This is a genomic window from uncultured Maricaulis sp. (genome assembly GCF_947259345.1).
GTDB lineage: Bacteria > Pseudomonadota > Alphaproteobacteria > Caulobacterales > Maricaulaceae > Maricaulis.
Genome location: NZ_CAMYLS010000007.1, coordinates 1 through 114630 on the forward strand (window position 1 = coordinate 1; position 114630 = coordinate 114630).

A 114630-nucleotide genomic window follows, 5' to 3' on the forward strand; every position below is an offset into this window, starting at 1 on the left:
CGCCGGGATGACGGTGTGTGGGGCGGGCTTTTGCAGAAAACTTATCCCCACCCCCTCGGCGCCAGCGCATACTCCCCTTGTTCCCGCGTCACCTGAGGCCCGGATTGGTTATCCGGGGGCGTGGGGAGGACGGAGCTCGTCCGGTGGGGTGGATTTGACCACCACCCGACCCGGCGTGGCCATCGGCAGGACGGCGGCACAAAGCTCGACCGTTTGATCCTGTCGGTTTCGAGACGGGGCCGGTAACGGCCCTGAGTAAATCTCCGTGTGCGAGGTGCCCCCGGCGCCACCCACAAACACTTCCATAGCAAGGCACCGGCAAGGCACCTCGCACCCCTCTACGGCCCACACCGCCAGGCGAAATCGTCATGGCGCGGGCAAACCTGTCGATCACTTCAAACACAGGAAAGGAGCCCTTCTGGCGCGCCTTCCCGCCTGCCATCCGGGCATTCCAGTCTGGCGCTGTTGCGTCGCCAGGCGGGCGGGAAGGCCGCTGAACGGTCAAAAAAAAAGCCGACCCCGAAGGGTCGGCTGGAGGGAAGGTCCGGGAATCTCGTGGCTATCGGGCCAGCCAGCCGCCATCGACGGGCAGGACCGTACCGTGGACATAGTCGGCGGCCGACGAGGCCAGGAAAACCGCTGCACCACCAAGGTCGGAGGGATCGCCCCAGCGGCCAGCGGGAATGCGCCCGAGGATTTGTTCATTGCGATCGGGATCAGCCTGCAGGGCGGCGGTGTTATTGGTCGCGAAATAGCCCGGCGCGATGGCGTTCACATTGATGCCCCTGGCGGCCCATTCATTGGCCAGAAGCTTGGTCAGGCCGGCAATCGCGCTCTTGGACGCGGTGTAGGAGGCAACGCGGATACCGCCCTGGAAGGACAGCATGGAGGCGATATTGATGATCTTGCCGCCCCCGTTCGGGATCATGCGCCTGGCCGCCGCCTGACACAGGAAGAAGGCGGACTTGATGTTCACGTCCATGACGCTGTCCCAGTCTTCCTCGGTGAAATCCAGCGCGTCATTGCGTTTGATGATGCCGGCATTATTGACCAGGATATCGAGCCGGCCCGCCTGCTCGACCGCCGACGCAACAACGTCTTCCACGCAGGACGGATCCGAGAAATCAGCCTTGATCTCGTAGTATTTGCGACCGGCAGACTCGACCGCCTCGCCGGTCTCTGCGGCGCTGGAACGACCGGCCACGACGATGTCGGCCCCGGCTTCCGCCAGCGCAATCGCCATCGCCTGACCGAGGCCGGTATTGCCACCGGTGACGAGTGCCACCTTGCCCGCGAGGTTGAATGAAAGGCGCATGGATCTCTCCGTTTCTGTCCGTCCGCGCGAAGCGACGGCTAGGATGCCCGCACGGTGCGGATATAGTCCGCGATCGCGTCATCCTGGCAGTGGGCAAAGAAGAGCTGTTCGAACTTCTCGCCCGCGATGGCGGCCTTCAGCAGGTCCTGGTCGACCGTCTTCAGCACGGTGAGCATGTCATGGCAGGACGCTGCTTTGAGATCCGCAACAATGCCGCGGTTCTTCGCCATTACGGCGGCGCGCTCTTTCGGGTAACCGGCCCCACGCTCATGCTCCAGCAGCTTGCGGAAGCAGTCCTGCAGATTGAGCTCGGCGGCCCAGCCGAAGCCCTTGGCATAGGGCATGGAGATCGCATTGCCGTCATTGATCTGGCCAAACAGGAAGGCGTCGGTCGGATCGACCACAAGGCCACAGAACACGCCCGGCATGGCGTTACAGGCGAGATTGGAGCCAACACCCGTACCGCAGCCGGTAACAACAAAGTCCACGGCCTTGGAATTGATCAGAAGGCCCGCGAGAAGCCCGTTCATCGGATAGGTGAGCGAGGCGTCGTCCTCGAGCGTGTACATCCCGTAGTGATGGACCTCATGGCCCAGCGGCTCGGCCACGGCCGTCAGGGCGTCATGCACAATACCGCTCTTGGCGGCCTGGCTGTTTTCAATGATGAGCGCGATCTTCATGGGAATGTCCTGTCTCAGGTTTCTACGTCGAGTTTGTAGGCGCGTTTCGCCAGATTGTAGGTGAGGTCGATGATCAGTTCGGCCGCTTCGTCGATGGCAAGGCGGTGCTCGGCTACCAGCCGGGCGAGGAAGGCGCTGTCCACGCGCCGGGCCACATCATGCCGGGCCGGAATGGAGAGAAAGGCGCGGGTGTCGTCATTGAAGCCAACCGTGTTGTAGAAACCGGCCGTTTCGGTGGTCTGCTCGCGAAAGCGCGTCATGCCTTCCGGACTGTCATGGAACCACCAGGCCGGCCCCAGTTTGAGGGCCGGATAGTGACCGGCCAGCGGCGCCAGCTCGCGCGAGTAGGTCGTCTCGTCGAGCGTGAAGACGATACAGCCGAAATCCGGCTCATTGCCGAAGCGGTTGAGGAGGGGTCGCAGCGCTTCGACATATTCGGTGGGAACCGGAATGTCGGCGCCCTTGTCCCGGCCATGACTGTCGAAAAGCGGGCCATTGTGATTGCGGCAGGAACCGGGGTGGATCTGCATGACCAGGCCATCCTCCAGGCTCATCGCCGCCATTTCAGTCAGCATTTGCGCACGGAAAAGCTCGGCATCACCCTCGCGACCCTTGCGGCTGACCAGACGATCAAACAGGGCCCGGCTCTCGCCCGGGTCCAGGTCCGCGGTCCGCGCTGTCGGGTGCCCGTGATCGGTCGAGGTCGCGCCCGCCGCCATGAAGTCAATGCGCCGCTGGCGGTGGGCGGCCAGATAGCCATCCCAGTTAAAGACATCTTCGCCAGTGACTTCGCCGAAGGCTTCCAGCGATGAGAAAAAGTCCTCGTGATCCGCATCGATCACCGGATCCGGCCGATAGGCCGTGATCACCCGACCGGACCAGTCCGAGCGGGCGATTGCGTGATGATGATCAAGCGTATCGACGGGCGATTCTGTCGTTGCGATGAGTTCGATATTGAAGCGATCGAACAAGGCGCGCGGCCGGAAGGCCTCGGTCCTGAGCGCGACATCGATCGCGTCGTAAATCGCGTCGGCGCTGGCGGCGTTCAGCCGCTCGGTAATGCCAAAGACCTCAACCAGGACATGGTTCAGCCACATCGCCGACGGCGTACCCCGGAACAGGTAATAATGCTCCGCAAACAGGCGCCAGGCTGCACGCGGATCGGTTGACGGCACGCCCTGCCGGTCCGGAATGGCGAGGTCGGCCAGACGGATTCCCTGGCTGTAGAGCATGCGGAAAATATAGTGGTCCGGCGCCAGAAGCAGGGCGGTCGGGTTTTCGAAAGCGGCATTCCCGGCGAACCAGCGCGGGTCCGTATGACCGTGCGGCGAGATGATCGGCAGATGCTTCACAGAGGCATACAATTCGCGGGCAATCCCGCGCACGACCGGGTCGGCGGGGAAGAGGCGATCCTCGTGAAAAAATGTCGTTTCGGGCATGGATGACCATCCTGTCCAGCGGACTCTCGAGCACGAAGGTAACCGGTGTCATATTGAGTTTCAACCGGCAGTGACGGGAGCCGATCAGTGCAAATCCTGCCCGTCAGTTCAAGCGTGTCATTGCGGGGGTGCGGTCGTATCCCGGATGACCAGGCTGGGCAGGGCGCGCGGATCCTGTTGCTCGATCTCGGCAGCCGATTGCGGATTGACCAGCTTTGTCGATGCCCGGCGCCCGATTTCACGGGTCGGGGTATGAACAGTAGTCAGGCGCGGCCAGAGGCGTTCCGCGAGCTGAAAATTGTCATAGCCAACCACGGACAAGTCGTCCGGCACCCGGATGTCGAGTGAGCGGGCAGCCTGCAGAACACCGGCGGCCATTTCGTCATTGGCTGCGAAGATCGCCGTTGGCCTGTCCGGGCGCTGGAGAAGGTCGCGCGCGCACTCATAACCGGACTCGAACGTATAGGCGCCCTGGACCACCAGGTCTTCAGTCAGAGAAAGCTCGGCGTCCGACAGCGCCTCTTCAAGGCCACGCCGGCGCTCGTGAGACGATCGGAAAGACTGGCGCCCGGAGATAAAACCGATCCGCCGGTGCCCCAGCTCGGCGAGATGGCGGCCGGCCGCGACGCCGCCAAGATGGTCGTGCGAAACAATCATGTGTTCCGGCTCATCCAGCGAGACGGACGCGATGCGGATGAACTCGCATCCGATCTGGCGCAGGATTGGCGGAACCCGCTCGTCCTCCGAAACCGATGGGGTCAGGATGACGCCATAGAGCTTCTGGCGCTCCACAAAATTGCGAACATCTTCCAGGAAGGTCTCGCTGGCCCGGTCGCAAGGGTGAACTACCAGCTCGAACCCGGTCCCGCGCATACCGTCCAGCAGGCCCTGCTGCATGTTGACGACATATTGCGGATTGGGGTTGTCGTAGATCATCCCGATCAGAAAGGAGCGCCGAAAGGCGAGCCCGCGCGCCTGCGGGTCCGGCGCATAGCCGATCTCGTGCATGACGCGAAGAATGGCTTCGCGCGTATCCTCCTTGACCGCCGGCGACTTGTTGATGACGCGCGAAACTGTCTTTTTCGAGACGCCTGTCAGCCGGGCGACATCATTGATGGTCGGGCGACGGTCCTTGAATTCATCCCGCAGGCTTTTTGCGGCCTCGGGCTGGTCTGGCGTGTCGCCATCAATCATCGCTAAGATTCCCCCGAGGTCATCCACCCCATAAATGTCCACTACAGGACATCTCCTTGCTTGTCATGCTTTTACGGCGGGCTGTGGCCGGCCGTGAAATTTTCCCTTTCCGAAGAAAATGACACCGGTTACCATCCTGGCCAGCAAGGGTGAGAGCGACCATGAATGTCATCGACAGAATTACCGCCGGACGAGGGCTTGTCGTCCATCCTGACGACCGCGTCGGCGTCGCCGTCACGGCACTGGCCAAGGGCGATCGACCCGGTGCCAATCTGCCGCGTCTGGTCGATGACATTCCGCCCGGTCACAAATTCGCCCTCGCCGATATTCGGGCCGGGAATCCGGTTACCAAATATGGCGCCGAAATCGGCCGGGCGCGATGCGACATCGCCGCCGGCGCCCACGTCCACAGCCATAATCTGGAGACGCAACTGCGGGGCGAACAGGTTTACGCCCACGCCGGCGCGGCTCCGCGCCCTGTCGCCACACAATCGGCCGATAGCGCCAGTTTCATGGGCTATCGCCGCTTTGACGGACGCGTCGGCATTCGCAACGAGATCTGGGTCATCGCCACGGTCGGCTGCGTCAATCGGACGGCCGAACGGATAGCCCGCATGGCCGCCAATCAGGTCCGCGGACAAGTGGACGGCGTCCATGCCATTACCCACCCATTCGGTTGCTCCCAGCTCGGCGATGATCTCGACCGGACCCGCGCCATCCTGGCCGGTCTGGCGCAGAATCCGAATGCAGGAGGCGTCCTCCTCGTCGGTTTGGGCTGCGAGTCAAACCAGTACCGCGCCCTGCTTGATGCGATGCCTGACACCGATCCGCTGCGTGTGCGGGCATTCGCCTGCCAGGATGCGGGCGATGAGCTCGACACCGGCATCGCCTCGGTGGTCGAGATCGCCGAACATATGAGCCAGATGGACCGGCGAGAACCGTGTCCTGCCTCCGATCTCGTCATCGGCCTAAAATGCGGGGGATCAGACGCCTTTTCCGGACTGACCGCCAATCCGCTCCTCGGCCGGATCACTGACCGTCTCGACGCCGCAGGCGGCAGCACGATTCTGACGGAAGTGCCCGAGATGTTCGGCGCCGAACACCTGCTCATGGCACGCGCCGCATCACGCGACGTGCATGCCGCGATCGGCACGATGATGAACCGCTTCAAGCGGTATTTCCTGGGTCATGGCGAGCCTGTCCACGCCAACCCCTCACCGGGAAATCTCGAAGGCGGGATCACCACGCTGGAGGAGAAATCCCTGGGTGGGGTCCAGAAAGCCGGAAACGCCCCGGTCGTGGACGTGCTGGACTATGGCGACCGGTTGCGCCGCAACGGTTTGAGCCTGCTGGAATCGCCCGGCAATGACGCGGTTTCAACCACCGCTCTCGCGGCCGCCGGAGCCACAATCATACTCTTCACCACCGGGCGCGGCACGCCGCTCGGCACGATGGTCCCGACACTGAAACTCTCTACCCAAACCAGCTTGGCCGAGCGCAAACCCAACTGGATCGACTTTGACGCCGGCGCCATTCTGGACGGGGAGGCCGCTGACGACACAGCCGACCGGCTTTGGCAGACAATACTGGACGTCGCTGGCGGCAAGCGGGCGCGCAACGAGCTCTATGATGAACGCCAGATCGCCCTGTGGAAGGGCGGCGTGACGCTCTGAGCGCGCGCCGATGACTCACAGCTTTCTACCCATCAAGCCTGCCGGTTCGACGCGCTGGGATGTCGCTGCGCTGGGCGAGGTCATGCTGCGCCTTGATCCGGGCGAAGGCCGCGTCCGCAATACGCGCCAATTCCAGGTTTGGGAGGGTGGCGGCGAATACAATCTCGCCCGTGCCGCCCGAAAATGTTTCGACCTGTCCGCGACCGTGGTCACGGCGCTGCCGCGCAATGATGTCGGCTGGCTGGTTGAGGATTGCATCTGCCAAGGCGGCGTCGACACCTCACACATACTCTGGCGCGATTTCGATGGAATTGGCCGCAACAATCGGGTCGGTCTCAACTTCGTCGAACGCGGCTTCGGCCCGCGCCCGGCCCTGGGCGTCTCCGATCGCGGTCATAGCGCCGCCTCGGCGCTCAAGCCGGGCGAGGTTGATTGGGAAAGCCTGTTTGGAGACGAGGGCGTGCGCTGGTTCCATACCGGCGGCATTTTCGCCGCTCTCAGCGAAACCACCACCGCTCTCACGCTCGAAGCCATCGCGGCCGCTCGCCAACATGGTGTCGTCGTGTCCTACGACCTCAACTACCGCGCCTCACTATGGGCGTCACGTGGCGGATCAGCAGCTGCACGCGCGCTCAATCGCAAGATCGCGCCCCATGTTGATGTCCTGTTTGGCGCCGAAGGCCTGGGCGACGCGCCGTCTGGCGGTGACCCGCGCGCGGCGATCGAAAGCGCAGTCGCCGATTTCCCCAATCTGCGTGTGGTCGCCACGACTTGCCGCACAGCCCGGACCGCCAACAAGAATGACTGGTCCGCGCTTCTCCATGCGGATGGTGCCTTCCATGCCTCCCGGGAACGCCCGGGCCTCGACATCCTCGACCGGGTTGGCGGTGGAGATGCCTTCGCGTCCGGTGTGTGCTGGGCCCTCATGGCAGGCAAGAAGCCCGGTGAGGCAGTAGAATATGGCGCCGCTCACGGCGCGCTCGCCATGTCCACACCCGGCGATGCCTCGATGGCGCGCCTGGACGAGATTGAACGCGCCATCAGGGACAGTGATGCAGGAGTGATCCGATGAGCCTGACCGTGAACCGCCGCACCCTTTTGGCCACCGCCGGTGCCGCCGGGTCTGTCCTGGCGACCGGCTCTGCGAGCGCAGGGCAAAGCGACCCGGTCGTAACAAGCACGAACGGACCCGTGCGCGGAACGCGCGCCAATGGCATCTGCCGCTTTCTCGGAATTCGCTACGGCGCCAACACCGCATTGACCCGCTTTCGCCCGCCGACACGGCCAACCCCGTGGACCGAAACTCGGGACGCGATCGAATATGGCGCGGCCTCACCGCAGGGCGGGCGCGAGCCAAACCAGTCGGAAGACTGCCTGTTTCTCAATGTCTGGACTCCGGGCCTGGAGGAGAACGCCGGACGGCCCGTCATGGTCTATTTCCATGGTGGCGCCTATGCGGCCGGGTCGGGGTCCTCACCGCTCTATGACGGTACCCGCCTCTGCGAACGCGGTGATGTTGTCGTGGTCACGGTCAATCACCGGCTGAACGCGTTCGGCTATCTTTATCTGCAGCGCCTGCTGGGGCCCGAATTCGCAGCCTCGGGCAATGCCGGTCAGCTCGATCTTGTCCTGGCGCTTGAATGGGTGAGCGACAATGCGGCCCGATTCGGCGGCGATCCCGGTCGCGTTATGGTTTTCGGCCAGTCCGGCGGTGGCGCCAAGATTGCCAGCCTGATGGCGACGCCGGTTGCGGACGGTCTTTTCCACTCGGCCGCGACCATGAGCGGTCAGCAGGTCACGGCCTCTGGCCCGGCCAATGCGACCGCACGGTCACGGGCCTACCTCGCAGCTCTGGGACTGGACGATACCTGTACCCATCAAATCCTCGATCTGCCGTCCGAACGCCTGGTCGAGGCGCTCTCGGCGGCAGACCCGGTCCTGCCCTATGGCCGTGTCTATTTCGGTCCCGTGCGGGATGATGTCGTTCTGCCGCGCCACCCTTTCTATCCCGACGTTGCGCCACAGTCGCGCCATATCCCGATGATCATCGGCAATACGCGCGACGAGACCCGCGCCTTCCTGCGTGGCCCCGAATACGAAAATCTCGACTGGGAAGACCTGCCGGAACTGTTAATTCCCAATATGCGTGTGGACATCCGTCCGGAAACCGTCATCGCCCACTATCGCGAACTTTACCCGGAACGGTCGGCGGAAGACGTCTTTTACGCCGCCACGACGGCCGCCCGTTCCTGGCGAGGCGCGGTGATCGAGGCGCAGGAACGGGCCAAGGCTGACACGCCGACCTGGGTCTATCAACTCGATTTCGGTACGCCCCATGCGCCGCACACCTTCGACATCCCGCTTGTTTTCGACAATACCGCCGTCGAGGGCGCCCTGCCCGGCAATGGCGATACTGCCCGTAATATGGCGGCGCTGATGAGTGAAGCCTTCATCGCCTTGGCGCGCCATGGCACGCCGCAACATGCCGCCTTGCCGCATTGGGACCGCTATACCCTGCCTAATCGCGAAACCATGATGTTCGATTGGCCGCCGCGCATGGAGAATGATCCGCGCGGCGCGGAGCGTGAGCTTTTCGCCAGCGTCCCCTACGTTCAGCCTGGCACCTGATCCGCCGCGCGCAGGAATCCGCCACGTTCCAGCCAGGCCAGGACAAGGTCAGGCCAGACCTCAATCGGCAAGCCTTCGGCAAAACGGATGCCAAACCCGTGCCCGCCCTCCGCGAACACATGAAGCTCCGCCTCCACCCCGGCAGCCCGGTTTGCCGCGAACACATCCAGCGCGTTAGCGACTGGCACGGCTTCGTCATCGGCGGCATGAAAGAGAAAGATCGGCGGCGCATCCGGCCGCGCCGCTTCGGCAATATCGTAGATAGCCACTGTTTCAGCCTCCGGCGCCGCGCCAATCAACCGATCACGCGAGCCTTCATGCACGGCCGGGCCGCTCATCCGGGCTACGGGATAGGCAAGGACTGAGAAGGCCGGGCGTGCACTGATCGCGTCGGCCGCATCGCGCAACGCGTACACATCGGCATCGAAACGCGTCGAAATCGATCCGGCCAAGTGCCCACCGGCGGAAAATCCGATCACCCCGACCCGGTCCGGGTCGAGCTGGTAGTCGTTGGCAAGTGACCGGATCAGACGCAGCGATCGCTGCGCGTCCTGCAAGGGCACATCCGCCCCGTTTTCATGCCCCTCATGCGGCAGGCGATAGAGCAGAATGAAGACCGTAACGCCGGCCTCATTGAAGCGCTCGGCGCTCTCGATACCTTCCTTGTCAATCACTTCACGTTGATAGCCGCCGCCGGGCAGCATGAGCATCGCGGTGCCATTGGGACGTTGGGGGCGAAAGACGAGCAGACGCGGCCGGGTGATTCCGACCACCATTCGGTCCCGGATGATGTGGGGAGTCGCACTGCGCTCGGTCACGACTTCGCGCAGCCTGTCAGCAACCAGCTCAGACCCCGGAGCATGAGCGTCACCCCAGATCACAATCTCCGCATCCGGCTCGCGATGCTGGGCCTGGGCGAGGATCGGCAGGCCAGGGACAAGGAGGAAGGCAAGGCACAGAAACCGCATCAGATCAGCGCTCCAGATCGCACATGCCGGTGTAAGCGAGATTGCGGAAACGTGCCTCGCCGCCGCGCGCCGCGTAGATCGCCGGACGCAGGCTGAGAAAATCGTAGGCCGTGTTGTGGTGATAGCCGGAGACTTCCATCTGCACGTCGAATTTCTGCCAGCGCTGGCCATCCAGACTGAAATGCCCCGTCACCAGGTGGCGGTTGTTTTCGAGACGTAGCCAGAGCCGCTGCGTGCCCGGAGGGATGTCCTGGCCCCGGTGCCGTTCTTCGCCGTAGCGATGCAGGATCATACCGGCATCATCAAATCCCATGCCGGCATAGAGGCGATCATTGTAGAACAGGATCAGGCCGGCCTGATTGCCTGGATCGCGCTCGATTTCCACTTCGACGCCGTATCGCAAATCGCCGGTGACAAAGCAGAGTGGACTGCAATCAGCCGGCTGCTCCCCGCGGCCCGCAAGGTGGAGCGTATTGTCGGCGACCCGGACGCGGCCATACTCGTCATCCCCGGGGCGGAAGAAGGCCCAGTGAGAGCGTAACCGGTCGCCGGAGAACGCGTCCGAGAGCGGCATGCCATGTGCAACGGCCTGTCCACCTTGTGGCATTGGCAGGGGTGTCGACAGATCGCCGCCCACCGCCTCGAACCAGCCATCTTCTGTCCAGCGCGCCGGTTCGAGGAGGCATTGCCGCCCCAGGGTCCAGAAGCCGTTCTCATAGCCGTGATAGATCAGGTACCAGTCATCCGGAGTCGGCCCTTCCACCAGCGTCGCATGCCCCCGCGACCACCAGCGCTCCTCGCGACTTTGGGTTCGGACCTGGGGATTGTTCGGCGCGTGCTCCCAGGGACCATGGACCGAGCGCGAGCGTGCAGCGATCACCATATGGCCCGTCGGCGGTCCGGCCGTACCGCCCACCGCGGTGAGCATGTAGAACCAGTCACCCCGACGCAGCATTTTCGGCCCTTCCGGACAGAAGCACTCCACGTCCCAGCTCTCGGGATACTGCCACGGGTCATAGACATGTTGGACGTCACCATCCGTGGCAAGCCCGTCATCCGTCAGGCGTATCATGTCGCCATTGGACAAGAAAAGGTATCGCCGCCCGTCCTCGCCAACGACATGGCCCGGATCGATATGATCATGCAGCCCGAGATCAACCGGCTCGCTCCAGGGGCCCTCCGGGCGGTTGGCATGAATGACGTAAATGGATTTGTAGCCGGGTACGCGGGCCGGAATGTAAATGAAGTAGCGGCCATCATGCTTGATGAGATCCGGCGCCCAGACCGAGCCGATCGGCGTGTGAAGAGCCGGGGCGAGCGGCTCCCAGTTCACCAGGTCGCGCGACCGCCAGACCATCAGGCCCGGATAGGCATCGAAGGTCGAGAAGGTCAGATAATATGTTTCGCCATCCTTGATGATGGACGGGTCCGGGTGATCGCCTGCGACAATCGGATTCATGAAGCGCCCGTCGCCGCGATCGGCGATCCGCTGGCCGTCAGGGCCGCGCCCCCACGCGCCGCAGGCACCAGAGCTGGCTTGCCCCGCTGCGCTGCCGTTCGGACCGCACCCGGCCAGGGTCGTGCCAACACCCGCCAAACCAAAACCCAGCGCAATTCGTCGCGAAATCCGCATGATGCCCCCGTCACCCCAAGACAAGGAAAAGGCCCGACGCAGGGGTGGTTGCGCCGGGCCTTTCGCCATCAGTCAGACAGTCTGATCAGAAGGACGCGCGAACCCCGAAGAGGAATTCGGTGCCCGTGTGGTGATAGACATTCGGCAGATTGCCGGCGTCGAAGATTTGCTGCTCGAACTCGTCGGTCAGGTTGATCGCCTCGAAGGTGATGTCGATCTGGTCATTGACCTGGTAGGACGAGGCAAAGTCGAGATTGAAGCTGGCATCCACGCCACGCTCATCCCGGCCCGAACCATTGGCTCGGCGCGTCACATAGGCGTCGCGATAGGCGGCAGACAGGCGAGCCGACAGACGCTCATCCTCATAGTAGAGGGTCGCGTTGTAGGCGTTCGGCGAGAACCCAATGATCTCGTCGCTGTCCACATAGGTGTAATTGCCCTGGAAGCCGAAATTGTGGAACGGGGCCGGCAGGAAGGTGAAGGGCTGTTGATAGGCCACTTCGAAACCCTGCACGGCGGCACTGCCACCATTTGACACCTGGCTGATCTCGACCAACGGATCACCGCCCGCCTGGATCAGGTTGAAAAGCGGGCTGGATGCCGGTGGCAGATTGGCCGGCAGGCCGGACAGGCTGTAAGCGACTTCGACCGACTGCGAAGAAGTGAAGAAGCTCGACACATCCTTGTAGAAGAGACTGACCGCAAACAGTGACTCATCCGCGAAGTACCACTCGAAGGATGCGTCATACGTCGTGGCCCGATACGGGTCGAGACCCGGATTGCCCGCATTGTAGCTGAACGGCGGTCCGTTGAAGCTGTCGAGCGAACCACCCGGCGTCAGATTGCCGAGCGACGGACGGGCCATCACCTTCGCGGCGCCGAAACGGATCAGGAAATCCTCGCTCATCTCGAAAGTCAGGTTCAGTGACGGGAGCGTATCTTCATAGCTGCGCTCCACAGTGACTTCCGTGCCGCTCACCAGACCAGTCGCCGATGTGGTGGTCTCGACATAGCGCACGCCGACATCACCGCGCACCGGAATATCACCGAACTGGGTGTTGAAATCGGCCTGGAAGAACGCGCCCATGTCTTCTTCGCTGACCGCGCGCTGATTGCCGGCCCGAACCGTCCCCGGGATCGCGTAGATCCCCGAAGCCGCGGCCGCAGCCTGGATGTTCGGCACAATCCACGCGGTATCATTGCCATTGGGCATACCGAGATCATTTCCGAACCCGGTCAGGATCGTATAGAGGTCCGAGGTGATCGGCAGACCCGTTGCGCCAACCGGGCAGGACACGCCTGGCAGGGCGCAAACGATTGACCCATTGGTGCTTTCGCGACGCGCTTCGCGGGTCTCGAAATCATATTGCTTGAAGTTCACACCACCCGACAGCGTCCAGGTATCGTTCGCGTCATAGGCGAGGCTCGCCGCAAAGGTGTCGAAGCTGTTGGAAACCGATTGCGGGCGATCACGGATTTCCGTGAAGGCGAATTGCGACGGGTCGGTCACATCCAGAGAGCCGAAATCGATAGCCGGCGTATTGATATTGTTCCGGAAATCATAGGAATAGCCCGTCACATCGCCGATAGCGTCAAACAGGATGGTGGTCTGGACAGGATTGTTGAAATCCGACGTGACCGTACCGGCAATGAAATTACCGCGCAGGCGATCGGAGAAGTCATGATCGACGTTCAAGGTGAACTGAGTGAAGTCGGTTGTCAGCTCGTCATAGCGACCTTCAGAACGGATCGGATGCGTCCCGTTGGCGTTGGCACTGATATCGAACGTGCCGGAGTCCATGATGTTCAGCGCTGGGTTGACCGTGACGCTGTTGACGTCGATCTGGCCTTCCTGGCTCCGGAAAAAGACTTCGAGGAAGTTTTCGGTGCGGGTCGCATCGAAGCGCGAATAGAGCGCATCCAGCGACACCGTCGTGCGATCGCTCGGACGGAATTGCAAGCCGCCGGTGATACCCAGGCGCTCCTGCTCGTTGGTGAGACGACCATAGCGCGGGATCCGCGGGTGGTAGACGCGGGAATTCGTGTCGATGCTCGCACAATCCGGGCCGGCCGGGCAGGCAGCGCCATTGACTGACCGGAAATTGCCGTCCTGCCAGCGCACGGTCGAGAAGCCCTCCTCGATGATCGTGCGATCCGAGAAGGCGATGGACAGGTTGGCACCAAAGGTTTCTTCCGGATTGACCCAGGACATCAGGCCGGCAACGCGCGGGCTGGTCTCTTCCGACAGGCTGTTATAGCCCATATGGCCCGACAGGGCGGCGGTGAAGCCTTCTCCATAGTCGAACGGGCGTGCGGTCCGCAGATCGACAGTCGCCCCCAGCGACCCCTCATCCATGGACGCGGACGTCGTCTTGGTCACTCGGATCTGGTTGAACAGGTCCGAGGCAAACGTGTTGAAGTCGAAACCGCGACCGCGGTTGGAACCGCCGGACGCATCGGAACCGCCGGTCGTGGACAGGGCTTCCATCCCGTTGATCCGAACGCGGGTGAAGTCGGCGCCAAGACCACGAACCGTAATCTGGCGACCTTCACCGGCAACCCGGTTGATCGAAATGCCGGGAATACGCTGAATGGATTCAGCCAGGTTGAGATCCGGGAAGGCCGCGATGTCTTCGGCGACCACCGCATCGACGACCCCGTTGGAGTCTCGCTTCACATCGAGCGCCTGTGCCAGGCTGCTCCGAAAGCCGCTGACTGTGATCACGTCCTCATCCTGAGCTTGGGCTGTCGCGCTGAACGCGGCCCCAAGCACCAGGCTGGCCGTGGCGCAACCCGCCAAAAGGCGCAGCTTGCCCGTGGGCAAATTGGAATTCCTCATCATTTCCTCCCCGCTGCGGCCGGTATCCGGTCCGCAATTGAACTTTTGACCCTCGATCGGTGCCGCTCAAGGCTTGATGACACCGGTAGCATTTTCGCGTCGACTGATCCAGTTCCAAAGAATGCCGGAGCTGAAGACGAGGATGCCAGATTGGATCGCAGTCATGCTGCACAACTATGACACCGGTGGCAATTTCTTTTTCAAACTTTGCTTGCTGCGGCGCAACAAGGACTTGCCACTCAGGGCGTTGCGAACAATCCACATACAGGGCGCGCCAGATCTCGGTCAGAAATTTCGGCCGCCTCGGACATCTTGCTGCGTTCGCCGCGACGCGAATGACCAGGCTAAGCGAGCCAGGGCATTCAAGATTGGGTTGGCGTCCCAATTCAAGGGATTCAGGCTGTCATTCAAGCGTTACACGTTTGAATTCCGGCAAGGCGCGCCGTAGCTTGCGGATACTGGAAATATCGGATCGAGGGCGCAGTTGTGGCTGCCCACCGCTGAACGCTGCCATCAACACCGCACAGGACAGACCGTGCCAGACCTCGCCAAACGCATCCCCCTACCGCCTGACCCACTCGGATTCGGCCAACGCATCGGCTACGGACTCGGCGACTTTGCCTTCGTCGCCCTTTGGCAGGCATGCGCGCTCTTTCTGCTCTTCTATTACACAGACATACTGGACCTGCCGCCCGTGCTCGCTGGCCTGATTTACTTGGCAGGCATGGTCTGGGATGCACTATCCGACCCCATCGTGTCGGCCTGGTCCGAACGACGCGCGCACCGCGGAGCCGGATATGGTCGCCAGATGCTTCTGGCAGCCCTACCAGCGGGAATCGCATTCGCACTGGTCTTTACCAATCCGTTCGAGACGCTCGTGGCAATGACCGGTTGGGCGCTGGTGACGCATCTCCTATTCCGCACCGCCTTCACCTTCGCGAGCATGCCCTATAACGCATTGCCGGCAAGGCTGACCACGGATGGCGATGAGCGCAGCGCACTCTCCACCGTCCGGGTCATGTTCGCCGCTTTGGGTGGCCTGATAACCGCGATTCTCCTGCCCATTTTCGTTGCCCGCACAGGCGAGGACGCGGTCCGCCTTGGCTATGCGCTGGCCTCCATCTCTCTGGGCGGACTGGCGGCCCTGCTCCTCACCATCTGTGCCGTGGCGGTTCGCAAGGCCCCGCCTCTGACTGCAGATATCCAGCCTGAAAAGCAGGACGCCGGGTTGGGGGGGCTGTGGGCTGCGACGCGCGAGAACCGACCCCTGCAGAGCCTGCTGGCGCTCATGGCGCTGGCGACCATTGGCTACGGGCTCTTCACGCAGTCCCTGATCTACCTGGTCAATCACGTCCTCGCGCGGCCCGACCTGGTGCCTTTTGCCCTCGCGACGCCAGTCCTGGCAATCATCCTCGCTGCCCCGATCTGGATGATGATTGCGGCCCGAACCTCCAAACGCAACGCACTTCTTGGCGGCCTGGCGATGGCAGCCACCGGCTATCTGATCCTTGCACTGACGCCGGTGCCGAATACGAGCATGGCCGTGATCGCGATCGCGATCAGCGGGTTGGGCAATGCTGCCATCCCGATCATGTTCTGGTCGATGCTGCCGGATGCCGTGGACTTCGGACATGCCAGGACCGGCGCCCGGGTAGAAACGCGAACCTTTGGCCTGACGACCTTCGTGCAAAAAACCGCCGCCGGCTTCGCTGCCGTGTGTGTTGGCGGCCTGCTGGCGCTCGGTCAATACACACCCGAAATTGTCTCTCCTGAAGCGCTGATGGTAATCCGCGCCCTGTCGGGCTGGCTGCCAGCGGTCCTCACGATCCCAATGGCGATCGCGATCTGGCGCTACCCGCTGGACCGCGCAGCCCATCAGGTCGTGCTTGAAAAGATTGCTACAGGGGTCACCCGTACGGGCGGTTGAGCGGTTGCTGGCACAGTGGCAGATTGCAGGATCGGGAGCCGTCCAGAGTTCCCTGCCGTGCCTGGAGTTAGCGCCCGAATGACCGACGCTGCCACACCGACGTCGGACGGAGATGCGGCCCCCGAGGCCTTGGTGCTGAGTGCTGACCTCGAACAGGTGCGGCTCGATCAGGCGCGACTTCTTCTGGCACGAACCCGCATGTCATGCCTGATCATTGGCGGCGTTATTTTGTATCTGGCCGTCCTGATCATGTTGAGCGGCAATTTCCGCTTCGCAGCGATTTGGGTTGCGGCGGCTGGCGGTATGGTCGGCGTGGTGTTTGTCTATCCGCGCCTGGTCGTCTCCAACGGCGTCAACCTGACCAATTACCGACGCTACCTGATCGGCCATGTTTTCATCTCCGGGGTGACGGGCCTGATCTGGGCCACCCTCGCCATCAACTTCCTTGATGACACCTCCCTGCTCAATTTGTTCATCGCCATCAACATGGTGTTCTCGATCACCGTTGGCGGCATGATGCCGAGCGCAGAGTACCGACCAACATTCATCGCGCTTGCCAGCGCGACACTGCTACCCTTCGCCAGCTACTGGCTGGTAGCAGTGGAAGGTCCCCTGCGCCTGATCGGTGTCGGCCTGTTGATCTATTACGGCTTCGGACTCCTGGTAAGTGCGCGCGCCGAGATTCAGACACGCGCCCTGCTGGCGGCCGAACGAAATCAGGAACTGACGCGCCGGTTGCAAGAGAAGAATGCCCTCGTGGAGAAGGTGAGCGCGGAAAAGTCCCGCTTCCTCGCCGCCACCAGTCACGACCTGTCCCAGCCTCTGCAAGCGCAGGGCTTCTTCATCGGAGCCATGCGGCGGACGCTTCAACAGGCCGAGCACCTGGAGCTCCTCGACAAGATCGAGGCGTGCTGGAGCAGCCAGCAGCAATTGCTCCAGGCTCTGGTTGAAACCGCGCGCCTCGACAGTGGCGCGATCATCGCCAAGCCCCGCCCCTTCGCGCTCGAGACAGTGCTGCAAGGCCTTGAACAGGAATTCCTGGATCCGGCTCGCGAGCACAGCCTGACCCTGGAAACCAGTATCGAGACCGCTGTCCTCGACACCGACCCGCTTCTCCTGGCGCGCATACTGCGCAACCTTCTTTCCAACGCGGTGAAATTCACGCCGGCCGGTGGCCGCATCCGGCTGATCTCCCGCCGTGATGGTGAAAACATTCTGATTGAAGTCAGCGATAATGGGCCCGGTATTCCATCCGGTGAACTGGACCGGGTCTTCGACGAGTATGTCCAGCTGGCTGCGCCGGTGGATGGGGGCGAAAGCGGACTCGGACTCGGCTTGCCGATTGTTCGCCAGCTCGCCCGCAAGCTGGGCGCCGAACTGGAGTTCCACTCCGCGACCGGCGAAGGCACACGCGCCCAGCTCCGCATTGCCAGTGCGTCCCCGGACCAGCCCTTGCCTGACGACCCTGCAAGGCTGGAACGAGTCACCGGCACACCGCTCGTTGTCCTCGTTGAAGACGATGCGGCGATCCGGGATTCGCTCGCCATCGTGTTGACCGATTGGAGTTGCCGGGTTGTCGCGGCCAAGTCCGGTGACGAAGCAATAGATCTTCTGTCCTGGGCGACGTCGGAGCCGGCCCTGCTGATTGTCGACAAGCGCCTGGCCGATGGCGAGGATGGATTGGAAACCATTGCCGCGCTTCGCAGCGAATTGGCGGCCGACACACCGGCAATCCTGCTGACCGGGGATATCTACCAGTTCGAGAAGCTGGCCGGGCTCCCGGATGTAACCGTCATCACCAAGCCAGCGGACCCCGCCCGTTTGCAAAGTGTACTTCTCGAAATCCTGGCTCGGGCGCCATCGCCCGAATAAGCGACAATCAGATCAGGCCGAGGGCCTGGGCCTTGCGGACGCAGGCCGTACGCGTGTGTGCTCCCAGCGCCTCGAATATCGCCCTCAGGTGCGACTTCACTGTATTTTCGCTGATATCAAGGGACGCCGCGATTGCCTTGTTGGTTTCGCCCTTGCCGATCAGATGGAGGATTTCCGCCTGCCTTGGCGCCAATGCCGGAACGCCACCAACCAGGGCCGCCGTGTCCGGGGCCAACGCATCCCGTGCCCCTGTTTCGCGTCCATCCTGCTCGAAAAAGAATGTTCTTCCAGAGAGAATGGTGTCGGTCGCTTCGACGAGAACGGCCGTATCGGCGGACTTGTGCACAAATCCGCGTGCGCCGAGCGAACGCATTTCGGCAACCGGCGGCTCTGATCCGATACCCGACAGGACGAGAACCGGCGCGCGCGACCGGCGATCACGCATCGCGGCCAGGACCGCCAGGCCATTCATGCTGCGCATCACCAGGTCAAGAATGACCAAGTCGAAGGTATGCCCCGCCTCCAGGTCTTCAAGGAAGGCGACCGGGGCGTCATAGGTGCACACCTCGTAGTCCGGTCGCAAGGACCCGAGCAGAACAGCAAAACCATCGACAAACATGCGATGGTCATCAACCAGGGCAATCCGGCAAACGCGCGCTACCATGCTGTCATTCCGCAGCGCCAGGCCCGATACAGACCGATTTTTGAAACTGTCTTCCCCATGGCCGCAAGCTAGGTGAGCCGACGCATCGGCTCAAGCGCTTGTTGCGGGCGATGCCTCTGTCGCCACGATTTGGGAAGTCAGGCGTGACGCGTCATAATGCCCGACAACAAAAACCGATTTCGGGGAGACTGGCGTCAGACCATGCCCATATTGATCGATACGATCGATGACGCGACCGCCCGTGCCGCATGCGCACGCCAGGCGCACCGGCCTGACGCGCTGATCGAAGTTCTGCACGACATTCAACGCACCACCGGCTTCGTCTCTGACGCCGCCATTGCCACAATCGCTGACGCACTCAATCTGAGTCGCGCGGAAGTTCTGGGGGTGGTCAGCTTCTACCATGATTTTGACCGTCAGCCCGGCGCTCGCCACACGCTCAAACTCTGCCGCGCCGAGGCCTGTCAGGCGGCCGGCGGTGAAGCGGTGGCCCGCCGACTCGAGGCCGCTCTCGGCGGCACGAACAATGCCATTGCAATCCGCTCTGTCTATTGCCTCGGCAATTGCGCGCTCGGCCCCGCCGCACTTCTGGACGAGCGCCCGATCGGCCGGCTTGATCCGGACGCATTGATCGCGGAATTGACCGCCAGCGGCGCCCTGTCAGGAACCGCAGAATGAGCAAACCTGCCGATCGCGTCTTTGTTCCCGGCGACTCGGCTGCGCGCTCGGTCGGCGCCGACCAGGTCGCCGAAAGGCTCTCTGAGGCCCTGCCGGGAACCCGCGAGATCGTACGCAATGGCTCACGCGGCCTGTTCTGGCTTGAGCCGTTGGTCGAAGTCGAGCGCGATGGCAGGCGGCTGGGCTTCGGGCCGGTCACACCGGAGGATGTCGCCGGGTTGGTAGGCGCTGGTTTTCCAGCCAGCGGCCACAGGCTCGCCCTTGGGCCGGTAGAGGAAATTCCGCAACTCGCCCGTCAGCAACGTTTGATCTTCGCACGTTGCGGGCTGGCAGGTCCGCTGGACCTCGATGCCTACGCAGACAATGACGGGCTGAAAGGTCTTCAGGCGGCCCGCGCACTCACACCCGGTGCGATCATTGAGCAGGTCAAGACATCCGGCCTGCGTGGGCGCGGCGGCGCCGGCTTCCCCGCCGGGATCAAATGGGAGACAGCCCGCAAGGCCCAGGGCGAGCGCAAATATCTGTGCTGCAACGCCGATGAGGGCGATAGCGGGACCTATGCCGACCGCCTGCTGATGGAGGGTGACCCTTTCACGCTGATCGAAGGCATGAGCATTGCTGCGCGCGCCATTGGTGCGCGGCATGGCTTGGTCTATCTGCGCTCGGAATATCCCGACGCCATCCGCATACTCAAACAGGCGATCACACTCTGGCGTGAGGCCGGGCATTTCCGCGAGCTGATCGACGGCGCCGATTTCGATATCGAAGTCCGCACGGGGGCCGGCGCCTATATTTGCGGCGAAGAATCCTCGATGCTCAACAGCCTGGAAGGCAAGCGGGGCGAGGTCCGGGCCAAACCGCCCATACCGGCGATATCCGGCCTGTTCGGCCAACCGACGATCGTCAATAATGTGCTGACCTTGGGCAGTGTGCCCTGGATTCTCGAACATGGCGGCGAGGCCTATCGCGACTTCGGCACCGGCCGGTCGCGCGGCACCCAGGCCTTCCAGCTGGCTGGCGATGTCGCACAAGGCGCCCTGGTCGAGCTCGCTTTTGGCGTCTCGCTACGGAGCCTGATTGAGGATTTTGGTGGCGGCACACGGTCGGGTCGTCCGCTCCGTGCCGTCCAGGTGGGCGGCCCGCTCGGTGCCTATCTGGGAGAATCCGACCTAGATGTGGCCATGGATTACGAAGCGCTGGCAGAGATCGGCGGCATGCTGGGGCATGGCGGCATCGTTGTGTTCAATGACAGCGTCGACATGGCGCGCCAGGCTCGCTTTGCAATGGAGTTTTGTGCCATCGAATCCTGCGGCAAATGCACCCCCTGCCGCGTCGGAGCGACACGCGGCCGGGAGACGCTGGACAAAATCATCGCCGGCGACGAAATCGAGGCCAATCTCGATCTCCTTCAGGATTTATGTGAGCTGATGACTGATGGCTCGCTGTGCGCGATGGGAGGCCTGACGCCCATGCCGGTGCGCAGTGCGATTGAGCGTTTTCCCGAAGACTTCACCCGTCTGGCTGCCGAGTAGGACCCCGCCATGCCCCTGGTCAAGGAGATCGATTTCGGAACCCCGGCGCCGGCTGCGAGCGAGAGAACCGCGACGCTCGAGATCGACGGCTTCCAGGTCACGGTCCCCGAGGGCACCAGCATCATGCGCGCGGCTATGTCGCTGGGCACGCAAATCCCCAAACTCTGCGCGACTGACAATCTGAAAGCCTATGGGTCCTGCCGCCTCTGCCTGGTCGAGATCGACGGCAAGCGTGGCACGCCGGCCTCCTGCACCACGCCGGTCGAGCCCGGGATGAAGGTCACAACCCAATCCGACCGTCTGGCACGCCTGCGTCGCGGCGTGATGGAACTCTATATTTCCGACCACCCGCTCGACTGCCTGACCTGTTCGGATAATGGCGATTGCGAGCTTCAGGACATGGCTGGCGCCGTCGGCCTGCGCGATGTCCGCTACGGTTTCGCTGGCGAAAATCACGGCGGTCAGGCGAAGGATGTTTCCAACCCCTATTTCGACTTCGAACCCTCCAAATGCATTGTCTGTTCACGCTGCGTGCGCGCCTGTGACGAGGTCCAGGGCACACTGGCCCTGACCGTCGAAGGCCGCGGCTTTGACTCCCATATCTCGGTCGGCGGGCCGGACTTCTTCAATTCCGAATGCGTCTCCTGCGGGGCCTGCGTCCAGGCGTGTCCCACTGCAACACTCCAGGAGAAGGCGGTCGTCGAGCACGGCGTGCCCGACCGGTCGGTGAGGACGACTTGCGCCTATTGCGGTGTCGGCTGTTCCTTCAAGGCCGAGCTAAAGGGCGACCAGGTCATCCGCATGGTGCCGGACAAGGATGGCAAGGCCAATCACGGCCATTCCTGCGTGAAAGGCCGCTTTGCCTGGGGCTATGCCTCCCACGCAGACCGCATCACAACGCCCATGATCCGCGACACAATCGATCAGCCCTGGCGCGAGGTCAGCTGGGATGAGGCGATCGGCTTCGCGGCAGACCGGCTCAAAGCAACCCAGGCCGAACATGGTCGCAAATCAATCGGAGCCATCTCGTCCTCGCGCTGCACGATCGAGGAGGTCTGGCTGGTCCAGAAAATGGTCCGCACCGCCTTCTCCAACAATAATATCGACACCTGTGCCCGGGTCTGCCATTCGCCCACCGGCTATGGCCTGAAACAGACCTATGGCACCTCCGCCGGCACCCAGGATTTCGACAGCGTCGAAGAGGCGGATGTGATCCTGCTCATCGGCGCCAATCCGACCGATGCGCATCCGGTATTCGCCTCGCAAATGAAGCGGCGCCTGCGCGCTGGCGCCAAGTTGATCGTGGCCGATCCGCGTGCCATCGATCTGGTGCGCACCCCGCATGTCGAAGCGGCCCATCACCTGGCCCTGCAGCCGGGCACCAATGTCGCGCTGGTCAACGCGTTCGCGCATGTCGCGGCCGTCGAAGACCTGCTGGATGGGCGCTTTATTGCCGAACGCTGTGAGACGGATTCCTTCGACGACTGGCTCGCCTTCATCAAGGATGAAGCCAACTCTCCAGAAAGTGCCGCGGCGATCACAGGTGTACCGGCGGAGGACATCCGGGCGGCGGCGCGCCTCTATGCCAGCGGCGGCAACGCGGCGATCTATTACGGGTTGGGCGTTACTGAACACAGCCAGGGTTCGACCATGGTCATGGGCATGGCCAATCTCGCCATGGCAACCGGCAATATCGGCCGTCGCGGCGTTGGCGTGAACCCGCTGCGCGGGCAAAACAATGTCCAGGGCTCCTGCGATATGGGCTCATTCCCGCATGAATTCCCCGGCTATCGCCATGTCAGCGATGACGGCACCCGCGCCATGTTCGAAGCGGCCTGGGAACACAAGCAGGACGCCGTGCCGGGCCTGCGCATTCCCAACATGTTCGACGAGGCCTGTGCCGGAAATTTCCGCGGACTCTACGTCCAGGGCGAGGATATCGCCCAGTCCGATCCCAATACCCAGCATGTCGAAGCGGCGCTTAAGGCGCTCGACATTCTCATTGTCCAGGACCTCTTCCTGAATGAGACCGCGCGCTTCGCCCATGTCTTCCTGCCCGGCACCTCCTTCCTCGAGAAAGATGGCTGCTTCATCAATGCCGAGCGTCGCATCAACCGGGTCCGCCCGGCGATCCGCAACAAGACAGGTATGGATGAGTGGGCGGCCACGCAGGCACTGACAGAGGCGATGGGCTATTCGGTGAAGCCTTTCACCTCGAGCTCGGAGATCATGGATGAGATCGCGGCCCTCACGCCGACATTCGCGGGGGTGACCCATGCGCGCCTCGACCAGGAGGGCAGCGTACAATGGCCGTGCAATGAACAAGCGCCGCAGGGCACGCCCATCATGCATGTCGACGGTTTCGTGCGCGGCAAAGGCAATTTCGTGGTCACCGAGTTCGTGCCGACGACCGAGCGCACCAATCGCAAATTCCCGCTCATCCTGACCACGGGCCGCATCCTCAGCCAGTACAATGTCGGCGCCCAATCGCGGCGCACCGAGAATTCGCGCTGGCATGACGAGGATGTGCTGGAGCTGCATCCCAGCGACGCGGAAACACGTGGCATCCAGGACGGACAATGGGTCTCCGTCCGCTCCCGCAAGGGTGAGATCACGGTGCGGGCCCGCCTCTCCGAACGCATGGCGCCGGGTGTGGTCTATACAACCTTCCACCATCCCGAGACCGGCGCCAATGTCATTACGACCGAGAATTCGGATTGGGCAACCAGCTGCCCGGAATACAAGGTGACAGCGGTTGAGGTGGGCCCGGCCAATCATCGCTCCGCCTGGCAGGAAGCCCATGCCGAGCAAGCGGGACCAAGCCGGCAGATCCAGCGAGATGATCGTGTCGAACCGGCCGAGTAACCGACCTTGCGTTAAAGAGCAGGGCGTTGCCGCAGCCGTGGCGAGAGACATCGTGCTGGCCGATGGTGCCGCGTGGGCCGTGCCCGAAGAGGTCCCTGTGGCCCTCGTGTATAACCGGCGCAACTACGCCGTCATGCTGGCAACACCCGATAATCTTGGCGATTTCGCGATCGGATTCTCGCTCGCCGAGGGCATTATCCACAACGCCGGCGAAATCGAGGCCATCGAGATCGTCAGTCAGGAGAGCGGGACGGATCTGCACATCACGCTGAATGCGGAGCGACTGGAGCGCTTCGACCTCATCCAGCGCCGCCGCAACTTGCCCGGTCGGGCGGGATGCGGCCTCTGCGGTCTGGAAAACGCTGAAAGTCTGACAGCACCGTTGCCGCCCATCGCTGACCGGGCGATCGAGATCAGCCTGGTCGCGCTCGCCACCGCCATGGCCGCCCTGCCGGACTGGCAGCCCCTCAATGCCCGAACCCGCTCGGTTCATGCCGCGGCCTGGGCGGATGCCGACGGGAAACTCCTGACCTCCCGCGAAGATGTCGGGCGGCACAATGCCCTCGACAAGCTGATCGGCGCCCTGGCCCGTGACGAACGCGACGCCTCGAAGGGCTTCGTCGTCATGTCCAGTCGTTGCTCCTATGAGCTGGTCGAGAAAGCCGCGCGCGCCGGACTGCCGGCCATCGCGACGCTGTCCGCGCCCACCGCCTTTGCGATCCGAAAGGCCCGGGAAGCGCGCATCACGCTCTATGCCCGCAGCAAGGGGCGCTTCGTGCGCGTGACATGACACGCTTCGGACTCATCCTCGCCGGCGGCCAGGCCCGACGCATGGGCGGCGCTGACAAGGCATTGGCCCAACTGAAAGGGCGTCACCTGATCGAGCACGTCGCCGAACGTCTGACACCGCAGGTCGATCAGGTCCTGATCTCAGGGCGCGCTGACTATGGAAGCGAAATGAAGGTTCTGACCGATGGGCCCGTCGGTCCCGCCGGACCTGCGGCCGGGCTTTTTGCCGCCGCGCAATACCTCGCCGATCACCCAGCGAGCATTGTGATTGCGGTCCCGGTGGACGCACCCTTCCTGCCGCTGGATCTGGTCGAGCGTCTGTGCGCGGGATCGCTGCCAGCCGTCGCCCACGCGGGCGGCCGGCTGCAGCCGGCCTTCTCGGCCTGGACACAGGACGAACTGGTCGCGCAGCTCGCGCGCCACCCGGCCGGGCAAGGCCTGGCCCTGGGTCAGTTGGCCCGGGACGCCAACGCCCGGACCGTCAAATTCGACGACCCGGGCGCTTTTTTCAATATCAATTCCGCCGATGACCTGGCAGCGGCCGAAGCGCGCTCCGGATAACTCAGCCCGGCGCCGTGAAATGCGGTGCGTCGAATTGGTAGGCCGGTTGCGGCGGCGTTGATGTGGACGGCGCAACGTCGAGCGAATAGCCCGTGCCCGAACACACGCCCGGCGCTTCCGGCATGGTGCGACGGAAGACCATCAGGGCGGAATGGTCATAGCCGGTCGTATCAACCGTGCCGCGACGCCCCAGCGGAGTCACATCGACCACGCCGTCGCGATGCCCCAGGGCGATCAGCTCCAGACCGTCATCGCCGCTCAACCCGAAGTCATAACGCCCGTTCAGCTCGAGGGCGATATAGTTTGCGCCCAGCTGCTCCAACCCGCCCTTGGACATCCAGCCTCGCTCGCTGTTCAGGGTGTGCTGGATATTCACGGTATCGGTGAACATCGGGGCCAGATCGTAAGCCATGGCGTAATTCTGGGCCCGCCACCGCTGGATCACCTCCGGAATGGTCGTGCCGACCCGCTCGAGCGGGGCCGACATGGTCTCAAACCCGTCCAGCGTGACACTGTTTTCCCACATCTCCACGATGAGACGCTCGCCATAGCTGTCGGCAATCGATTGCAGCAAGGTCCATTGGGCGTAGTCAAACCCGTCCTGGCTTGTTGTCCAGCAGACTTCCGGCGAACCGTAATCTGTGGCGACATAGTCGGTGGCATCCTGGTCGCTGCCGACGGTCGTGGTCTCCGTCCAGGAGGCGGTCGCCTCATAGAGCCAGTCAAGCCCCTCTTCGGAATCATAGCCAAACTGGATGACATGATTGAATTCATGCGTCGCTGTGGCGCGCATCAGGCTGTGTACCGGCGCCGTCTTGCCCATGCCGACAAAATCATTGTCGACCACAAAGACGGTCCGCGCCGCCGACGTCTCGCGAACGTCACCCGTGTGCACATTGTCAAAGACGATTTGAACCGGATAGGTCACGCCCATCGATCCATCCGCGTCAGCGACATAGGCCGTATAGCGCCCGTCATCGTCACGAACCGGTTCCGCCCAACCGATGCGCGACACTTGCTCATCGAGCATGGCTTGCAGGGTGACACCGACCGATTCAGCGTACTCCGTGGATGAAGCGTCGACGCCTTCAAGCGTGTAGTGAACGCGGAAATCTTCGGTCTCAAGGACCAGTTCCGGCCCACTCAGCGCGACTCGGTTCTCCAGCAATTCCTGCAGGGTGTCGACGACAGTCCCGTCCACGAAAGACAGTTCGAGACGGTAATCGCCACTGCTCTCGCCACTGCGATAGCGTCTCAGTTCCAAGGTGTAGCTGCCATCGGCCGGCGCCGTGAAGGCAATCGCGGAGTTCAGCGATCCATCACCCCGATCATCATTGAGCGCGACCGGGAAACCGTCTTCACCAACCAGGCGCAGCACGGTGTCGAGGTCACCGTTGAGCGCTTCGGCCAGAACCATCACGGTCTGGCCGGCTTCCAGCTCGAGCGGATAATCGAATTCGGTGACTCGGCCACCAATCGAACCCGTTTGCTCGGCGAACACATCCCGCTCGATCGAGTCGAAATCGAACGGCACTTCAGCATTCGGGTCTGTCGCAATGGAGAGCATGAGATCGCCCGATCCATCGCCACCATAGGTGCTCACGACAACCCGGAAATCGCTGGTCTCTTCCGCTTGATAGACCAGTTGCGAGTTCAGGCTGCCATCACCGCGGTCGTCATTCTGGGCGATCACCTCTCCACTGCCGTCCAGCAGGGCCAGCGTCGTGTCGAGCCCTTCGGTCAGCGCGTAGGTGGTGACAACAAGGATGTCGTCGCTCGAGAGGCTGACCGGATAGCTGGCTTCGCGGCGACTGGCGTCGAGCGAAACCCGCTCTTCCGCCATGATGTCAGCTTCACTGGTGAGACCGAAATCAAGGCCGTCGGCGATGGTCAGCTCGAACGCGCCGGTTGCACCGCCATAACCTGTTACGACTGCGGAGTAATCACCGCTGGTCGCGGCAACATAGATGATCTGCGATGTCAGATCGCCAGGGGCGCGGTCATCGTTTTCAGCGACAGCACGTCCATCAGGCCCAAAGAGCTCAAGGACAGTATCGAGGCGATCCGCCGAGGCGGTCGACAGGGTGACAAGCTGACCGGCCTCCAGGGAGATCTCGGTGACGGCGCGCGGTGCGGCCTCTGTCACTTCACCGGCGACCGTGCGGTCCTCCGCGTCTTGCGCCAGAGCGCTCCCAGCCAGACACACGAATGCACCCAAAACATATCCGACGCGCACAGACACCTCCCGAAAATCGCTCACCGCCCCCAGAGCGATGTGTCGCGCGAGATGTACCGGCATCTCGACACCACCACAAGCAATCCACCACGCGCGAGCGCAGCGCGACGCCAAGCGAAAACGTCTATCGCAAGCGGTATCGCTGAACTTTCCCGGTCTGGGTTTTCGGCAATGCATCCAGAAATTCGACCGCCCTGGGATATTTGTAAGGCGCGATCTCGGCTTTCACATGAGCTTGAAGCGCCTCGATCATGGCGGCGTCGCCGTCATGATCCGGCTTGAGCACGACGAACGCCTTCACGATCGTGCCTCGCTCTTCATCCGGCGCGCCCACCACGGCGCACTCAGCCACCGCTTCATGGGTCAACAACGCCTGCTCCACTTCGGGTCCGGCAATATTATAGCCGGCCGCGACGATGAGATCATCGGCCCGGGAGAAATACCAGAAATAGCCATCCTCATCACGGCGATACAGATCCCCTGTGATATTCCAGCCATCGATGACATAATCTGCCTGGCGCGGATCATCGAGGTAGAGACAGCCGGTCGGCCCTCGCACTGCGAGCCGACCGACCTCACCGCAGGGCATGTCCTGCCCCTGCTCATTGATGACTCGGGCTTCGTAGCCTGGAACCGGCAGTCCGGTTGCGCCGGGCCGGATTTCACTGCCTGACGCCGAGATGAAAATATGGATCATCTCTGTCGCCCCGATCCCGTCGATCAGTCGTATGCCGGTCTTTTCCAAGACCGCATCAGAGGTCGCCTTGGGCAGGGATTCACCGGCCGAAACTGCCTTGTGAACCGACCCCATGTCATAATTGCCCCACAAACCCATCAAGGCCCGATAACCCATGGGGGCCGTGAAAAGCGTGGTGACGCCATAGCGCTCCACGGTCTCGCACAGGGCTTCAAACCCGGGTCTATCCGCCAAGGCAACAGCAATGCCGGAGCGCGCCGGAAAGACCACAAAGGCGCCGAGGCCGAAAGTGAAGGCGAAGGGCGGTGTGCCGGCATAGATTTCGTCCGACTCGGGCGCGAGCGTGTGCCGACCGAATGTGTCGGCCATGGCCAGGACGCTGGAATGGAAGTGTGCGCAGGCCTTCGGGTGGCCGGTTGTTCCCGAGGTGAAGGCCAGCAGCGCGATATCGTCCCGCGAGGTGTCAGCATTGGTGAATGTCGCCGGCTTGCCCGCCATCGCGATCGCCAACGCCCCGCCCGCTCCCCAGCATTCGATCCGCTTTAGGACAGGATGGGCACTCGCCGCCTCGCGGACCGGATCGAGGAGGGCGGGATCACACAAGGCAAAGGCGACCTGGCCCTTGTCAATCACCTTGCCCAATTCGAGAGCGCGCAGCATCGGCATGGTAGTCACGGCAACCGCCCCGGCCTTCAAGACCGCGTACCAGGCCAGCATCAGGTCGATCCCGTTCGGCCCGTGCAACAGGACCCGATTGCCCGGAACAATGCCCAGATCATCGACAAGGTAATGAGCCAGTCGGTTCGCTTCCTCGAGCAGTTCGGCATAGGTCAGCGTCCGGTCGGGACTATAGACCGCAACCCGATCCCCCCAGCCCTTCGCGACAGCGCCGTCCAGCAGCTCAGCGCCGCAATTGAGGCGCGCCGGATAGTCAAGATCCGCAGCCTCGAAGCGAAAATCCGGCCATTGCTCGCGCGATGGCAGACGATCACGTGTAAAGCCATCCACATGGCCAGACGTCTGTAATGTCATCACGTCCTCCCCGACGCGTTTGACGCTCATTCTTGGCCGGACCGGCCCGGGTCCGGTGATGCCGATTCAGCGCGGCAGCACGGCAGTCGTTTCGATCTCGACCTTGGCACGCGGCTCGATCAGGCCTTGCACGATGACAAAGGCCATGGCCGGGTAATTCCGCCCCATCCTCTGTTTCCAGATTTCGCCAAGCTCGCGGCCGGCAGCCAGGTATTCATCGCGCCCCGTCACATAGCCGGTCATTCGAACAACATGCTCCGGCCCGGCTCCGGCCTCAGCCAAGACTGCCAGCGTATTGTCGATCACCTGGCGGAATTGCGCCGCAAAGTCGTCCGAGACGATCTCACCGCTCGCGTCCCAGCCAATCTGACCGGCAACGTGGACTGTGCGCCCTTCCGCGAGAACTCCGTTGGAATAACCCTTGGGGCGCGGCCAGCCGGGCGGTTGCAAAATCTGCATCAGACGGTCTCCTCAAATGCCTGCATCCGCTCACGCAAGGCTGGCGGGATGGCGATCGGCTTGTTGGCCGGTCCATCAATGAAAACCAGGGTCGGGCGGGCGATCATGCGAACTTCGTCACCGCACCGGGCGGTCAGGGTCAGCTTTATCGAGGACCGCCCGAGCTCGCGCACGACCAGCGAGAAATCGAGCGTATCATCAAGGCGACTGGGCGCCTTGAACTCGGCTTCCATGTGGGCCAGCGGAACGCCATGCGGCCCTTTGACGATCATGGCATCGAAGCCATAGCCCAGACCGTCGTCGAACCAGTCCTCGATCATTCCGTTGATCATCTCGAAATAGCGCGGATAGAAAACGATCCCGGCCGGATCGACATCGGCAAAGCGCACGCGGCGGGAGCGATCAAAACTCATGCCCCGGCCTCCGCCAGATGCGAGCGTGCTATTACAAGCTTCTGGACTTCCGACGCGCCCTCATAGATGCGCAAGGCCCGGATTTCCCGGTAGAGCGCCTCGGCGACATTACCCTTGGTCACGCCCAGCCCGCCGAATATCTGGACCGCGGCGTCGATCGCCTTCTGGGCCGCCTCGGTTGCATAGAGCTTGGCCATGGCCGCTTCGCGGGTGACGCGGGCGGCACCACCATCCTTGGTCCAGGCCGCGCGATAGATCAGCAGCGCCGCCGCGTCGATATCGACCGCCATCTCGGCCAATTGCGTCTGGACCCCCGGAAGATCTGCCAGTGGAGCGCCGAAGAGCTCGCGCCCGCGCGCGCGCGCTGTGGCCTCGTCCAGTGCACGCCGGGCAAAGCCCAGCGCCGCCGCGCCGACGGTCGAGCGGAAGACGTCCAGCGTCGACATGGCGATCCTGAAACCGGCCCCGCCCTCACCCAGACGATGGTCCACCGGGACCCGGCAATTCTCGAACCGCAAGCAGGCCAGCGGATGCGGCGCCATGGTCTCGATACGCTCGGCGATGACGAGACCCGGCGTATTTGCCGGCACGATGATGGCACTCAGGCCGCGCGCGCCATCGGCCTCGCCCGTGCGCGCGAAAACGACGTAGAAGTCGGCGATTCCGCCATTGGAGATGAAGGTCTTCTCGCCCTCGATGACGTAATGGCCGCTATCAAGGCGCGCCTCAGTCGTGATCGCTGCGACGTCTGAGCCGGCCTCGGGTTCGGTCAAAGCAAAGGCCGCGCACAGCTCACCCGAGGCCACACCTGGCAGCCAGGCCTGTTTCTGTGCGGACGTCCCGAACAGCGATATGGCCCCGGACCCCAGGCCCTGCATGGCGAACACGAAATCGGCGAGACCGGAGCGGTAAGCCAGGTGCTCGCGGACAAGGCAGAGCGAGCGGACATCCAGTGACTCCTGCGCGCCACCATAGGCCGACGGAACGACCTGACGGGTCAAACCGGCCTCACCCAGCGCGGCGCGAATCTCGGCACAATCCGCATCGATATCGGCATGTTCGGAAAAGCCTGTCTCGCCAAATCGCGTTTTCGCCCAATCGGACAATTGCGCGGCGAGGGCGCGATGATAATCGTCAAAAAAGGGCCAGGCCAGATAGCTGGTATCGGACATTCAATCCCCCTCGAAGACGGGCTTTTCGCGCGCGACGAAAGCTTCATAGGCGCGCTCGAAGTCGCGGGTCTGCATGCAGATCGCCTGGGCCTGGGCTTCCGACTCGATGGCGGTATGCAGGCCCATATCCCATTCGGTATTGAGCTGGTTCTTGGTCATGGCATTGGCGAAATTCGGCCCGCTCGCGATCCGCCTAGCCCAGGCCTGCGCCGTTTCCATCAGGGCGTCCGCCTCGACGATGGAGTTGTAGAAGCCCCAGCGCTCGCCCTCCTCGGCCGACATGGAACGCCCGAAGAAAAGAAGCTCGCTCGCACGGCCCTGGCCGATCAGCCGTGGGAGGATGGCGCAGGCACCCATATCGCAGCCGGCGAGTCCGACACGATTGAAGAGAAAAGCGGTCTTGGCCGCGGGTGTCGCCACGCGCAGGTCAGATGCCATCGCCATGATCGCACCTGCACCGACACAGACCCCGTCCACCGCGGCGATCACCGGCTGCGGACAATCGCGCATCGCCTTGACCAGATCGCCGGTCATCCGCGTGAAATCGAGCAGGCCGGCCATGTCTTTCTTGACCAGCGGGCCGATGATGTCGTGGACGTCACCACCGGAACAGAAGTTTCCGCCCGCACCCGTGACGATTACGGACTGGACGGACCTGGCATAGACAAGGTCGCGGAAAAGGTCGCGCAGCTCGGCATAACTTTCGAAGGTCAGAGGATTCTTGCGATCCGGGCGGTTCAACGTGATTGTGGCGACACCGTCCTCGAATGACCAAAGAAAATGTTCAGGCTGGAGCGTGTTGGGATCAAGCATGATCTATCCGTTCGTTTCGACTTGGAGACTGCGGAGCAGGGCTTCGGAATGACGGGCGAGCGACGTCGCGCTGGCCGGTGGGAGGTCAGCCAGCAATTCTGTCAGCCACCCGGCATGTGCCTGTGCCATGCGGGAAAAGGTGGCCCGGCCTTCGTCGGTCAGCGCGACACGAAAACTGCGGCGGTCCTGCGGCTGCGCTTCGCGCGTCACCAGCCCGTCTGCCAGCATGCGGCTTATCAAGCCCGTGACATTGCCATTGGTCACCAGAAGCCGGTCGGACAGTTCGCCCATGAGCAGACCATCTGGCGCGCGGTCGAGCGCCGAAAGCGCATCAAAGCGCGACAGGCTGACCCCGAATTCGCGCTGGAAACGGCTTCGCAGCTCGCGCTCAATCAGGGAGACCGGGCGATAGAGGCGCAGCCACAGCTTGACCGCCTGCCGGTCATCCTCCTGCGTCTTGTCGGCGCCTGATCTCATTTCAGATCGCCCCTCCGGATATGGTGATTGCCTGGCCGGAGACTGACCCTGAATGCGGCGAGCACAACCAGGCGACCGCCTCGGCAACCTCGACGGGCTGGATCAGGCGACCTTGCGGGTTCTCCTTGGCCAGCTCAGCCAGCGCCTGGTCCCGCGTGCGACCGGTCTTGGCCATGATATTGGCGATCGCATCCTCGACAATCTGCGTCTCGACAAAGCCGGGGCAGACCGCGTTCACGGTCAGGTTTGTTTGCGCGTATTCCAGCGACAGCGACTTCGTCAGTCCGACAACGGCATGCTTGGACGCGACATAGGGGGCGACATAGGCCCCGCCGCGCAGGCCCGCGATAGAGGCGATATTGATAATTCGGGCATAGTCCGCCCGGATCATCGAACCGAGCACGGCTTGAGTACAGCGCACCAAGCCTTCCACATTCACGGCCTGGATCTGGCGCCAATCGTCCATTGAGGTCTTGGTGAAGGCGCACGCGGCGGCGATGCCGGCATTATTGATCAGAATATCGATCGGCCCGCTGGCCTTGAACGCCGCCTCGACACTCGCATCATCCGTAACATCGCAACGGATGGCACGGGCCCGCTCCAGCGTCCCGGCCGCGGCTTCCAGACGCTCGAGGTCGCGCCCCATGAGCAGGGTCTCGATCCCCTCGACATCGAGACGGCTGGCACAGGCCAGGCCAATCCCGGTGCCACCGCCGGTGATGACAGCCCGTTTTCCGGTGAGCTTGCTCATGCGCGCTCCTCCATTTGCTGAGCGCGCTGCAGATTGCGCGATAATTGGTCAAACCCGGCCAGGTATTGGCGCGGGACCGCGACGCCCCGATCAGCCAGCTCCGCAGCGGCGCGGAGCGTCCAGTTGGGGTCGAGCAGATGCGGGCGGGCGAGGGCGACGAGGTCTGCCCGACCGGCAGCCAGGATCGAATTCACATGATCCGGCTCGTAGATATTGCCGACGGCCATTGTGGCACAGCCGAGCGTATTGCGGATCTGATCGGAGTAAGGCGTCTGGAACATGCGGCCGTAGACCGGACGCGCGTGCGGTGTGGTCTGACCTGCCGACACATCGATCAAATCAGCGCCGGCGGCCATGAAGGCCTGGGCGACCTGCACACTCTCATCCGCCTCAATGCCCTGACCCGCCACCCAGTCAGTTGCCGAGATGCGGACAGCCATGGGCTTCTCGTCAGGCCAGACCTCACGCATCGCGGTAAAAACTTCGAGCGGGTAGCGCAGGCGGTTCTCCAATGATCCGCCATAGGCGTCGGTGCGATGATTGGAGATCGGCGTGATGAAGGAGGACAGGAGATAGCCGTGAGCGCAGTGCAACTCGACCATGTCGAACCCGGCTTCCAACGCGCGCTCGGTTGCGCGGACGAAATCGGCACAGATCCGGTCCATATCTTCCCGGTCCATCTCGATCGGGATCTGATTGCCGTCATCCCAGGGAATGGGAGACGGGCCATAGATTGGCCAGTTGCCGCTCTCCAGCGGCACATCATAGCCATCCCAGCCCAGCTTGGTGGAGCCTTTGCGGCCAGCATGGGAAAGCTGGATCGCCATGCGGGCACGCGACTGCCCATGCGCGAAATCCGTGATTTCGCGCCAGGCCGCGACATGCGCGTCCGTGTAAAGGCCGGCACATCCCGGTGTGATCCGGGCATCGGCACTGACATCGGTCATTTCGGTATAGACCAGACCCGCCCCACCCAGACAGCGAGCACCGTAATGGACGCGATGAAACGCGCCGGGCATACCCTCAACCGCCGAGTACATGCACATCGGCGAGACGACGATGCGGTTCGCCAAATGCATGTCCCGGAGCGTGAATGGCGCGAACATGGGCGGCCGCGCCGCCCCTCTGTCGCCACTGCCTAAGAACCAGGACTCGACCCCAGACAGCCAGGCCGCATCGCGAAGTCGCAGATTTTCGTGACTGATGCGCTGCGATCGGGTCAGCAGGGAGTAGGCAAACTGCTTGGGCGAAAAACCGGTATAGCGCTCCAGATTTTCGAACCATTCGGTTGAATTGCGCGCGGCGCTTTGCAGTTTGAGCACCTCGACCTTGCGCGCCTCCTGATAGTCCAACAGCCCCTCGGCGACCGGCTTGTCGGCACTGGTCAGGACATCCGCCAGCATGATCGCGTCCTCAAAGGCCAGCTTGGTGCCCGATCCGATCGAGAAATGCGCCGTGTGGGCGGCGTCGCCCAGAAGGACGAGCTTGTCGTGAACCCAGGTCTCACACAGCACGCGCGGGAAATTCAGCCAGGCCGAACCGCGCAGGTGCCGCGCATTGGACATAAGGGGCTCGTCATCCAGCCAGGCCGAGAACAAGGCCTCGCAGGCCCGACAGGTCTCGGTCTGATCCATTTTGGCGAAGCCCAGTGCGTCCCAGGTCTCGGGCGCGCACTCGACGATAAAGGTCGAGGTGCCATCATCGAACTTGTAGGCGTGAGCCCAGACCCAGCCATGCTCGGTCTCGGTGAAGATGAAGGTGAAGGCGTCGAAAACCTTGTGCGTGCCCAGCCAGATGAACTTGTTCCGGCGCACATCGATATCGGGCTTGAAATGGTCGGCATAGGCGGCGCGAATTTTCGAGTTCAAACCGTCCGAAGCCACAATCATGTCAGCATCGGCATAGCGCTCGAGGCCCGCGTCCACCTCACATTCGAAATGGAGGCCGACACCGAGGTCCCGCGCCCGATCCTGCAGGATATTCAGCAGATGTTTGCGTCCGATACCGCAGAAGCCGTGGCCGCTTGACGTCTCGACCTCGCCCCGGAAATGCACGTCGATATTGTCCCAGTGCGCCAGATTGTCCCCGATGGACTTGGCGCTGACCGGGTCATTGCCTTGGAGATTCTCCATCGTCTGATCGGAAAAGACCACGCCCCAACCGAAAGTGTCACCGGGTCGATTGCGTTCATAGACGTCGACCCGACAATCCGGATCGCGCAGCTTCATTGAGATCGCGAAATAGAGACCGGCTGGCCCCCCGCCCAAACAGGCAATCTTCATCGCACACCGCTCCACCCTGATGCGAGGTTATTTTAGGTATAAACTATCGAGCTACCAAGCCCAACAAACACCCGAATAACGGGCGACCTCACTCCAGGCCCTGCTCGATATTGAGTATGCAGGGAAATCGCCCCGCCTCGATCAGCTCGAAAGTCTGGTCAGGGGCAGGCGAAACTTAACGTACCGGCTTCGCTGAAACGCCCGGCTTGTGCGCACGGAGAGCACTCGAACGCGAGGGGATTCCGCTGGGGCGAGCCGTTCAATTTAATCTTGAAAATTCAGGAAAAAATGTGGCGGCTCAGGCAGACAAAATCTGCTCGGTCTCGGCCATTCATAAGCCGGAGCATACCGCCACAGCATGAGGACATACCCTGCAAGCGCAGGCCAAGCCTCACCCGATACGCGGAAGTCGCATGGTTTCGATCCTGGTCCAGGTCAGAATACACGAGGCGCGATAAAGAGCGATACCATGCTCAAAACGGCCACGGCGATGATATTGAGTACCAGACCAACGCGCGCCATGGCTGGAATGGCTACAAGCCCGGAACTGAACACGACCGCATTCGGCGGGGTCGCCACTGGCAGCATGAAGGCGCAGCTGGCGGCCAGTGTGACGGGAATGACGTAGACCAGAGGGTCCTGCCCGGTCTCGACGCCGATGGCCGCGATCACCGGCAGGAAGGTCGCCGTCGTGGCCAGGTTGCTGGTTAGTTCTGTGATGAAGATCACCAGCGCGGTCGCCACCACAATCAACAGAACGGCATTGATGGTACCAACGCCCACCAATTGCTGCCCGAGCCACAGAGCCAGACCCGATGCTGTAACGGCCGAGGCCAGAGCCAAGCCGCCGCCGAACAGGACCAAGACGCCCCAAGGCAGTTTCGTTACTGCATCCCAGGTCATAAGGGTTTCACCCTTCTGACCCGATGGAATGAGAAAGGCTGCCACAGCGGCCGCCATCGCCACGCCGGTGTCCGTGACCTCCCCCACAAATGGCAAGTCATTCAACCAGCCTCGCGACAGCCAGCCGCCGACCAGGAAGGCGAACAGCAGTGCCGTCCGCAGCTCCGCTTTGCTCATCTCGCCAAGGCCCGAGCGCATGCTCCGGATGTGGCGCACCGCTTCGTCCGAGGCCTTGAAGTCGATCGGGTAAATGAAACGCGTCAGCACGAACCAGGCGATGGGCAGCATGATCAGGGACACTGGCAGACCAACCAGCATCCATCGGGCAAAGTCGATTTCGACCCCGTAATTGTCCGCCATGAAGCCGGCCATGAAAGCATTCGGCGGTGTTCCGACGAGGGTGGCGAGACCGCCCAGTGTTGAGCCGTAGGCAAGCCCCAGCAAGAGTGAGATTCCGAAATTCTCGCTTTGTCGCGTCTGCAATGTGGGCATGGTTTCACGGATCACCGTGACCACGGACATCGCGATCGGGAGCAGCATCAAAGTTGTCGACGTGTTTGAAATCCACATGCTCACAAAGGCTGCAGATCCCATAAATCCGGCAACCAGCCCGCGCGCATCCGCACCGGCCAGTGAAAAGACCAAAAGGGCGATACGCCGGTGCAGGCCACACCGCTCGATCGCCAGTGCCACCACGAAGCCACCGAAGAACAGATAGATGATCGGGTGGGCATAGGGTGCCGCGATACTGGACATAGGCACCACACCCAAAAGCGGCAGAGCAACCAGCGGCAAGAATGCCGTCATAGCAACGGGAATGGCCTCGGTGGCCCACCAGATGGCCATCCACAGGCCAATAGCGGCGACCAGCACGCCCTCTCTTGGCAAACCCTCGGGCGAAAACGTGAAAGCAAGGAGCGCGGCGAGCACAGGGCCCAGAACCAAGCCGATACGTTGGTAGGATGCAGGTCCGGAATAGTCGTGTGTGGTCATCAGGTCGGCCTTCGGGATTGAGGTCGGCAATCGGCAGTCCATAACGGCACGGATGCGAAGCCCCTCGGCCGCGAGCCGCGCCGAAAACAGTTACTCTGCCATGGTGGCATTGGCGATCAGGGCAGCGGCACTTCGGGCCATGCCCGCATTGTCATGAGCCACGCGCGGCACGACTACGCTTGTCCAGGCGAAGTTGGCACCCAATGCCTCTGCAGCGTCCCGCCCGGCACGGTGAAAGTAGAGCCCTCGCGCGAAGCGGTGCAAACCTTGGGCGTCAGCCTCCGGCGTACGGCGCAGATTGCGATCATCCGGATCGGTATCGGCATCGCCCAGCATTACCACGAGCGGCGTTTCGACCCAGCCGACAATCGCCGCGTTTTCGAGCGGTACATCCAGCAATCCATACGGCCAGGCGAGCGTGCGGTCGGGCAAGGTGTACCAGCCAGCATTCGCCGCATAGGCCCGGACAAGGTTCGGCAATTCTTCGAACAGAACAGCGCGATGGACGAATTGCGCGCCCGCCGAGTGGCCGAAAAGGTGATAGCCGTCCGCCTGTCCGCCGCGAGCGGCAATAGCGCGGAACAGGGGCTCGATGTATGAGTAGGCGTAGGGACCGTCGGTCCCGACACCGCCCAGATTGAACAATCTGGAACCGGGAAAATCCTGGGCCGAGAACTCCGGCACGTAGACCCGAAGCCCATAATCCCGCGCAAGTGCGATCCAGTTATCACGGTACTCGTCCGCATTGCGATTGACGCCGTGCAGGACGATGACAACAGGCGCGAGATCCATGCGATCCGGACCCGGCTCGAAATAATGCACATTCAGACCGGGGCCCGCCGCCGATGAGAAAGAGAATTGCCCTGTTTGTCCGTCGCCGGTCAGGGCGACTGCCGAACCGGAAAGCAAGCACGCGGCCAGAATAAGTACGAAGAGGGTCTTCAGCATGACGTCAGCGGCAGAGCGCCGCCCGAGGGCGGCGCTCCCCGATCCATTGGACTAGAAGTTCTTGCGAACGTCGAAGTAGACCTGACGGCCACGGATGCTGTGATACGCGGCATCATAGCCATTGGTTTCGTCCGCAAGCGGTGGTTCTTCGTCAAAGATGTTGTTGGCGCCGACCCGGATGCGCAAGTCATTGAGCGGACCATGCCGGTCGAACTCATACTCCATATACGCATTGGTCTGGGTCCAGGCTTCGACGATGAAAGGATCACCATTCGGATTCAGACCGGCACCGGTGTCGATGAACTCGCCGGTATAATCGGCACGGATCCCGCCGCCCCAACCGCTCGGGTGCGCCCAAGACAGGCTGGCACCCACGCGCCATTCCGGCTGGCCATCCTGCAGGATGATGTCGCCTTCCTGCGAGACCGTGATCTCGTCAGCGATGAGGCCGCTGTCCACAGCATCCCGGATCTGCTGGGCGCCCGGCGACAGGGCGATGAAGTAGGTCTCTAGGTAGGACGCGTTCACCTTCAGATTGAAGTCGCCGAACCGGGTATCTTCCAGATCATAGTAGATGCCGTAGTCCAGACCCGACACCTCAATCTCTTCATTGTTGTCATAGGTGTCTCGAATGAAGAGGATATCCCCGACCGGATCGAGACCCGCTGCGGTGAAGAAGCTGATTTCATCCGCGTTTGGCGCGTCACGCACCACATTGGGGTTGGACGAACCCTGTAGTCGCAGCAGGTAGTCGAGGCTGATATGGTTCTCGGCACCGAACACACCGACAACACCCTCGCGCTGGATTTCCCAGCGATCCACGGTCACCGTCAACGCGTTCAGGAAGCGGAGCGGACCGCTCAGGCCGCGCGGCTCGAACACGACACCAAAGGTGATGTTGGTATCGTCCTCCGCGCCAATACCGTCAGCGACCGACCGGCGCTCGGTTCGGCCTTCGGAATAGCCGGTACAATCCGCGAAGGTCGCGAACGTGCCATTGCGCACACCGGCTTCACAGAAGTAGCTGTCCTCGCGGGAGTTGGAGCGGTCGACACCTTCATTGATGACGATCAGATTCGGTGCCCGGAAGCCCTCGGAATAAGCCCCGCGGAACATCAGGCCCTCGAACGGGCGCCAGGCGGCGGCAACCCGCGGCTTGATGCCGCTGTCGCCGAAGTCGGAATAATCCTCGATACGAGCCGCGACCTGCACGTCGAATGTGTTGACCAGCGGGACATTCATGTCCGGGCTGACCAGCGGAATGGACGCCTCGACGAAAGCGCCGAGTACATCGCGTGATCCGCTGGAATCAGGCGTTGGACTGGTGCCGTACACGTCCGTCTCGCTGACTTCACCCGTCACCTGATCGGTGAATGTGATGGTGCCGTCCACACGGTCGTCACGATCCTCTTCATAGGCCTCATAGCGCGCCTCGACACCGGCTGCGATGCCCACACCGCCACCGGGCAGTGTGAACACATCGCCATTACTGACCTTGAAGTCGACCAAGGCGAGTTCCGCCGTGCTTTCACGAACCACATCGACCAGAAAGGGCTCAATCAGCGCCCGAGCGTTGGGCGTGGCATCACCGACAGACGGGTTGGCCGGGTTGCCGCCATTGAAGATGTTGTAAACGTTCGGCGTCTCGTTGAAGAGCGCCTGCTGGAACAGGGTCCGCGAAATGGAGTTATTCACCGTGTCTTCGGCGTAGGACCGATTATAGAGCAGCGCGCTGTCCCAATCCCAGCCATTGGCGAACTCGCCGCGAGCACCACCCAGCGCACGCCATTGCGTGTTAACGACTTCAATATCGCGGAAGCCGACATCAACAAACCGGTAGCGGCCAGCATCGGTGAACACTGGCAGGCCTGCTGCCGGCACATTGGTCAGACCGGGAAGGCGGTTGGGGTTCGGCGTTCCGTCAGAGAAGTTCACCGGGCCGAACGGGTTGTAGTAGTAGTTCGCGGGAACAGAAATATTAGTCGCGCCGATACCGTTCCGCGGCTCATTGGTCGACTGGGTTTCAGCGTAGTAGAAGCCGAGCTCGGCATACAGCCGGACGCCATTGTTCAGATCGTGATTCAGGAAGGCAAAGCCGTTGAACCTGTCACGGTCGGAAATGATTGAACGCCCGGTCGCCCCATCATAGCGCAGATCCCGATCCTGGCTGCCATCATCGATACACAGGTCGGCCACAGACAGTGCGCCGGCCGTGTCGGCCCGGCATCCACTGAAACTGGCCGGCTGGAAGTGGAAAACGCCAGATGCGGATGTCAGCGTGGTACCGTTCTGGCGGACGCGATTGCTGGAGGTAGTGTCGAGTGTCCACTGACCCCATGGTGTTTGGGTGGCCCGGTTATCGAAGGAGGCATCGCCCTCGAAGCTCGTTCCGATCAGAAAGGGCCGCAAATCCTCGCTGGCGGCGCGGTCGGTTTCCGAGGCGAACAGACCATTGCGGCGCGAGAACTCGGCCGAGATGGACAGGTTGGTCCGACCGTCATTGAAATTCTCGCCGGCCTTGATGGTCAGGGTCTGCTCACTAAGATCATTGCCTGTGGCGAACAGGGTGCGACCGCGGGCATAGAAGCCTTCAAAATCGTCATCGAGAATGGTGTTGAAGACGCCAGCGACGGCATCGGTGCCGTAAATCGCGGAAGCGCCGTCATTGAGCACTTCCACGCGTGAAATGCCGGCGACCGGCAGAGCATTCACGTTCGTCGTCGTGACGGGCGTTGAGAGCTCCGCCTGGGTCGACGGATGATTAACCACCCGGCGACCATTGAGCAGGACCAGCGTCCCGCTAGATCCGATCGAGCGCAGGTTGATCGATGCAACGTCGCCCCGAGCATTGTTGTTGGTCGTATTATTGTCGGTCCGGAACTGGACGCTGCCTTGTGCCGGCAAGGCGCGGATCAGGTCTTCACCGTCGACTCCGCCAATGGCCGCGATGTCTCTCTCTCCCAAAACCGTGACCGGCAGAGCCTCGTTGATTCTGGCGCCCTGGATATTGGTCCCCGTGACGACAATGACGTCTTCCACCGGCGCCACTTCGTCTTGCTGTGCGTAGGCAGTGCTACCGATAGCCAAGGCAGTGAGCGCGATGCCAGAGCGAAGAATCTTCCTGAACGACATGTCTTTCCTCCCGTTCGTATAATTTCCGCGACGAGAGCAATCGCTCTGGACAGTGTCAACAAAAATTATACACTCGGTTCAAATTTCATGCGAACAGCCTGCCTAAACTTGCTGCCTGTGACGACGAAGTTACACTTGGGGCGAGTCACGCCTCGCGACGCAGTCAGTGTTGAAAGTTTGATATGACCGTTCTGAGACCTGAATTCCCGGATCATGGATCGCCGTTTTCTCGACAGCGAGAGCGTGACCGCAAGACCGCGGCAATCCGGTCGGCGGCATCAAAGCGTTTCATCGCGCAAGGTTTCCAAGGCACCCGTTTAGAGGACATTGCATCAGATCTCGGCCTGACCAAGACCAGCATCGCCTACTACTTCGCATCAAAGGACGAACTCGCCGAATCGGTCTTCCTGACGGCCGCCGAATTCCTGGAAGATGCCGTGAAGGCCGCCGGTACAGCTGACGCCGATGCCGGCGAAAGGGTGCTCGCCGTATTTGAGGCGTACAGCGATCAGCTCATTGATGCTTTGGACGGACGGCGCGATCAGCCCGCCCAGCTACAGGAGCTGGGCACACTGCCGGAAGAGGCCAGGTCGCGGATCGTGTCGCGCCTAAGTGCAGCTGTCGGCAGTGTCGATGCCATGGTTCTGGCTTGGATGAACCTAGCCCCTCACGGGCTGGGTCGGAGCGAGCCGGTTACGTTTTGCCTGATTGCGCTGCTCGATTGGCTGAAGACCAGTGCCGGCACCATGTCGCGCGCCGAGTTCAGTCAAGCCTCCTCGGTTCTGCTGGACGTGCTGCGCAGCGGGCTGACCTGCTCTTGTGAGACGCTGGCGCCCATACGGCCGCAGTTTTCGCCCGGCAATGACTTGCCCCAGATCTTCGACCGCAAAGCCCGCAACAAGATGAAGCGCGAGGCCTTCCTCAAGGCAGGCATCCGGTTTTTCAACGCATACGGGTTCGACGGCGTTTCCTTGGCCGATGTGGCCAAGTCACTCGGCGTGACTCGCGGCGCCTTCTACTATCACATTCCCGACAAGGAGAGCTTTCTCGATCAATGCATGGAGCATTCGCTCGAGGTGGTGGAAGCGACCCTGGACAGTGCCGCCGATGCCCATTCAGGCCTCGGCTTCATACACCGCGTCCTGTTCGATCTGATCTACACCCAGGCCAGCGGCGTGACCCCCCTGATCCGGCTGGGCCTGATGACCGCCCTGCCCATCGCCAGGCAGAACCGCCTACAAGCGCGACTGCGCAATATTTCGCGTCGACTTGGTGACGCCCATGCCGCGGCGATTGCTGACGGCGCGGCACGCGAGCTGGATACCGGCACGGTGGAAGCGATCCTGACCAATATACTCTTCCTCAATGACGGCTTCACACTCTCCGCCGCCAATAGTCTGAAAGACTGGCGGATTTCGGAAGAGCCACAGTCGGCGACGAATGACTATCTGCATGTTTTGCTGTACGGGCTGACGGCAGAACCCCGATGAAGACGCTGATCCTGCTGGCGACGTCATTCGCCCTGGGCTGCTCCGGTCAACCACCCGATACCACAGAGCTCGTCACCGAGCAGGAGACGGCTGCACTGGTCGAGCCGCTAGCGGCACCGACCGCGCCACGCTTTGTCCCGCAAGTCGCCCCCTTGGAGCGCAACACGCAAATCGCCGAAATCTTCACGACGGCTTCGCTCAATGCCCGCGTCCTGCGCCTCGAAGCCGCCCTGGCCCGCGCGCAGGCGCGTCATGGCGTGATCCCGCAGAGCGCGGCCAATGCCATAACCGCCGCCGCGATTCCGGACCGCATCCCGCAGACAGAGATCGACGCGGAATATGCTCGGGTCCGCCACCGCATGGTCGCCCTGTTGAACGTCCTGCGCCGCTCACTCGATGAGGAGAGCGCCGATTACCTGCACTTCGGCGCCACGACAGTCGACCTGTATGACAGCGCCATTATGCTGCAGATGCGCGACAGCGTTTTCGAACTGATCGAGGACCTTCGCACGATCGAGCTTCAACTGTTCGAACTGGCCGAGCGCTACAAGTCGACACCGATGATTGGACGCACGCTGGGCCAACACGCCCTGCCCATCACTTTCGGCAAGAAGATGACCGGCTATATCGGCGAGAACCGGCGCCACATCGAGCGACTGTCTCAAGTCCTGGATCGGATCGAACGCTCGATCAGCATGCGCGGTGCCGTCGGCAGCTTCCTGGGCATGGGGCCGCAAGGCCGCGCAGTGGAAGTCAGCCTGGCCGCCGAACTGGGCTTACCGGAGCCCTATCCGGATGACTGGCATGCCAGCCGGGATGTGTTCGCTGAGTTTGCGCTGATCCAGTCCATGATCGCGCAAACCTATGGCCGGCTGGGTCAGGAGGTGTTCCTGCTGCAGATGACCGATATCGGTTCGGTCGTGGAGCAGCGGCCCGGCGGGGCTGTCGGCTCCAGCGCGATGCCGCACAAGATCAACCCATCCCTGTCTGAAGCTCTGATCCAACACAGCCGCACCATTCCGCGCCTCGCCGAGATCGTCCAGGACGACATGGTCAACATCTTTGAACGCGACAACACGTCCCGGCCCAACCGGGCTGTCGAGACTGTCGCCATCGCCACCGAAAACATGCTGGGTGATGCCAGCCGTCTGATTGCCCGCCTTCAGGTGGACGAAGCTCGCATGGCCGAGAATCTGAACCGCAGCCAGGGCTGGATTCTGACACAGCGCATCGTATTCGCAGTGCAGGACACGCTGGGACGTGAGCGCGCGGAGCTTCGCTTGCGCGATCTGGCCGCGGGCGCAGTCGACAGCGGCTTCTCCTTGCGTGCGGCCATCGAAGCCGACGCGGAACTCCATGCATTGCTGGAGCCGCAGGAATGGGAGGTTCTGCTGGACCCGACGACCTATCTCGGCCTCGACTCCAATATCGTGGATCAGGTGATCGCCGAGGCTCGCCTGGCTCGCCAGTCCGATCCGGTCCGACCACCATCACAATGAACCTTGCCATGAAACCTGTTGTCCTGATCCTTGCAGCCGGCCTCGCCGCCTGCGCGACCCCGGCAATGCCGCCGCGAGCGTCCACGCCCGGCAGCCAGACCTGCGCCAGTTCGGAGGTGCGGGTCGATGCCGCGTTTGAAGGTGGTGCAATGGCCCACTGCCAGGCCGCCGGGCCGCGCGAGTTCGACATCACGATCCGGCCGGAAGACCAACCGATCAATCCCAGCCCCTGGTACGCTGTGCGCCTGACACCGCAAACCGCTGGCCCGGTACAGATCAATCTGCTCTATGGCGACGCTCGGCACCGCTACCGCCCCAAGACCGGGCCAGACGGTGACAACTGGACCTATGTGGATGACGCTGACGTTAGAGTATCCGACGACCGCTCCGTGGCCCATATCCGGTTGGATCTCGACGCCGCACCTGTCTTTCTCACCGGTCAGGAAATCCTGACTGCTAGCGACTACGCGACCTGGATGATGCCTTACAGGACACGCAATGACCTATCGGTCTCGACTGTCGGATACTCGCTGGAGAACCGCCCGATCGAGATGATCACACACCATCCTGAGTCTGGTCGGGGCAGTGTCGTACTGATAGGCCGCCAGCATCCGCCCGAAACCACGGGGGCGGTGGCGATGCAGGCATTTGTCGAGGTTGTGCTGGGTAGCAGCGCCCTGGCACAGGAGTTCCGGTCGACATACGGTGTCGTCATCCTGCCCCTGCTTAATCCGGACGGCGTACAACACGGGTACTGGCGACACAATCGCGGCAGCACCGATCTCAATCGTGATTGGGGGCCCTTTGCTCAACCGGAGACCCGTGCAGCCCGTGACGCCATCGACACGTTGGATCAATCGGCGTCCACGCGACCCGTCCTGTTCCTCGACTTTCATTCCACCAATCGGGATGTGTTCTACACCCAACCTGCCGGCGAAGACGGAACGCCGTATCGCTTCACGGGACTTTGGCTGGAGCGTGCCGGCGCGCGCTTGCCTGGCTATGAGATCGAACGGGCAGAGCGGCACCAATCGGACCTGCCGACCGCCAAGAATTATATGTTCGGTCGATTCATGATCCCGGCTATCACCTATGAACTCGGCGACGATACGGACCGCGCACTTATCCGGCAGACCGCCGCGGTGTTCGCCGAAGAGATGATGGCCATCCTGTTGGATTACGGACTGGCCGCAGCTCACTGACGGGTACTGTCAGGCGAACGCGGAGCGGTCTCGAAAGCCCAACTTCGACGCATTGTCAGGTCGGCAGCCGACGCCATTCCGCCAAGACGGCAAGGCTTCCTTGGAGACTCACCCCCTGTTCGACCGGATCAATCGCCCGGTTCTTGTCGGTATCAAGGGAAGCCTGGACCTTCTATTTGCGCACGAGGGAGTGCTTCCCCAAAATCGGTTGGTCGCGACAAACTTTTGCGAATAATTGGGAGATCGGGTTTTTTCGACCAACTCCCGACGGCTCGGCAAATTTTGGGAAACCAGCCTTCCCGATCGGCCTCAAAGCCCGAACAGAGACCGGCGGGACATATCGCGCCGGGACCGGTCATACGCCAAGGTCTGCATGCCGGGAAAAGTCGCGCCGGCGTGGCAACCGCGCACCGAAATTATATCTAATAATGTCAGGAAGATATGTGGCGGAGAGAGAGGGATTCGAACCCTCGGAACGCTTGCGCGCTCAACGGTTTTCGAGACCGCCCCGTTCGACCACTCCGGCACCTCTCCGCGGGGAAGCGGGGTTGTGACCGAGTGGGCCGACAAAATCAAGGGCTGGATGCTGCACACGCGCCGCAGGGCAAGCAAAAATTTATTTTACCTACCCCGCCACCTTCCTCTAGGGTCCCGGCAAACAAGCAATGTGGGGTTTCGTGACCAGTATGACCAAGTTCAATATCAAGACGCTCGCCTGCGCCGTCGGCGCTGCCACGCTCACCGCTGTCGCGGGCTGCGCAACCACGTCCAACGATGAAGTGGCAGAGGCACTCCCGGATCAGGGCGTCACGTCCGAGGGTGATCGTTTCACCTGCCGTCGCATCCAGGTCACCGGTACGCGTCAGCGTGAACGCATCTGTTATACGGAAGCCGAGTGGGACGCCTACCAGGAGCGCGTGCGCGAGGGTGTGGACTCAACGCGTGAAGGCAATCGTGGCGAAGTGCGGCCGGACACATTTGGCGGCCCGGGCCGGTAACACGCGCATTTAGCACTGACAGCTGATTGACTCTGGGGCGGGCATGCGTATAACGCCCGCTCCTGCTCGCGCGGCCAGCCGTTGCGGGCCCATAAATGATGAACAACGCTCCGGGCATACGGGGTGAAGAAAAAGGACCCGCCGAGCCAACCGGATCAAGGTGATCCCGCGGCCATCGGACGGATCGGACAAAAGGATAGAAACGATCATGTTTGCAGTGATCAAGACCGGCGGTAAGCAATACCGCGTTGCCGCTGGCGACGAAATTCGCATCGAGAAGCTCGAAGGCGCCGCTGGCGACACGCTTGATCTCGGTGACGTTCTGATGCTCGGCTCTGATGCCGGCGTCACGGTCGGCTCGCCGACCATTGATGGCGCCCAGGTTATCGGCGAGCTGCTGGATACCAATCGCGCCCGCAAGATCATCGTCTTCAAGAAGCGCCGCCGTCAGAATTACCGCCGTACGAAGGGCCACCGTCAGTGGGGTTCGGTCGTGCGCATCGCGGAAATCGTCGCACCTGGCGAAAAAGCCAAAACCAAGCTGAAGTCGACCACAGCTGCGCCGAAGAACGAAGACGCTCCGAAGGCGAAAGCCAAGGCCGCTCCGAAAGCTGAAAAAGCTGCGGCGCCGAAGGCCCAGAAGGCTCCGGCCAAGAAGGCTGCGGCCCCGAAGGCTGCTGCCGCCGACGCGCTCACCGAGCTGACCGGTGTGGGCCCCGCCCTCGCCACCAAGTTGAACGAAGCCGGCATCACCACGTTCGCTCAGGTCGCGGCCTGGACTGAAGCCGATCTGGACGCCCTGAACGAGACCATCACCGGTCTCAAGGCCAAGGCTGAGAAAAACGACTGGATCAACGCCGCCAAGGCGCTGGCCAAGTAATCGGAGGACTGATCAATGGCTCACAAAAAAGCAGGCGGTTCATCCCGTAACGGTCGCGACTCCGCAGGTCGCCGCCTTGGTGTGAAGAAGTATGGCGGCCAGGAAGTCATTCCGGGCAACATCATCGTGCGTCAGCGCGGTACCAAGGTGAATCCGGGTACCAATGTCGGTATGGGCAAGGACCATACCCTCTTCGCACTTACCGAAGGCCGCGTGGTCTTCGCGAAGAAGTCCGGCGGCAAGGCCTTCGTCTCGGTAGAACCGACGGCCAAGGCAGCTGAATAAGCGGTTCGCACATATCCGGACCGTGTCTTGAACAGGCAGGTCCGGAAACGCCAGATGCGTTTAAAGGGGAGACGGACCACCGCCTCCCCTTTTCTTTTGCCCCCGCGAGGAGAGGCTCATGGGCCCGCGGATCGAAACTGAACGCCTGGTGCTGCGCCTGCCGGAGCTGGAAGATGCCGGCACTGTTGCCACCTATCTGGGTGATTACGACGTCGCAAAGAATACAGCCCGCGTGCCGCATCCCTATCCGGAGCTGGCCGCGGAGATGTGGGTGCTGATCACGCGCGCCAGCTGGCAGCCCGGTGGCAATCTTTCGCTGACCGTGGAAATGGATGGCGATGTAATCGGCGGCGGCGGCGTCTTCAAGCGCACCGCCGGCGCCGACTGGGAAATCGGCTACTGGATCGCCAAGCCCTGGTGGGGACAGGGTCTGGCAACCGAACTCGGGCGTGGCCTGATTGGCTATGCGCGCGAGACGCTGGGCACGCAACGGGTCATCGCCGGGCACTACATCGACAACCCGGCATCAGGGCGCGTTCTCGAGAAGCTCGGCTTCCAGTATACCGGGGACACTGCAGACCTGTTCAGCATGGCCCGCATGGGCAAGGCTACCACTCGAGACATGGTGTGGCAGTCCAACGGCTGACAATCGTCGCCGTAGCTCGCCGCTTCGCGTGATGAACCACACATGGTCTCCACGCAGCCATGCCCGAACGCGGACTACTCCCCGGAGGACGCCAAGTACTCGGCAAAGCTGACCCGCTCGTCACCATTAATATCCCGTGCCGCAATATGCCCGGCCGCCGAGAGCAAAGGCGGGGCCTCTCCTTGAGGCGGTTCCTGCAGGTATTCGGCGTTTGAAATCCGGGGTTGCGGCGCGGACCATTCGCGCTCAGCCGCACAGGCGACCGCAACGGCGTCGCGATCCAGGCGCGGTCTTTGCTCCGCCACGGGCGGCTGGGGGGCAGCCTCGCGCGCCTCGCTCCAGGCTTGCACAACCGCCGGGCTGAGATCGGCTGCGGTGATGAAGCCGTCAGCGTCCTTGTCCTCGAGGGAGAACCCGCGACTAAAACTTCTGAAGCGGGCATCACTGAACTCCCGCGCGCTCACATCGCCGCTACTGTCAACATCCCAGCTCTCGAAGCGGTAGAGCAGATATTCGAGGCGGTAGGCTTCCAGCACTGCCCAGCAACCGGCCGACACCCGGTCCAGCTCATCCCCGAAAACACCCGGATCGAGTCGAGCTGGAATAAAAATTGAGCCAATTACTTCACCGGATCTGGAACCGAGGGTCTGGCGCAGGTGGTACGGCAAGTTTTCCGTCTCCCGGGCCGCGAGCTGCTCCATGACGTCCCGCAAGGACCCCGCCCGCGTGCGGTATTCATCCCAGCTCATCTCACGGTCATAAAGGGTCGAAACAGCGTAGGCTCGAAAGGTGTCGAAGCCATACAGACGCTCAGCATCGCCCGCCTCCGCAGACTGGATGAACTGAACCAACAAAAAAGCACCGGCTGTGGCGCCGGCAAAGGCAGATGCAATCATGATCGGACTCCCTTGAGCGCGCGCCATCGGACCAAAACTGGTATAAGCGCGCATGGCATCTCGGATGACCGCGCTGGCCGAACGTCCCGCCGCCCGGCACGCATCCAGGAAAGCCGTCTTCTCCTCGGGAGAAACCCGGACTTCCAGCATGCCGGTTTTCTTGGTCGGGCGCTTGGCTGACTTGTTCGACTTGGTCATTCCACCATCAAGGACAGTTTGATCGGTCAATATTCTCCAGTGTTTTCGGGTTCATACGCCAGAAAAATCGTGTATGGACAGGCTCGGGTCGACCATTTTGGCCCCACGCCCTACGCTGTTGTCAGCCCGCATCCCTGTGGCGGACAAGCCTCCAAAAGTCGACATCCGCCTGGCGCGGCTTGCGGCGCGGGAACAGACTTGCCCTCATTGCGGCTGCCTCACCGCAAAAACGCACTGATCTCCACCGGATTTGCCTGTATAGACGGACCAACACCCCCGAGAGTCCGGAAAGTCCCTTTCATGAAATTCCTCGACCAAGCCAAAGTCTATGTCCGCTCCGGCAATGGAGGTGGCGGCTGCGTGTCTTTCCGGCGCGAGGCCTATGTCGAGTATGGCGGCCCGGATGGCGGCGATGGCGGCAAGGGCGGGGATGTCTGGGTTGAGGCTGTTGAGGGCCTCAATACGCTGATCGACTACCGCTACAAGCAGCACTTCAAGGCCGATACCGGCATGCACGGCATGGGCCGCAACCGGACCGGCGCCGGCGGCGAGGATGTCGTTCTGCAGGTTCCGGCCGGCACGCAAATCCTCGATGAGGACAAGGAAGAAATCCTCGCGGACCTGACCGAAGTCGGCCAGCGCGTCCTGCTGGCGCGCGGCGGCGATGGCGGCAAGGGAAACTCCCACTTCAAGACCTCCACCAATCAGGCGCCCCGCAAGACCATTCCCGGCTGGCCCGGCGAGGAGCGCTGGATCTGGCTCCGCCTCAAACTGATCGCCGATGTCGGTCTCGTCGGCCTGCCCAATGCCGGCAAGTCGACCTTCCTGTCCGTTGTCAGCCGCGCCAATCCGAAGATTGCCGCCTACCCCTTCACCACCCTCTACCCCAATCTGGGTGTGGTTGATCTGGGGCCGGGCTCTCGCTTTATCGTGGCGGACATTCCCGGCCTGATCGAGGGCGCGCATGAGGGCGCCGGGATCGGCGACCGTTTCCTCGGCCATATCGAACGTTGCGCCTCCCTCATCCATCTCATCGATGGCACCCAGGAGGACGTGGTCGGCGCTTACCGTACCGTCCGCGGCGAGTTGGAAGCCTATGGCGACGGCCTTCCTGACAAGCACGAAATCCTCGCCCTCAACAAGACGGATGCGATGGATGCCGAGATGGTGGCCGAGAAAGTGGCGGCCCTGGAAGCGGAAAGCGGCAAGTCGGTCATGACCCTGTCCGGTGTCGCCGGAACCGGCGTCAAGGAATTGTGCGGCCGCGCCTGGGATGTCGTTCTGGAAACCCGCCGGGCCGAGAAGGCTGCCATTGAAGCCGCCCTCGCGGCCGAAGATGGCGAGGATGGCTGGACGCCGTCATGACACCGCGTGACCTCGGCACGGCGCGTGGCGTCGTCGTCAAGGTTGGCTCCAGCCTGATCCAGGCTGGCGATACGGTTATTGCTGCCATCGCCCGTGATATCATGACCCTCCGCGAGGCCGGGACCCGCGTCACGCTGGTCTCATCCGGCGCTGTGGCACTGGGCCGCGACCGGCTCGGCCTTGCAACAGGAACGCTCTCGCTCGAACAGAAGCAGGCGGCGGCCGCGACGGGCCAGCCCCGCCTCCTCGATCTTTGGGAGCGGGCCTTCGCAGTCCACGGCGTGGCCACGGCCCAAGCCCTTCTCACCCTTGATGTGACAGAGAGCCGCCGAAGCTGGCTCAATGCACGCGCAACCCTCTCCACCCTGCTTGATCTGGGCGCCCTGCCCGTCGTCAACGAGAATGACACGATCGCCACGGACGAAATCCGTTATGGCGATAATGACCGCCTCGCAGCCCGGGTCGCTCAGCTCACCGGGGCCGACCTTCTGGTCCTGCTCAGCGATGTCGACGCCCTCTACAACGCTGAACCACGCTCCGACGCGTCCGCGCGCGCACTGCGCGACATCCCGGCCATAAATGAAGACATCCGCGCCATGGCCGGAGACGCGAACAGCGCGCGCGGCGTCGGCACGGGCGGGATGCGCACGAAAATCCTGGCCGCCGAGCTGGCGGGTGCATCCGGCTGCGCGACGGCCATCGGCCTTGGGACCGCAGACAAGCCCATTCTCAGCTTCTCCCGGCCGGATCATGGCAGCTGGTTTCACCCGGCGCGGAGCTCGGCGAGCGCCCGCGAACGCTGGATTTCCGGCGTGCTCAGCCCGAACGGTGCGCTCCATATCGACGCCGGCGCGGTACGAGCCCTGCTCGACGGCAAATCCCTGCTGCCCGTCGGCGTAACGGCGGTCGAGGGGCAGTTTGATCGCGGGGAGACGGTTCGAATTCTCGGACCGGACGCCCAGCTCGTGGCCCGCGGGGTCACCGCCTACGGGGCCGAGGAGGCCCGCAAGCTTGCCGGTTGCCAGAGCGACGAAACCGAGGACCGTCTCGGCTATCGCCGCGCGGCGGCGCTGGTCCATACGGACGATATTGTTCGGGTTTCATCGCCGGAGGCTGGTCAATGATGCGCGACGGAGCACTTCGCGGCGAGGGCGTGTCGGCAGGCATGCGCATCGGCCTGTTTGGTGGCAGTTTCGATCCGCCGCATGCCGGTCACAGGCACGTCGCCCGCACCGCCCTGCGACGCCTGGGACTGGACCAGGTCTGGTGGCTCGTCTCGCCGCAAAACCCCCTGAAAGCCACCGCATCCGGCGATTTCGAACGACGCTTTGCTGCGGTCGAAGCCATCGCGAACGAGCCGGGCATGAAAGTCAGTGATATCGAGACACGTCTCGGCACCAACCGGACCATCGACCTGCTCGACCATCTCAGACGCCGCTACCCCGCGACCCACTTTGTCTGGCTGATGGGCGCCGACAATCTGGCCGGCATCCATCGCTGGGCCAACTGGACGGCGATATTCGAAACCGTTCCCGTGGCCGTCATCTCCAGACCCCAGGATGCCGTGCGCGCGCGCCTCTCCCGCGCCGCGCGGCAATATGCCGGCTCACGAATTCGTGAGAGCGAAGCCGCTGCACTGCCCCTCCAATCAGCACCGGCATGGACCTATCTGACTGAGCGGTTACACTCTCACTCTTCGACCGCGCTGCGCGCCCGCAACTGATCTTCCAGACGACGCCGACAGGATAATACCATGCACGACCGGGTCTCCGGCCGCCCGAGCGCTCACGCAGCGCTTGCTTTTTACGACGACCAGCATCCACCGGCCGGCGATTTTCTGGCTGATGTGCTGGACGGGTTCTCGCGAGTCCCGAAGCAATTGACGCCGGTCTATTTCTACGATGCCAAAGGCTCGGCGATCTTCGACGAGATCACCGAGCTCCCGGAATACTATGTTACGCGCACCGAGCTGGATATTCTTGACCAGATCGGAACGGAGCTAGCGGCCCTCGCAGGGCCGGGCGCGGTTGTGATCGAGCCGGGCTCAGGATCCAGCGTGAAGATCCGGAAGCTTCTGAATGCCCTCACCGAACCCGCAGCTTATGTCGGCCTCGACATTTCAGGCGAGCACCTTGAGACCGCGTGCCAGGAGATTGCCGCAGACTACCCAAATCTCCAAGTCGGGGCGATTTGCGCCGACTTCACCAAGGGCCTGGATCTCAATCATCTCACACTGGAAAGCGGTCGGCGGCTCATCTTCTTTCCGGGCTCCACGATAGGCAATTTCGAGCCGGATGGCGCGCGCGAGCTCCTGGCCGGGTTTCGGAGCGCCATGCGCCCCGGTGATGCAGTTCTCATTGGCGCCGACCGTGTGAAGGATCCCGACCGCCTCGTCGCGGCCTATGACGACAGCGCCGGAGTAACCGCCCGCTTCAATCTCAATCTGATCGACCGGATCAATGAAGAACTGGACGGAAGGATTGATCCATCGGCCTTGCGCCACGAAGCCGTCTGGAATGCGCAGAAGGCTCGCATCGAGATGCACCTGGTCGCCATCCGTGACCTGCACTTTACGGTGTCGGGGCAAGAGTTCGAACTGCGCGAGGGAGAGAGCATTCACACCGAGAACTCCCACAAGTTCACACCGGAGAGCTTCACTTCCCTAGCAGAATCAGTGGGTTTCGATGTCCTGCATTCCTGGTCCGACCCGGCTGATCTGTTCACGCTACATTGGCTCGAACCGGCCGACAAAGCGTGATACAGTGAGGTCTGTGTTTGGATGACAGAGAGGACTTAGACCCTGTCTACGGAATTATCGCGCCGCGCTGAGCAGGAAACGGCAGCTGCCGTTCGCGTCACCGGCGATGACGGCCCCGTCGAGGCCCTGGAAACCCTGATCCTCGACTCGCTCGATGACGACAAGGCGGAAAACGTCGTCGCCATTGATCTGCGTGGAAAATCATCCATCACCGATATCATGATCATCGCATCAGGTCGTTCGGCAAGGCATGTCGCCTCGCTGGCCGATCACCTTGTGCGCAAGCTCAAGGATGCCGGCAGCGGGAAGGCCCGTATTGAGGGCACCCAGACCAATGACTGGGTCCTGATCGATGTTGGCGACATCATTGTTCACCTGTTCCGACCTGAAGTCCGGGAATTCTACAACCTGGAGAAAATGTGGTCGGTCGAGCCAGGCGCTTCGGCTTCCTAGGTGAAGCTGCGTATCGCGGCCCTTGGCCGGATCAAATCCGGCCCCGAACGAGACCTGGTCGATGACTATGCCGGTCGCGGCACCGCGACCGGTCGTCCGATCGGCCTGGGCCCCTTGTTAGAAACCGAGATCGACAACCGCTCACTCAAGAGCGCGAGCGAAGAAAGCCGAGCACTGGCTGCGAGTCTTGAGCCCGGCACTCGCCTCGTTCTCCTTGATGAGCGCGGCAAGGCCCTGTCCTCGCGACAGCTTGCCCGGCATATCGGCCAATGGCGCGATGAAGGATGTCGTGAGGCCGTATTCTGCATTGGCGGCGCCGACGGTCACGACCGAAGCCTACTGCCCCCGCCGGATTTGATGCTGGCGTTTGGCCCGGCCGTTTTCCCGCACAAACTGGTGCGCGTGATGCTCGCCGAGCAGCTCTACCGTGCCATATCCATTCTCGCTGGCACGCCTTACCATCGTGATTGAGCGCCAGCCGGTAGCGAGCTAGCCTTCCGCCATGTTGAGCCTGATTGCCGCCCTCCTGATCCTTCAGACCCAACCCGCCAGTCCACCGGACCCGGACGAAGCCGCTCGTCTGGAACAGGAAGAGGAGGCCGCCGCAGCGCGCGCAGAAGCAGCACGTCGCCAAGCTGAAGAACTGGCCGATGAGGTCGCGCTGATGCAACGCCAGCTCGTTGATCTGGGTGAGCGGGTCGGAGCGAGCGAGAATGCGGCCTTGAGCGCAGAACAGCAGCTGAACCGACTGACGCGGGAGGAAACAGACCTCCTGGAGCGGCTGACAGAGGATCGTGAAAGCCTCATCGATATTCTCGCAGCCATCCAGCGAATTGAGAGCCAGACCCCGCCTGCCGTAGTGGCTGCACCCGACGACGCGGCGGAGGCTGCACGTGCGGCTGCCTTGATGGCGGAGATTGCGCCGGCGCTTCGGGACAGGGCCGACCTGATCGCCGGGCAACTTACACAATTGCGTGAAGTGCGAGCCTCGATCGAAGCCGAGCGGGCGACGCTGAACATTGCTGAGGAGGCGCTCTCATCCCAGCGACTGGAGCTGCAAGTGCTGATCGCGGAGCGTCGAGCGCTGGAAGCACGACGCCGAAATGAAGCCGTCGCCTTTCTGGAGGCCTCGAGCACTGCAGGCCAGCGCGCCCGCTCGATCCGTTCGTTGATCGGTGAATTGTCCCGCATGGCGGAGGTGATGCCGACCCTGAGCCCACGCCGGCAGCCGCCTGAGACGGGGGTTCCTGCCCCGCGACCCAGACCGCCCCGCGAGCTCGTGTCCGCCCGCATTCCGACCGCACCACTCGAGACGCTGCGCTTTGCCGATGCGCGAGGGCGTCTGCGCCCGCCCGCTGCCGGCGAAATTGTGCGGGAGTACGGAGATATGGCCGAAGATGGCACAGCATCTGAAGGAATTTTCATTCGGACCCGCCCTCGGGCGCAGGTAGTGTCTCCCTTCGATGGCCGCGTCGAGTTCGCCGGACCGTTCAACACATACGGCGGTCTCTTGATACTCAATGTCGGCGACGGCTATTATGTTGTGCTGGCAGGCATGTCCGTGACGTATGCCAGTGTCGGTCAGAGCGTCCTTGCCGGGGAGCCGGTGGGCGCCATGTCCGAAAACACCCAACCGGCACCGGACTTGTATCTGGAGCTGAGACGGAATGACGATGCGATCGATCCCGGCCCGTGGTTCCGGACCTGATCGCACCCGGGTCTGACCCATCGCGCTCAAAGGACGCGAGTTTGCATGCGTATCAATGTCTTCGTTTCGATGGTGGCTCTGGCCGTAGGCGCGGTCGCCATCGCGGTGTCCGCTGAGGGCGCCCAGGAAGACCGGTCGGCGAGCTTCCGCCAGATCGAGCTTTTTGGCGATGTGCTCAGCCGGATTGAAGCCGATTATGTGTCGGACACCGACCAGGCCGAGCTTATCGAGGCCGCAATCGAAGGCATGTTGACATCGCTCGACCCGCACTCCGCCTATCACAGTCCGGACGCCTATGAAGACCTCCGGGTGACCACGCGCGGCGAATATGGCGGGCTGGGTATGGAGGTGGTCCGGCGTGACCAGTACATCACCATCGTCTCACCGATTGCCGATACACCGGCGGAGCGCGCCGGTCTGCGCACCAATGACCGCATCATCGCCGTTGATGGCGATGCCATCGTCGGCATCTCTGTTGACGAAGCTGTCGCCCTGATGCGGGGCGCGGTTGGCGACCCGGTGACCATCACCATTGCCCGTGAAGATGATGACCCGTTTGACGTCACCCTCGTGCGCGACACCATTCCGTTGAGAACCGTGGCCACCCGGATCGAACAAGGCGTGCCCTATATGCGCATCGCCGGCTTTAATGAGCGTACGACGGAGATGGTGCATGAGGGCCTGACTGAATTGCGGGACGAATTCGGCACTGATCTTCCAGGCCTAATCATCGACATGCGGTTCAACCCTGGCGGACTGCTTGACCAAGCCATTGGTGTGACCGATGTCTTCCTGGACGGTGGAGAAGTCGTTTCGACGCGGACTCGCGATCCACGTGATACCCAACGCTACAATGCGCGTCCTGGCGACCGCCTCGCCGGCGTCCCGATCGTAATCCTGATCAATGAAGGTACCGCCAGTGCCGCCGAAATCGTAGCCGGTGCCCTGCAGGACCGCGAGCGTGCTGAGCTGATCGGCATGACGAGTTTCGGCAAGGGCTCGATCCAGACCATTATCCCGCTGCGTGGTGGACGTGATGGTGCCCTCCGCCTGACGACCGGCCGCTACTACACACCCGCAGGTCGCTCCATCCAGGCGACGGGAATTGTCCCGGACCAACTGATTTCCGCCTGGGCGTTGGAGGAGGACGAGGAACACAGCGTGCCGCAAATCGGCTCGGAGGCAGACCTCGACGGCGCGCTTGAAAACGAGAATGGCGACCAGCGCGAGACGACCGATATCGCATCAGTTGAACAACCGCCGGCGGATTGGCCGGAGGATGAGGATTATCAGCTGCATCGCGCAGTCGAGGTTCTCAGCGCGGCCATGGAAACCCAACAGGCCTCACTGCGCCCCTGACGCTGACAGTCGCGACAGGTTGGACCGGATATGACGGCGGCGGGTAAAAGCCTGTCGCCGTTAACCGTTTCTTACAGCAGGGGCAGGCACATTGGCACTTCCGCGAGGTCCGAAAACCTCGCTCCAAATGCAACCCACAGACCGTGCCGCCGCCATGTCGACCGCTCTTCTTCGCCACGCCCAACCGCTTCTCACACTGCGGGCGCCGCTCTTTGCGGGCCTGGCTGCGGCCGGAGCCTTGAGCTTGGCTATTGGGGGTGTCGCACTATTTGGAAATGGTGAAATAGCGCTTCCGAGCGCTGTGCGCGGCGTTGAACCGGCACCCGTGCCGGAGCCGATCCAGCAAGCCATGCGCACCGATCAGGCAGATCCACAGGATGGCATTCGCTTCCTGGACCCGGACGGCGACGAGGAAGTGACATTGTCTGGTGTCCGCGAAGGCTTCCAATCCCCGGCCAGCACACGCGTCGAGCCCGGCTCGTCTGACACCTCGGGCTCCGACCCGGCTGACGCAGAGGCCCGTCTCACCGCGAGCACGGCGCCGGCTGCCAATCCCAATGCCCTGCCCGCCGCGCCCATCGCCGGTCTGACCGAACCCGGGCCAGGCGGCCCGCTTCCGATCATCGCCGCCGATGGCTCACGCCCGTCTCGCGCCTATGCCCGGCCCTATCATGGCGATCCCGGCGCCCCCACGATTGCCGTCGTGATTGGCGGCATGGGTCTCAACACGGCTGTGACCGAGGCTGCCATCAACGAATTACCGCCGGAAGTGGCGCTCAGCTTTGCGGCCTATACCCGCGATCTTCAGGCCTGGATTGATCGCGCTCGTGCCGCCGGCCACGAGGTCCTCATCGAAGCGCCCATGGAGCCCTTCGACTATCCCAACAATGATCCCGGCCCGCACACCTTGCTGGCCGACGGAACCGCCGAAGAAAACAGCCGTCGCCTGGCCTGGGTGCTTAGCCGCGCAACCGGCTATTTCGGCGTGACCAATTATCTGGGGGCCCGCTTCTCGGCCTCACAGGGCGCCATGCGCCAGGTCTTCGGGACGCTGGAGGAGCGCGGCGTCGCATTCCTGCACGACGGCGCCGGTCGCCGCTCGACCATCGAGGCGGCCGCTGGCGCCACCGATATCGAGTACGCGGTTGCCGACAGGATCCTGGATGAGGACCTCTCGCCTGACGCGATCGATGAGCGCCTGCTGGCGCTTGAAGCGCTGGCCATCCAGAATGGCTCTGCCCTCGGAACCGGCTTTGCCTATCCGGCTACCGTTGAACAGATTCGAGACTGGGCCATCAGTCTCGACCTTCGAGGCTATCAACTTGCGCCCCCATCGGCCGTCATGGCGCGTCGCCGCCTGGAGGCCCGCTTGGCAGCAGAGGCGGAAGCCGCCTTGCCGCATGACGCGACGGCTTCCACGGACCACCGCTGGGCACGCGACCCGAATGATGCAGCAACTGCTGACGATGGCTACGGCGCGTCGACGTCCAACGGCCACTGATGACAACCACAACATCCGATCCATACCCGCATCATCGGGCCAATGTCGGTATTGCCCTGTTCAACCAGGCTGGCGAAATCTGGTTGGGAAGACGCGACAGCACGCCGGGCCCGTGGAACTGGCAGCTGCCGCAAGGCGGGATCGACCCTGGCGAGAATATCCAGGACGCCGCGCTACGCGAGCTTGCCGAGGAGACCGGGATTCAGTCCCGGCTGGTCAGCTATCTCGGAGAAATCGACGGCTGGTTGGCCTATGACTATCCGCCGGAAGTCCGCGAAGATCCCCGCTTCCACAAGAAGCGCCATCTGGGCCAAAAGCAGCGCTGGTTCGCTTTTCGCTTCAAGGGCACCGACGGTGATATCGACCTGAAAGCCCACGCCGAAGTCGAGTTCGATACCTGGCGCTGGGGCCAGTTGAGCGAGATACCTGACCTCATTATTCCGTGGAAACGGGATGTCTATCTGGAAGTTGCCCGCGCCTTTGCGCCTTTCAGCAAATAGCGCTGAACCCGATCACTCACCTCGCGCCGACAAGCTGGCGCGATCGATCGGCCGGCCTTCCACGACTACGATCTCGATGTGTTCAAACGCCGAGACCGACATGCGCGGGTCAGCGCTGAGGATGAGCAGGTCAGCATCCTGCCCCGAGGCTACCAGACCCCGCTGACCAGCCAGACCAAAGGAACGCGCGTTGCGGATAGTCGCCGCCGCGAGGATGTCCTCGGGCGAAATGCCTGATGCCTCCCAGTCACGCATTTCCCAATACCCGGCGAGGCCTGGCGGTGAAGCCCACCCGAACCCACCAACCGCCGTGTCGGTGCCGAACAAGAGCCGACCGCCACTGCGATGGAAGTCAGCCAGGAGCGTTTGGTAACGGCCAAAGAAATTGGCCTGCAGGGCTGGCATGTCCTCCACCGTCTGGCCGGAGGCGAGAATGACCGGACCGAAGCGGGAGAGGAAATCGTCCCGTTGAACTTGGGCTCCCGAGCGCAAATGACCCAGCATCTCCGCAGGGATGACATCCAGCCAAGCGGGATCATTCAAAACCTCAGACTGGAAGAGCGAGCCCGTATTCGCCAGGGTTCGCAGGGTTGATTGCACGCCGATCCCGGTCTGTGCGAGAGCCGTCAATGTCTCGGAAATTTGCTCGCCGGGGCGTGTCGCGGCAAATCCGTCTTGCGGCCACTCCCACGGGCCGTGCGCGAACATGTCTATGTTAGCCGCAATGCCCAGTTCGATGCCGGCCGGTGTGGTTGCATGAAGCAGAACCGGCATGCCACGAGCCCGTGCGGCTGCCGTGATTTCGCTCATGATGGCGAGAGACGGCAGGGCGAAGTCCGGCGCGCCTCCGGGCCACCATAAAGCCTCTTCATAATAGAGCTTCACACATTGCCCGCCGGCCGCCTGGACAACGTCGAGGACAGCATCCGGCGTATGGTCTGCCGGATCCATACCCGGGGCAAGCGTGTTTCGGCCAAATCGGTCATGAAGCAGGGCGGGGAAAGCGCGGGTCACCGCATCAGCCGGCACGTCCAGTGCCATGAAGCCGTCTGGTAGAACCACACCGGGCCCGCAATGGATCAGACGCGGTCGCTCGGGCGCTTCCAGGAATTGCGCATTGGTGTCGGGATCAGCATTGAGCTCCACCACAGTGGTGAAGCCATGGAAAAGATAGCTTCGCGGCATTTGGCGCAGATAAGCACCATGCAAGGCATCGAAATCGGGCGTATCACGGCGCCGCAAGCCCGTGGCATGATAAAGATGAACATGGCCATCAATCAGTCCAGGCAGCAGGAAACGGCCATCAGCCTCGATAACCTCGCGCGCGTCACTTGCCTGCAAATCACCGATTCGTGCGATACGGCCAGCATGGATGGCGACGTCCAGGACCTGCCCATCATGGGGGCTTTCCGGGGACACGATCGTCGCGCCGCGAACGATCAGATCATAGCTCGGGTCCGGAGCCGATGGCTGAGCCGACTGGCAAGCAGCAAGCACGGCGCAAAGCAGCGTCGCGAGAGTGCGCAGACTGGTTCTATCAAACAGCTGCGGGATAGATGGATGACGTTGCACGGGAATCTCCTCAGTGAAGCCGCTGTGATAGGATCGCCCGCCAATCCATGCGTCCTCGATCGCGATCTTGGACATCGCAATCAGACATCGTTACATGAGCGCATGATTTGGCTGCTGCCCGTTTCGGTCGCCCTGACCGCGCTCATGTCGCTCTATCTCGCATCGTTGAAAGGCGAGCAGAGGGTAGCGCACACTTGGCTCGCCGCCGCCTTTGCGCTCCTCGCCGTCATGCATGGATTGACCAGCTTCGCAACGAGCGGGCAATCAGCCTCGATCCACCTGATTCGCCCTGCGCTGGCGGCCGGCTTCCCGAGCTTGATTTTCCTGCATGCACGCGCCCTCGTGAGGCCGCCCGGCCTGCCGAAATGGGGCGACCTCGCGCATCTGATCGGCCCCGCCTCGCTCGTGGTATCGCAGTGGCTGGAAAGTCACCGGGCCTTGGGAACGGGATGGCTTGTCGACCTTGTGATTTTTGCGATCACCATCGGATACGCGATGGCGACGTTCGGCCTTGCGCGGAGGATGGTTGCGCCCGCGCGGCGCCGTTGGGGCGTCATGCTCGGCAGCTGGCTTTCGGCTATGGCGATCAGCGATGCCGTGATCGCGTTTGAGGTCATGCGCTCGACACCGCTTTCAGCGTCAATTGGACTCATGATCGCGCTCGCCGGCCTGATCGGCTTCCTCGTCTACTTCCTCTATTCGAGCCTGCATCAAAATGGTCCGGTCGCCTGGATGAGGGCGCGATTGAGAACCCCGGCACTTGGTTTCCCGGAGCGATTGGAAGCGCACATGATGTCCCGTGAGCCATGGCGTGATGCCGAACTCACGGTCGCGCGCCTCGCCCGGCAAATCGGCTGCCCGCAGCGCCAGATATCCGAAACGGTCAACGACCGCTGGGGCATGTCGGTCAGCCGCTGGTTGACGACCTATCGGGTCACCGAAGCCCAGCGCCTGATGCTGGAGACGCCGAAGCGTCCACTTGTCGAACTCATGCTCGATTGCGGGTTCCAAACGCGATCAAATTTCAATCGTGCCTTCAAGGAAATAGCGGGTCAGTCGCCGTCGGCCTGGCGCGCAGCCCTCGCAAAAGGCCGCCCCTGACGGAGCGGCCCGGATCGACCAGCCATAAGCCTGTCAACGCTAGTGCGCGACAACCGCCTGCATGGCTTCATACTTGGCAACAAGCGCAGCCGCCTGTTCGCGCTCTTCGTCGTCCTTGGCGGCGGTTACGTCTTCGCGCGCGTCGGAGAGGTCTTGGGAAAGCTTCTCAGTGTCGATATCAGCGACGGCAATCGCTTCCTCGGCGAGGATGGTCAGACCAGCCGGTGTCACCTCGGCAAAACCGCCATGAATGAAAGTCCGGGTTTCCGAACCGCCATCAATGACCGTAATTGCACCGGGACGGATGACGGACATGAATGGCGCGTGGTTCGGCAGGACACCGAAATCACCCTCTTCGCCCGGCACCACCACCTGGTCGACATTGCCCGCGAACAGGCGGCGCTCGGGAGAGACGAGATCAAAATGGAGTTTGTCAGCCATGAGTAAGCCCTTCGATATTCCGCGTCCGTCTAGCAGGTATTCCGCAGCTTGTGGACCCCCTAGATCACAGGGCCTCATCGGGCTCAACGCGCGAGCAGCACCTAGCCGTCACAGGCCTGCACGCCAGCGGTAATGGTCTGCCAGAGCGCCGATATTTGCGGATTGCGGGAATCCTCTATCCGGACGTTCACATTGGCACCGCCGAACGCCTTCATGGGAATATCGAGTGTGTAGCGGATATGGATCGGAATCGGGGGCAGCACGGGGCCGCGGGCATCATCGCGCTCACCGGCAAGGGGCAGGGGCTGCAAGTCAGCCAGCGCGGCTTGCCACTCGCCGACAGCGGGGCAATCAGCTTCACGCACCTGCCGCAGCCGAAGGCTGGATGCAATCAAATCGTCAAGAGAGGCGTCTGCTTCGAATCGATGACCCTCAAGTCCGGCGCGGTCCGATGGCGGAATTCCATTCGCACGGAGCGCTGCAGCCAGCCTCGCTCCGTCAAAATGGGTTTCCGCCATATCAGCATAGATTTGCGCGTTCTGTTGCAGGCCCGCGGACCGGAAAATCCATTCGCAGCTTGCGTCTGTATTGGGGCAGGAACGGACATAGCCAGCCTGAAAATACTCCGTCCACCAGCCGGTATTACGCTCGAAACTCGGCCCGGCCCGGTAGATGCGCCATCCATCCGGCGCGCCGAGCGCCTCGAAGGCATCTGCGCGTGTTGTGATCGCGCGAAGTCGAACCGCACTCAGCCACGCATCCCAGAGATCCGGGCCGGAATAACCATCGAACTCGCCCTGCGCGATGTCAGGCGCTGGATTTGGGGGCGGGGGCGGCGAGGCGGTATGGCTCAGCACCAAGGCTGCAATCGCGACAAGCATTGTGAATCCCCCAACTCGAACGGCTCCAGAGTGACCGAGAGACTGGCAAAAGAAAAGGCCGGCTCACGAGGAACCGGCCTTTGTCTCGATCAGGCGTGCGGAGAAGCCTACGCCGCCTCGGCAGCCAGTTTCTCGGCCTTCTTCACAGCGTCTTCGATGGTGCCAACCATGTAGAACGCGGCTTCCGGCAGGTGGTCATACTCACCGTCACAGATAGCCTTGAAGCCCTTCACTGTGTCGGCAACCGGCACCTGGATGCCCGGGAAGCCGGTGAAGATTTCGGCCACGTCAAACGGCTGCGACAGGAAGCGCTCGACCTTGCGGGCGCGGGCCACGGTCAGTTTGTCTTCTTCGGACAGCTCATCCATGCCCAGGATCGCGATGATGTCCTGCAGGGCCTTGTAGCGCTGGAGGATTTCCTGAACCTGGCGGGCCGTCTGATAGTGCTCTTCACCGACGATGCGCGGCTCGAGGATACGCGAGGTGGAGTCGAGCGGGTCAACAGCCGGGTAGATGCCCTTTTCCGAGATCGCACGATTGAGAACCGTGGTCGCGTCGAGGTGGGCGAAGGTGGTGGCCGGAGCCGGGTCGGTCATGTCATCGGCCGGGACGTAAACAGCCTGGACCGAGGTGATCGAACCCTTGGTGGTCGAGGTGATTCGCTCCTGCAGGGCCCCCATGTCGGTGGCCAGCGTCGGCTGGTAGCCCACGGCGGACGGGATGCGGCCCAGAAGGGCGGAAAGCTCGGAACCGGCCTGCGTAAAGCGGAAGATATTGTCGACGAAGAAGAGAACGTCCTTGCCCTCTTCATCGCGGAAATATTCCGCTTGGGCGAGACCGGACAGGGCGACGCGGGCACGCGCGCCCGGAGGCTCGTTCATCTGGCCGAAGACCAGGGCGCAACGCGAACCTTCAGTCGAGCCATCATGCTCTTTCGGGTCCTTGTTCACGCCGGATTCGATCATTTCCCAGTACAGGTCGTTACCTTCACGGGTCCGCTCGCCAACACCGGCGAAGACCGAGTAACCACCAAACAGCTTGGCGATGTTGTTGATCAATTCCTGGATGAGAACCGTCTTGCCAACGCCAGCGCCGCCGAACAGGCCGATCTTGCCGCCCTTGGCGTAGGGGCAGAGCAGGTCGACGACCTTGATGCCGGTCGGCAGGATTTCGGCTTCCGTGGCCTGCTCGTCGAAGGACGGGGCAGCACGGTGGATCGGCGACTTCATTGTGTGCGGAACATCGCCCGCCTCGTCGATGGCTTCACCGGTCACATTCATGATGCGGCCGAGCGTACCCGGACCAACCGGAACCATGATCGGGCTGCCAGTGTCGGTCACTTCCGTGCCGCGCTGCAGACCCTCGGTCGCGTCCATGGCGATCGAACGGACAGTGTTCTCGCCGAGGTGCTGAGCAACCTCGAGGACGAGCTTCTTGCCGTCATTAGTGGTTTCAATGGCGTTGAGGATGTCCGGCAGACCGCCTTCGAATTCAACGTCAACAACAGCGCCCGTAACTTGGACAATGCGGCCTTTAAGAGTGCTCATAGCGGGTCTTTCCTCTCGCCTAGAGGGCCTCGGCGCCGGAGATGATTTCAGTCAACTCCGTTGTGATCTGCGCCTGGCGGGTTCGGTTATAAACAAGGTTGAGTTTGTCGATCAGCTCGCCGGCATTGCGCGTGGCATTGTCCATCGCGGCCATCTTCGCACCCATCTCGCCGGCAACATTCTCCAGCAGGGCAGACAGAATAACCGTGTCGGCATAACGCGGCAGCAGCACGTTGAGGATGGTTTCCTCATCCGGCTCGGCTTCATAGATGGCGCCACCCAGGTCGGGGCGCTCAACACCTTCATCAATAGCATCGATCGCCGGGATGAGGACTTTGGCGCGTGGCTTCTGGGAGATCACCGAGACAAATTGGGCAGAGACAAGCTCGCAAACATCGAACTCGCCATTGTCGAACATGTGACGGATCTTGTCGCCGATCCGGGCCGCAGTGGCGCCGGAGATCGTTTTCTCGCCGGACAACTCCATCTTGTCGACGATCAGCGAGGCGAAATTGCGCTTGAGCTGGTCAGCGCCCTTTTTGCCAACGCAGATAACTTTGACGTCCTTGCCCTCGGCCCTGAGCGCGGTGATGCGTTCGCGGGCCTTCTTCACGATATTCGTGTTGAAGCCACCACACAGGCCACGATCCGCAGTCATGACGACCAGCAGATAGCTGTCGGATTTTCCGGTTCCAACCAGGAGCGGCGAGGCCCCCGGCGTTCCCGACATTGCAGTGGACAGATTAGCCATCACGGCCGCCATGCGCTCGGCATAGGGGCGCGCGGCTTCCGCAGCGTCTTGCGCACGGCGCAGTTTCGCAGCGGCGACCATCTGCATCGCCTTCGTGATCTTCTGCGTCGACTTGACGCTTCCGATCCGGTTTTTAAGGTCCTTAAGGCTCGCCATCAGGCTCTCCTCAGCGGTTAAACTCGATCAGGCTCACGCGAAATGTTCGGTGAACTTGTCGAGCGCCGCCTTCAGCTTGCTTTCGCTGTCGTCGGTCAGCTTCTTTTCGTTGCGGATCGACGTCAGCAGCGCATCGTGCTCGCTGTGCAGGTGACGCAGCAGGTCCGCTTCGTAGCGCTGAACATCAGACGTCGGAAGCTTGTCGAGATAGCCACGCGTACCCGCATAGATCACGCAGACCTGCTCTTCCATCGACAGCGGCGAGAATTGCGGCTGCTTGAGGAGCTCGGTCAGGCGCTGACCGCGGTTCAGCAGTTTCTGCGTTGCCGCGTCGAGATCGGAACCGAACTGGGCAAAGGCCGCCATCTCGCGATACTGGGCCAGTTCGCCCTTCATCTTGCCGGCAACCTGCTTCATCGCCTTGGTCTGGGCAGCAGAGCCAACCCGCGACACGGACAGGCCGACATTCACGGCGGGACGGATGCCCTGATAGAAGAGGTCTGTTTCCAGGAAGATCTGACCGTCGGTGATCGAGATCACATTGGTCGGAATGTAGGCCGACACGTCGTTCGCCTGGGTTTCGATGATCGGCAGAGCCGTCATGGAACCGGAACCATTGGCTTCATTCAGCTTCGCGGCGCGCTCGAGCAGGCGGGAGTGGAGATAGAAAACGTCACCCGGATAGGCTTCGCGGCCCGGCGGGCGACGCAGAAGCAGGGACATCTGGCGATAGGCCACGGCCTGCTTGGACAGATCATCATAGACGATCAGCGCGTGCATGCCGTTATCGCGGAAGTATTCAGCCATCGCACAAGCGGTGAACGGTGCGAGGAACTGCATCGGCGCCGGGTCAGAAGCGGTCGCGGCAACGATGATTGTGTAATCCAGCGCGCCATTTTCCTCGAGCGTCTTCACGATCTGGGCGACCGTGGAGCGCTTCTGGCCGACAGCGACATAGATGCAGTAGAGCTTGGCGCTCTCATCATCGCCTTCGTTGATGGCTTTCTGGTTGAGGATGGTGTCCAGCGCAATCGCGGTCTTGCCGGTCTGGCGGTCACCAATAATCAACTCACGCTGACCACGACCAACCGGGATCATGGCGTCAATGGCCTTGATGCCCGTTGCCATCGGCTCGTGCACCGATTTACGCGGGATGATGCCCGGCGCCTTGACGTCAACGCGGCGACGCTCGGCAACGTCCTTGAGCGGGCCCTTGCCATCGATCGGCTCACCGAGACCATCAACGACACGGCCCAGCAGGCCCTTGCCGACGGACGTGTCAACGATCGAGCCAAGACGCTTGACCGTGTCACCTTCCTTGATGCCGCGGTCATCACCGAAGATCACGCAACCCACATTGTCGCGTTCCAGGTTCAGGGCCATGCCCTTGATGCCGCCCGGGAACTCGACGAGTTCACCGGCCTTCACCTCGTCGAGGCCGTAGACGCGGGCAATACCGTCACCAACGGACAGAACGCTACCGACGTCCGAAACCTTCGCTTCGGTACCGTAATTCTTGATTTGATCCTTGAGGATCGCAGAGATTTCTGCGGCACGGATGTCCATGGACCTAGGCCTCTTTCATCGCGGTCTTCATCCCATCCAGCTTGGTGCGGAGGGAGGAGTCGAACATGCGGGAGCCGACCTTCACGATCAGTCCGCCCATCAATTCAGGCCGCACTTCCGTACGGACCTCGATTTCGCGCCCGAAGGCACTTTTCAGCGAAGCCGCGAGGGCCTCGGTCTGTTTCTTTGTCAACGCAGCGGCCGTCTGCACATCCGCCGTGACAATGCCGCGGTCCGCAGCTGCCAGCGCGGCAAAGATGCGCGCGACCTGGCCGAGCTGGCCGGCGCGGCCGTTGCGGGCGGCGACACCAAAGGCATTGCCTGTCATTGCGTTAAACTCGGCCTTTTTGGCCAGAGCGGCGAGAATGCCAGCCTTGACCTCGGCGGTATGCAGCGGCGAGGCGAGCGCCCCGCGCAGCTCGGCGGACTCGCCAAGCATGGCTTGAAAGGCCGAAAGATCAGCCTCCACAGCATCCGCTGCACCTTCGGATTTCGCCAGCTCGAACAACGCGGTCGCATAGCGGCCCGCGGCGTTGGCTGTCATGGCGTCTTCGCCGGTCTTCACCGTGACGTCACTCTCTAGCTGGATCAGCGCTCATAAACTTGCCGGGATCGGCATAAACGCTTGATTATCAACGACATAAAAAACAGGACTCATCGTGTTGCACTGCAAGCCCCTGAGGTTCGGCGCTGCGATAGCACAGGGGGGAGCAGGCAGCAAGCCACTCACACCGGGGGATTCAGCGTACGGACGCAATCTACTGGGACACAAATCGAGACCCAGCTACCCAGCCCGGGTCCCTCAGGCGTCCGGATCACCCTTGGTCCGGGACCGCCTCGCGAAAATATTCAGTGTTTCGACCAGCAGCGAGAAGGCTATCGCAAAGTAGAGGTAGCCGCGCGGAATGTGGAAGCCCAACCCGTCGGCGACGAGTGCGACGCCGACCAGGAGCAGGAAGGACAGGGCCAGCATTTTCGTCGTGGGGTGGCGTTCGATGAAGGTGGCGACTGTGGTGGCGGCCAACAGCATGACCCCCATCGCAATAACCACGGCAGCGATCATGATTGGCACTTCATCCGTCATGCCAACCGCTGTGATGACCGAATCGAGCGAGAAAACGACATCAATCACCACGATCTGGGCGACAACCGTCGCGAACGCCGCATGAACCGGGTTGCCCGCGTGTTGGCTGGGCCCTTCAACCGCGTGATGGATTTCCAACGTTCCCTTGCCGAGCAGGAAAAGCCCGCCGGCAATGAGGATCAGGTCACGCCAGGAATAGCCATGCTCGAAGACCTCGAAGAGCTCGGTTTCCAGCTTCGTGATCCACACCAGTCCAAACAACATGACGACACGGAAGACCAGAGCCATCCCAAGACCGAGCGCTCGCGCCCTGGCGCGCTCCTCTTCCTTCAGGCGCGATGCCATCAGGGCCACGAAGATCACATTGTCGATGCCAAGGACGATTTCCAGAAAGGTCAGCGTCGCGAGAGACAGCCAGATTTCTGGAGATGCGAGCAGGTCCAGCATGATGTGTCATCCGTCGGCTTGGGAAAAGCCGGACCTCAAGGTCGGGAGGCGCGGCGCGATGGTCAGATGAAACTATAGGGTTCGACGTCGATTGAAACCCTGACAGACGGCGGTGTCTTCACGCGCTGCGACCAAGCCCGAAGATAGGCGGAGATGTCGATTTCCTTGTCGGCGCGCACGAGGATGCGGCGTCGATGCCAGCCGCGAACCATCGCGCGCGGCGGCTCGGCGGGCCCCCATATCTCCACGCCTTCGGAGTTGGGGGCTTTGGCAGCATAGTCATTGGCAACACGGTCGACCTGCTCGGGATTCATCGACATGAAACCGATCGCCGCCAAGCGGCCGAAAGGCGGAAGGCCGAGTGATTCGCGAACCATGAATTCCATGTCGAGAAAGGCATCCCGGTCACCGGCGATCAGGGCCTGGATGGCATCATGCTCAGGCTGGTGTGTCTGCAGAAGCGCTCGTCCCGGACGGTCTGCGCGACCGGCGCGCCCGGCGACCTGGACCAGTGTCTGGAAAGTGCGTTCGCCCGCCCGCGGATCACCGCCGGCCAGACCGAGATCGGCATCGATCACACCGACCAGGGTCAGGCACGGAAAGTTGTGACCTTTTGCGGCAATCTGAGTGCCGACGAGAATGTCGATTTCACCCTGTTCCATCGCTGCGACGATTTCGGCCCCGGAGCGACTGTCCGACGAATAGATCTCGACGCGCGCGTCGGGAAAGGTCAGCCGCGCCTCCTCGGCGACACGCTCCACGCCCGGCCCGATTGAGGTCAGACTGTCCTCGGCGTCGCAGCTTGGGCAGCGTTTGGGCTTGGCCATGGAGAAGCCGGTGACGTGGCAAACCAGACGCCCGGTATAGCGGTGCTCGACGAGATAGGACTGCGTGTCCGGCGAGACCATGCGATGCCCGCAGGCGCGACAAAGGACCAAAGGCGCATAACCGCGTCGATTGAGGTAGAGCAGTGACTGCTCGCCTCGCTCCAAAGTTTCACGCACCGCCTCGATCATCGGGGGCGACATCCAGCGACCTTTCTCGGCCGGGTGTTCTCGCAAATCGATTGTGTCGACCGCCGGCAGGATTGCCGTACCGGGACGGGCTGCCAAGCGGACATGGACGTAGCGACCCGCCTGGGCGTTCGAAAGACTTTCCAATGACGGCGTGGCCGACGCCAGGATGACATTTGCGCCCTCGATCTTTGCCCTCACCACCGCAAGATCGCGCCCCTGATAGGGCAATCCTTCATCCTGCTTGTAGGTCGGGTCATGCTCCTCATCGACGACAATCATGCGCAGGGCCGGAAACGGCAGAAAAAGCGCCGAACGCGCGCCGACCACGATGCGTGCGCGCCCCTCTGCCACCTCTCGCCAGGTGCGGCGGCGAGCTTTTGGAGCGGCCCCGGAATGCCAGAGCGCGGGTTCTGCGCCAAAGCGCGCCTTGAAGCGCGAGAGCACTGCTTCGGTCAGCGCGATTTCCGGCAGCATGATGAGAATCTGCGCATCGGGTTCCCGGCGCAGCAATTCGGCGATAGCCTCGAAATATACCTCCGTCTTGCCGGACCCGGTTACCCCGTCGAGCAAAGCGGCCTGAAAACCCCCGGCTTGCACCAGCCGACGAAGCACGCCGGCTGCCTCGGTCTGCATCGGGGTCAAGGTAAGCCCCTCACCCTCCGGATCCGGGCGTTCGAATGGCGGATCGACGAGGCGGATCAACTCGGTCAGCGCGCCCGCCCTGGCCAGGCCTTTTACCACGGAGGCGGTGACTCCGGCTTCTCGGGCCAGCTCTGCGGCACTGGCCTCGCCGAGAACCGCGATCGCATCGAGGACACGCTCGCGGGCGCCGGTCATGCGGTCCGGCTCGCCGGTTCCGCGTTGAAAAACCGTCTCCGTTGGCGAAGGCTTGAGCGCTTCGCTGGACCGGAGCACAGAGCGAAGAACGATACCCGGCGGCTGGACCAGATATCGTGCCAGCCAGTCGACAAACTGACGGATGCCCGGCGGAAGGGGGGCCCCGCCGACCGGCGCTTCGACGGTCTTTAACGCGCGGTCGCCCTGTCCCGGCTTCACGGCCCAGACAACGCCGCGCGCCGAACGCTTGCCCAAGGGGGCCCGCACATGGTCACCCGGCTGCAGCTCCATCTCGGCCGGCACAAGATAGTCGAAGGCTTCCGGCAGTGGCAGCGGAAAGAGGATGGACACACGATAGGGCGAGGTGACGGTCAAGTTCCGGACCTGATGATTAGCAAGGACGAATCATATTTTGGCTTGTTGATGATCATAGCGAGGACGCGCCGCACGGACTCCGACCGCGCTCAGCCCGCTTAGCGGGTCGCCGCTTGATCTCATTGCAATGCGGTATCAGAGCGCTTGCCATCACAATTACCTTCCGGTCAGGCAGATCGGTTTGCTTCTCGTAAACCGAATGAGACAAGAGTGGGCCTTCAAGGCGAGGGAGACAATCAGCATGTCACAGGACGAAAACCAGCTAGGAAGCGCTGGCAGTGAAACTGAAGAGATTCGCGCCTTCCTGATCGGCAATCCTGATTTTGTGCGGGAGGATGCCGAGCTTTTCTCGCTGATTGTGGAGACCGCGCGCGAAGACGGCGCCATCGACCTTGGCGCAGCGGCCCGTGAAAAGCTGCGCGAGGAAATTCGCCAGTTGAAATCGATGAACGCCTCCATCGTGGAAACCGCGCGCGCCAACCTGGCCATCCAGTCGCAAATTCATATGGCGGTGCTGGCATTACTGGAAGTTGATTCCCTTGCTGGTCTCGACAGCAAAGTGTCGAACCGGTTGACCGGTGCGCTGGGCGTGGATGTGTGCCGTGTGCTGATCGAGGGGCACGCTCCCCTGAAGAATGCCGAATCAATTCTCGGCGCCGCCGACGGTTTTGTGGGCGATGTGCTGGGCGATCATGTGGAAATGTTGGGGCCCGTCGATCCCGGCAATGCCCACGCGCTTTACGGTCAACAGGGTGCCCGCGTCAGCTCCCAGGCAATCGTGAGACTGGATTTCAACGGCCATGACGGTCTGATGGCCCTTGCCGCTCGTGATGCCCATCTGTTTCAGGCAGGCCAGGGGACCGAGTTGCTGAATTTTCTCGCAAGAGCCGTTGAGCGCATGGTTGTGCAATGGCTGCATCAGAGCTGAAACCTGGCTGGGCGGAGGCGCTTTCCGCCTTCCTCGGCCACCTGGCTGGAGAGCGGCGCCTCTCGCCCCGGACGCTGGAAGCCTATCAGCGGGACTTGAACGGGTTCGGTGATTTCCTGCTCGATCATTTGGGATCACCGCCAGACCTTGGCGATCTCGCTACCCTTACTTCGCGGGACTTCCGCGCGTGGATGGCCGAGCGCCGCCGCGCCGGGCTCTCAGCCCGCTCGCTCGCTCGTTCGCTATCCGCGGTCCGCACATTCTTCGCCTATGCCAAGCGGCGCTGGGGGGTCGACAATCCGGCGCTCTCGCTCGTTGAAAGCCCCAAACTCGGCCGGAGCGCCCCCAAACCGGTCAGCGAGAACGCGGCCCGACAGATACTGGACGAGACGAGCGCGCGCGGGAAGCCGGACTGGATCGCCGCCCGCGACGAGGCCGTATTGTTGCTGCTTTATGGATGCGGCCTGCGGATTTCCGAAGCGCTCGGCCTGACCGGGCGGGATTATCCATTCGGGGACAGTCTGCGAATCGCCGGCAAGGGCAACAAGACCCGGATTGTTCCAGTACTCCCGACCGTCGCCGAAGCGGCAGCGCGCTACGTATCGCTCTGCCCGCATCCGGTCGAGCGGGAAGCTGCCCTTTTTCGCGGCGTCCGCGGCGGCGCGCTTGGTGCTCGCGGCGTTCAAACGCTGATGCAGGAGTTGCGGGGTCGACTGGGCCTTTCTGATAGCGCAACGCCCCACGCTCTCCGACACGCCTTCGCGACGCACTTGCTCGCCCATGGTGGCGATCTGCGGGCGATCCAGGAATTGCTGGGCCATGCCAGCCTCTCCACGACGCAGATTTATGCCGACGTGGAGAGCGCGCGCTTGATGGCCATTTACGACGGCGCCCATCCGCGGGCGCGCAAGCGCTAATTCGCGCCTCGTGACCGCTTCACCCACATGGCGGTCCGCCGCAGGCACCCGACGCACCGGCCCGGAATAAGGGGGGACAATCGCATCCTCAATCCCCTTGCCGAATGAGGTTGAGCGCTATACTTTAATTTACAAAGAACTTGGGAGCTGACAATGAACGAAAAACCCGACCTCGAATATCTGCGCGACGTTGCCGCGAGTGGACAGTATGCTCCTTCCCTCAGCGGGCGCTTTTTCATCTGGTGGGGCGGGCTGGCCGCACCGGCGCTCCTGGCACATTGGAGCATCATCACCGGAATGGTCGCCATCCCTGTTCAGTATGTTGGCCTGGTCTGGCTGGCCTATGGAATGATCGGACTGATCGGATCCGGGCTTCTGGGACGCGGCTTGCGGAACAAACCCGGCACCGGGGCTGTCAATAATCGTGGCGAGGCTGCCGCTTGGCGCAGCGTCACCTGGATGGTGGCCGCCTATGCGATCGGCGCCGTTGTCGCCGCCTTTCTTGGCCGGGGTCATGCGATATTGTTCGACACTATCCCGCTGGTGGCCTTCGCGGGCTACGGTCTGTCATTCAATGTCAGCGCCCAGCTGGGCGGGGCCCGCTGGATGCAAGGCATGGCCGTCCTGGCATGGCTGTTCAGCGGCGCGGGCCTGTTATTGGTTGGAACCCCTGGTCTCTATCTCTTCGCAGCGGCCGCGGTGGGCATCCTGGCCATCTTGCCCGGACTTGTGCTCCTGCGCGGAGAGCCGGCTGCGGAGGCCGGGTGAATGCCGGATAGTTTCGACGCCAGCGCGCTGGATGATGTCATTCACGGCAAGCTTCGACTTGCCGTGATGGCCTTTCTGTCGGCGACGCGGGATGCCAGCTTTACCGAGATCAGGGCCCGAACAGGCGCATCGGACGGCAATCTGTCAGTGCATTTGCGCAAGCTGGAAGAGGCGGGCTATGTCGCGATCGAGAAGAGTTTCGTTGACCGCAAACCCCAGACCCGCGCCTCATTGACCGAGGCCGGACGCGCGGCGTGGATTGCCTATTTGGATCAGCTCAAAAACCTGATCCAGCCGTAGGCGGCGACCCCGCCAGGCGTCAGGCCGGATGCTTGTTTGGCGTATGGTGCCACGCGATTACGTCGACCCCCTCATCGGGCTCGGCGTGCGTCTTGCCTTGTACAAATCCGGCTTTCTCGAGCACGCGGTGCGACGCATCCCGATCATCACGCGTGTGAGCGATGACCGATTTGACCTGGTCGTGCGAATAGGCCCAGTCCAGAAGCGCCACGACCCCCTCAGTCGCCAGTCCCTGCTCACGGTAGGAGGTCAGCATTGAGTACTCGATTTCAACAACGCCATCCGCGTCCGGCGCGCCCTTGAACCCGCCAGTGCCAAGCAGCCGGTTCATGACCGACGATATGTAGACCCAAGCATACCAACCCGACTCCCCGGGACGGGCGCTCAACCGGTCACGCGTCCACTCCATGGCCGCCTGGTCCATCAGTTCCGGCGGCCAGGTTGGTTCGGGATCAACGCCGAGGGCCTTGAAGAACGCCTTGCGGTCCTCAAGCTGAAGCGTGGCCAGTTCAGCATTCAGTGCAACCAGCCGCAAACGCGGCGAAGCGATTTCGATCAGCTTCGGCATTGACTTGTAACCCATGCCCCAGACTTCATCAGACGTGCGCGACGCACCGGCCACACCACATTCTTAATGCGCACCGCCACCACCGCCTAGCGTCTGGCGACTCCGTGGACGGCCAACACCGAATGGTCGAAACCTACCACGAGAAGCGCAGACTTGTACGACATCGTCATGACACAGCTCGCGCCAATCGCCGCGGCAGCGTGGTCAGGACTGCATCGTCCAACCCTCGACACCCATTGCGGCCTGACGAACCGCCTCGGTCAGGGTCGGGTGGGGGTGGCAGGTGCGCGCCACATCCTCTGAGGCCGCCCGAAACTCCATCGCAAGACAGATTTCGGCGATCATCTCGCCGACATTGGCGCCGATCATGTGGGCACCAAGAATTTCATCGGTTTCCGCGTCGGCCAGGATTTTCACAAACCCATCAGTCGCGTGATTGGTGCGTGCTCGGGAGTTGGCCTGGAAGGGGAATTTTCCCTTCTTGTACTTCCGACCTTCCGACTTGAGCTCGTCCTCCGTCTTGCCGACTGAAGCGATTTCCGGCGCTGTGTAAACAACACCCGGGATGACACCGTAATTCACATGCCCAGCCTTGCCGGCGATGCGTTCAGCACAGGCCACGCCTTCATCTTCCGCCTTGTGGGCCAGCATTGGCCCATGGGTGCAATCACCCACCACCCAGACATTTTCCGCAGACGTCCGGAAATGATCCTGCGCTATGAAGCCTCGCTGATCAGTCTCGATGCCGACCGTTTCCAGCCCGAGCGCTTCAGTGTAGGGACGCCGGCCGATGCAGACGAGAACCGTGTCCGCCTCAATCGTCTCGGCATCGCCACCAGCTGCCGGCTCGAGTGTCACCGCGAGTTTTTCGCCCGAGGAATCGACGCCGGTCACCTTGGTGCCAAGCTTGAAGTCCATGCCCTGTTTCGCGAAAACTCGCTGGGCGGTCTTAGCCAACTCGCTGTCCATGCCCGGCAGAATGCGGTCAAGATATTCAACCACGGTGACTTCCGAACCCAGGCGCCGCCAGACCGAGCCCAGCTCAAGGCCGATCACGCCCGCACCAATGAGGACAAGCTTGCCCGGCACAGCGTCGAGCGAAAGGGCGCCCGTTGACGAGACAACCCGCTTCTCATCAATCTCAACGCCGGGAAGCGGGGTCACTTCAGAACCGGTGGCAATCACGATGTTGCGGGCTTCCAGCGTCTTGCTGCCGTCTTCGGATTCGACGTCGACCTTGCCCGGTCCGGCGATCCGGCCTCGGCCGCGAATATAGTCGACGCCATTTTTCTTGAAGAGGAATTCAATCCCCTTGGTCAGGCCGTCCACTGCCTCGTCTTTCTGACCCAACATCGTATCTAGATCGAGCTCGACCGTGCCGGTCTTGATGCCGAGCCCCGCGAACTGGGTCCGCGCCGACTCGAACAATTCCGACGCATGCAGCAAGGCCTTGGACGGAATGCATCCAACATTGAGGCAAGTGCCGCCCAGCGTTCCGCGCATTTCGACGCAGGCCACCTTGAGACCAAGCTGACCGGCTCGTATCGCGCAATTATAGCCGCCGGGGCCACCGCCAATGATTACGATGTCATAGGTATCGGACATGCTCGCCTCACTCTGCTCGCCGCCAATGCGGCACGTTTGTGCTATATGCCCCTGCCGCGGCCACGGCGGAAGGGGGTGAAATACTGTAGCCACAGCTGATCATCGGATACGGATCATGTGTCGCGGGATGGCACCGGCCTGGTGCAAAATGATCATGATAATCAGACCCGCCAACAAGAAACCATTCGCGATCCAGTCCGCTGGGGCCGACGTGGACGCCGCCCATAAATCGTAAGTCGGGCTCGACGAGTAAACCACCCAGCCGGTCAGATCAAAGACAACCGCCGCGACGTAGACCGGAAGCGCTTCAGAGAAACGCCCTGCTAGCAAAACAGTGCTTGCAGCGTAGCAAATCGCGTTGGCAACCGTCAGCAAAACAAGCAGAGGGCCCATCGCCTCCACGATCATGATCAGGCTTGGATCAATTCCGGCCGAAACAGCGTCCCCAAACTTGATCGCGAGGACGTCGGCTGTCGACGAAAGCTGGTTGAAGGCCCACGCGCCTATCGCAATGACGAGGACCCACCTTACTGCGGCCAGAACAAGATTTGCTGTCACCTGGAAGCCCCTTGTCTCGAACACACCAGTTTCGCAATCCCAAACCGTGCTCGTCACGCTTGCTCCGACCTGTCCCGGAGCCCGAGGGCAATCGCCCCGGCAGCGATAAGCGTTTCGAGCGTGAACAGGGCCCAGTCAAGAATTTCCGGGTCAAAGTTCTGGTCGACCCTCGCTTGCTGGTGAGCCGCCACGTCCTCAGGCCGCACACTGAAACCAATCCACATTGCCTGATCGACCAGATAAACGGCCAATGCGAGCCAGAGCAGCCAACGCGCACCTTTCCAGATCGCCCAGGCAACCAGGAAATAGCTGGCTTGCAAAACCAGAGACAATATGGACAACGCCAAACCGGTCTCGGCCAGCATCCGAGTGACCGGCGCGGAATAACCAAGTTGCCCCTCGATTCCGACTTGATGCAAGAAGCCCGCGATCGGCGATCGAAGTCCGTATACGGCCCGCGAGACTGTCAGTATGACAAGCGCATACCGGAGCAGCGGCATGGCCTCGCTCCTACAAATCAAACATCATGCGTTGCGGGTCCTCGAGATTCTCTTTTACGCGCACGAGATAGGTCACCGCTTCCTTGCCGTCGACGATCCGGTGATCATAGGACAGGGCCAGATACATCATCGGCTTGATCACGACCTGACCATTCTCAGCCATCGGGCGTTCCTGGATTTTGTGCATACCCAGAATGCCCGATTGCGGCGCATTGAGGATCGGCATCGACATCAGCGAGCCATAGACCCCCCCATTCGAGATGGTGAAGGTCGCGCCCTGCATCTCGTCGATGGAAAGCTTGCCGTCGCGCGCCCGCTTGCCCAGACGGATGATCTCTTTTTCGATCTCCGCCAGGGACATCTGGTCGGCATCACGAACGACCGGTACGACCAGACCGCGATCGGTCCCAACCGCAACACCCATGTCGTAATAATTCTTGTAGATGATGTCGGTGCCATCGATCTCGGCATTGACTGCCGGCACTTCCTTGAGGGCATGACAGCACGCCTTCACGAAGAAGCTCATGAAGCCCAGCTTGACGCCGTGTTTGGCCACGAAGGCTTCCTGGTGCGCCTTGCGCGCCGCCATGATGGCCGACATGTCGGCTTCGTTGTAAGTGGTCAGGATCGCCGCCGAGTTCTGCGCATCCTTCAAACGCTTCGCGATGGTCTGGCGAAGGCGGGTCATGCGGACACGTTCTTCGCGTGGACCGGTTTCGCGCGGTGCTGCGGTAGCCGCAGGCGTCGAAGCGGGCGTCGCGGCCGGCGAAGGTGCCGCAGCTTTCGGCGCGGCGGCCGCCTTCAGAGCGTCGCCCTTGGTAATACGTCCGTCCTTGCCTGTGCCGTCTATGGATCCGGAGTCGAGCTTGTTCTCCTCGATCACGCGCGCGGCAGACGGCATGGCCTTCTTTTCATCGCCGTCACTGGACTTCGCATCCGACGCATCCGCCGATTGCGCAGGAGACGCCCCCCCGCCGCTGATCCGTGCCACCGCATCACCCGGCGAGACCGTATCGCCTTCATCGACCAACAGCTCGGAGACAACTCCGGCAACCGGCGACGGGACCTCGACCGCGACCTTGTCCGTCTCGATCTCGACCAGCGCTTGGTCGATATCGACACTGTCACCGGCCTTGACCAGCCAGGAGCCGATCGTGCCCTCGGTCACGCTCTCACCCATTTGCGGCACCGTCGCATCGACGGTCGATCCGGACTCTGCCGGCGCGTCGTCAGCGCCATCAGACGCGGGCTCGCCTTGTGGCGCCCCGTCTTTGGTCGCCTCTTCGTCCGGAGCCTTCGACGTCTCAGCCGGCTCTTCCTTGGCGGCCGGTGCGGTATCGCCGCCTGCCTCGAGGACGGCCAGCTTGGCGCCGATTTCGACATTATCGCCTTCAGCCGCGAGGATGTCTCCCATCACGCCATCAGAATCCGCGCGGACCTCCACGGCGACCTTGTCGGTCTCGAGTTCAACCAGCACATCGTCCTTCGAGACGGCATCGCCGGTCTTGACCATCCAGCTGCCTACAGTGGCTTCGGTGACGCTCTCGCCCAGTTGCGGCACGGTGATATCGGTCATGTCTCTCGTCTTTCCTTCAAAGAAGCTTGTCGGGCCCTAGGAAAGGGCTTCATCGACCAGGGCATCCTGTTGTTGCTTGTGCTTGGAGGCGATACCGGTTGCCGTCGAGGCAGTCGGGGCGCGTCCGACATAACGCGGGCGCTCGGCCTTGCCATCAACCTTGCCAAGCACGTACTCGATATTCGGTTCCACGAAGGTCCAGTAGCCCATATTACGTGGCTCTTCCTGACACCAGACGATCTCGGCATTGGGGAAACGCGCGAGTTCTGAAATCAGCGCCTTGTAGGGGAAAGGATAGAGCTGCTCGACTCGCATCAAATAGACGTCGTCCGTACCCCGGGACTCGCGCTCTTCAAGCAGATCGTAATACACCTTGCCTGTACACAGGACGACGCGGCGGACCTCCGTGTCCGGCTTAAGCTTCAGCTCGGTGTGGCGGATCTCGCCTTCGGGGCGTGATGCTTCATCCGCATCATCCCAGAGGACCCGGTGGAAGGAAGAGCCCGGCCCCATGGCCGCCAGCTGCGAGACGCAACGCTTGTGCCGCAGCAGGCTCTTCGGAGTCATGATCACCAGCGGCGTGCGGAAATTGCGGTGAATTTGCCGGCGCAGGATGTGGAAGTAATTGGCCGGCGTGGAGCAATTGGCGACCTGCATATTGTCTTCCGCGCACATCTGCAGGAAGCGCTCGGGTCGGGCCGAAGAGTGTTCCGGTCCCTGACCTTCATAGCCGTGCGGCAGCAACATGGTGAGGCCGGACATGCGCAGCCATTTGCGCTCACCGGAAGAGATGAACTGATCAATGATGACCTGGGCGCCATTGGTGAAATCACCGAACTGGGCCTCCCACATCACCAGCGTGTTCGGCGCCGACAGCGAATAGCCGTACTCGAAGCCCAACACCGCTTCTTCCGACAACATGGAGTCGATGACCTCATACTTTTTCTGGTCGGCCGAGAGATTATTGAGCGGCGTATATTTCTCGGCCGTTTCCTGGTCGATTATGTGCGAGTGGCGCTGCGAGAACGTCCCGCGACCACAGTCCTGACCAGACAGGCGCACTGGGAAACCTTCAGTCAGCAATGTGCCGAATGCGAGATGTTCCGCTGTCGCCCAATCAATGCCCGACCCGGTTTCAATCGCCTTGCGGCGCCCGCCCAGGACACGGTTGAGCGTGCGGTGAATATTGATCCCGTCCGGCACCGCGGTCATCGCCATGCCGACGGCTTCCAGGCTTTCCATGGTGGCCGAGGTCTCACCCCGGCGATCATCGCCTTCCGGCAGACCCAGTCCGGACCAGCGCCCGTCCAGCCAATCGGCTTTCTTGGGTTCGAATTCCTTGCCGGCGTCGAACTCCTTCTCGAGGAAGGTATCGAACTCGTTCTCGATCGCCTCGGCCTCGGCTGCGCTGATAACCCCTTCGGCCAGCAGCCGGTCCTGGTACTTTTTCTTGACCGGCGGCATATCTTTGATGATCCGGTACATGATCGGCTGAGTGAAGGTGGGATCGTCGCCTTCATTGTGGCCGTAGCGCCGGTAGCAAATCATGTCGATGACGACATCCTTGCCAAAAAGCTGGCGATACTCCGTTGCGATTTTGGTCGCGTGGGTCACCGCTTCCGGATCGTCGCCATTCACGTGGAAGATCGGCGCCTGCACCATCAGGGCGACGTCTGAGGGATAGGGGCTGGAGCGGCTATCCTTCGGGTCAGTGGTGAAGCCGATCTGGTTGTTGACAATGAAGTGGATCGCGCCGCCCGTCCGGTGGCCGCGCAGGCCGGACAGGCCGAAACACTCCGCAACCATGCCCTGGCCGGCAAAGGCCGCATCACCATGCAGAAGCAGCGGCAGCACGCTGGACCGGGGCGTCCCCGGCGACTGGCGGCAATTATATTCCTGCTTGGCCCGGGCCTTGCCGAGCACGACCGGATCGACCGCTTCAAGGTGAGACGGGTTGGCCGTCAGGGACAGGTGCACCTTGTTGCCGTCGAATTCACGGTCCGAGGAGGCGCCGAGATGGTATTTCACATCGCCGGACCCGAACTCGTCCTCGCCCTGGGTATTGCCACCCTGGAATTCGTGGAAAATCTGGTGGTAGGGCTTGCCCATGACCGATGCGAGCACGTTGAGGCGACCGCGGTGCGGCATGCCGACAATGATGTCCTCGACACCCATAGAGCCGCCGCGCTTGATGATCTGCTCAAGCGCAGGAACCATGCTCTCGCCGCCATCGACACCGAAACGCTTCGTGCCCGGATAGCGCTTGTGCAGGAATTGCTCAAAACGCTCGGTCTCGATCAACTTCGCCAGGATGGCGATCTTGCCTTCCTTGGTGAAAGAGATGTCCTTGTCCGGCCCTTCAAAACGCTCCTGCAGCCAGGATTTTTCTTCCGGGTTGGAGATGTGCATGAACTCGACGCCAACCGGGCCGCAATAGGTGCGCTTGAGGATGTCGAGCATGGCGCGCGGCGTCGCCGTCTCGAGGCCGAGATAGCCATCGATGAAGACGTCCTCATCCATCGCCGCACCGGAGAATCCGTAGGTCGCCGGGTCGAGCTCGGCCTGGTAGCCGAAATCGGTCAGACCCAGCGGGTCCAGATCCGCTGCCAGATGGCCGCGCATGCGATAGGCACGGATCATCATGATGGCGCGGATTGAGGCCTGGGTCGCAGCCCGGACATCGTCGGCGTTCGCGCCCGGGCGGGTCGCGGCCACATGGTCCGCAACCTTGTCGACCATGGCGGCCTCGTCAGGCCCGATATCGCCAAGCGCCGAAACCATCTCGCCATTGACCTTGCGCGGCCATTCAGGCCGTTTCCAGGCCGGTCCGCGCGCCGCATGCGAGCTTTCCGAGGGCGCATCGCCCATGGCGTCGAAGAAGGCCTTCCAGCTCGGCGGCACCGAGTTCGGGTTCGACGCATAGGCGGCGGCCATCTGCTCGAGATAAACAGCGTTGGCACCCTGGAGGAAAGAGGTGTCCAGGAAGTTCTGGTTTTCTTGGGATCGGCTTTGGTCAGACATTTTGGGGGGGAGGCCTGAGTCAGGAGTGTGTCCGGATGGGGTTAAACCGAGTGGGTTAATCAACCCTCTATGCCTAATCTGCACGCTACGAAAGAGATTCGCGCGGGTCTGCTGACAAGTGGGTGACACTTGTCAGGCCCGCAAGACCGAGTAGCGAAGACGGCCTACTCAAACAAAACCGCGCCCCGGAATTCCGGGGCGCGGCTTGATGTTCAATGATGTTGCCGATGCTAGCTCTTGAGCAGCTCGGCCAGCGTCGTGCCAAGACGTGCCGGAGACGGCGAGACCTTGATCCCGGCCGCTTCCATGGCGGCGATCTTGTCTTCCGCGCCGCCCTTGCCACCGGAGACGATGGCGCCGGCATGGCCCATCGTGCGGCCCGGAGGTGCCGTGCGGCCGGCGATGAAGCCGACGGTTGGCTTCGAGCGGCCCTTCTTGGCTTCGTCGGCCAGGAATTGCGCGGCGTCTTCCTCGGCCGAGCCACCGATCTCGCCAATCATGATGATCGACTTGGTTTCGTCGTCGGCGAGGAATTTCTCGAGCACGTCGATGAATTCCGTCCCCTTGACCGGGTCACCGCCAATACCGACGGCCGTGGTCTGGCCGAGGCCGACCTGGGAGGTCTGGAAAACGGCTTCATAGGTCAGCGTGCCCGAACGCGAGACCACGCCGACCGAGCCCTTCTTGAAGATCGAGCCCGGCATGATGCCGATCTTGCACTCTTCCGGGGTCAGGATGCCCGGGCAGTTCGGACCCAACAGCATGGAGCTCGACTTGTCGAGACGGTCCTTGACCTTGACCATGTCCATCACCGGAATGCCTTCGGTGATGCAGACGATGAAGGGGATTTCGGCATCGATGGCCTCGATGATCGCCGCTCCGGCGCCGGCCGGCGGGACATAGATCACGGAGGCGTCAGCGCCGGTCGCCTCTTTGGCTTCACCGACGGTCGCGAAGATCGGCAGGGAGGCCGCGCTGTCGAGCCCGGAAGTCCAGCTTTCGCCGCCCTTCTTGGGGTGTACGCCGGCGACCATCTGGGTGCCGTAATACTGCAGCGCCTGTTCGGTGTGGAAAGTGCCCGTCTTGCCGGTCAGGCCCTGGACGATGACCTTGGTGTTCTTGTCTACGATGATCGACATCAGTTGGCCTCCTTCACGGCGGCGACAATTTTCTGGGCAGCGTCGTCGAGGTCATCGGCGGCGATCACGTTGAGACCGCTTTCATTGATGATGGACTTGCCCTTCTCGACATTCGTACCCTCGAGGCGAACCACGAGCGGGACCTGAAGGCCGACATCCTTGACCGCGGTGACCACACCTTCGGCGATTACGTCACAGCGCATGATGCCGCCGAAGATGTTGACCAGAATGCCTTTGACGTTCGGGTCGGCGGTGATGATCTTGAAGGCCGCCGTGACTTTCTCGGTCGTGGCACCGCCCCCGACATCGAGGAAATTGGCCGGCTCGGCACCATAGAGCTTGATGATGTCCATCGTCGCCATGGCGAGACCCGCGCCGTTGACCATGCAGCCGATATCGCCATCGAGGGCGACATAGGCGAGGTCGTATTTGGAGGCTTCGATTTCCTTGGCGTCTTCCTCGGTCGTGTCACGGAGCTCCATGATGTCCGGGTGACGGAAGAGCGCATTGCCGTCGAAGGAGACCTTGGCGTCCAGAACACGGACATGGCCATTGTCCATGACGATGAGCGGATTGATCTCCAGCATCGACATGTCCTTCTCGCAGAAGGCCGTATAGAGGATCTTCGCAAGACCCATCATATCGTCGCGGGCCTGGCCTTCCAGCTTCAGCGCGTCGCACACGGCAGCGGCAGAGGCGTCGGTCACGCCGGTGGCCGGATCGACATCAATGGTCTGGATTTTCTCCGGCGTTTCCGCGGCGACTTCCTCGATATCCATGCCGCCCTCAGTGGAGACGACAAAGGCGACCTGGCCGGTTTCGCGGTTCACCAAGAGCGAGCAATAAAGCTCAGTAGCGATGTCGGCTCCGTCCTCGATATAGAGGCGATTGACCTGTTTGCCCTCAGGGCCGGTCTGGTGCGTGACCAGCGTATTGCCCAGCATTTCCTTGGCGTTCTTGACCACGTCTTCCTTGGAGAAGGCGAGGCGGACACCGCCCTTGGCGTCAGGTCCAAGTTCCTTGAACTTGCCCTTGCCGCGCCCACCGGCGTGGATCTGGGACTTCACCACCCAAAGCGGGCCAGGCAGCTGATCGGCCGCCGCAGCAGCGTCTTCGGCAGAGAAAATGGCAACACCTTCGGCGACGGGCGCACCAAAGGATTTCAGAACGGCTTTCGCCTGGTGTTCGTGGATATTCATGAATGGGCCTCGCGGGAGGAAGAAAGCGACAAAACGGCCAGAATGGACTCGCCTTATAGCACTGGGCTGCTGCGGTGCAACGCACTCGCAGCGGGTAATTGTCAGTCAATCTCGTAGGTATTGCCGGCCTGACCCGCATCGTCTGGTGGAGCCAGAATATCCGACAGCGACAAACGACGGGGCGCACCGGGCACATCGACATCAGGCGCGATCGCCGGACCGGAGAAATATCGAACACCGGCCGACATGGCCGCTTCCAGCAAGGCCGTATTCTCGACCTCCAGCAACGATGTCTCGGCCGTCATTGCCTGGGCGGTCGTGACCCAATCGACACAGGATATCAGATCCTTGTCACCCGCGCCGTCATGATTGAGACGCGCAGGCGCATCGGCGGTGAAGATACCAATGCCACAGCTTTCGAAGCGGTCCAGCCCTGGGTGGTCGAACCGGTGATGCACCAGGACATAGGCGCCGAAATGCTTCATCGATCGACAGACCTCCTGGAGCTGCGCCATCGGCGCACCGTCCGGCACGCCGTCAATGCGCAGCAGGAAGAAGCGCCGCGCCGAATCAGGGATCGGCTGTAGCACGCTGAAATACTCCATCCGCCGGGACACCGAGGACAGGCTGTCATAGTGCACCGGCACAATGATCATGCTGGCATGGCCGGCCGCCCGGGCCTTCTGGAAGCCGCGCTGGGCGGCAAGGGCTGTCGCGCGATCCAGTTGGCGGTGCGTCTCGCGATCCGGAACACCGGTCAGTGTATCTCGCCCGTAGCTGGCAAAGCCGCCAATAACCTTGCGGGCAACGCAGATATGGTGACTGACAAAGGATTTTCGGCTGTCCCAGGTGGGCATGAAGGCAAAATCATCCCAACTGACAGAAGCGCCATTCCGGCGGCTGGCAGGCTCTTCCACCCGTGAGGGTTTGCCTTGCGCGACGGACTTTGGTGCATTCACCCAGCGAGTCTTGCCATCATCATCGCGGGGCAGAACCGGTACAGATTGCCAAGGCGTTTCCAATGGCGCCGGCATCTCGCTAGCGGAGTCGACCGGCTCGGTCGCAGGCTTTTCCAGATCATGAGGCTGAGCTCGCGCGACGATATCGAGTAGTTCCACCGTGGGAACATCGCGGGCTTCTGCCTCGGCCTTGACATCCTCAAGCCCGCTCTCGCCCAGGAAGAAGGCATTCAGCTCGCCCGCGATCGCGTCGACCATGTCTTGCGCAGCGTCGACATCAGCCGCGCGGAAGATAATCAGGAAGCCGCCCTGAACGCGGATCATCACGTCTTCCGGCCCGATGCGATTCTCGATGAATTGCGTCGATGTTTCGTAGACCTTGTCACGAAGGCGCGGCCAGTCGGGGCCAGCGCGCACTCGCACGCGCTCGAGGTTGAGAAACTGGAACTGCCCCATATCGACGGACTGGCGTCCGGCGAGGGCCTGTTTCAGTTTCTGTCGTAAATCAGGTGGCATGCGGTGACCATTCGTGTCGGGACCTCCCGAGACGCACAGTCTGCCGCATCATGTCTTGCAAATGTGTAAGCCCGGCTGCGGGTTTAGCGAAGGGTCGCAATAATCGCCCCGTCTATCGAGAGAGCGCCGCCGCCGCGCGCGAACAGATAGAAGCTGATCGCGGCGAATACTGCCACCGAGGTCCATGCCTCCGGCAGAACCCAAAACCCGTAAATGGCGCAGGCGATCAACAGGGTCAGCCCGACCAGCCGGGTGAGAAAACCGATAGTCAACATGAAAGCGATCAAATGCGCGCCCCAGACAGCGATCTGGGCTGTCTGCGCGGCCGAAACAAGCGGGATGTTCCAGACCGTTGCCGCCGCCACCATGTCCGGCATGACGCCCGGCCAGGCATCCGCATTCGATCGCGCCCAGGCCCAAAGCCCCGGAACGAGCGACAGCCGCAAGACGCCGCCGACAATCCAGTCCGGCAGGAAACGCTCGGCGCGCGCCGGCTGATCGCTGGATTCCATCTCACCCCCCGGTGCTCACTCCACCCGTCCCTCCGGGTGATGCGGATGACCATGCCGCAGAGGCCAGACCGGTGCAATCAAACGCACCTAAGGCGCGAAATTCCGTCGAAGGATATGGTCCAGAGACACGCGGCCGGGACCGTGGAACACCAGATAGAGCGCTATGACCAGCCACAGGGCATGGGTGCTCCACCAGGCCTCTGGAAAGATGAAAATCTGTATCACCAGCGTCAGGCCAATGAGCGCGAGCGCCCCGATCCGGGTCGCCAAACCCAGAACGAGCATGATGGGAATCACGAATTCGGCAAGCGTGGCCATCCAGGCTGCCCATTCCGGCGGCAGGAGCGGAAGGGCGAAATCGGTCCGGAACTGGTGCAATGTCGCAGGTTTGAGATCGAGCGGCAGCTCGGGCACTCGCATCCGGGCCCGTTCGACGGGGAAGTCATTGATCAGCTCGGTATAGGTGAACAGCTTGCTCGTGTTCACCTTGGTAAGCAGGGAGCGCCAGAATATTCCGGCCAGCGTCAACCGGGCGAGCACGGGGAGGATGTCGGGCGCCAACCGCGCCGATACCCACTCGAACACCATGTCATGATGGGCTCTCAGGCGATGGATCATAGTCATGGCAAAGCATCTCCGCTCAGATAGCCCCCTGTGAGTGCCGCCTCGAACGCTCTGGCCGGGTCGAAACCAGCGTGTTGGATGAGCGCATCCTCGCTCGCTTCCGCAAGTGATTGGCCTTCATCGAGACTGGCAATAAATCGGACTGAGCCCGGATCGAGCACGACGGATCGCACATCGCCGAACGGGCGCCAGACCAGGACGCCTTGCGCCTTGGGAGCCAGCGTCACCCGCCTCGCCTCGCTGCGGCCGGATCGGTGTCTTTGCCAAATGCCGTGAACCGGCCAGGCCAGGCACAGCAGTCGGGCGGACGGGTGAAGTCCGGGATTGAGCGCGGCGATCCTGTCCGGCGGGAGCTGCGCCATCTGCCCCGGCCTGCAGGGCGACGCATCTGCTGCGAGATGCGCTTCCAGCCAGGCCCGGTCGAGGCGGGCGATATCGGCAAGATAGGGCAGCGTCCGAGCCGGCTGGTAGCCGTCAACAAAATCCGCAAATCCGCTGCCATACCCGGTCAGACTTCGCGTGCGCGGCGGGCCCGATTGCCAGAAGGCTTTCGCCATAGGTGAAAAGAAGCGCGCACCGGTCAGCGCGTTGACGACCGGATAGGCCGCGCGCAGAGCTTCGATCGCAGAGGAAGCGACATTGTTGCAGTAGACCGCCAGTCGAGCCGCGTGCCCGGGTCGCTCCAGATAGGGCCGTGCCGCCTCATGGTCACCGCTCCTAAGGGCGTCTGCGAAGTCATCGTAAAATTGCCTAGACATGGGCGACTGTGGTTGTGCCAAGCGACGCCAGGCGACGTGCTGCCTGCTCGCGCTCCGCCATCAGCTGCCCGAAGGCTGGCAAATGCGTGTCGCGTTCGATCAGGGTCGGGCGAGGGCCGATCAGGGCAATAACCGTCTCGAAAAGCCGCCAGACCGGTTTGGCGACCGGTGCACCATGGGTGTCGATCAATAAATGTTCACCCAGCCCTGTATCCGCCTCATGCCCGGCCAAATGGATTTCACCCACGGCGTCCGCCGGAATCCGGCGTAGCCAGTCCTGCACGTCAAAGCCGATATTCTGGGCCCCGAGATAGAGGTTATTGACGTCCAACAGGAGGCCGCAGCCGGTCCGGCGGACCGTCTCGGCGAGAAAGTCAGCCTCATCGCCATCGCCCTCGAGCCGGACATAGCGCGCCGGGTTTTCAATCAGGATCTGCCGTCCCAGCGCGGTCTGCATGATGTCGACATTGCGACAGAAAATATCCAGAGCCGTCTGCGTCATCGGGACAGGAAGAAGATCCGGGAACCAGACATCGCCGAGCGCCGACCAGGCGAGATGCTCGGAGATCAGCACAGGCTCATAGCGGTCGACAAGGCGCGACCAGTTCGCCAAGTGGTGTGGGTCCGGTCGGTCCGGCCCGCCAAGCGACATGGCCACGCCGTGCAGGCTGAGGGGATGAACCTCGCGGATCGCGTCCAGCCAGCGAAGTCGCGGGCCGCCTTCCGACACGTAGTTTTCGGGATGAATTTCGAACCAGAGGCCGTCCGCCCGCGCCTCCAACGCCGAACGAAAATGCTCGGGCTTCAGGCTGATGCCTGCAACGGGGGACGTGTCGGGAAGCGCCATGGCGAACAGCCTCTCAAGGGGTCGGCGTGACCAACCCCCTGAGCTTCGGATCAGGGACGCTCGATGGGGGTCAGGGACCCAGTGCCATAGGGTGTCTGGATCGACTCGCATGTACCCTCAGGCACATAGGTCCAGGCATTGCCCTGATAGTCGACTGTGGACGTACCGGCGCAGGATGTGCCCGGGCCCGCGGCGCAGTCATTCTCACCGGCCAGTGCAATGCCATAACATTGCTCCATCTCCTCGGCAGTCGTCGATATACTCGCCTGAGCCGCGGCGCCTGACAGAGACAGGGCAAGGGCGGATACGGCAAGGGCAGTGGTACGTGTAGGGGCTTTCATCGTGTGCGATCTCCAGCTTGGGTGACGACCGGAACGACCTGCTGGCCGCCCGGACACCCAGACACTGACGCCACGGCGCTTCGCACGCCAATCACGTAGCCGCGCAGGGCGTCACCTTCGCGTGACTGTCTTTCAATGCAGCCTCCGCATTCCGTCAGGCCTCCGTGAACAAGGCGACTGGTGACAGACCAAAGACGCGCACATTGTTGCTGCCGCAGCGCCGATCAAGCTTTGCCCACCGGCTTTGCTCAGCCGCCCGGGCGGTGGACATCGGCGCTACAATCAGGATCTGACAACCCGGCTCGAACCCGTATGGAGCGCGTTGCCAGGCACAGCCCCGACACGTTTCCCAGATCAGTCCGCCGGTGCGACAAATCTCATGGGCTGGCCGCCAACATCAATGCGAACGATCCGGCCACTGTCGCGATCGATGTAGATATCGTTGGGTGGCGTCCCGCCACGCTGCTCGATGTGGAGGGTCTGGAACACACCAGCCGGGGTTTCAATTTCTGCCTCGCCGACTGCCGTAAGCGTCACGGCTTCTTCCGTATTGGTCATCGTGGCGAACCAGTTGAACGACACGCTCTCGCCGACTTCGAATGGAAACGCCGCGGCGACCAGGAAGTAGCTGGCGCGCAGTATCGTACCACCCGTCAACTCGGACGCGAGCGGCCGCGAATTGACGCCCGATCCCGGTTGAACGATCTGGAGACTCCCGGCCGCCGAGCCTGGCTCGAAGTCAACGTCGAACACATAGTAATTGGCGCCCTGGTGGAAGCGAATATCGCTGGAGACCGGCGCGAGTCCCTCCCGGCGCAAACGGACTTCCATCGTCTCGTATACCTCGCCGGAAGCCCACATGGTCCGGTCATAGAGGACGATATCCTCGCCCTCCGCATGCCAGCCATAGCGCATAAATCCATCCGGTTCGCCTTCATACTGAAGCTCCAGATAGACCTCGCCCTCGTTCAAACGCTCCGGATCGAGCCGAGACTCCCAATCGCTGGACTGGGCCTGGACAGGCAGGCTGGCAAGGGCCGCCGCCGAAAGGGCGGCAAGACAGGTCATTTTCATCATGTATCTCCCAACGCCCAAGCCGGGAGGGGGACGCTTTCATGTTGCCGATGTCGGCAGTCTTTCCGTCACATTAACTCCCGACAATGACCCCAAACAAGGTCGTGAACATCAGTCGACCCGGCACGAAGGCGAACAGCCCCGGAATCATCAAGGCCGCGAAAAAGAGCGAAACCGCATTCTTTCGATGACCCGCAAGGTCGCCACGGCGGATACTCCAGACCAGACCCGCGAGGCCGATCAGCGTCACCGGGACAAAGAGATGGATCCAGGAGAAGGCACCATCATTGATCTGGCGGATAAAGATCGCGCTGACGGCGGTCGTGGCCATCAATGCGACAAAGATCATGCCCAACACCCGGTGGGGGAGAAGCCCCTTGGGGCCTAGCCATTGCACGAGGCCCACCGCCATCGAAGTCAGCGCGCACAGCGCATGAACCTGCACGACCCACGGGGCCTGGAAGAAGGCATCCATATTCATCTCAGGCCAACCTGCCCGAACGCCAGCAGCCATGGAATCCAAACGGGCAGGCATAGCCCAGCCGCCAGCTCGCCACCGGACCATCGGACAAATGCCCGGCATTGAACAAATGCAGCTCGGTGCGGCGAGCCCCCGCGTTGAGCGCGGTGTGGAGGATCCAGCCCTGCCCCTCCGGCGCGTCCGGTGCAGCGGGTATAAAGAGTGGCTCCTCGACATAGATGTCCGGGCCGTGGTCGAACGCGTCGTGCGCGCCGGTGTGCAAATTGCGCCGCTCGATCCGCGTCGCGCCGCGCGGTTGATCTGCATCCCAGGCGATATGCCAGGTGTCGCGCCGGCGCAAGCCGGTCAGTCGCGGATCGACCTGCGGGAATTCGATATAGCCCGCGCCCAGCGCCTCGACCCGGCTACGACCACCCGGTGCCAAGGTGACCAGCATGTGCCGGCTCTGGGAATCCGTCTGGGTTTCGGCCTGACCCCGCATGACGTCATAGGCCCCCGCCATGGCAAAGCGCGCATCCTGCGACAGCGCAGCGTCAAGCCGGATCGTACCATCCGCCTCCTCCCAGGCGCCACCGAAATGGAAGAGGAAGCCGGGCGGCAATTCCCACGACCGACGCACGGACCAGTCATTCTTGTCCACCGCGATCGCTAGCATGGGGGCGTCTTCATCGAACTGGAAACTCTCGATGAAGGGGAGGCGCATCCGGTCGAAGCGGTAGCTGCCGACCAGGAAGACCAGCGAGTGCTCGGTGATCACAAAGTCATGCACCATCCCGCCGGGCACATCATTGAGAAGGCCTGCATCGAGCAGTGTCCCGTCCGGCCCGATTTTCCAGAGGATCAGCCGAGCGCCCGGCGCATCCTGACCGAAATTCCAGACAATGCCGGTTTCGGGCTCCCGTTTTGGGTGCGCAGAGAAGGGAACGCCGTCCAGACCATTGCCCCAGCGCCGGGCACCCCGACTGTCCAGCGTATCCGGGTCGATCGACCAGGCGGATCCGCCTTCCCAGAGTGCGAGGAGTTCATCGCCGAGCAGGATGACAGAGGTGTTGGCGACATTCATGTCGTCCGGCCCCGTCAGCCCGCCCGGCTGAGGGGGCACCGAGCCGAGTGCGGGCACGATAAAACGTCCCGCCGCTTCCTCGATCTGCCACTTATCGGTCTCGATGAAACGCCCGCGATGATGCACCCCGTCCGGACCGATCTGCCAGGACTGAAGAAAGCCATCACCGTCGAACCAGTGCCGATAGCGCCAGTCCTGTCGCGAGAACCGGCCCGGTCCATTGCGATAGAGCGTGCCGGTGAACCCGTCCGGCACGTGTCCCGAAATCAACTCGGCCCGGCTATCGAACCCGGCAGCCGGGGCGTCCCGGACAATCAATGTCCAGGGATCGTTCGCCGCGGCGGCCTGATAGTCCATAAAGACCGGATCGCCCTGGCGCGCGAAGGCCGGCGTATTGAACGCAGCGGCGCCTCCGGCAGCGGCGAGGAGTTGGAGCGCGTCTCGACGGGACAGGGCGGTCATGGCGCTCTCCCTATTCGAAGCGAATGGCGTGGACGGTGCCGTCGGCGGCGACGTCAAACACTGCGGCATCCCAATTCGGCGGACCGAAACGGCCACGGGCATTGTTGGAAAAGGCGAAGGGCTCACTGGGGATGCCCATGAGATTGGTATCCATCTCACCATTGGCATTCACGTCGTGATACATTTTCACGCCGTAGCGACCGGCTGGCAGGTCTTCGAACACCGCCACGACCTGACCGCCGGACACTTCTGCACGCGTCCCGGCAACAGCGCTGCCGGAGTCCCAGGACGCCTCGCTGTCATAGATGCCGATCATCACGAAGCCTTCGGAAGGGGCGACTCCGGCAATCTCCAGGGTCAATGCCGCCTTGCTGTCCTCGGCGCTGGACAGGCCCGCGAGGCTCGCGGCCAGAACAGAGGCAGACAGCAGGGTCTTTGTCAGGGTCTTCATGGTGTTCATTGTCATCACTCCTTGGCGGCCGGACGTCCGGCGTGTTCGAGAGGAGTGATGGCCGGCTCGGCGATCCGCCGCGAGCGCCTTTGCGCAAACGGGCTGCCAGACTTCGCGAATTGCGCTAGGTGTTCGTTCGCGCTTCGCGAATGACGGTGACCATGACGCTCAAACGCCTGAAACCCCTGTTGGTGAACATCGCCGCGATCCTGGCCTTGGGGACATTCCTGTCCATTCTGGGCCCCTATAATTCACACAATTTCGGTATTCCAGGCGTGTGGTTTTACTGGACCGGCCTGATGGCACTGGGTTGGGGGTCCGGATCACTCTTCACCTGGCTGTTTGATCGCTACCTGCCGGACTGGCCCCGTGCAGCAACCGGCCTGGCCCTGTCCGTGCTGGTCAGCCTCCCGGTCTTTCTGGCCGTCGCGGGCATCCAGGCGATGATCGGAGCTCCCTTCGAGCTGGCGGTCGCGCCGATCGTCTTCTTCTTCGTCTGGGTCATCTCGGCAGCCGTTGTGACCATCTCGATTCTGACGGAGCGGAATCGCCCCGCTTCGGAAAGTCCCGGCCCGCCCGTCGCGAGCCGCGCCCTGACCGACAAGCTCCCTCATCGCCTGAGACGCGCGAGTCTAATCGCCATGGTCGCCGAAGACCATTATCTGCGTGTTCATACCGACAAGGGAGAGGCGCTGATTCTGATGCGTCTAAGTGATGCGATCACCGCTGCCGACGCTCTCGATGGCGCGCGGACGCACCGATCCTGGTGGGTGGCGCGGGAGGCGGTGGAGAGGGTCGACCGCGGGGATGGCCGGGCGAGGCTGATCCTGAACGGCAATATCGAAGCGCCGGTCAGTCGCACCTATGCGCCCAAACTGCGCGAAGCCGGCTGGTATTAGCGGAAGGCCTTGCGGCGTTCGCGCCACTCCGCCGCGCTTTGACCCCACAAATCGACAATCATGTCGAATCCGGCGACCGGGACGTCGCGGCCCAGGTCGCGCGAGCCAAGCTTGCGGGCCACGCCCTGGCTGGGCGTATTGTCCGCGTGGATGAGATGGACCACTTCGGGCCATTCCAGCCGGCGGAAAACATCATCAAGGCAGGCCGCTGCCGCCTCGGTCGCATAGCCCTTGCGCCAGGTTGACCGGTTGAGCGACCAGCCGACTTCCGGCTGCGGCCAGCCATGCGGGTACCAAGGCCCGACCCGGCCGACCCAGGCACCGCTCGCCTTTTCGATCACCGAATAGAATCCGTATCCGCGCAGCGCCCAGTGTCCAACAATACCACACAAGCCGCGCCAGACATGGGCCGGCTCTTGTTGGCCGCCGATGAATTGCGTGGTTTCAGCGTCCGCCATGAGCTCACACAAGGGCTCGAAATCAGACAGGTCGGGCTGGCGCAAGATGAGACGGTCGGTCTCGAGATTGATCTGGCTCATAACGGCAATGGGGCCTGATGAGTGGGATTGGTCAAGTGAACTTCCAAAAACGGACTTCACGTATTCTATATGACTGTATGCAGCTGCCCACCGCATTCTGTCCGCTTCAGAATGCGGTATGCCTATCAAGGCTCTCGCGCCGTGCGGACTGGATCGATTCTTGCACCGTGTTCGAGCAGAGCAAGCATGAGTGAGTCTTATTTTCCATGGCCGACAAGCGGCACGGTCCGGGCGTCATCACCCTTCTGGTCTATCTGGTGAGCACAGCATCACTGTCCGGAGGACTGTCCGGCTGGCTGTATGCGACCGGGGCTCTGGATTGGGCAAGTACGCTGAGCGCGCCGAATTGGGCCCCCAGTTTCGGCCTGCTGAATCTCATCGGTCTCTTTATTCCTGCCTTCGCCGTCATCGCCCTTTGGATCCTGCAGCGCAGCGGCAAGGACGGGATGCGACTGGCCTGCAGCCTCCTCATCGCCCTTCTGCTCGCCGGCATGGCGACTCAGATCTGCATCTTCTTCGGCATGCGCGACCCGGCGCTGGGCTTCCTCGCGGCAATGGCGATGTGGGTCTACACACTCTTCGCTGCCGGAATCGTCGGCCGGGCCTCAAGCGCCGCCGGCGTCTTGCTGTGGATTCCCTTCGCCTGGGTTACAGCCATGCTCGTGCTCGGCTTCGAATTCATGCGCCTGAACGCTGCCGGAACCTTCGCCGGCGGGATCTAGACACGAAAAAGCCGCCGCCCTGACAGGCGACGGCTTCTCCAATTCGTTCTCGCCGTCAGCGACTAGGCCAGAGACGGTTCGAGGCCCTTGCAAGCGGCGACCAGGCCTTTCACGGACTCAACCGAGTTGTCGAACATGGTCTGTTCCTCGGCATTGAGCTCGATCTCGACCACTTTCTCGACACCACCGGCCCCGATCACGACCGGCACACCGACATAGAGATCGTCCTGGCCGAACTGGCCGGACAGATAAGCGGCACAAGGCAGAATGCGCTTCTTGTCGCGCAGATAGGAGACCGCCATGTCGATGGCGCTTTCGGCCGGCGCATAGAAGGCCGAACCGGTGCCGAGCAGGGCCACGATCTCGCCGCCACCCTTGCGGGTGCGGTCGATGATGGCGTCCATTTTCTCGTCCGTGGACCAGCCCATTTTGACCATGTCCGGAACCGGAATGCCGGCAATGGTGGAATAGCGCAGCAGCGGCACCATCGTGTCGCCATGGCCACCCATCACAAAGGCCGTGACGTCTTCGACCGAGACTTCGAACTCGTCGGCGAGGAAGTGACGGAAGCGCGCACTGTCGAGCACGCCGGCCATGCCGACGACCTTGTTGTGCGGCAGGCCGGAGAATTCACGCAGCGCCCAGACCATCGCGTCGAGCGGGTTGGTGATGCAGATCACAAAGGCGTCCGGGGCGTGTTTGGCGATCCCTTCGCCAACAGCCTTCATGACCTTCAAATTGATGCCCAGCAGGTCATCGCGGCTCATGCCCGGCTTGCGCGGCACACCGGCGGTGACGATGCAGACATCGGCACCGGCGATGGCGGCATAATCGTCCGCCCCGGCGAGCTTGGAATCCTTGCCGAAAACCGGGCTGGCTTCGGCAATATCCAGCGCCTTGCCCTTGGCCACGCCTTCGGCAATGTCGAACAGGACGACATCGCCCAATTCTTCGCGCGCCGCGATGTGGGCCAGGGTGCCACCGATCATACCGGATCCGATGAGCGCAATCTTGTTACGGGCCATGGAGGAGCTCCTCTTGTGGGGGTGTTCAAGCACTTGGCCAGCGGTCTAGCGCTGCGCGGCGGCTTCGGCAAGGCGGCGTTATCGCCGCACCCTGTCAGAGGACGCACTCAATCTTCGCCTCGCGGCTCCAGGCTGAAGATCTCCTCGACCGGAACGGCAAGCGCCGCAGCCAGCTTCAGCGCGAGAATTGTGGATGGCACGAAGACCCGGTTCTCGACCGTATTGATCGTCTTGCGTGTGACACCGACACGGGCTGCCAGCTCGGCCTGGGTAAGCCCCTCACGAGCCCTCAGCTCCTTCAGCCTGTTGGCCAGCTCACTGGTCACGATTCGTCCTCCAGATCATCCCGACCCAGGATGAGGAACCTCGACAGCGGCGCCGTGATCCCGATGATCAACAGGGCGCGGAGCGCGATCGTCGCTGAGAAATCAACCAGGAGATCAGCGGCCAGTAACAGCGCGGTCGCCGCAATGAGCGCCATGAATCCGAAGCGTATCGCGATGCGCTGATTGTGGCAGAACAGCTCGTCCTGGATGACCGACTGCGCCTTCGAGCGCTGCACCCGGCTCGCATACAGCAGGAACAGGAAGGATGCCCCTGCCCAGCCGAGCGCGCCCGCCAGAAGGCAGAGATGAACCACCAGCTCGAACGGTCCGAATTCCCAGCCGCCCTCCTGCGCAATGTCCATAGCCAGTTGCGCGCCCTGCCAGAACAGAAAGCTCACCGCGGCGAGTGTGAGCAACCGGTCGCGCTGACGAATGAGTTTGGAGATTTGATCTTCCATGACACTGCTTCCTTGTAACCTTGACGTTACAAGTTACCTATAGGTGACATTGAGTGTCGTCAAGGTTACATTTCATCGGTAGATCGTTGCGTGTATAGCGCGTCATAAGCCGCTGGCTGGCGCGCCGGTACCGGCGTGATACCTGCGAAATGCCGAAACTCCCGGGTCATGTGCGCCTGATCGGCATACCCCGCCATGTCCGCCACCTCGACAAGGTCCACACCCCGCTTGATGGCGTCACGGGCATGATGGAAGCGGACGATGCGCACCATGTCGCGCGCCGTCAGGCCGCAAGCCCGTTCAAAACGGCGACTGATTGTGCGCTCGGTCACAGCAAAGCGACGTGCGAGGCCTGCAGTCGTTATCTCCACGCCACTCTCAAGGGCTTCGACGAGCGCACGTCCGGCTGCCAGCGTATCATTGCGCGGCAATAACCGGTCCAGCAGTGCGTCGGCTGACGCCCGGAAGGCCCTGGGATCGCCCGCCTTTCGGGCATGGGCAAGCAATTCACCGGCCGGACCCGAACCGATAATCCCGGCCAGCGGGACGGGGCGGTTGCGCCAATGCGTTGGACGGGCGCCCAAAGCCCCCAGCGCCCAGGGCCGCAACCGAATCCCCATGACGTCCATGGGACCGGTCTGCTGCAGCTTGAGGACTCGATCCAGCGGTCCATAGAGAAAGGCCTCATCCTGTCGGATCCAGTTCCCTTCGCGCAGCTCCAGCGGCGGCGTGGCCCGGTGAAGTATGATCTCGCATGATCCATCGGGCGCGATGAATTGCGGCGCGTCGTCTCCGCCATGGCGCAAGTGCCATACCGCCTCGATGCGGTCGTCGAGACCCGCCCCGGACGGCTCATACTGATAATCGGCCTGGCCCATATTACCCCCTGTCCGGTTCATTCAAGACGGCGGGCAAAGCGCGTGTCAATAAAGACGGACGCCGATCAGAAAGACCTGTCATGTCCCTTGTACCATCGAGCCTTCTCACCCTCGCGGCAGCCGCAATGGCGGGCCTCGCCCTCGCCTGCACCCCGCTCGTTGCCGCCGCTGGCCAGACGCCGGACCTGGACTGGATGTCCGGGCATTGGACCAGCACGGGCGGCGATCCCGTGATCGAGGAGATCTGGACCAATGGGGATGGCGGATTGCTGCTTGGCGTCAATCGCACACAGGTCGAGGGGCGCGCCGTCGGCTTTGAATTCCTGCGCATCGAGATTGGCGAGGAGCAGACCCGCTATTGCGCCCAGCCGGGCGGGCGCAGCGCCGCCTGCTTCACCCTGACCGAGCACGGCGACAGCCATGCCCGGTTCGAGAACGCCGAACATGATTTCCCGCAAGTCATCGAGTACAGTCGTGACGGCGACAGGCTGAGCGCACTAATCTCCGATCTGTCAGGTGAGCAAGCCATGCAGTTCGACTGGCAGCGTGCGCCTGAATGATCCTCGGCTGATCAGCGCTTCAGCGCCATCAATATGCCGTCGCCCAGCGTCGTGAAGGCGATATCCACCCGCGTATCAGTGCGCAGTTTTTCCGCCAGCGCCACGAGCGCCGCCGTATCGGCATCCTCGCTGATGCGGTCGGCATCCACGACATCGCCGCCCCACAGGACATTGTCGAACAGGATGAGGCCGCCGTGGCGCACCAGCGTCAGGGCCGCCTCGTAATAAGCGTCATAGCCGGTCTTGTCCGCATCGATGAAGATCATGTCGACGGTGCCGGCTCGGGTCTCGGTCAACCCGGCCAGCGTCTCCCGCGCATCGCCAATGCACAGCTCGACCTGGTCGCTCACACCGGCTTCGTCCCAGTATGACCTGGCTTTTCCGGTATAGTCCTCGGAAATGTCACAGCCGATCAGGCGGGCCGCATCACCATGCATGTCGCGCATGGCCAGGATCGTCGCCAGGGCCGAATAGCCCGTGAAAACCCCGACCTCGACAGCTGTACGGGCGGAAATGAGGCGAGCGCACATTTGCAGGAAAGCACCCTGCTCCGGCGAAATCTGCATGCGCGAGACGTCGCCCATGGCGTCCGTCTCCGCGCGGCACCGCGCCAGAGCGGGATGCTCGGGCCGATTGGCGCTGCGGACGTAATCGACGAGTTCCGGCGACAGGCCGATGGACCGTGACATGGCGTTTCCCCTCTACTCTGCGTCATCCCGCTCGCGGCGCTGGGCGGCGAGATAATCATGCGTGCGCATTTCCATCAGGCGCGAAGCGGTGCGTTCGAACTCGAAAGCGCCATCGCCGTCGGGATAGAGATCGCCCGGCTCGGCATCGGCGCTCATGACCAGCTTGGTACGCGCCTCGTAAAGCGCATCGATCAAGGTCACGAAGCGCTTGGCCTCATTGCGCTTGTCTGGCGATAATTGCGGCACATATTCCAGTAGGACCGTGTGGAAGCGGTCGGCAAGGGTGAGATAGTCGGCAGGCCCGAGCGGGCGCGCGCACAGTTCAGAGAAGGTAAAGCGGGCCACGCCGGCCGCCTCGCGCTCCACCGTCAGGCTCCTGCCCTTCACATCAAGGACGCAGTGCTGCGGCACGGCACCGGAGGTCAGCCGTTCCCAGGCCTTGTTCATGGCCAGCTCGGCATCCGCCGACAGCGGCGTGTAATAGACCGGGGCGGCCTCCAGCTGGCGCAGCCGGAAGTCCGTCCCGCCGTCCAGCTCCATGACATCGAGCCGGTCCTTCAGCATCTCGATCACCGGCAGGAAGCGCTGCCGGTTGAGGCCGTTCTTGTAGAGATCGTCCGGGTGCCGGTTGGAGGTCGCCACCACCACCACGCCGCGCTCGAAGAATTGTTCGAACAGGCGGCCCAGGATCGAGGCGTCGGCGATATCGGTGACCTGGAATTCGTCGAAGGCCAGAAGGCGTGCCTTCGCGGCGATCGCCTTGGCGACAGGCGGAATGGGATCGTCCCCGGCGCCGCGCACATGTTCGGGCCGCTTGCGCCGCTCCTCCGCGCTCAGCTTGCGCCAGGCGGTGATGCGGGCATGCACATCCTGCATGAATTCATGAAAATGCGCCCGCCGCTTCGGCGAAACCGGCGCGTTCTCGACAAAGAGATCCATCAGCATGGATTTGCCGCGCCCCACGCCGCCCCAGAGATAGAGACCACGCGGCGCCGGATCGCGCTTGCCGAACAGGGATTTGCGGTCGGGACGCCAGTCCGAAAGGCGCGCCGCGAGATCGGTCAGCGCCTCAGCCGCCCGCTCCTGTTCGGGATCGGGGCTCAAAACACCGGCTTCAACGCGCTGGCGCAAAACGGAAAGAGGCGTCGTCATGCGCGACAGGCTTGGGTGCTGCGGGTGATCAGGTCAATGCTCAAACACCGCCGCACCGACCTGGCTCACGCCTCAATCCCGGCCAGCGCCGCGCGCATTGTGTCCGGGAGCGCGACCGGGCGGCGCGTGTCGCGGTCGACATAGACATGGACGAAGCGCCCCTGGGCCGCCGGTTCATCCTCGCCCTGTTTGAACAAGCCGATTTCATAGGTGACCGAGGAATTCCCCAGCCGCGCCACGCGCACACCGGCCTCGACGGTTTCCGGATAGGCGAGCGGGGCGAAATAATTGCAGCCGGTCTCGACCACGAGGCCGATCACGCGGCCGGCATGGATATCCAGCCCGGCCTCCTCGATGAGGAAGCAATTCACCGCTGTGTCGAAGAAGCCGTAATAGGCAGCATTATTGATGTGGCCATAGATGTCATTATCGGCCCAGCGGGTCGGCAGGGCACGAAAGCGGGGATAGGCGTCGCGGGCGCGCTTTTCCATCACAGCACGGCCTCATAACAGGCGTGGGCCGCTTCGAGCGTCATCGGGCGCGGATTATTCTTGAGCAGGCGCTCGACCTTCATCGCGTCCTCGGCGAGGCGCGGCAGGTCATTGTGCGAGACGCCGACCTGGGTCAGGCGCGTTTCGATGCCGACAACGTCGGCGATCCGCTCCATCTCGACAACCAGGGCATCGGTCGAGGCCCCGGGCAGATCGAGATGGGCCGCCAGCTGCGTATAGAGCGGCTCGGCGCTGGTCGCATTGTAGCGCAGCACCGGCGGCAGCATCAGCGAATTGGATAGCCCGTGCGGGACATGGAAGATCCCGCCAAGCGGATAGGCCAGCGCATGGACCGCACCGACCGGGGCATTGGCAAAGGCCTGGCCTGTCAGCAAGGCGCCGAGCAACATGTCCTCGCGCGCCTCGATATCCGCCCCGTCCAGACAGGCCCGCTCGATGGCGCCGTGCAGCTTCTTCAACCCGGCCAACGCCAAGGCGTCGGAGACCGGGTTCTTCTCGATGGCCGAGGTATAGGCTTCGATACCGTGCACCATGGCGTCAATGCCGGTCGCCGCCGTGACATGACGTGGCAGACCCAGGGTCAGCTCGGCATCCAGCACGGCCATATCGCCATAGAGCGCCGGATCATTGACCCCCATCTTCGAGGTCTCGCCAACGGTGACCACCGAGATCGGCGTCACTTCGGAGCCCGTACCGGCGGTCGTCGGGATCAGGATGAGCGGCAGGCGCGCGCCCTTCACCTGATTGACGCCATACATATCGGCCAGGGGCTGATCGCAGCCCAGAAGCAAGGCCACCAGCTTGGCGGTATCCATGGACGACCCGCCACCAAAGCCGATCACCAGCTGCGCCCCGAATTCACGCGCCCGTTCGGTCGCCGCCAGCACCATGTCTTCCGGCGGATCGGCCACGACATCGTCGATCACCAGGACCGAGCGCCCGGCCGCCTCAAGCCCAGCGAGCGCCGCATCGATCAAACCGAACTGGCGCACTCCCTTGTCAGTCACCAGCACGGCGCGTTCAACCCCGGCCATGAGCGGAGCGGCAATCTCGGTCAACTGGCCGGACGCACCCCGTCCGGCATGAATATGAGGAACGGTTCGGAACTGGAATGTGGCCATTTATGCAATCTCTCCCGATGATGCCGGCTCAGCGCCCATCGCTTGACGCGTCCATGCCGTATGGTGCAGCGGTGTTTTCAGCAATGAAATTAGACAGGTGGTCGAGAACAACTGCCTGCTCCTCGCCGGGCAACAACCAGAAGACCCGGTGCTGGCACTCAATCGGCTCGGCAGCCACCGGCCATTGAACCGCCTCAAGGGCCTCAAGCACATCACTGGCAATGTCAAAAGATTGGCCTGGAAACGCATCACAATTCAGTACGGTGACAGCGGTATCGTGTTCCGGCAGCCGCACAGCTTCCAGAATTGACCGCGCAATCGCTGAGAGTTTCGTTAAGGCCGTTGAATAGTGGTTGGCGCCAGGCTCGGGGTATTGGAGATAGGGATAGAAGATCAAGCTCCCGGTGACGGCAACATTTCCAACGTAGTAGTGGTGGGCCGTATAAGTTGAGCTTCGGTCCAGCCGAACCCCGAAGTTACTGTCGCCCGCAAGATCTGGCACTACGATCGCGCACCTCGCACCTCCGGCGCCTTCGGACAGAGAGCCAATGGCGAAGGACGATCCCTTGCGGAACCCAAGAAGGCACGTTCGGGCGGAATCAAGCGATTCATCATCAGATATCCACGCCATCGCACCGCTGACATCGTCAAAAAACCTTGTTCCCGCATCCGCTTGGTTCACACGCCAGGCATCAAGGCCGCGGCCCGTACCGCCCCTTGCTTCCAATTCAATAACCGTAAAACCAAGCGCGGCGAGGTATTGACGCCGGATATCCATTCGATCGGAAATCGGCGCGCTCATGGTCTCGGGCATCAAGATTACCGACGCGCCGAAATTGTCTGCGCTCGGATCGCCTCTCAAGACGATCGCGTGCGCCGGACTATCCGAGTCTGATGGAATGAGAATTCGCTCAGGCGTGGATATGATGTCGTCGAACGCGCTGGACCTCTCACGACCGATCAAACGTAGCTGAGCATCTCTTGTATCCAGTACATAATAGCTGGCATGGCCATCATGATTGACCGCGCGAACAGTCCAAACAGTTCGGTCAACATCCCAACTCTCGACCTCAACGGATCGACCGCGAAGCGAATCCGAGACCAACGAGTGAATACGGCGCACTTCCGGATCAAGATAGTCGACATCTCCGCGAGTTCCGAGCCGCCGAACACCCACCAAACGGTTCGTGTGCCGGTCTCTAAGATAAGCGCCCTGATTTCCGCCCACATCAACTTCGGACGATTGAACGACAGGTCCGAACACGGCTCCGTCGTCCAGGTTCAAGCCGAAAACTGCCAGCCTGCCATTGTAGACGCTTGAGAACGCTACGGTCCGTCCATCGGGCAATATACCCGCCATGTCAGCCGCACGCCCAAGGCCATCGTGAGCGCCTTCAGACAGTGCTTCGGAGTCGAGCAAATCAACGTCCCTCCAATTGCCCTCTCGACGCACGCGCACATAGAACGAGCGATTATTGTCCCAATCGCGAATGGCTCGGTTGAATCCGCCACTTTCTCGCCCGCTGGAATTCACCATTTGCACCAACGGAACTCCATTTGAATCAATCAGATAGGTTGCCGACAGGCTTCCGGTGAACTCACGCCGCATCTGGCCCGTCTCGAGATTTCGAATGAAGAGTGCCACATCGTCATCCAGTGACGAATTGGTCCGACCGACGGTTTGCCCAGCTCGTGTTACAGGCATCCAGAAGAGGACACTCTCCGGGTCCGCTGGGAGCGTCCCGGCCAATACAGCGAGTTGGTCCAGCTCCTGTGCCTGCATTGAGACAAGTGAGTATATGTAGCTGCGCGCGACTAGCCGAACGATGCCTCGATCACGGTCTCGTACTTGGTCCTGATACTTGAGCAGGAGATGATTAGAGCCTAACCACTCCGCATTTAACAAGCGGTTTTGCCCACTCGCATCGATCGTGTCGGTTTCCGAACCATCCAGAGAAACGATTACCAAGCGACGCCCCGACTGAGAGAGCCCAACAAGGGCCAAGAGGCGATTCCCGTCTGGCGAGACGCGGACATTTTCCATCAAAGGAAGCTCGGTGAGAACGTCCACAACCGCACGCTCCTGCACCGCGGCCCCTCCAACAGCGGTCCAGACGACAGATAAAAGTAAGGCAAGAAGGGCTCTGCGGACCGCGCGGCGCGCGCCGACGCGGATAGACGCCACCCATCTGGAACCGCCACGTCGGCCCAAAGCCTCAAACCCGAGTGCCGATCCCGAATCCAGCCCGGTCATGATACACCCCGTCCGGCATGAATATGAGGAACGGTTCGGAACTGGAATGTGGCCATTTTGGACTCTCAACACCGGAATACAGTTAACGGTATGTTTTCCATGTCCTAGCGGGACGGGCTTGGCAAGGGGAGGGAAGATCGCAGTTTAACGCTCATTTTCTACGCATTTGAATTGATTGAATATGGTTGGTTAATATGGCGAGATAGCCTGCCATTGCAGGCGATTAGGACCCGACTGCTCATTTTGAAATACTGGCGAACAGCGTTCAAAAAATCTAGTTTGGGCCGGTAAGAAAAACAAAATCGTGTTAGGTGATTGAGTATGACGGTGCGGGTGACCCTTATCGACGGCGGTAGCGTCGTTGAAATCAAGGCCAGTGGGCAAGCGACGCGTCGCGAGGCGGGCTGGGCGACTGAACGTGCGCGTGAGCTGAGCGCAAATAATGATGTGATGGCGATCCTCGCCGACTGCCAGGACGCAGAGCCCCAGCAATCACCACAGCTCTCCGCAGAGATAATCGAGAACTTCCTGTTCGCGCTCGAGCGGCCGCTCCCCAGCGCCTACATCGTGCCGCTGGTCTGGGATGAAACCTATGCGAAGGCCGTGCGCAAGGAGTTGATCGAATTGCCGCCGAATGCGCGATTTTTTACAGATCGCGAAAGCGCGCTCGACTGGCTCGCCGGTTTTCAGGCCGCCTGACGCCAACGGCGATGACGCATGCGAAAAGGGCCCCCCGGCATTCCGGGGGGCCCTTCTTCATTCGGGATTGTGTGTCGGGCCTAGTTCATCGTCGGGATGACGAAGGCCTGATCACCGATATCGCCGGTCGGCCAGCGCTGGGTGACCGTCTTGATCTTGGTGAAGAAGCGGATGCCATCCGTTCCGTACTGGTTGGTGTCGGTAAAGGCCGAGCGCTTCCAGCCGCCGAAGGAATGATAGGCCACCGGCACCGGGATGGGCACATTGATGCCAACCATGCCGACCTGGACCTTGGAGGCGAATTCGCGCGCGGCCAGGCCGTTGCGCGTGAAGATGGCCACGCCATTGCCATACTGGTGCTCGGACGGCAGGTGCGCCGCCTCGTCGAGACTGTCAGCACGTACGACCTGCAGGACCGGTCCGAAAATCTCTTCCTGATAGGAGGACATGGACGGCTTCACATTGTCGAACAGGCTCGGCCCGATAAAGAAGCCCTTCTCATGACCCTGAAGCTCAAAGCCGCGGCCATCCAGCAATAGGTCAGCGCCTTCATCGACACCGGTCTGGATCCACTTTTCGATCGAGGCACGATGCGCAGAGGAGACGACCGGCCCGTAATGGGCGTCAGCATCCGTCGATACGCCGACGCGCAGCTTGGCCGCTTCTTCCTTGATGCGGCCGACAAACTCGTCTGCCGTGTCCTTGCCCACCGGAACCGCGACCGGCAGTGCCATGCAGCGTTCGCCCGCAGACCCGAAGGCCGCGCCGAGGAAGTCATTGACCACCTGGTCCATATCGGCGTCGGGCATGATAATGCCGTGGTTCTTGGCGCCACCCATGGCCTGGAAGCGCTTGCCCTCACGGGCGCAGGTCTGGGCGATGTAGTGGGCGATATTGGACGAACCGACGAAGGATACGGCCTTGATGTCGTCATTGTGGAGCAAGGCATCCACAGCGGTTTTGTCCCCATGCACGATCTGCAGCACGCCTTCCGGCAGGCCGGCCTCGATCATCAGCTCCGCCAGACGCACCGGCACGGACGGGTCCTTCTCGGACGGCTTCAGGATCATCGCATTGCCGGTCGCGAGCGCCATACCCATGAACCACATCGGGATCATGGCCGGGAAGTTGAACGGTGAAATGCCAGCGACCACGCCGAGCGGTTGGCGCATCGAGTAGACGTCAATGCCGGTACCGGCACTCTCGGTGTACTCGCCCTTGAGCAGATGTGGGGCGCCGCAGGCGAATTCGATCACTTCCAAACCACGGATCAGATCACCCTTGGCATCGGCGATGACCTTGCCATGCTCGGAGGAGAGGAGCGCGGCGAGACTGTCCATCTCGGCTTCGACGAGCGCCTTGTACGTCATGAGAACGCGCGCCCGGCGCTGCGGGTTCATCGCCGCCCATTTGATCTGCGCGGCCTTGGCGTCGGCAACGGCCTTTGCGACTTCGTCGGTTGTCGCGAACTGGACGCGTGCCTGCACTTCGCCCGTATTGGGATTGAAGACATCGCCATATTGACCGGACGTGCCGACAGCCGCCTTGCCATTGAGGAAGTGATGGATCTCGCGCGTCATTTCTACGCTCCCGAAACTCGTGTGGACCCGACCCTCGCCGGGACCGGTTGCTGGCGCTGACTTAGTATGCTCGCTTCCGGATGTCGAGCCAGACAGCTGGCCACCAACGCCGATACTGCCGGGTTGATCATCGCTTGATTATCACGTCAGCTGACTGCCGGGCGACCGGACGGGTGAACTCACGCGTTCAACCACCAAACCAGCCCGAGGAGTGGCCAATGTATCGCATGATCACCGGATTCGCGGCGCTGCTCTGTCTGACAGCTTGTGCCAATGATCGCAGCGCTCAGGACGCGCGGCCCCTGACCGGCTTCGAGGGCGCCACGCGCCTGGTTGACCGGGGTCAGTTCGCCGAGGCTCTGCCAATCCTGCGATGCGTGGCGCGGCAGGGTGAAGGCTTCGAGATCGCCGAGTATCTGGCCGGCCACAGCGCGCTCGCGCTTTCACGCGCAGCCGAGACGCCCGACCTGCGGCGCGATGACTTGCGGGCGGAGGGTCTTGATCGCCTCATCACCGCCGGCGAAGCGGGATGGCCGGCTGCCCAGGCCGAGTTGGCAGCGGCCTTCGTGGCAATCGAGGCCGACAGGTCGCCTACCCAAGCCGCCTATTGGGCCGCCGTCTATCGCGGCAACATGCGCGAGCAGGCCTATGGGATCGACCGCCTGGATGATGACATTGAGGCGCGCATTGACGCCGCCTTGACACCCCAAGAGCGCGCCACTGCCGCAACGCGCGCGGCCGCTTTCACGCCGACCCGCCTGGAACGCCTGCCCATGACTCCGGAATGCGCCGCCCATGTTCGCTCCGGTCTTGGACGGCCAGGCGCGAGCGACGCGCGAGGCCGCCCCCATGGTGGCAATGGTCAAAGTGGCAGAGGGCCTGGCGGACAAACCGGCCGTGGTCCCGGCGGTACCAACTAGATCGCAAACTCAGGACGCCTCGGCGAGCGCCGCGTTGTCCTTGCCGACAAGGTCGGGGCGATTGTGGCAGCACTCATCCACCAGGAAGGAAACGAGTTCACGTGTGCCCGACGGATTCAGCGAATAGAGCATGAAACGGGATCGGCGTTCAGCCTTGATCAGGCCGGCACGTCCGAGGGCCTGCAGATGACCGGTCATCGTAGAAGGCGGGATATCGAAGCCATGGGCCAGCTCACCGGCGGAGGCACGCTCCGGGGCCTGGTCGCACAATCTGCGAAACAGGGCGAGGCGCACAGGGTGCGCAAGCGCGGCGAATCCGGCGAGGGCATTGCAAGCAGTCATGCCAACCGGGTTACGGGCGAAGCATGACCGCTGCATTCGATTTCGGTGAAAGTTTTACGACAGAAACCGCGTCAGAAAGCGCTCGCCATGATCAGGCGGCACTTGGTCGCTTGGGAAAGACGCGGTCGATGAGGCGACTGACCAGTCCGTAGCGCACGCCGCGCGGGCGTCTCGCCGGATCGGCAACGCGGGCGAGACCTGCCAATGACCTCGCATCGCAGACTGCACCCGTCTTGCGGAAAATGGCGGCTTCACCACCGATACGGGCCTCCAGAACCCAGCTTGAATCCCCGGCGAGGGCATCAGCAAGACGGGCGCACGCACCGTGATCTGCGCCCAGCAGCACCAGGACGCCGCCGTCACGCAGGCGCCCGGACACATGACGCCAATTGGCGGCCATCGCCGGAAAGCCGGTCTCCGCGCCGAAGATGGCCAGATCGAATGGTGCCGCATCCGCGTCAGATCGCGCCGCCGGGCCCCCGCTCAGGGCGTCGGTCGGGATAGCGCGTCGGTCACAGGCTGCTTGCAAGGCCTCGATCGCACCCATCGGCGCAACGATCTGGTGATGCGCACCTCGCTTCAGGCAGACAGTGCCGAGATCGCCGCCACCAATTTGGATGGTGCGCTGGCCGGGCTGAATCACCGTGCTCAGATAATCAGCCACGAGATCGTCCTGGATGCGGGCCCGCTTGGTTGGCAGGCGGCGGATTTCCCCGGCAGGAAGCGTTTGGGTCATCGTCATGGCGTGTTCCATTCGTGAACAAGGCGTTAACGTCTGACCGGGCTGTCGCAAGCGCCGGGCCAATTTGTAAATCTTCCGGTAACCCTGTTGCCGCGAAACGCGAAAACCCGTTGCTTCGGGGCCGTTGGGGGAGTTTCCTGCCTGCATGACCGAAGCCGATTCTTCACCGCCCGCGGTGAAGCCGCACATCGTCGACGAGCTGATCGAGGACCGGGCCCCCCGCCTGATCCACACACCGGTATGGCCGCTGATCCGCACGATCGGCTATCCGATGCTGGGCTACCGTCGCGCCGTGGCCATGGCCGATGCGATCGCCGACCTGTCCGGCACGGAATGTTTTGAATGGGCGTCTGACTATCTGCGCCTGAATACGCGTTGTGAGGGTCTGGAGAATGTTCCGGAGAGCGGACCCTGCGTGATCGTGGCCAATCATCCCGGCGGTATCGCGGACGGGATCGCCCTGTGGGACAGTCTGAAAGCACGACGGTCCGACCTGCTCTATTTCGCCAATCGTGATGCCCTGAGAGTCTGCCCTGGCCTGGAGGAGCGGATCATCCCGGTGGAATGGCGCGACCAGAATCGCAATCGCAATCAGAGCCGCGAAGTCCTTCGGCGCGCCATCGATGCCTTCAAGGACGGCCAGTGCATTGTCCTTTTCCCGTCCGGGCGGATGTCGGAGTGGAGCTGGAAGCATTGGTGCCTGCGCGAAAAACCCTGGCAGCCGACCGCGATCAGCCTGGCCCGCAAATTCGGCGCACCGGTCATCCCGCTGGCCGTGCGCCAGCGCATGCCGCTGCTCTACTACGTGCTCGCCCAGATCAATGAAGAGCTCAAGGACATGACGATTTTCCACGGCCTGATGGGCAAGGCCGGCGCCCGCTACGAGCTGGCCTATGGTCGACCTATGACCATCGGCAAGGATGACGGGAGCGACGCCCATGTCACCGAGATGTTCCGCGACATCTGCGAGCGCCAGGCCTGGGGGCGAGGCGGCGCGTGAGTCTGGCTCCGGGCTTCTCCATCGCCGCGCTGCGGGCCTTTGTCGGAATCGTGGAGGCTGGCAGCGTCACGCGCGCCGCGCGGACTTTGCATCTCAGCCAGAGCGCGGTGAGCCATCACCTCAAGGCGATCGAGGACCGCGCCGGACGAGCCCTCTTCACGCGCACCGGACAAAGCCTGACCCTGACCGAGGAAGGCGAGATTTTCTACGTCGATGTCCGCGACGCCCTCGCCTTGCTGACCGGCGCTGTACGGCGCTTCTCCCCGCAAGACGGAACACGGCTCGTCCTCGGCATTCAATACTCCTTCGGCTATCATTGGCTCGCGCCCCTACTCGCCCGCCTGCAAGGTGCCTTCCCTGATATCGATTTCGAGCTCACCCTGCTGGCGGATATTCCCGATGCCCGACAGCGAACGATCGACCTCGTCATCTCTGCCTGGGATGTACCGGGCGATGTCAGAACTCTCGCGACTTTCGACACACAATGGCGGCCCTACGCCCAAACCGGCCTGGTGCGTTCAACCGACTGGGCGGCGGGACCCTGGGCGCTCATCACCTTCGAGAACCGAACCGATTGGCGCAGCTGGGGCTTGTCGCTCGACGCAGTCCAGGCGCCCTGGTTGCGAACCGACGCGGCCGGGATCGCGCTGGAACTCGTCAAACAGGGCCTTGGCATCGGCTTGTGCGCCGACATCATGGCCCGGCCAGCCCGCGCGGCGGGGCTGATCGAACCGATCAGCCAGCAAACCGCCCCGCTGAGCTGGGGGCAACTCAATCTCCATGGCAGCAATCGGTCACCGCACCGTCAGAGCATCGACGCGGTCGCCGCCTGGTTGGCCGAGACGATCCGGCACCCGATCGATTGAACTCATAGCTTCATATATTTTTTCGATGCAACGGAGCGACTCTCTGGCCTTCGCCTGAGTGCCCACCTAGGCAGGTCTCCGAACCAGCGCTGGATTGAGACATGCACCTCAAACTTCTCTCATCGGCCCTCGCCGTCCTCGCCCTTTCGGCTTGCAGCGATGCCCAGCAAGCGGACGTTCACGACCTGGCCGATGCCTGGCTGATCGGTTTTGCGGAACATGATCCATTGGAGGCCCGGCTGTGGGGCGTCGACACGCGCGGGCAGCCACTGATTGCCTTGCCGGTCGAAGCCCATGAGGCCGCGTGGCTGGCGCAGAACCGAGCCTGGTCCGCCGCCCTGGACCAGATTGATGCCAATGGCCTTTCCCCGGCCGAGCGCGCCCTTCACGCCAATCTGCGCAACAAGGTCGACGGCACTCTGGCACTGGAGGTGTGCCGTCGGGACCTTTGGCCGCTCAATCATGTCGCGGGCTGGCATCTCAATCTGCCGAACTCGCTGGGCGTCGCGCTTGAAGAGGCTGGTACATCCCTGACAGCCGAACAGGTAGAGCTCTGGGCGGATGCCCTGCTGACCTATCTCCCGGCGGAGCGGGCCAACCTGGAAGCCGGCCTGAATGCCGGCTATTCGACGCCCCGCAGTATCGCGCGCCAGGTGGCCGACCAGTTCGACGCGCTGGCTGAACTTGACGGGCCACTCTCGCCGGCGGGCCAAGGCCTCCCTCACGAGATTGAATCCGCATGGCTGGACGCGCTCGGCACCCGGATTGGTCCTGCCTTTCGTGACCATGCCCGCTACATTCGCGATACCTACGCCCCACAGGCACGAGCCGAGCGTTCGATCGCCGCCTTGCCGAACGGCGCGGCGTGCTACCAGGCCAGCTTGTTTCAGCAGACTGGTCTGCGGGTCTCCCCCGAGACATTGCTGGCCAGGGCGGACGCTTTCGAGGCAGACGCCGAAGCCGCCCTTGTCCAAGCCGGTCATGCGCTGTGGGGCCTAAATGACGCCGAGGCAATCCGCGCGCGATTTACAGCGCTGGAAGCGGAGCAACTCGAAACACCCGAGGCTGTGATTGCCACCGCCCAGGTCGATGCCGACCGGCTCTTGGCGGCATCGGCTTATCTCTTCCCGCCGCTCCCGGATCAAAGCGTGCGCATCGACACCTACCCGGCTGATCAACGCGCCGGAATGACCGCGAGCTATCGACCCGATTTCGCCCAAGGCTATGCCGGTGTCTACACGCTCAATCCGGACTCTCCGGGTCTGCGGGACCGTCGCACATCTGAATCCATCACGTCGCACGAAGTGGCACCCGGTCATCATACCCAGGCCATGGTCGCCCGACATGCCGGTACCGGGACCGACACACCGCTGCACCCGATCCTGACGGTCGGCATCAACAATACCTTTGTCGAAGGCTGGGCGAATTACGCCGAGATCCTCGCCGCCGAAGAGGGCCTGCTGCGTTATCCGGAGACCGAGATTGGACTCTGGATTGAGAGTGGCGAGGTCATTCCGATCGCCATCGGATTCAACACGGGCCTGGTGAGCGAAGCGGACACGGCCCGCGCCGCCCTGCGCCGCCGTGGTACGCCGGACGCGCCGCTCACAGCCGCCGACAATGTTCTCGATTGGCTGGCCATGATGCCGGGTCAGATCCTCACCTATGACCTTGGCGCCCAGGCCCTGTTGGAGCTGCGCGATCGGGCCCGCTCTATGCTAGGCGACCGGTTTGACTATCCCACCTTCCATCGCCTCATTCTGGAGGAGGGCAGCGTCCCGCTATGGCGGGTCGAGGAGAAGATTGACGCCTGGATTGACGACCGCTGATCCGCCCAGTGCTGACGCAAATCATTTAAGCGCGGCGGCGGCGCTTCAGTCCGGATCGAGACGATTGATCAGCGTGTAGTTCGAGCCTTCGGACACTGCATAGACAATGTCCGGGCGGCCATCTGCGTTCAGGTCGCCGACCGAGAGATTATAGCTGTTCGACGCCTCATCCCCGACGTCCAGAGCGACGAAGCCCGCACTATCGCGGAAATAGATGCGGTTGCGCACACCGCCATTGGCGACCGCGATATCCATCGCCCCGTCCTGGTTGAAGTCCGCCAGGGCGAGTCCGAACACAACATCCGTCTCAGCGCCGAAACGCTCCACACGCCCGAACCCGCCGAGCCCGTCATTCACGAAGATCAGGCTCTGCGCCTCCATCCCGCCGGCAATGATATCGGGATGGCCATCGCCGGTCACGTCACCCAGCTCGATCGCCCGGATCTCCATCTCCAGCTCGCCGCCCAGCAAGACGGGTTCGGCAAAGCCCCCTTCGGTCAGGCCGCGATAGAGCACAACGCCCTCGCCGCCACGATTTGAGAAGACCAGATCGAGGCGGTCATCGCCGTCCACATCATCGATGGCGACCTGGATGGTCTGCCAGGCACCGGTCAGTTCGATATCCGCTCCGAAGCCACCCTCGCCATCATTGAGAAAATAGCGATTGGCCTCGCCGCGCTGGACCAGGACGAGGTCCTGGTCGCCATCTCCGTCAAGATCAGCGGCCGCAATACTGCGTGCCTGCGCAACGGGCCCCAGCTCGCGCGCTTGTGTGAAATTGGCGTTGCCGTCATTGAAGAGAAGCAGGACCGGCAGGAGATCGCGCGCGACCGCCGCATCCAGGTCACCATCCCCATCCAGATCGGCCAGCGCCGCTTCATAGCCGGTAGCCCGGTCAGGCCCGGCATTGCGGGCCGAGCGGAAGAAACCCAGCCCGTTATTCAGGAAGACCTCGTCCTGCTGGATCCAGTGTCGGCCATTGACGGCAAAACCGTCGAGATCGCCATCGCCATCCAGATCTCCCAGATTGACCGAGGCCGTCAGCGCCGTTTCCTCACCGAAGAAATTATAGGGATGGAGCCAAAAAGGGTCCTGGGCTGACGCAGACGTCGCCAGACCGGTAATCCCGGCAGCGAGGCCCAAGGCTCCCGCCAATACACGCTTTCTCATGCCACACTCCCTCGTCTGGCCAGACGCTAGCGGCTGGTCAGGCGAGGCGCCAGTTACGAATTTGTGGGACAGCGCGGGACCACAAAAAAGCCCCGCCGGACCGAACGGGGCTTGATTGAACTTTGGAGCAATCGCCAAGCCTAGCTTTCGCGTTCGACCATCATCTGCTTGATCTCGCCAATGGCTTCAGCCGGGTTGAGGCCCTTCGGGCAGACCTGGGCGCAGTTCATGATGGTGTGGCAGCGATAGAGTTTGAACGGGTCATTGAGCTCGTCGAGGCGCTCGCCGGTGGCTTCGTCGCGACTGTCGGCGAGCCAGCGATAGGCCTGCAGCAGCGCCGCCGGACCCATGTATTTGTCGCCATTCCACCAATAGGACGGGCAGGCCGTGGAGCAGGAAGCGCACATGATGCACTCGTAAAGTCCATCCAGCTTTTCGCGCTGTTCGGGGCTCTGCTTCCATTCTTTTTCCGGCGCCGGCGTGTCGGTCTTGAGATAGGGCTTCACGGCGGCGTGCTGGGCGTAAAACTGCGTCAGGTCCGGGATCAGGTCGCGGACCACCGGCTGGTGCGGCAGCGGCGAGATAGTGATGTCGCCCTTGTACTCGTCAATGCCCGACGTGCAGGCGATCGTGTTACGGCCACCGATATTCATCGAGCAGGACCCGCAAACGCCTTCGCGGCAGGAACGCCGGAAGGCCAGCGAGGCGTCGACATTGTTCTTGATCCACAACAGGGCATCGAGAACCATCGGCCCGCAATCATCCATGTCCACCTTGTAGGTGTCCCAGCTCGGATTCTCGTCGGTTTCCGGATTATAGCGGTAGACCTTGAAAGTGCGCGTATTCTTCGCCCCGTCCGGTGTCGGGTGGGTCTTGCCCTTTTTTGGGGCGGAGCCTTTGGGGAGTGTCAGCTGAACCATTTGGGTCCTCGTTCAGTTCACGACGCGCTTGGGGCGCGGGATCATCAGTTTCAGGCCGGACCAGATCGCGTCGACGGCGCAAACCTTCACATCGACCAGGTCGATGGGCAGGGCGACATCGCGGATCACGTCCTCGGTCATGTCGGTTTCGACTTTCGACGCCTTCTTGGGCCAGGAGACCCAGATCATGCCGTCTTGCCGGATGGATGAGCGCAGGCGCGGCAGATCGGTTTCGAACTCGGCGCGCACCTTGGTGAAATAGTGCACATAGTCGAGCTCGTCGCCGGCATCCGCAGACGCTTGCTCGCGGTCAAAGACCGCCGCCGAGCGCAGTGCGTCATGCGCCTCGGGCAAATTCAGGAAGGCCACCGCCTGCCCGTCCTTGAGACCGAGCTTTTTTGGCAGGGGCGTGCCTGAATATCCGGCGGTCTGCGCCATGCCTAGTAAACTCGCGCCTTCGGCTCGATATACTTGATATCGTTGGACATCGTGTAGGTGTGGACCGGGCGGTAGTCGATCTTCACATTGCCGACCTCGTCGCACCAGGCGAGCGTGTGCTTCATCCAGTTCTCATCATCGCGATCGGAGAAGTCCTCGCGGGCATGTGCGCCGCGGCTCTCTTCGCGATTGGCCGCACCATTCACCGTCACAGCCGCCTGGCTGAGCAAATTGTCCATCTCGAGGGTTTCCATGAGATCGGTATTCCAGACCATGGTTCGGTCCGTCACGCCGATATCGGCCATGCCCGTATAGACCTGCTTGATCGCCTCAACGCCCTCCTCCAGCACCTCGCCAGTGCGGAAGACCGCGCAGTTATTCTGCATGGAGCGCTGCATTTCGAGGCGCAGCTTGGCGGTCGGCGTGCCGCCCGAAGCATTGCGGTACTTGTCCAGGCGGTCGAGCGAGATCTGGCCGTCTGTCGCCTTGATCTCCGGCTGGCTGGCACCGGCCTTGACCGTTTCGCCCAGGCGCAGCCCGGCGGCCCGTCCGAAGACGACGAGGTCGATCAGCGAGTTGGAGCCCAGGCGATTGGCGCCGTGCACCGAGACGCAAGCCGCTTCGCCGACAGCCATCAGGCCCGGCACGACCGTATCGGCATCGCCGCCGACCTTGGTCAGGACTTCGCCGTGATAATTGGTCGGGATGCCGCCCATATTGTAGTGGACCGTCGGCAGAACCGGAA

Annotated in this window: 105 protein-coding genes and 1 tRNA gene (1 of these 106 only partly in view); 40 read left to right on the plus strand and 66 right to left on the minus strand. The window is 62.3% G+C overall.

Annotated features, from left to right (window positions below):
- Nucleotides 1-559: 559 nt before the first annotated feature.
- The 4 genes from kduD to Q0X62_RS03670 form a co-directional block, all read right to left on the minus strand.
- A complete protein-coding gene (kduD, locus tag Q0X62_RS03655) occupies nt 560-1315 on the minus strand; it encodes a 2-dehydro-3-deoxy-D-gluconate 5-dehydrogenase KduD (RefSeq protein WP_297731782.1) in 756 nt (251 codons plus the stop codon).
- A 38-nt stretch (nt 1316-1353) separates the two neighbouring features.
- Nucleotides 1354-1995, minus strand: a complete 642-nt coding sequence (locus tag Q0X62_RS03660; RefSeq protein WP_297731784.1) for an RpiB/LacA/LacB family sugar-phosphate isomerase — start codon at nt 1993-1995, stop codon at nt 1354-1356.
- 14 nt (nt 1996-2009) lie between these two features.
- A complete protein-coding gene (gene uxaC, locus Q0X62_RS03665; RefSeq protein ID WP_297731788.1) occupies nt 2010-3434 on the minus strand; it encodes a glucuronate isomerase in 1425 nt (474 codons plus the stop codon).
- A 117-nt stretch (nt 3435-3551) separates the two neighbouring features.
- Complete coding sequence (locus Q0X62_RS03670; protein WP_297731790.1) at nt 3552-4628, minus strand: LacI family DNA-binding transcriptional regulator; 1077 nt, start codon at nt 4626-4628, stop codon at nt 3552-3554.
- Between the two features lie 161 nt (nt 4629-4789).
- On the opposite strand from Q0X62_RS03670, the gene Q0X62_RS03675 reads away from it, so the two are divergent.
- Genes Q0X62_RS03675 through Q0X62_RS03685 form a run of 3 tightly spaced genes read left to right on the plus strand, consistent with a single transcriptional unit; the run spans nt 4790 to nt 8929 of the window.
- Entirely contained in the window at nt 4790-6301 is a 1512-nt protein-coding gene (locus tag Q0X62_RS03675) for a UxaA family hydrolase (RefSeq protein WP_297731791.1), read from the plus strand.
- A 10-nt stretch (nt 6302-6311) separates the two neighbouring features.
- Nucleotides 6312-7373: a sugar kinase gene (locus Q0X62_RS03680; RefSeq protein WP_297731793.1), complete on the plus strand. Its 1062-nt coding sequence runs from the start codon at nt 6312-6314 to the stop codon at nt 7371-7373.
- The gene (locus tag Q0X62_RS03685) at nt 7370-8929 is read left to right on the plus strand and encodes a carboxylesterase/lipase family protein (protein WP_297731795.1); all 1560 of its coding nucleotides are present in this window, start codon (nt 7370-7372) and stop codon (nt 8927-8929) included. Before Q0X62_RS03680 ends, Q0X62_RS03685 begins: the two co-directional genes overlap by 4 nt.
- Here Q0X62_RS03685 and Q0X62_RS03690 read toward each other — a convergent pair.
- The 3 genes from Q0X62_RS03690 to Q0X62_RS03700 all read right to left on the minus strand — a co-directional run bounded on the left by Q0X62_RS03690 (nt 8914) and on the right by Q0X62_RS03700 (nt 14369).
- Nucleotides 8914-9897 carry an alpha/beta hydrolase gene (locus tag Q0X62_RS03690; protein ID WP_297731798.1) on the minus strand — a complete coding sequence of 328 codons (984 nt, stop codon included), beginning with the start codon at nt 9895-9897 and terminating at the stop codon, nt 8914-8916. The two genes, Q0X62_RS03685 and Q0X62_RS03690, sit on opposite strands and share 16 nt — an antisense overlap.
- Nucleotides 9898-9901: 4 nt before the next feature.
- Nucleotides 9902-11530, minus strand: a complete 1629-nt coding sequence (locus Q0X62_RS03695; RefSeq protein ID WP_297731800.1) for a family 43 glycosylhydrolase — start codon at nt 11528-11530, stop codon at nt 9902-9904.
- Nucleotides 11531-11615: 85 nt separating this feature from the next.
- A complete protein-coding gene (locus Q0X62_RS03700; RefSeq protein ID WP_297731802.1) occupies nt 11616-14369 on the minus strand; it encodes a TonB-dependent receptor in 2754 nt (917 codons plus the stop codon).
- Between the two features lie 535 nt (nt 14370-14904).
- Here Q0X62_RS03700 and Q0X62_RS03705 point away from each other — a divergent pair.
- Together Q0X62_RS03705 and Q0X62_RS03710 are read left to right on the plus strand one after the other, a co-directional pair.
- Nucleotides 14905-16296 carry an MFS transporter gene (locus Q0X62_RS03705; protein WP_297731804.1) on the plus strand — a complete coding sequence of 464 codons (1392 nt, stop codon included), beginning with the start codon at nt 14905-14907 and terminating at the stop codon, nt 16294-16296.
- Nucleotides 16297-16374: 78 nt separating this feature from the next.
- On the plus strand, nt 16375-18168 hold the full coding sequence (locus Q0X62_RS03710) for a hybrid sensor histidine kinase/response regulator (RefSeq protein WP_297731806.1): 1794 nt from the start codon (nt 16375-16377) through the stop codon (nt 18166-18168).
- A gap of 7 nt (nt 18169-18175) precedes the next feature.
- Here Q0X62_RS03710 and Q0X62_RS03715 read toward each other — a convergent pair whose 3' ends face one another.
- Nucleotides 18176-18832 (minus strand): response regulator transcription factor, encoded by a 657-nt coding sequence (locus Q0X62_RS03715; protein ID WP_297731808.1) that lies wholly within the window; start codon nt 18830-18832, stop codon nt 18176-18178.
- A gap of 201 nt (nt 18833-19033) precedes the next feature.
- On the opposite strand from Q0X62_RS03715, the gene Q0X62_RS03720 reads away from it, so the two are divergent.
- Genes Q0X62_RS03720 through Q0X62_RS03740 form a run of 5 tightly spaced genes read left to right on the plus strand, consistent with a single transcriptional unit; the run spans nt 19034 to nt 25257 of the window.
- A complete protein-coding gene (locus Q0X62_RS03720; RefSeq protein WP_297731810.1) occupies nt 19034-19510 on the plus strand; it encodes an NAD(P)H-dependent oxidoreductase subunit E in 477 nt (158 codons plus the stop codon).
- Nucleotides 19507-21042: an NADH-quinone oxidoreductase subunit NuoF gene (locus tag Q0X62_RS03725; RefSeq protein ID WP_297731812.1), complete on the plus strand. Its 1536-nt coding sequence runs from the start codon at nt 19507-19509 to the stop codon at nt 21040-21042. Before Q0X62_RS03720 ends, Q0X62_RS03725 begins: the two co-directional genes overlap by 4 nt.
- A gap of 9 nt (nt 21043-21051) precedes the next feature.
- Entirely contained in the window at nt 21052-23907 is a 2856-nt protein-coding gene (gene fdhF / locus Q0X62_RS03730) for a formate dehydrogenase subunit alpha (RefSeq protein ID WP_297731814.1), read from the plus strand.
- Between the two features lie 37 nt (nt 23908-23944).
- Nucleotides 23945-24697, plus strand: coding sequence for a formate dehydrogenase accessory sulfurtransferase FdhD (fdhD, locus tag Q0X62_RS03735; RefSeq protein WP_297731816.1), 753 nt, complete (start codon nt 23945-23947; stop codon nt 24695-24697).
- A complete protein-coding gene (locus Q0X62_RS03740) occupies nt 24694-25257 on the plus strand; it encodes an NTP transferase domain-containing protein (protein WP_297731818.1) in 564 nt (187 codons plus the stop codon). The genes fdhD and Q0X62_RS03740 overlap by 4 nt, the downstream gene beginning before the upstream one ends.
- Before the next feature lies 1 nt (nt 25258).
- Here Q0X62_RS03740 and Q0X62_RS03745 read toward each other — a convergent pair whose 3' ends face one another.
- From Q0X62_RS03745 to Q0X62_RS03800, 12 genes are all read right to left on the minus strand, one after another.
- Nucleotides 25259-27475 carry a hypothetical protein gene (locus Q0X62_RS03745; protein WP_297731820.1) on the minus strand — a complete coding sequence of 739 codons (2217 nt, stop codon included), beginning with the start codon at nt 27473-27475 and terminating at the stop codon, nt 25259-25261.
- A gap of 142 nt (nt 27476-27617) precedes the next feature.
- Complete coding sequence (locus Q0X62_RS03750; RefSeq protein WP_297731822.1) at nt 27618-29222, minus strand: AMP-binding protein; 1605 nt, start codon at nt 29220-29222, stop codon at nt 27618-27620.
- 66 nt (nt 29223-29288) lie between these two features.
- Nucleotides 29289-29681 carry a RidA family protein gene (locus Q0X62_RS03755; RefSeq protein ID WP_297731824.1) on the minus strand — a complete coding sequence of 131 codons (393 nt, stop codon included), beginning with the start codon at nt 29679-29681 and terminating at the stop codon, nt 29289-29291.
- On the minus strand, nt 29681-30094 hold the full coding sequence (locus tag Q0X62_RS03760; RefSeq protein ID WP_297731827.1) for a thioesterase family protein: 414 nt from the start codon (nt 30092-30094) through the stop codon (nt 29681-29683). Before Q0X62_RS03760 ends, Q0X62_RS03755 begins: the two co-directional genes overlap by 1 nt.
- The gene (locus Q0X62_RS03765; protein WP_297731829.1) at nt 30091-31266 is read right to left on the minus strand and encodes an acyl-CoA dehydrogenase family protein; all 1176 of its coding nucleotides are present in this window, start codon (nt 31264-31266) and stop codon (nt 30091-30093) included. The genes Q0X62_RS03760 and Q0X62_RS03765 overlap by 4 nt, the downstream gene beginning before the upstream one ends.
- Nucleotides 31267-32079, minus strand: a complete 813-nt coding sequence (locus Q0X62_RS03770) for an enoyl-CoA hydratase family protein (RefSeq protein ID WP_297731831.1) — start codon at nt 32077-32079, stop codon at nt 31267-31269.
- A gap of 3 nt (nt 32080-32082) precedes the next feature.
- The gene (locus tag Q0X62_RS03775; protein WP_297731833.1) at nt 32083-32556 is read right to left on the minus strand and encodes a MarR family transcriptional regulator; all 474 of its coding nucleotides are present in this window, start codon (nt 32554-32556) and stop codon (nt 32083-32085) included.
- 1 nt (nt 32557) lies between these two features.
- A complete protein-coding gene (locus Q0X62_RS03780) occupies nt 32558-33307 on the minus strand; it encodes an SDR family oxidoreductase (RefSeq protein ID WP_297731835.1) in 750 nt (249 codons plus the stop codon).
- The gene (locus Q0X62_RS03785) at nt 33304-35589 is read right to left on the minus strand and encodes a bifunctional salicylyl-CoA 5-hydroxylase/oxidoreductase (RefSeq protein WP_297731838.1); all 2286 of its coding nucleotides are present in this window, start codon (nt 35587-35589) and stop codon (nt 33304-33306) included. The genes Q0X62_RS03780 and Q0X62_RS03785 overlap by 4 nt, the downstream gene beginning before the upstream one ends.
- 435 nt (nt 35590-36024) lie before the next feature.
- A complete protein-coding gene (locus Q0X62_RS03790) occupies nt 36025-37485 on the minus strand; it encodes a DASS family sodium-coupled anion symporter (RefSeq protein ID WP_297731840.1) in 1461 nt (486 codons plus the stop codon).
- Between the two features lie 90 nt (nt 37486-37575).
- A complete protein-coding gene (locus tag Q0X62_RS03795) occupies nt 37576-38433 on the minus strand; it encodes an alpha/beta hydrolase (RefSeq protein ID WP_297731842.1) in 858 nt (285 codons plus the stop codon).
- A 51-nt stretch (nt 38434-38484) separates the two neighbouring features.
- Nucleotides 38485-41565, minus strand: coding sequence for a TonB-dependent receptor (locus tag Q0X62_RS03800; RefSeq protein ID WP_297731845.1), 3081 nt, complete (start codon nt 41563-41565; stop codon nt 38485-38487).
- Nucleotides 41566-41747: 182 nt separating this feature from the next.
- Between Q0X62_RS03800 and Q0X62_RS03805 the strand changes: the two genes are divergently transcribed.
- From Q0X62_RS03805 to Q0X62_RS03815, 3 genes are read left to right on the plus strand one after another with little or no spacing between them, the layout of a single operon-like run.
- The gene (locus tag Q0X62_RS03805) at nt 41748-43055 is read left to right on the plus strand and encodes a TetR/AcrR family transcriptional regulator (protein ID WP_297731847.1); all 1308 of its coding nucleotides are present in this window, start codon (nt 41748-41750) and stop codon (nt 43053-43055) included.
- Nucleotides 43052-44554, plus strand: a complete 1503-nt coding sequence (locus Q0X62_RS03810) for a lyase family protein (RefSeq protein ID WP_297731850.1) — start codon at nt 43052-43054, stop codon at nt 44552-44554. The genes Q0X62_RS03805 and Q0X62_RS03810 overlap by 4 nt, the downstream gene beginning before the upstream one ends.
- Before the next feature lie 8 nt (nt 44555-44562).
- Nucleotides 44563-45756, plus strand: a complete 1194-nt coding sequence (locus tag Q0X62_RS03815; RefSeq protein ID WP_297731852.1) for a M14 family zinc carboxypeptidase — start codon at nt 44563-44565, stop codon at nt 45754-45756.
- Between the two features lie 444 nt (nt 45757-46200).
- On the opposite strand, the gene Q0X62_RS03820 is transcribed toward Q0X62_RS03815, so the two are convergent.
- Nucleotides 46201-46290 (minus strand) — tRNA-Ser (locus Q0X62_RS03820).
- A 143-nt stretch (nt 46291-46433) separates the two neighbouring features.
- Between Q0X62_RS03820 and Q0X62_RS03825 the strand changes: the two genes are divergently transcribed.
- From Q0X62_RS03825 to Q0X62_RS03840, 4 genes are all read left to right on the plus strand, one after another.
- The gene (locus Q0X62_RS03825) at nt 46434-46754 is read left to right on the plus strand and encodes a hypothetical protein (RefSeq protein ID WP_297731854.1); all 321 of its coding nucleotides are present in this window, start codon (nt 46434-46436) and stop codon (nt 46752-46754) included.
- 208 nt (nt 46755-46962) lie between these two features.
- Nucleotides 46963-47634, plus strand: coding sequence for a 50S ribosomal protein L21 (locus Q0X62_RS03830; RefSeq protein ID WP_297731856.1), 672 nt, complete (start codon nt 46963-46965; stop codon nt 47632-47634).
- A 15-nt stretch (nt 47635-47649) separates the two neighbouring features.
- Complete coding sequence (gene rpmA, locus Q0X62_RS03835; protein ID WP_297731858.1) at nt 47650-47919, plus strand: 50S ribosomal protein L27; 270 nt, start codon at nt 47650-47652, stop codon at nt 47917-47919.
- Between the two features lie 118 nt (nt 47920-48037).
- On the plus strand, nt 48038-48565 hold the full coding sequence (locus Q0X62_RS03840) for a GNAT family N-acetyltransferase (protein WP_297731860.1): 528 nt from the start codon (nt 48038-48040) through the stop codon (nt 48563-48565).
- Between the two features lie 74 nt (nt 48566-48639).
- Here Q0X62_RS03840 and Q0X62_RS03845 read toward each other — a convergent pair whose 3' ends face one another.
- Nucleotides 48640-49659 (minus strand): hypothetical protein, encoded by a 1020-nt coding sequence (locus Q0X62_RS03845; protein ID WP_297731862.1) that lies wholly within the window; start codon nt 49657-49659, stop codon nt 48640-48642.
- Nucleotides 49660-49959: 300 nt separating this feature from the next.
- Between Q0X62_RS03845 and obgE the strand changes: the two genes are divergently transcribed.
- The 10 genes from obgE to Q0X62_RS03895 all read left to right on the plus strand — a co-directional run bounded on the left by obgE (nt 49960) and on the right by Q0X62_RS03895 (nt 59303).
- The gene (gene obgE, locus Q0X62_RS03850) at nt 49960-51024 is read left to right on the plus strand and encodes a GTPase ObgE (protein WP_297731864.1); all 1065 of its coding nucleotides are present in this window, start codon (nt 49960-49962) and stop codon (nt 51022-51024) included.
- Nucleotides 51021-52148, plus strand: a complete 1128-nt coding sequence (proB, locus tag Q0X62_RS03855; protein ID WP_297731866.1) for a glutamate 5-kinase — start codon at nt 51021-51023, stop codon at nt 52146-52148. Before obgE ends, proB begins: the two co-directional genes overlap by 4 nt.
- The gene (locus Q0X62_RS03860) at nt 52145-52747 is read left to right on the plus strand and encodes a nicotinate-nucleotide adenylyltransferase (RefSeq protein WP_297731867.1); all 603 of its coding nucleotides are present in this window, start codon (nt 52145-52147) and stop codon (nt 52745-52747) included. The genes proB and Q0X62_RS03860 overlap by 4 nt, the downstream gene beginning before the upstream one ends.
- Before the next feature lie 30 nt (nt 52748-52777).
- Nucleotides 52778-53782, plus strand: coding sequence for an L-histidine N(alpha)-methyltransferase (gene egtD, locus Q0X62_RS03865; RefSeq protein ID WP_297731869.1), 1005 nt, complete (start codon nt 52778-52780; stop codon nt 53780-53782).
- A 42-nt stretch (nt 53783-53824) separates the two neighbouring features.
- Nucleotides 53825-54235: a ribosome silencing factor gene (rsfS, locus tag Q0X62_RS03870; RefSeq protein WP_366946106.1), complete on the plus strand. Its 411-nt coding sequence runs from the start codon at nt 53825-53827 to the stop codon at nt 54233-54235.
- Nucleotides 54236-54706 carry a 23S rRNA (pseudouridine(1915)-N(3))-methyltransferase RlmH gene (gene rlmH / locus Q0X62_RS03875; protein WP_297731870.1) on the plus strand — a complete coding sequence of 157 codons (471 nt, stop codon included), beginning with the start codon at nt 54236-54238 and terminating at the stop codon, nt 54704-54706.
- Nucleotides 54707-54737: 31 nt separating this feature from the next.
- Nucleotides 54738-55943 carry a peptidoglycan DD-metalloendopeptidase family protein gene (locus tag Q0X62_RS03880; protein WP_297731871.1) on the plus strand — a complete coding sequence of 402 codons (1206 nt, stop codon included), beginning with the start codon at nt 54738-54740 and terminating at the stop codon, nt 55941-55943.
- Between the two features lie 45 nt (nt 55944-55988).
- A complete protein-coding gene (locus Q0X62_RS03885; protein ID WP_297731874.1) occupies nt 55989-57302 on the plus strand; it encodes a S41 family peptidase in 1314 nt (437 codons plus the stop codon).
- Nucleotides 57303-57456: 154 nt separating this feature from the next.
- Nucleotides 57457-58803: a divergent polysaccharide deacetylase family protein gene (locus Q0X62_RS03890; protein WP_297731876.1), complete on the plus strand. Its 1347-nt coding sequence runs from the start codon at nt 57457-57459 to the stop codon at nt 58801-58803.
- Complete coding sequence (locus tag Q0X62_RS03895; protein WP_297731879.1) at nt 58803-59303, plus strand: RNA pyrophosphohydrolase; 501 nt, start codon at nt 58803-58805, stop codon at nt 59301-59303. The genes Q0X62_RS03890 and Q0X62_RS03895 overlap by 1 nt, the downstream gene beginning before the upstream one ends.
- Nucleotides 59304-59315: 12 nt before the next feature.
- On the opposite strand, the gene Q0X62_RS03900 is transcribed toward Q0X62_RS03895, so the two are convergent.
- The gene (locus Q0X62_RS03900; RefSeq protein ID WP_366946102.1) at nt 59316-60545 is read right to left on the minus strand and encodes an amidohydrolase family protein; all 1230 of its coding nucleotides are present in this window, start codon (nt 60543-60545) and stop codon (nt 59316-59318) included.
- On the opposite strand from Q0X62_RS03900, the gene Q0X62_RS03905 reads away from it, so the two are divergent.
- Nucleotides 60465-61976 carry a helix-turn-helix domain-containing protein gene (locus tag Q0X62_RS03905; protein WP_297731881.1) on the plus strand — a complete coding sequence of 504 codons (1512 nt, stop codon included), beginning with the start codon at nt 60465-60467 and terminating at the stop codon, nt 61974-61976. The two genes, Q0X62_RS03900 and Q0X62_RS03905, sit on opposite strands and share 81 nt — an antisense overlap.
- Nucleotides 61977-62015: 39 nt before the next feature.
- Here the strand turns inward: Q0X62_RS03905 and Q0X62_RS03910 are convergent, their stop codons facing one another.
- The 8 genes from Q0X62_RS03910 to Q0X62_RS03945 all read right to left on the minus strand — a co-directional run bounded on the left by Q0X62_RS03910 (nt 62016) and on the right by Q0X62_RS03945 (nt 71077).
- Nucleotides 62016-62417 (minus strand): F0F1 ATP synthase subunit epsilon, encoded by a 402-nt coding sequence (locus Q0X62_RS03910; protein WP_297731883.1) that lies wholly within the window; start codon nt 62415-62417, stop codon nt 62016-62018.
- A gap of 101 nt (nt 62418-62518) precedes the next feature.
- A complete protein-coding gene (locus tag Q0X62_RS03915) occupies nt 62519-63298 on the minus strand; it encodes a hypothetical protein (protein ID WP_297731885.1) in 780 nt (259 codons plus the stop codon).
- A gap of 107 nt (nt 63299-63405) precedes the next feature.
- Nucleotides 63406-64845 carry a F0F1 ATP synthase subunit beta gene (gene atpD, locus Q0X62_RS03920; protein ID WP_297731886.1) on the minus strand — a complete coding sequence of 480 codons (1440 nt, stop codon included), beginning with the start codon at nt 64843-64845 and terminating at the stop codon, nt 63406-63408.
- Between the two features lie 19 nt (nt 64846-64864).
- Nucleotides 64865-65752 (minus strand): F0F1 ATP synthase subunit gamma, encoded by an 888-nt coding sequence (locus tag Q0X62_RS03925; RefSeq protein WP_297731889.1) that lies wholly within the window; start codon nt 65750-65752, stop codon nt 64865-64867.
- A 33-nt stretch (nt 65753-65785) separates the two neighbouring features.
- Nucleotides 65786-67318, minus strand: a complete 1533-nt coding sequence (gene atpA, locus Q0X62_RS03930) for a F0F1 ATP synthase subunit alpha (RefSeq protein WP_297731891.1) — start codon at nt 67316-67318, stop codon at nt 65786-65788.
- Nucleotides 67319-67322: 4 nt separating this feature from the next.
- On the minus strand, nt 67323-67862 hold the full coding sequence (locus Q0X62_RS03935; protein ID WP_297731894.1) for a F0F1 ATP synthase subunit delta: 540 nt from the start codon (nt 67860-67862) through the stop codon (nt 67323-67325).
- A 258-nt stretch (nt 67863-68120) separates the two neighbouring features.
- Nucleotides 68121-68849 carry a TerC family protein gene (locus Q0X62_RS03940; RefSeq protein WP_297731896.1) on the minus strand — a complete coding sequence of 243 codons (729 nt, stop codon included), beginning with the start codon at nt 68847-68849 and terminating at the stop codon, nt 68121-68123.
- Between the two features lie 62 nt (nt 68850-68911).
- Nucleotides 68912-71077, minus strand: coding sequence for a primosomal protein N' (locus Q0X62_RS03945; protein WP_297731899.1), 2166 nt, complete (start codon nt 71075-71077; stop codon nt 68912-68914).
- A 241-nt stretch (nt 71078-71318) separates the two neighbouring features.
- Here Q0X62_RS03945 and Q0X62_RS03950 point away from each other — a divergent pair, with 241 nt between their 5' ends.
- From Q0X62_RS03950 to Q0X62_RS03965, 4 genes are all read left to right on the plus strand, one after another.
- The gene (locus Q0X62_RS03950; protein ID WP_297731901.1) at nt 71319-72005 is read left to right on the plus strand and encodes a DUF484 family protein; all 687 of its coding nucleotides are present in this window, start codon (nt 71319-71321) and stop codon (nt 72003-72005) included.
- Nucleotides 71987-72922 carry a tyrosine recombinase XerC gene (locus tag Q0X62_RS03955; protein WP_297731903.1) on the plus strand — a complete coding sequence of 312 codons (936 nt, stop codon included), beginning with the start codon at nt 71987-71989 and terminating at the stop codon, nt 72920-72922. The genes Q0X62_RS03950 and Q0X62_RS03955 overlap by 19 nt, the downstream gene beginning before the upstream one ends.
- A gap of 153 nt (nt 72923-73075) precedes the next feature.
- Nucleotides 73076-73690: a hypothetical protein gene (locus Q0X62_RS03960; protein WP_297731905.1), complete on the plus strand. Its 615-nt coding sequence runs from the start codon at nt 73076-73078 to the stop codon at nt 73688-73690.
- Nucleotides 73691-73990, plus strand: a complete 300-nt coding sequence (locus tag Q0X62_RS03965; protein ID WP_297731908.1) for a transcriptional regulator — start codon at nt 73691-73693, stop codon at nt 73988-73990. It begins immediately after the preceding gene.
- 19 nt (nt 73991-74009) lie between these two features.
- Here the strand turns inward: Q0X62_RS03965 and Q0X62_RS03970 are convergent, their stop codons facing one another.
- The 18 genes from Q0X62_RS03970 to Q0X62_RS04055 all read right to left on the minus strand — a co-directional run bounded on the left by Q0X62_RS03970 (nt 74010) and on the right by Q0X62_RS04055 (nt 92253).
- Nucleotides 74010-74573, minus strand: coding sequence for a GNAT family N-acetyltransferase (locus Q0X62_RS03970; RefSeq protein ID WP_297731910.1), 564 nt, complete (start codon nt 74571-74573; stop codon nt 74010-74012).
- 189 nt (nt 74574-74762) lie between these two features.
- Nucleotides 74763-76163, minus strand: a complete 1401-nt coding sequence (gene lpdA / locus Q0X62_RS03975) for a dihydrolipoyl dehydrogenase (protein ID WP_297731912.1) — start codon at nt 76161-76163, stop codon at nt 74763-74765.
- A 99-nt stretch (nt 76164-76262) separates the two neighbouring features.
- On the minus strand, nt 76263-76778 hold the full coding sequence (locus Q0X62_RS03980; protein WP_297731914.1) for a hypothetical protein: 516 nt from the start codon (nt 76776-76778) through the stop codon (nt 76263-76265).
- On the minus strand, nt 76775-77086 hold the full coding sequence (locus tag Q0X62_RS03985) for a hypothetical protein (RefSeq protein ID WP_297731917.1): 312 nt from the start codon (nt 77084-77086) through the stop codon (nt 76775-76777). The genes Q0X62_RS03980 and Q0X62_RS03985 overlap by 4 nt, the downstream gene beginning before the upstream one ends.
- Nucleotides 77087-77231: 145 nt before the next feature.
- The gene (gene odhB / locus Q0X62_RS03990) at nt 77232-78797 is read right to left on the minus strand and encodes a 2-oxoglutarate dehydrogenase complex dihydrolipoyllysine-residue succinyltransferase (protein WP_297731919.1); all 1566 of its coding nucleotides are present in this window, start codon (nt 78795-78797) and stop codon (nt 77232-77234) included.
- Between the two features lie 36 nt (nt 78798-78833).
- Nucleotides 78834-81818: a 2-oxoglutarate dehydrogenase E1 component gene (locus tag Q0X62_RS03995; protein WP_297731922.1), complete on the minus strand. Its 2985-nt coding sequence runs from the start codon at nt 81816-81818 to the stop codon at nt 78834-78836.
- Nucleotides 81819-82048: 230 nt separating this feature from the next.
- Nucleotides 82049-82957, minus strand: coding sequence for a succinate--CoA ligase subunit alpha (gene sucD, locus Q0X62_RS04000; RefSeq protein WP_297731924.1), 909 nt, complete (start codon nt 82955-82957; stop codon nt 82049-82051).
- Nucleotides 82957-84156 (minus strand): ADP-forming succinate--CoA ligase subunit beta, encoded by a 1200-nt coding sequence (sucC, locus tag Q0X62_RS04005; RefSeq protein ID WP_297731927.1) that lies wholly within the window; start codon nt 84154-84156, stop codon nt 82957-82959. Before sucC ends, sucD begins: the two co-directional genes overlap by 1 nt.
- A 101-nt stretch (nt 84157-84257) precedes the next feature.
- Nucleotides 84258-85631: a hypothetical protein gene (locus Q0X62_RS04010; RefSeq protein ID WP_297731929.1), complete on the minus strand. Its 1374-nt coding sequence runs from the start codon at nt 85629-85631 to the stop codon at nt 84258-84260.
- Nucleotides 85632-85714: 83 nt separating this feature from the next.
- Complete coding sequence (locus Q0X62_RS04015) at nt 85715-86143, minus strand: hypothetical protein (protein ID WP_297731932.1); 429 nt, start codon at nt 86141-86143, stop codon at nt 85715-85717.
- Nucleotides 86144-86230: 87 nt separating this feature from the next.
- The gene (locus Q0X62_RS04020) at nt 86231-86767 is read right to left on the minus strand and encodes a DoxX family protein (RefSeq protein ID WP_297731935.1); all 537 of its coding nucleotides are present in this window, start codon (nt 86765-86767) and stop codon (nt 86231-86233) included.
- Complete coding sequence (locus tag Q0X62_RS04025; RefSeq protein ID WP_297731937.1) at nt 86764-87525, minus strand: DNA-binding domain-containing protein; 762 nt, start codon at nt 87523-87525, stop codon at nt 86764-86766. The genes Q0X62_RS04020 and Q0X62_RS04025 overlap by 4 nt, the downstream gene beginning before the upstream one ends.
- Entirely contained in the window at nt 87518-88372 is an 855-nt protein-coding gene (locus Q0X62_RS04030) for a DUF692 domain-containing protein (RefSeq protein ID WP_297731939.1), read from the minus strand. Before Q0X62_RS04030 ends, Q0X62_RS04025 begins: the two co-directional genes overlap by 8 nt.
- Nucleotides 88373-88422: 50 nt before the next feature.
- Entirely contained in the window at nt 88423-88713 is a 291-nt protein-coding gene (locus tag Q0X62_RS04035) for a DUF2282 domain-containing protein (RefSeq protein WP_297731942.1), read from the minus strand.
- 354 nt (nt 88714-89067) lie between these two features.
- Nucleotides 89068-89787, minus strand: a complete 720-nt coding sequence (locus Q0X62_RS04040) for a hypothetical protein (protein WP_297731944.1) — start codon at nt 89785-89787, stop codon at nt 89068-89070.
- Nucleotides 89788-89860: 73 nt separating this feature from the next.
- Nucleotides 89861-90268: a DUF2306 domain-containing protein gene (locus Q0X62_RS04045; protein ID WP_297731947.1), complete on the minus strand. Its 408-nt coding sequence runs from the start codon at nt 90266-90268 to the stop codon at nt 89861-89863.
- A 1-nt stretch (nt 90269) separates the two neighbouring features.
- Complete coding sequence (locus Q0X62_RS04050; RefSeq protein WP_297731950.1) at nt 90270-91793, minus strand: carotenoid oxygenase family protein; 1524 nt, start codon at nt 91791-91793, stop codon at nt 90270-90272.
- Nucleotides 91794-91803: 10 nt separating this feature from the next.
- Nucleotides 91804-92253, minus strand: coding sequence for a DUF2141 domain-containing protein (locus Q0X62_RS04055; protein ID WP_297731952.1), 450 nt, complete (start codon nt 92251-92253; stop codon nt 91804-91806).
- Between the two features lie 152 nt (nt 92254-92405).
- Between Q0X62_RS04055 and Q0X62_RS04060 the strand changes: the two genes are divergently transcribed.
- Nucleotides 92406-93143 (plus strand): LytTR family DNA-binding domain-containing protein, encoded by a 738-nt coding sequence (locus tag Q0X62_RS04060; RefSeq protein WP_297731954.1) that lies wholly within the window; start codon nt 92406-92408, stop codon nt 93141-93143.
- Here the strand turns inward: Q0X62_RS04060 and Q0X62_RS04065 are convergent.
- The gene (locus tag Q0X62_RS04065; protein ID WP_297731957.1) at nt 93140-93682 is read right to left on the minus strand and encodes a GNAT family N-acetyltransferase; all 543 of its coding nucleotides are present in this window, start codon (nt 93680-93682) and stop codon (nt 93140-93142) included. The genes Q0X62_RS04060 and Q0X62_RS04065 overlap by 4 nt on opposite strands.
- 206 nt (nt 93683-93888) lie before the next feature.
- On the opposite strand from Q0X62_RS04065, the gene Q0X62_RS04070 reads away from it, so the two are divergent.
- Entirely contained in the window at nt 93889-94404 is a 516-nt protein-coding gene (locus tag Q0X62_RS04070) for a tryptophan-rich sensory protein (RefSeq protein WP_297731959.1), read from the plus strand.
- Between the two features lie 62 nt (nt 94405-94466).
- On the opposite strand, the gene mdh is transcribed toward Q0X62_RS04070, so the two are convergent.
- From mdh to Q0X62_RS04090, 4 genes are all read right to left on the minus strand, one after another.
- Entirely contained in the window at nt 94467-95429 is a 963-nt protein-coding gene (gene mdh / locus Q0X62_RS04075) for a malate dehydrogenase (protein ID WP_297731962.1), read from the minus strand.
- Between the two features lie 107 nt (nt 95430-95536).
- Nucleotides 95537-95758: a helix-turn-helix domain-containing protein gene (locus Q0X62_RS04080; RefSeq protein ID WP_366946107.1), complete on the minus strand. Its 222-nt coding sequence runs from the start codon at nt 95756-95758 to the stop codon at nt 95537-95539.
- Nucleotides 95752-96213 carry a hypothetical protein gene (locus Q0X62_RS04085; protein WP_297731967.1) on the minus strand — a complete coding sequence of 154 codons (462 nt, stop codon included), beginning with the start codon at nt 96211-96213 and terminating at the stop codon, nt 95752-95754. The genes Q0X62_RS04080 and Q0X62_RS04085 overlap by 7 nt, the downstream gene beginning before the upstream one ends.
- A gap of 65 nt (nt 96214-96278) precedes the next feature.
- On the minus strand, nt 96279-97091 hold the full coding sequence (locus Q0X62_RS04090) for a helix-turn-helix domain-containing protein (RefSeq protein WP_297731970.1): 813 nt from the start codon (nt 97089-97091) through the stop codon (nt 96279-96281).
- 80 nt (nt 97092-97171) lie between these two features.
- Here Q0X62_RS04090 and Q0X62_RS04095 point away from each other — a divergent pair, with 80 nt between their 5' ends.
- The gene (locus tag Q0X62_RS04095) at nt 97172-97651 is read left to right on the plus strand and encodes a DUF6265 family protein (protein ID WP_297731972.1); all 480 of its coding nucleotides are present in this window, start codon (nt 97172-97174) and stop codon (nt 97649-97651) included.
- Between the two features lie 11 nt (nt 97652-97662).
- Here the strand turns inward: Q0X62_RS04095 and Q0X62_RS04100 are convergent, their stop codons facing one another.
- The 5 genes from Q0X62_RS04100 to Q0X62_RS04120 all read right to left on the minus strand — a co-directional run bounded on the left by Q0X62_RS04100 (nt 97663) and on the right by Q0X62_RS04120 (nt 103379).
- Nucleotides 97663-98340, minus strand: coding sequence for an O-methyltransferase (locus tag Q0X62_RS04100; protein WP_297731974.1), 678 nt, complete (start codon nt 98338-98340; stop codon nt 97663-97665).
- 12 nt (nt 98341-98352) lie between these two features.
- A complete protein-coding gene (gene zapE, locus Q0X62_RS04105; RefSeq protein ID WP_297731976.1) occupies nt 98353-99492 on the minus strand; it encodes a cell division protein ZapE in 1140 nt (379 codons plus the stop codon).
- A 65-nt stretch (nt 99493-99557) separates the two neighbouring features.
- Nucleotides 99558-99983 carry a thioesterase family protein gene (locus Q0X62_RS04110; RefSeq protein ID WP_297731979.1) on the minus strand — a complete coding sequence of 142 codons (426 nt, stop codon included), beginning with the start codon at nt 99981-99983 and terminating at the stop codon, nt 99558-99560.
- Nucleotides 99983-101125, minus strand: coding sequence for an iron-containing alcohol dehydrogenase (locus Q0X62_RS04115; protein WP_297731981.1), 1143 nt, complete (start codon nt 101123-101125; stop codon nt 99983-99985). The genes Q0X62_RS04110 and Q0X62_RS04115 overlap by 1 nt, the downstream gene beginning before the upstream one ends.
- Nucleotides 101126-101153: 28 nt before the next feature.
- Complete coding sequence (locus Q0X62_RS04120) at nt 101154-103379, minus strand: hypothetical protein (protein ID WP_297731983.1); 2226 nt, start codon at nt 103377-103379, stop codon at nt 101154-101156.
- A gap of 321 nt (nt 103380-103700) precedes the next feature.
- Between Q0X62_RS04120 and Q0X62_RS04125 the strand changes: the two genes are divergently transcribed.
- Nucleotides 103701-104078 (plus strand): hypothetical protein, encoded by a 378-nt coding sequence (locus tag Q0X62_RS04125; protein ID WP_297731986.1) that lies wholly within the window; start codon nt 103701-103703, stop codon nt 104076-104078.
- 80 nt (nt 104079-104158) lie between these two features.
- On the opposite strand, the gene Q0X62_RS04130 is transcribed toward Q0X62_RS04125, so the two are convergent.
- Entirely contained in the window at nt 104159-105658 is a 1500-nt protein-coding gene (locus Q0X62_RS04130; RefSeq protein ID WP_297731988.1) for a CoA-acylating methylmalonate-semialdehyde dehydrogenase, read from the minus strand.
- 218 nt (nt 105659-105876) lie between these two features.
- Here Q0X62_RS04130 and Q0X62_RS04135 point away from each other — a divergent pair, with 218 nt between their 5' ends.
- A complete protein-coding gene (locus Q0X62_RS04135) occupies nt 105877-106578 on the plus strand; it encodes a hypothetical protein (RefSeq protein ID WP_297731990.1) in 702 nt (233 codons plus the stop codon).
- A 9-nt stretch (nt 106579-106587) separates the two neighbouring features.
- Here Q0X62_RS04135 and Q0X62_RS04140 read toward each other — a convergent pair whose 3' ends face one another.
- Nucleotides 106588-106920 (minus strand): metalloregulator ArsR/SmtB family transcription factor, encoded by a 333-nt coding sequence (locus Q0X62_RS04140; protein ID WP_297731992.1) that lies wholly within the window; start codon nt 106918-106920, stop codon nt 106588-106590.
- 91 nt (nt 106921-107011) lie between these two features.
- The gene (locus Q0X62_RS04145; RefSeq protein WP_297731994.1) at nt 107012-107662 is read right to left on the minus strand and encodes a hypothetical protein; all 651 of its coding nucleotides are present in this window, start codon (nt 107660-107662) and stop codon (nt 107012-107014) included.
- Between the two features lie 145 nt (nt 107663-107807).
- Here Q0X62_RS04145 and Q0X62_RS04150 point away from each other — a divergent pair, with 145 nt between their 5' ends.
- From Q0X62_RS04150 to Q0X62_RS04160, 3 genes are all read left to right on the plus strand, one after another.
- On the plus strand, nt 107808-108662 hold the full coding sequence (locus tag Q0X62_RS04150) for a 1-acyl-sn-glycerol-3-phosphate acyltransferase (protein ID WP_297731996.1): 855 nt from the start codon (nt 107808-107810) through the stop codon (nt 108660-108662).
- Complete coding sequence (locus Q0X62_RS04155) at nt 108659-109528, plus strand: LysR family transcriptional regulator (RefSeq protein ID WP_297731999.1); 870 nt, start codon at nt 108659-108661, stop codon at nt 109526-109528. Before Q0X62_RS04150 ends, Q0X62_RS04155 begins: the two co-directional genes overlap by 4 nt.
- Before the next feature lie 101 nt (nt 109529-109629).
- Nucleotides 109630-111357 (plus strand): DUF885 domain-containing protein, encoded by a 1728-nt coding sequence (locus tag Q0X62_RS04160; protein WP_297732001.1) that lies wholly within the window; start codon nt 109630-109632, stop codon nt 111355-111357.
- A gap of 45 nt (nt 111358-111402) precedes the next feature.
- Here the strand turns inward: Q0X62_RS04160 and Q0X62_RS04165 are convergent, their stop codons facing one another.
- The 4 genes from Q0X62_RS04165 to sdhA all read right to left on the minus strand — a co-directional run.
- On the minus strand, nt 111403-112527 hold the full coding sequence (locus tag Q0X62_RS04165) for a VCBS repeat-containing protein (protein ID WP_297732003.1): 1125 nt from the start codon (nt 112525-112527) through the stop codon (nt 111403-111405).
- A 140-nt stretch (nt 112528-112667) separates the two neighbouring features.
- The gene (locus Q0X62_RS04170) at nt 112668-113447 is read right to left on the minus strand and encodes a succinate dehydrogenase iron-sulfur subunit (protein ID WP_297732005.1); all 780 of its coding nucleotides are present in this window, start codon (nt 113445-113447) and stop codon (nt 112668-112670) included.
- 12 nt (nt 113448-113459) lie between these two features.
- The gene (locus Q0X62_RS04175) at nt 113460-113885 is read right to left on the minus strand and encodes a DUF3052 domain-containing protein (protein ID WP_297732007.1); all 426 of its coding nucleotides are present in this window, start codon (nt 113883-113885) and stop codon (nt 113460-113462) included.
- Between the two features lie 2 nt (nt 113886-113887).
- On the minus strand, nt 113888-114630 hold the end of the coding sequence (gene sdhA / locus Q0X62_RS04180) for a succinate dehydrogenase flavoprotein subunit (RefSeq protein WP_297732009.1). 1045 nt of this gene lie beyond the right edge of the window; only the last 743 of its 1788 coding nucleotides appear in the window; its start codon lies off the right edge, out of view; the stop codon is at nt 113888-113890.

Coding starts and splice junctions, on each gene's coding strand:
- Q0X62_RS04070 (WP_297731959.1), top strand. CDS start 93,889: ATGGCCGACAAGCGGCACGGTCCGGGCGTCATCACCCTTCTGGTCTAT.
- Q0X62_RS03805 (WP_297731847.1), top strand. CDS start 41,748: ATGACCGTTCTGAGACCTGAATTCCCGGATCATGGATCGCCGTTTTCT.
- Q0X62_RS03690 (WP_297731798.1), bottom strand. CDS start 9,897: ATGCGGTTTCTGTGCCTTGCCTTCCTCCTTGTCCCTGGCCTGCCGATC.
- Q0X62_RS04020 (WP_297731935.1), bottom strand. CDS start 86,767: ATGACTATGATCCATCGCCTGAGAGCCCATCATGACATGGTGTTCGAG.
- Q0X62_RS04010 (WP_297731929.1), bottom strand. CDS start 85,631: ATGCCACCTGATTTACGACAGAAACTGAAACAGGCCCTCGCCGGACGC.
- Q0X62_RS04050 (WP_297731950.1), bottom strand. CDS start 91,793: ATGACCGCCCTGTCCCGTCGAGACGCGCTCCAACTCCTCGCCGCTGCC.
- Q0X62_RS04115 (WP_297731981.1), bottom strand. CDS start 101,125: ATGGCCACATTCCAGTTCCGAACCGTTCCTCATATTCATGCCGGACGG.
- Q0X62_RS04060 (WP_297731954.1), top strand. CDS start 92,406: ATGACGCTCAAACGCCTGAAACCCCTGTTGGTGAACATCGCCGCGATC.
- Q0X62_RS04170 (WP_297732005.1), bottom strand. CDS start 113,447: ATGGTTCAGCTGACACTCCCCAAAGGCTCCGCCCCAAAAAAGGGCAAG.
- Q0X62_RS03905 (WP_297731881.1), top strand. CDS start 60,465: ATGGAAAAGATAGCTTCGCGGCATTTGGCGCAGATAAGCACCATGCAA.
- Q0X62_RS03830 (WP_297731856.1), top strand. CDS start 46,963: ATGTTTGCAGTGATCAAGACCGGCGGTAAGCAATACCGCGTTGCCGCT.
- Q0X62_RS03725 (WP_297731812.1), top strand. CDS start 19,507: ATGAGCAAACCTGCCGATCGCGTCTTTGTTCCCGGCGACTCGGCTGCG.
- zapE (WP_297731976.1), bottom strand. CDS start 99,492: ATGACGACGCCTCTTTCCGTTTTGCGCCAGCGCGTTGAAGCCGGTGTT.
- Q0X62_RS03765 (WP_297731829.1), bottom strand. CDS start 31,266: ATGTCCGATACCAGCTATCTGGCCTGGCCCTTTTTTGACGATTATCAT.
- Q0X62_RS03965 (WP_297731908.1), top strand. CDS start 73,691: ATGCCGGATAGTTTCGACGCCAGCGCGCTGGATGATGTCATTCACGGC.
- fdhF (WP_297731814.1), top strand. CDS start 21,052: ATGCCCCTGGTCAAGGAGATCGATTTCGGAACCCCGGCGCCGGCTGCG.
- Q0X62_RS04160 (WP_297732001.1), top strand. CDS start 109,630: ATGCACCTCAAACTTCTCTCATCGGCCCTCGCCGTCCTCGCCCTTTCG.
- Q0X62_RS03840 (WP_297731860.1), top strand. CDS start 48,038: ATGGGCCCGCGGATCGAAACTGAACGCCTGGTGCTGCGCCTGCCGGAG.
- Q0X62_RS03770 (WP_297731831.1), bottom strand. CDS start 32,079: ATGCTTGATCCCAACACGCTCCAGCCTGAACATTTTCTTTGGTCATTC.
- Q0X62_RS04150 (WP_297731996.1), top strand. CDS start 107,808: ATGACCGAAGCCGATTCTTCACCGCCCGCGGTGAAGCCGCACATCGTC.
- Q0X62_RS04090 (WP_297731970.1), bottom strand. CDS start 97,091: ATGGGCCAGGCCGATTATCAGTATGAGCCGTCCGGGGCGGGTCTCGAC.
- Q0X62_RS03995 (WP_297731922.1), bottom strand. CDS start 81,818: ATGTCTGACCAAAGCCGATCCCAAGAAAACCAGAACTTCCTGGACACC.
- Q0X62_RS04130 (WP_297731988.1), bottom strand. CDS start 105,658: ATGACGCGCGAGATCCATCACTTCCTCAATGGCAAGGCGGCTGTCGGC.
- uxaC (WP_297731788.1), bottom strand. CDS start 3,434: ATGCCCGAAACGACATTTTTTCACGAGGATCGCCTCTTCCCCGCCGAC.
- Q0X62_RS03685 (WP_297731795.1), top strand. CDS start 7,370: ATGAGCCTGACCGTGAACCGCCGCACCCTTTTGGCCACCGCCGGTGCC.
- atpA (WP_297731891.1), bottom strand. CDS start 67,318: ATGGACATCCGTGCCGCAGAAATCTCTGCGATCCTCAAGGATCAAATC.
- rpmA (WP_297731858.1), top strand. CDS start 47,650: ATGGCTCACAAAAAAGCAGGCGGTTCATCCCGTAACGGTCGCGACTCC.
- Q0X62_RS03775 (WP_297731833.1), bottom strand. CDS start 32,556: ATGAGATCAGGCGCCGACAAGACGCAGGAGGATGACCGGCAGGCGGTC.
- Q0X62_RS03780 (WP_297731835.1), bottom strand. CDS start 33,307: ATGAGCAAGCTCACCGGAAAACGGGCTGTCATCACCGGCGGTGGCACC.
- Q0X62_RS03970 (WP_297731910.1), bottom strand. CDS start 74,573: ATGGGTTACAAGTCAATGCCGAAGCTGATCGAAATCGCTTCGCCGCGT.
- lpdA (WP_297731912.1), bottom strand. CDS start 76,163: ATGTCCGATACCTATGACATCGTAATCATTGGCGGTGGCCCCGGCGGC.
- Q0X62_RS04095 (WP_297731972.1), top strand. CDS start 97,172: ATGTCCCTTGTACCATCGAGCCTTCTCACCCTCGCGGCAGCCGCAATG.
- Q0X62_RS03675 (WP_297731791.1), top strand. CDS start 4,790: ATGAATGTCATCGACAGAATTACCGCCGGACGAGGGCTTGTCGTCCAT.
- Q0X62_RS04165 (WP_297732003.1), bottom strand. CDS start 112,527: ATGAGAAAGCGTGTATTGGCGGGAGCCTTGGGCCTCGCTGCCGGGATT.
- Q0X62_RS03955 (WP_297731903.1), top strand. CDS start 71,987: ATGGCTGCATCAGAGCTGAAACCTGGCTGGGCGGAGGCGCTTTCCGCC.
- Q0X62_RS04145 (WP_297731994.1), bottom strand. CDS start 107,662: ATGACGATGACCCAAACGCTTCCTGCCGGGGAAATCCGCCGCCTGCCA.
- Q0X62_RS03715 (WP_297731808.1), bottom strand. CDS start 18,832: ATGGTAGCGCGCGTTTGCCGGATTGCCCTGGTTGATGACCATCGCATG.
- Q0X62_RS03915 (WP_297731885.1), bottom strand. CDS start 63,298: ATGCTTGTCGCGATTGCAGCCTTGGTGCTGAGCCATACCGCCTCGCCG.
- Q0X62_RS03720 (WP_297731810.1), top strand. CDS start 19,034: ATGCCCATATTGATCGATACGATCGATGACGCGACCGCCCGTGCCGCA.
- Q0X62_RS04135 (WP_297731990.1), top strand. CDS start 105,877: ATGTATCGCATGATCACCGGATTCGCGGCGCTGCTCTGTCTGACAGCT.
- Q0X62_RS03795 (WP_297731842.1), bottom strand. CDS start 38,433: ATGCTGAAGACCCTCTTCGTACTTATTCTGGCCGCGTGCTTGCTTTCC.
- Q0X62_RS03950 (WP_297731901.1), top strand. CDS start 71,319: ATGTCACAGGACGAAAACCAGCTAGGAAGCGCTGGCAGTGAAACTGAA.
- Q0X62_RS04015 (WP_297731932.1), bottom strand. CDS start 86,143: ATGGAATCCAGCGATCAGCCGGCGCGCGCCGAGCGTTTCCTGCCGGAC.
- Q0X62_RS04140 (WP_297731992.1), bottom strand. CDS start 106,920: ATGACTGCTTGCAATGCCCTCGCCGGATTCGCCGCGCTTGCGCACCCT.
- Q0X62_RS03890 (WP_297731876.1), top strand. CDS start 57,457: ATGTCGACCGCTCTTCTTCGCCACGCCCAACCGCTTCTCACACTGCGG.
- Q0X62_RS04125 (WP_297731986.1), top strand. CDS start 103,701: ATGACGGTGCGGGTGACCCTTATCGACGGCGGTAGCGTCGTTGAAATC.
- mdh (WP_297731962.1), bottom strand. CDS start 95,429: ATGGCCCGTAACAAGATTGCGCTCATCGGATCCGGTATGATCGGTGGC.
- obgE (WP_297731864.1), top strand. CDS start 49,960: ATGAAATTCCTCGACCAAGCCAAAGTCTATGTCCGCTCCGGCAATGGA.
- Q0X62_RS04040 (WP_297731944.1), bottom strand. CDS start 89,787: ATGAAAATGACCTGTCTTGCCGCCCTTTCGGCGGCGGCCCTTGCCAGC.
- Q0X62_RS04030 (WP_297731939.1), bottom strand. CDS start 88,372: ATGGCGCTTCCCGACACGTCCCCCGTTGCAGGCATCAGCCTGAAGCCC.
- odhB (WP_297731919.1), bottom strand. CDS start 78,797: ATGACCGATATCACCGTGCCGCAACTGGGCGAGAGCGTCACCGAAGCC.
- Q0X62_RS03785 (WP_297731838.1), bottom strand. CDS start 35,589: ATGAAGATTGCCTGTTTGGGCGGGGGGCCAGCCGGTCTCTATTTCGCG.
- Q0X62_RS03750 (WP_297731822.1), bottom strand. CDS start 29,222: ATGACATTACAGACGTCTGGCCATGTGGATGGCTTTACACGTGATCGT.
- atpD (WP_297731886.1), bottom strand. CDS start 64,845: ATGAGCACTCTTAAAGGCCGCATTGTCCAAGTTACGGGCGCTGTTGTT.
- Q0X62_RS03935 (WP_297731894.1), bottom strand. CDS start 67,862: ATGACAGCCAACGCCGCGGGCCGCTATGCGACCGCGTTGTTCGAGCTG.
- Q0X62_RS04100 (WP_297731974.1), bottom strand. CDS start 98,340: ATGTCACGGTCCATCGGCCTGTCGCCGGAACTCGTCGATTACGTCCGC.
- Q0X62_RS04035 (WP_297731942.1), bottom strand. CDS start 88,713: ATGAAAGCCCCTACACGTACCACTGCCCTTGCCGTATCCGCCCTTGCC.
- Q0X62_RS03740 (WP_297731818.1), top strand. CDS start 24,694: ATGACACGCTTCGGACTCATCCTCGCCGGCGGCCAGGCCCGACGCATG.
- Q0X62_RS03755 (WP_297731824.1), bottom strand. CDS start 29,681: ATGCAGATTTTGCAACCGCCCGGCTGGCCGCGCCCCAAGGGTTATTCC.
- Q0X62_RS03910 (WP_297731883.1), bottom strand. CDS start 62,417: ATGGCTGACAAACTCCATTTTGATCTCGTCTCTCCCGAGCGCCGCCTG.
- Q0X62_RS03925 (WP_297731889.1), bottom strand. CDS start 65,752: ATGGCGAGCCTTAAGGACCTTAAAAACCGGATCGGAAGCGTCAAGTCG.
- Q0X62_RS04025 (WP_297731937.1), bottom strand. CDS start 87,525: ATGTCTAGGCAATTTTACGATGACTTCGCAGACGCCCTTAGGAGCGGT.
- sucC (WP_297731927.1), bottom strand. CDS start 84,156: ATGAATATCCACGAACACCAGGCGAAAGCCGTTCTGAAATCCTTTGGT.
- Q0X62_RS03895 (WP_297731879.1), top strand. CDS start 58,803: ATGACAACCACAACATCCGATCCATACCCGCATCATCGGGCCAATGTC.
- Q0X62_RS03680 (WP_297731793.1), top strand. CDS start 6,312: ATGACTCACAGCTTTCTACCCATCAAGCCTGCCGGTTCGACGCGCTGG.
- Q0X62_RS04065 (WP_297731957.1), bottom strand. CDS start 93,682: ATGAGCCAGATCAATCTCGAGACCGACCGTCTCATCTTGCGCCAGCCC.
- Q0X62_RS04085 (WP_297731967.1), bottom strand. CDS start 96,213: ATGGAAGATCAAATCTCCAAACTCATTCGTCAGCGCGACCGGTTGCTC.
- sucD (WP_297731924.1), bottom strand. CDS start 82,957: ATGTCGATCATCGTAGACAAGAACACCAAGGTCATCGTCCAGGGCCTG.
- kduD (WP_297731782.1), bottom strand. CDS start 1,315: ATGCGCCTTTCATTCAACCTCGCGGGCAAGGTGGCACTCGTCACCGGT.
- Q0X62_RS03845 (WP_297731862.1), bottom strand. CDS start 49,659: ATGACCAAGTCGAACAAGTCAGCCAAGCGCCCGACCAAGAAAACCGGC.
- Q0X62_RS04110 (WP_297731979.1), bottom strand. CDS start 99,983: ATGGAAAAGCGCGCCCGCGACGCCTATCCCCGCTTTCGTGCCCTGCCG.
- Q0X62_RS03710 (WP_297731806.1), top strand. CDS start 16,375: ATGACCGACGCTGCCACACCGACGTCGGACGGAGATGCGGCCCCCGAG.
- Q0X62_RS03670 (WP_297731790.1), bottom strand. CDS start 4,628: ATGATTGATGGCGACACGCCAGACCAGCCCGAGGCCGCAAAAAGCCTG.
- Q0X62_RS03700 (WP_297731802.1), bottom strand. CDS start 14,369: ATGAGGAATTCCAATTTGCCCACGGGCAAGCTGCGCCTTTTGGCGGGT.
- Q0X62_RS03760 (WP_297731827.1), bottom strand. CDS start 30,094: ATGAGTTTTGATCGCTCCCGCCGCGTGCGCTTTGCCGATGTCGATCCG.
- Q0X62_RS03660 (WP_297731784.1), bottom strand. CDS start 1,995: ATGAAGATCGCGCTCATCATTGAAAACAGCCAGGCCGCCAAGAGCGGT.
- Q0X62_RS03790 (WP_297731840.1), bottom strand. CDS start 37,485: ATGACCACACACGACTATTCCGGACCTGCATCCTACCAACGTATCGGC.
- Q0X62_RS03860 (WP_297731867.1), top strand. CDS start 52,145: ATGATGCGCGACGGAGCACTTCGCGGCGAGGGCGTGTCGGCAGGCATG.
- Q0X62_RS03800 (WP_297731845.1), bottom strand. CDS start 41,565: ATGTCGTTCAGGAAGATTCTTCGCTCTGGCATCGCGCTCACTGCCTTG.
- Q0X62_RS04120 (WP_297731983.1), bottom strand. CDS start 103,379: ATGACCGGGCTGGATTCGGGATCGGCACTCGGGTTTGAGGCTTTGGGC.
- Q0X62_RS03940 (WP_297731896.1), bottom strand. CDS start 68,849: ATGCTGGACCTGCTCGCATCTCCAGAAATCTGGCTGTCTCTCGCGACG.
- Q0X62_RS03880 (WP_297731871.1), top strand. CDS start 54,738: ATGTTGAGCCTGATTGCCGCCCTCCTGATCCTTCAGACCCAACCCGCC.
- Q0X62_RS03960 (WP_297731905.1), top strand. CDS start 73,076: ATGAACGAAAAACCCGACCTCGAATATCTGCGCGACGTTGCCGCGAGT.
- Q0X62_RS03985 (WP_297731917.1), bottom strand. CDS start 77,086: ATGCTGGCCGAGACCGGTTTGGCGTTGTCCATATTGTCTCTGGTTTTG.
- Q0X62_RS04175 (WP_297732007.1), bottom strand. CDS start 113,885: ATGGCGCAGACCGCCGGATATTCAGGCACGCCCCTGCCAAAAAAGCTC.
- egtD (WP_297731869.1), top strand. CDS start 52,778: ATGCACGACCGGGTCTCCGGCCGCCCGAGCGCTCACGCAGCGCTTGCT.
- Q0X62_RS03810 (WP_297731850.1), top strand. CDS start 43,052: ATGAAGACGCTGATCCTGCTGGCGACGTCATTCGCCCTGGGCTGCTCC.
- Q0X62_RS03695 (WP_297731800.1), bottom strand. CDS start 11,530: ATGCGGATTTCGCGACGAATTGCGCTGGGTTTTGGTTTGGCGGGTGTT.
- proB (WP_297731866.1), top strand. CDS start 51,021: ATGACACCGCGTGACCTCGGCACGGCGCGTGGCGTCGTCGTCAAGGTT.
- Q0X62_RS04045 (WP_297731947.1), bottom strand. CDS start 90,268: ATGAATATGGATGCCTTCTTCCAGGCCCCGTGGGTCGTGCAGGTTCAT.
- Q0X62_RS03885 (WP_297731874.1), top strand. CDS start 55,989: ATGCGTATCAATGTCTTCGTTTCGATGGTGGCTCTGGCCGTAGGCGCG.
- Q0X62_RS04055 (WP_297731952.1), bottom strand. CDS start 92,253: ATGAACACCATGAAGACCCTGACAAAGACCCTGCTGTCTGCCTCTGTT.
- Q0X62_RS03815 (WP_297731852.1), top strand. CDS start 44,563: ATGAAACCTGTTGTCCTGATCCTTGCAGCCGGCCTCGCCGCCTGCGCG.